Origin of the sequence: Bradyrhizobium sp. CCH5-F6 (assembly GCF_001556045.1) — a bacterium.
Lineage (GTDB): Bacteria > Pseudomonadota > Alphaproteobacteria > Rhizobiales > Xanthobacteraceae > Bradyrhizobium.
In genome coordinates, this window is record NZ_LSIC01000103.1 from 1 (window position 1) to 82729 (window position 82729).

At 65.5% G+C, this 82729-nt stretch carries 79 protein-coding genes, 1 tRNA gene, 1 other RNA gene, 2 pseudogenes and 1 riboswitch; of the genes and pseudogenes, 49 read left to right on the forward strand and 34 right to left on the reverse strand.

Translation table 11 applies throughout. The features are described 5' to 3' along the window. Both AX729_RS18800 and AX729_RS18805 read left to right on the forward strand, forming a co-directional pair. Positions 1–210 (forward strand): annotated as a pseudogene (locus tag AX729_RS18800) (ornithine carbamoyltransferase); the annotation flags it as partial. Positions 211–449: 239 nt separating this feature from the next. Then, positions 450–1457, forward strand: coding sequence for an Hsp33 family molecular chaperone (locus tag AX729_RS18805; RefSeq protein ID WP_061025690.1), 1008 nt, complete (start codon positions 450–452; stop codon positions 1455–1457). 178 nt (positions 1458–1635) lie between these two features. Here AX729_RS18805 and apaG read toward each other — a convergent pair whose 3' ends face one another. Beyond that, positions 1636–2028, reverse strand: coding sequence for a Co2+/Mg2+ efflux facilitator ApaG/CorD (apaG, locus tag AX729_RS18810; protein ID WP_024337101.1), 393 nt, complete (start codon positions 2026–2028; stop codon positions 1636–1638). A gap of 192 nt (positions 2029–2220) precedes the next feature. On the opposite strand from apaG, the gene AX729_RS18815 reads away from it, so the two are divergent. Genes AX729_RS18815 through AX729_RS18825 form a run of 3 tightly spaced genes read left to right on the forward strand, consistent with a single transcriptional unit; the run spans position 2221 to position 5264 of the window. Then, complete coding sequence (locus AX729_RS18815) at positions 2221–3477, forward strand: OpgC domain-containing protein (protein ID WP_061025693.1); 1257 nt, start codon at positions 2221–2223, stop codon at positions 3475–3477. After that, positions 3477–4259 (forward strand): SGNH/GDSL hydrolase family protein, encoded by a 783-nt coding sequence (locus AX729_RS18820; protein WP_061025696.1) that lies wholly within the window; start codon positions 3477–3479, stop codon positions 4257–4259. Before AX729_RS18815 ends, AX729_RS18820 begins: the two co-directional genes overlap by 1 nt. A gap of 12 nt (positions 4260–4271) precedes the next feature. Then, positions 4272–5264 (forward strand): SGNH/GDSL hydrolase family protein, encoded by a 993-nt coding sequence (locus AX729_RS18825; protein WP_061025700.1) that lies wholly within the window; start codon positions 4272–4274, stop codon positions 5262–5264. Positions 5265–5336: 72 nt separating this feature from the next. On the opposite strand, the gene AX729_RS18830 is transcribed toward AX729_RS18825, so the two are convergent. Continuing rightward, entirely contained in the window at positions 5337–6524 is a 1188-nt protein-coding gene (locus AX729_RS18830; protein WP_061025703.1) for an O-succinylhomoserine sulfhydrylase, read from the reverse strand. Between the two features lie 75 nt (positions 6525–6599). Continuing rightward, positions 6600–6679: riboswitch (SAM riboswitch) on the reverse strand. A gap of 80 nt (positions 6680–6759) precedes the next feature. Here AX729_RS18830 and AX729_RS18835 point away from each other — a divergent pair. From AX729_RS18835 to AX729_RS18850, 4 genes are all read left to right on the forward strand, one after another. Next, positions 6760–7851, forward strand: coding sequence for a 2'-deoxycytidine 5'-triphosphate deaminase (locus AX729_RS18835; protein ID WP_156457043.1), 1092 nt, complete (start codon positions 6760–6762; stop codon positions 7849–7851). A 175-nt stretch (positions 7852–8026) separates the two neighbouring features. After that, positions 8027–8440, forward strand: coding sequence for a PAS domain-containing protein (locus AX729_RS18840; RefSeq protein ID WP_061025709.1), 414 nt, complete (start codon positions 8027–8029; stop codon positions 8438–8440). Positions 8441–8543: 103 nt separating this feature from the next. Then, complete coding sequence (locus AX729_RS18845) at positions 8544–9608, forward strand: hypothetical protein (RefSeq protein ID WP_061025711.1); 1065 nt, start codon at positions 8544–8546, stop codon at positions 9606–9608. 155 nt (positions 9609–9763) lie between these two features. Beyond that, positions 9764–11206 (forward strand): MATE family efflux transporter, encoded by a 1443-nt coding sequence (locus tag AX729_RS18850; protein ID WP_061025713.1) that lies wholly within the window; start codon positions 9764–9766, stop codon positions 11204–11206. A gap of 15 nt (positions 11207–11221) precedes the next feature. On the opposite strand, the gene AX729_RS18855 is transcribed toward AX729_RS18850, so the two are convergent. The 4 genes and pseudogenes from AX729_RS18855 to AX729_RS18870 form a co-directional block, all read right to left on the reverse strand. Further along, positions 11222–11623 (reverse strand): SRPBCC family protein, encoded by a 402-nt coding sequence (locus tag AX729_RS18855; protein WP_061025714.1) that lies wholly within the window; start codon positions 11621–11623, stop codon positions 11222–11224. Between the two features lie 138 nt (positions 11624–11761). Continuing rightward, entirely contained in the window at positions 11762–12121 is a 360-nt protein-coding gene (locus tag AX729_RS18860; protein WP_061025833.1) for a VOC family protein, read from the reverse strand. A 55-nt stretch (positions 12122–12176) separates the two neighbouring features. Then, a pseudogene (locus AX729_RS18865) lies at positions 12177–13015 on the reverse strand (helix-turn-helix transcriptional regulator). A gap of 9 nt (positions 13016–13024) precedes the next feature. Beyond that, the gene (locus tag AX729_RS18870; RefSeq protein ID WP_061025716.1) at positions 13025–13603 is read right to left on the reverse strand and encodes a methylated-DNA--[protein]-cysteine S-methyltransferase; all 579 of its coding nucleotides are present in this window, start codon (positions 13601–13603) and stop codon (positions 13025–13027) included. A gap of 172 nt (positions 13604–13775) precedes the next feature. Here AX729_RS18870 and AX729_RS18875 point away from each other — a divergent pair. The 11 genes from AX729_RS18875 (at position 13776) to AX729_RS18925 (ending at position 23896) form a co-directional block, all read left to right on the forward strand. Then, a tRNA-Gly gene (locus AX729_RS18875) sits at positions 13776–13849 on the forward strand. A gap of 184 nt (positions 13850–14033) precedes the next feature. Further along, complete coding sequence (locus AX729_RS18880; RefSeq protein ID WP_061025719.1) at positions 14034–14615, forward strand: helix-turn-helix domain-containing protein; 582 nt, start codon at positions 14034–14036, stop codon at positions 14613–14615. A 24-nt stretch (positions 14616–14639) separates the two neighbouring features. Beyond that, the gene (locus AX729_RS18885; RefSeq protein ID WP_061025835.1) at positions 14640–15101 is read left to right on the forward strand and encodes a GNAT family N-acetyltransferase; all 462 of its coding nucleotides are present in this window, start codon (positions 14640–14642) and stop codon (positions 15099–15101) included. An 89-nt stretch (positions 15102–15190) separates the two neighbouring features. Continuing rightward, positions 15191–16234 (forward strand): LacI family DNA-binding transcriptional regulator, encoded by a 1044-nt coding sequence (locus AX729_RS18890; protein ID WP_061025721.1) that lies wholly within the window; start codon positions 15191–15193, stop codon positions 16232–16234. 79 nt (positions 16235–16313) lie between these two features. Beyond that, positions 16314–17768, forward strand: coding sequence for a xylulokinase (xylB, locus tag AX729_RS18895; RefSeq protein WP_061025724.1), 1455 nt, complete (start codon positions 16314–16316; stop codon positions 17766–17768). Beyond that, entirely contained in the window at positions 17769–19088 is a 1320-nt protein-coding gene (gene xylA / locus AX729_RS18900) for a xylose isomerase (protein ID WP_061025726.1), read from the forward strand. A 12-nt stretch (positions 19089–19100) separates the two neighbouring features. After that, on the forward strand, positions 19101–19859 hold the full coding sequence (locus AX729_RS18905) for an ATP-binding cassette domain-containing protein (protein ID WP_061025727.1): 759 nt from the start codon (positions 19101–19103) through the stop codon (positions 19857–19859). Continuing rightward, entirely contained in the window at positions 19859–20941 is a 1083-nt protein-coding gene (locus tag AX729_RS18910; RefSeq protein ID WP_061025837.1) for an ABC transporter permease, read from the forward strand. The genes AX729_RS18905 and AX729_RS18910 overlap by 1 nt, the downstream gene beginning before the upstream one ends. 96 nt (positions 20942–21037) lie before the next feature. Further along, complete coding sequence (locus tag AX729_RS18915; protein ID WP_061025729.1) at positions 21038–21970, forward strand: sugar-binding protein; 933 nt, start codon at positions 21038–21040, stop codon at positions 21968–21970. A gap of 102 nt (positions 21971–22072) precedes the next feature. Further along, positions 22073–23050: an aldo/keto reductase gene (locus AX729_RS18920; protein ID WP_061025730.1), complete on the forward strand. Its 978-nt coding sequence runs from the start codon at positions 22073–22075 to the stop codon at positions 23048–23050. Positions 23051–23053: 3 nt separating this feature from the next. Next, entirely contained in the window at positions 23054–23896 is an 843-nt protein-coding gene (locus AX729_RS18925) for an amidohydrolase family protein (protein ID WP_061025732.1), read from the forward strand. A gap of 202 nt (positions 23897–24098) precedes the next feature. Here the strand turns inward: AX729_RS18925 and AX729_RS18930 are convergent, their stop codons facing one another. After that, positions 24099–25328 (reverse strand): ABC transporter substrate-binding protein, encoded by a 1230-nt coding sequence (locus tag AX729_RS18930; protein WP_061025734.1) that lies wholly within the window; start codon positions 25326–25328, stop codon positions 24099–24101. Between the two features lie 116 nt (positions 25329–25444). After that, complete coding sequence (locus tag AX729_RS18935; protein WP_061025839.1) at positions 25445–26371, reverse strand: class I SAM-dependent DNA methyltransferase; 927 nt, start codon at positions 26369–26371, stop codon at positions 25445–25447. A gap of 136 nt (positions 26372–26507) precedes the next feature. Between AX729_RS18935 and AX729_RS18940 the strand changes: the two genes are divergently transcribed. The 5 genes from AX729_RS18940 (at position 26508) to AX729_RS18960 (ending at position 31915) form a co-directional block, all read left to right on the forward strand. Beyond that, complete coding sequence (locus tag AX729_RS18940; protein WP_061025841.1) at positions 26508–27545, forward strand: ligase-associated DNA damage response exonuclease; 1038 nt, start codon at positions 26508–26510, stop codon at positions 27543–27545. Next, complete coding sequence (locus AX729_RS18945) at positions 27542–29203, forward strand: ATP-dependent DNA ligase (protein WP_061025736.1); 1662 nt, start codon at positions 27542–27544, stop codon at positions 29201–29203. The genes AX729_RS18940 and AX729_RS18945 overlap by 4 nt, the downstream gene beginning before the upstream one ends. Positions 29204–29519: 316 nt before the next feature. Further along, positions 29520–29822, forward strand: coding sequence for a DUF6460 domain-containing protein (locus AX729_RS18950; protein ID WP_061025738.1), 303 nt, complete (start codon positions 29520–29522; stop codon positions 29820–29822). Between the two features lie 31 nt (positions 29823–29853). Beyond that, the gene (locus tag AX729_RS18955) at positions 29854–30588 is read left to right on the forward strand and encodes an MBL fold metallo-hydrolase (protein WP_061025740.1); all 735 of its coding nucleotides are present in this window, start codon (positions 29854–29856) and stop codon (positions 30586–30588) included. Position 30589: 1 nt separating this feature from the next. After that, positions 30590–31915, forward strand: a complete 1326-nt coding sequence (locus AX729_RS18960) for an MATE family efflux transporter (RefSeq protein ID WP_061025742.1) — start codon at positions 30590–30592, stop codon at positions 31913–31915. Positions 31916–31974: 59 nt separating this feature from the next. Here the strand turns inward: AX729_RS18960 and AX729_RS18965 are convergent, their stop codons facing one another. Beyond that, positions 31975–33072 (reverse strand): quinone-dependent dihydroorotate dehydrogenase, encoded by a 1098-nt coding sequence (locus AX729_RS18965; protein ID WP_061025745.1) that lies wholly within the window; start codon positions 33070–33072, stop codon positions 31975–31977. Then, positions 33069–33413, reverse strand: a complete 345-nt coding sequence (locus AX729_RS18970) for a DUF952 domain-containing protein (RefSeq protein WP_061025747.1) — start codon at positions 33411–33413, stop codon at positions 33069–33071. Before AX729_RS18970 ends, AX729_RS18965 begins: the two co-directional genes overlap by 4 nt. A gap of 293 nt (positions 33414–33706) precedes the next feature. On the opposite strand from AX729_RS18970, the gene AX729_RS18975 reads away from it, so the two are divergent. Both AX729_RS18975 and AX729_RS18980 read left to right on the forward strand, forming a co-directional pair. Then, complete coding sequence (locus tag AX729_RS18975) at positions 33707–34363, forward strand: S24 family peptidase (protein ID WP_061025749.1); 657 nt, start codon at positions 33707–33709, stop codon at positions 34361–34363. A 127-nt stretch (positions 34364–34490) separates the two neighbouring features. Then, positions 34491–35243: a carbonic anhydrase gene (locus AX729_RS18980; RefSeq protein ID WP_061025752.1), complete on the forward strand. Its 753-nt coding sequence runs from the start codon at positions 34491–34493 to the stop codon at positions 35241–35243. A gap of 106 nt (positions 35244–35349) precedes the next feature. On the opposite strand, the gene AX729_RS18985 is transcribed toward AX729_RS18980, so the two are convergent. The 5 genes from AX729_RS18985 to AX729_RS19005 form a co-directional block, all read right to left on the reverse strand. Beyond that, a complete protein-coding gene (locus AX729_RS18985; protein ID WP_061025754.1) occupies positions 35350–36993 on the reverse strand; it encodes a lysine--tRNA ligase in 1644 nt (547 codons plus the stop codon). A gap of 181 nt (positions 36994–37174) precedes the next feature. After that, complete coding sequence (locus tag AX729_RS18990; protein WP_061025756.1) at positions 37175–38110, reverse strand: ABC transporter substrate-binding protein; 936 nt, start codon at positions 38108–38110, stop codon at positions 37175–37177. Positions 38111–38328: 218 nt separating this feature from the next. Then, positions 38329–38919, reverse strand: a complete 591-nt coding sequence (locus AX729_RS18995) for an SCO family protein (RefSeq protein ID WP_061025758.1) — start codon at positions 38917–38919, stop codon at positions 38329–38331. 24 nt (positions 38920–38943) lie between these two features. Then, a complete protein-coding gene (locus tag AX729_RS19000) occupies positions 38944–39138 on the reverse strand; it encodes a hypothetical protein (protein ID WP_061025760.1) in 195 nt (64 codons plus the stop codon). Positions 39139–39249: 111 nt separating this feature from the next. Next, positions 39250–39777, reverse strand: coding sequence for a Clp protease/crotonase-like domain-containing protein (locus tag AX729_RS19005; protein WP_061025762.1), 528 nt, complete (start codon positions 39775–39777; stop codon positions 39250–39252). A 263-nt stretch (positions 39778–40040) separates the two neighbouring features. On the opposite strand from AX729_RS19005, the gene AX729_RS19010 reads away from it, so the two are divergent. From AX729_RS19010 to AX729_RS19040, 7 genes are all read left to right on the forward strand, one after another. Next, entirely contained in the window at positions 40041–41699 is a 1659-nt protein-coding gene (locus tag AX729_RS19010) for an FAD-binding dehydrogenase (protein WP_061025763.1), read from the forward strand. 3 nt (positions 41700–41702) lie between these two features. Continuing rightward, on the forward strand, positions 41703–42620 hold the full coding sequence (locus tag AX729_RS19015; protein ID WP_156457050.1) for a CE1 family esterase: 918 nt from the start codon (positions 41703–41705) through the stop codon (positions 42618–42620). Between the two features lie 133 nt (positions 42621–42753). Beyond that, positions 42754–43104: a RidA family protein gene (locus AX729_RS19020; RefSeq protein ID WP_061025769.1), complete on the forward strand. Its 351-nt coding sequence runs from the start codon at positions 42754–42756 to the stop codon at positions 43102–43104. A 112-nt stretch (positions 43105–43216) separates the two neighbouring features. Next, on the forward strand, positions 43217–43582 hold the full coding sequence (locus AX729_RS19025) for a nuclear transport factor 2 family protein (protein WP_061025844.1): 366 nt from the start codon (positions 43217–43219) through the stop codon (positions 43580–43582). A 77-nt stretch (positions 43583–43659) separates the two neighbouring features. Beyond that, complete coding sequence (locus AX729_RS19030; protein ID WP_061025771.1) at positions 43660–46248, forward strand: ligase-associated DNA damage response DEXH box helicase; 2589 nt, start codon at positions 43660–43662, stop codon at positions 46246–46248. 115 nt (positions 46249–46363) lie between these two features. Further along, positions 46364–47062 (forward strand): ligase-associated DNA damage response endonuclease PdeM, encoded by a 699-nt coding sequence (gene pdeM, locus AX729_RS19035; RefSeq protein WP_061025846.1) that lies wholly within the window; start codon positions 46364–46366, stop codon positions 47060–47062. A gap of 118 nt (positions 47063–47180) precedes the next feature. Further along, positions 47181–47612: a hypothetical protein gene (locus AX729_RS19040; RefSeq protein ID WP_061025772.1), complete on the forward strand. Its 432-nt coding sequence runs from the start codon at positions 47181–47183 to the stop codon at positions 47610–47612. A gap of 87 nt (positions 47613–47699) precedes the next feature. Here AX729_RS19040 and AX729_RS19045 read toward each other — a convergent pair whose 3' ends face one another. Both AX729_RS19045 and pyrE read right to left on the reverse strand, forming a co-directional pair. After that, positions 47700–48452 (reverse strand): DUF2865 domain-containing protein, encoded by a 753-nt coding sequence (locus AX729_RS19045; RefSeq protein WP_061025774.1) that lies wholly within the window; start codon positions 48450–48452, stop codon positions 47700–47702. 242 nt (positions 48453–48694) lie between these two features. After that, positions 48695–49258 (reverse strand): orotate phosphoribosyltransferase, encoded by a 564-nt coding sequence (gene pyrE, locus AX729_RS19050; protein ID WP_028176382.1) that lies wholly within the window; start codon positions 49256–49258, stop codon positions 48695–48697. Positions 49259–49431: 173 nt separating this feature from the next. Here pyrE and AX729_RS19055 point away from each other — a divergent pair, with 173 nt between their 5' ends. Next, positions 49432–50058 (forward strand): glutathione S-transferase family protein, encoded by a 627-nt coding sequence (locus tag AX729_RS19055; protein ID WP_061025776.1) that lies wholly within the window; start codon positions 49432–49434, stop codon positions 50056–50058. A gap of 120 nt (positions 50059–50178) precedes the next feature. On the opposite strand, the gene AX729_RS19060 is transcribed toward AX729_RS19055, so the two are convergent. The 3 genes from AX729_RS19060 to AX729_RS19070 all read right to left on the reverse strand — a co-directional run bounded on the left by AX729_RS19060 (position 50179) and on the right by AX729_RS19070 (position 55638). Next, entirely contained in the window at positions 50179–50814 is a 636-nt protein-coding gene (locus tag AX729_RS19060; protein WP_061025778.1) for a LysE family translocator, read from the reverse strand. Positions 50815–51063: 249 nt separating this feature from the next. Beyond that, a complete protein-coding gene (polA, locus tag AX729_RS19065; protein WP_082770480.1) occupies positions 51064–54393 on the reverse strand; it encodes a DNA polymerase I in 3330 nt (1109 codons plus the stop codon). Between the two features lie 177 nt (positions 54394–54570). Continuing rightward, the gene (locus AX729_RS19070) at positions 54571–55638 is read right to left on the reverse strand and encodes an acyltransferase family protein (protein WP_061025780.1); all 1068 of its coding nucleotides are present in this window, start codon (positions 55636–55638) and stop codon (positions 54571–54573) included. Positions 55639–55831: 193 nt separating this feature from the next. Here AX729_RS19070 and AX729_RS19075 point away from each other — a divergent pair, with 193 nt between their 5' ends. The 4 genes from AX729_RS19075 (at position 55832) to AX729_RS19090 (ending at position 62145) form a co-directional block, all read left to right on the forward strand. Next, on the forward strand, positions 55832–57148 hold the full coding sequence (locus tag AX729_RS19075) for a UDP-glucose dehydrogenase family protein (RefSeq protein ID WP_061025781.1): 1317 nt from the start codon (positions 55832–55834) through the stop codon (positions 57146–57148). A gap of 192 nt (positions 57149–57340) precedes the next feature. Beyond that, positions 57341–59815 (forward strand): ATP-dependent helicase HrpB, encoded by a 2475-nt coding sequence (gene hrpB, locus AX729_RS19080; RefSeq protein WP_061025784.1) that lies wholly within the window; start codon positions 57341–57343, stop codon positions 59813–59815. 128 nt (positions 59816–59943) lie between these two features. Beyond that, complete coding sequence (locus AX729_RS19085; protein WP_061025786.1) at positions 59944–60456, forward strand: TIGR02281 family clan AA aspartic protease; 513 nt, start codon at positions 59944–59946, stop codon at positions 60454–60456. Between the two features lie 189 nt (positions 60457–60645). Then, positions 60646–62145, forward strand: a complete 1500-nt coding sequence (locus tag AX729_RS19090; RefSeq protein WP_061025787.1) for a phosphomannomutase/phosphoglucomutase — start codon at positions 60646–60648, stop codon at positions 62143–62145. A gap of 12 nt (positions 62146–62157) precedes the next feature. Here AX729_RS19090 and AX729_RS19095 read toward each other — a convergent pair whose 3' ends face one another. The 3 genes from AX729_RS19095 to AX729_RS19105 all read right to left on the reverse strand — a co-directional run bounded on the left by AX729_RS19095 (position 62158) and on the right by AX729_RS19105 (position 63612). Then, positions 62158–62997, reverse strand: a complete 840-nt coding sequence (locus AX729_RS19095) for a sterol desaturase family protein (protein ID WP_061025789.1) — start codon at positions 62995–62997, stop codon at positions 62158–62160. A 9-nt stretch (positions 62998–63006) separates the two neighbouring features. Continuing rightward, positions 63007–63318: a cysteine rich repeat-containing protein gene (locus AX729_RS19100; protein WP_061025791.1), complete on the reverse strand. Its 312-nt coding sequence runs from the start codon at positions 63316–63318 to the stop codon at positions 63007–63009. A 72-nt stretch (positions 63319–63390) separates the two neighbouring features. After that, on the reverse strand, positions 63391–63612 hold the full coding sequence (locus AX729_RS19105) for a hypothetical protein (protein ID WP_061025847.1): 222 nt from the start codon (positions 63610–63612) through the stop codon (positions 63391–63393). Positions 63613–63795: 183 nt separating this feature from the next. Here AX729_RS19105 and AX729_RS19110 point away from each other — a divergent pair, with 183 nt between their 5' ends. Then, positions 63796–64518, forward strand: coding sequence for a response regulator (locus AX729_RS19110; RefSeq protein WP_061025793.1), 723 nt, complete (start codon positions 63796–63798; stop codon positions 64516–64518). Continuing rightward, positions 64518–65867, forward strand: coding sequence for a sensor histidine kinase (locus AX729_RS19115; RefSeq protein WP_061025795.1), 1350 nt, complete (start codon positions 64518–64520; stop codon positions 65865–65867). Before AX729_RS19110 ends, AX729_RS19115 begins: the two co-directional genes overlap by 1 nt. Before the next feature lie 64 nt (positions 65868–65931). Here the strand turns inward: AX729_RS19115 and AX729_RS19120 are convergent, their stop codons facing one another. The 4 genes from AX729_RS19120 to AX729_RS19135 all read right to left on the reverse strand — a co-directional run bounded on the left by AX729_RS19120 (position 65932) and on the right by AX729_RS19135 (position 68845). Further along, positions 65932–66441 (reverse strand): Lrp/AsnC family transcriptional regulator, encoded by a 510-nt coding sequence (locus AX729_RS19120; RefSeq protein ID WP_061025796.1) that lies wholly within the window; start codon positions 66439–66441, stop codon positions 65932–65934. Positions 66442–66508: 67 nt separating this feature from the next. Continuing rightward, entirely contained in the window at positions 66509–67456 is a 948-nt protein-coding gene (locus AX729_RS19125) for a sugar kinase (RefSeq protein ID WP_061025798.1), read from the reverse strand. 13 nt (positions 67457–67469) lie between these two features. Continuing rightward, the gene (nudC, locus tag AX729_RS19130; RefSeq protein ID WP_061025800.1) at positions 67470–68414 is read right to left on the reverse strand and encodes an NAD(+) diphosphatase; all 945 of its coding nucleotides are present in this window, start codon (positions 68412–68414) and stop codon (positions 67470–67472) included. Positions 68415–68425: 11 nt separating this feature from the next. Further along, the gene (locus tag AX729_RS19135; protein ID WP_061025802.1) at positions 68426–68845 is read right to left on the reverse strand and encodes an HIT domain-containing protein; all 420 of its coding nucleotides are present in this window, start codon (positions 68843–68845) and stop codon (positions 68426–68428) included. Between the two features lie 229 nt (positions 68846–69074). On the opposite strand from AX729_RS19135, the gene ffs reads away from it, so the two are divergent. The 5 genes from ffs (at position 69075) to AX729_RS19160 (ending at position 72608) form a co-directional block, all read left to right on the forward strand. After that, positions 69075–69171: signal recognition particle sRNA small type (ffs, locus tag AX729_RS19140), an RNA gene on the forward strand. A 93-nt stretch (positions 69172–69264) separates the two neighbouring features. Beyond that, complete coding sequence (locus AX729_RS19145; RefSeq protein ID WP_061025803.1) at positions 69265–71106, forward strand: DNA polymerase III subunit gamma/tau; 1842 nt, start codon at positions 69265–69267, stop codon at positions 71104–71106. Positions 71107–71221: 115 nt separating this feature from the next. Then, a complete protein-coding gene (locus tag AX729_RS19150) occupies positions 71222–71542 on the forward strand; it encodes a YbaB/EbfC family nucleoid-associated protein (RefSeq protein ID WP_028176358.1) in 321 nt (106 codons plus the stop codon). Between the two features lies 1 nt (position 71543). Next, a complete protein-coding gene (gene recR / locus AX729_RS19155; protein WP_061025804.1) occupies positions 71544–72146 on the forward strand; it encodes a recombination mediator RecR in 603 nt (200 codons plus the stop codon). Positions 72147–72173: 27 nt separating this feature from the next. Continuing rightward, on the forward strand, positions 72174–72608 hold the full coding sequence (locus AX729_RS19160) for a hypothetical protein (RefSeq protein ID WP_061025807.1): 435 nt from the start codon (positions 72174–72176) through the stop codon (positions 72606–72608). 110 nt (positions 72609–72718) lie between these two features. Here AX729_RS19160 and AX729_RS19165 read toward each other — a convergent pair whose 3' ends face one another. The 3 genes from AX729_RS19165 to AX729_RS19175 all read right to left on the reverse strand — a co-directional run bounded on the left by AX729_RS19165 (position 72719) and on the right by AX729_RS19175 (position 75891). Then, positions 72719–74074, reverse strand: a complete 1356-nt coding sequence (locus tag AX729_RS19165; RefSeq protein WP_061025809.1) for an AmpG family muropeptide MFS transporter — start codon at positions 74072–74074, stop codon at positions 72719–72721. Positions 74075–74254: 180 nt separating this feature from the next. Continuing rightward, positions 74255–74557: a GIY-YIG nuclease family protein gene (locus AX729_RS19170; protein WP_061025811.1), complete on the reverse strand. Its 303-nt coding sequence runs from the start codon at positions 74555–74557 to the stop codon at positions 74255–74257. A gap of 131 nt (positions 74558–74688) precedes the next feature. Further along, positions 74689–75891, reverse strand: a complete 1203-nt coding sequence (locus tag AX729_RS19175) for a DNA recombination protein RmuC (RefSeq protein WP_061025814.1) — start codon at positions 75889–75891, stop codon at positions 74689–74691. A gap of 171 nt (positions 75892–76062) precedes the next feature. Here AX729_RS19175 and def point away from each other — a divergent pair, with 171 nt between their 5' ends. The 3 genes from def (at position 76063) to truA (ending at position 78534) form a co-directional block, all read left to right on the forward strand. Next, positions 76063–76587 (forward strand): peptide deformylase, encoded by a 525-nt coding sequence (def, locus tag AX729_RS19180; RefSeq protein WP_061025816.1) that lies wholly within the window; start codon positions 76063–76065, stop codon positions 76585–76587. A gap of 166 nt (positions 76588–76753) precedes the next feature. After that, entirely contained in the window at positions 76754–77677 is a 924-nt protein-coding gene (fmt, locus tag AX729_RS19185) for a methionyl-tRNA formyltransferase (RefSeq protein ID WP_061025819.1), read from the forward strand. Positions 77678–77796: 119 nt separating this feature from the next. Next, positions 77797–78534: a tRNA pseudouridine(38-40) synthase TruA gene (gene truA / locus AX729_RS19190; protein ID WP_061025822.1), complete on the forward strand. Its 738-nt coding sequence runs from the start codon at positions 77797–77799 to the stop codon at positions 78532–78534. Between the two features lie 159 nt (positions 78535–78693). Here the strand turns inward: truA and dapE are convergent, their stop codons facing one another. From dapE to AX729_RS19210, 4 genes are all read right to left on the reverse strand, one after another. Then, positions 78694–79860: a succinyl-diaminopimelate desuccinylase gene (gene dapE, locus AX729_RS19195; RefSeq protein ID WP_061025824.1), complete on the reverse strand. Its 1167-nt coding sequence runs from the start codon at positions 79858–79860 to the stop codon at positions 78694–78696. A gap of 10 nt (positions 79861–79870) precedes the next feature. After that, positions 79871–80716, reverse strand: a complete 846-nt coding sequence (dapD, locus tag AX729_RS19200; protein WP_061025826.1) for a 2,3,4,5-tetrahydropyridine-2,6-dicarboxylate N-succinyltransferase — start codon at positions 80714–80716, stop codon at positions 79871–79873. Positions 80717–80879: 163 nt separating this feature from the next. Then, positions 80880–81572 carry a pyrimidine 5'-nucleotidase gene (locus AX729_RS19205; RefSeq protein WP_061025829.1) on the reverse strand — a complete coding sequence of 231 codons (693 nt, stop codon included), beginning with the start codon at positions 81570–81572 and terminating at the stop codon, positions 80880–80882. A gap of 14 nt (positions 81573–81586) precedes the next feature. Then, a complete protein-coding gene (locus AX729_RS19210; protein ID WP_061025831.1) occupies positions 81587–82573 on the reverse strand; it encodes a DUF1036 domain-containing protein in 987 nt (328 codons plus the stop codon). Positions 82574–82729 lie beyond the last annotated feature (156 nt).

Here is an 82729-nt window from a genome sequence, read left to right on the forward strand (position 1 = left end):
AACGTGCTCAAGCCGTACCAGGTCAACGCCAAGCTGATGTCGCTGGCCAAGCCGGACGCGCTGTTCATGCACTGCCTGCCTGCCCATCGCGGCGAGGAGGTCACCGATGAAGTGATCGACGGCCCGCAATCGGTCGTGTTCGACGAGGCCGAAAACCGCCTGCATGCGCAAAAGGGCATTCTGGCCTGGTGCTTCGACGCGGTGAAGTGAGGCGGTGGTTGAGCGGGCGGCTGCTCGGCCCTTCCCAGTCGTCCCGGACAAGCGCCGCACAGCGGCGCGCTGATCCGGGAGCCATAACCACAGGACGTCGGTTGGCGAGGACTCGGCGTTGTCATCGCCGGCTACAACGCGATCCTGTGGTTATGGGGCCCGGGTTCGCGCTTCGCGCGCCCCGGGACGACACTCTCGCGCCCCTTCCATTTCTGCCCTCCGACCCCAGATAGAGCGCCATGGTTTCACAATCTCCTGACATGAAAACCGGGCCCGAGGGCCCGGTTCGCGCGCCATCAGCGGTTCCGATCGATGACGCCGTGCTGCCCTATGAGGTCGATGCGCTCGACGTGCGCGGCCGCCTGGTGCGGCTCGGTCCGGCGCTGGACGACATTCTCACCAAGCACGACTATCCGGCGCCCGTCGGCAAATTGCTCGGCGAGGCGATTGTGCTGACGACGCTGCTCGGCTCGGCGCTGAAATTCGAAGGCCGCTTCATTCTTCAGGCCCAGACAGACGGCCCGGTGTCGTTCCTGGTGGTGGACTACAAGGCGCCGGATCATCTGCGCGCCTATGCCCGCTTTGATGCCTCACGCTTGGGCACGGCGAAGGATTCCGGCACGCTGCTCGGCCGCGGCCATCTCGCCATGACCATCGACCAGGGCCCCGACATGAGCCGCTACCAGGGTCTGGTTGCGCTCGACGGCGGCAGCCTGGAAGACGCCGCGCACGAATATTTCCTCCGCTCCGAGCAGATCCCGACGCGCGTGCGCCTGGCGGTCGGCGAGGAGTGGCGCTCGAACGACGGCGGCAAGCATCGCTGGCGCGCCGGCGGCATGCTGATGCAGTTTCTGCCCAAGGCGCCGGAGCGCGCGCGGCAGGCGGACCTGCATCCGGGCGATGCGCCCGAGGGCGCGGAGGTGCACAGCGTCGCCGAAGACGACGCCTGGGTCGAGGCGCGCTCGCTGATCGAGACGGTCGAAGACGTGGAGTTGATTGATCCCGAACTCTCCGGCGAGCGGCTGCTGTTCCGTCTCTTCCACGAGCGCGGCGTGCGCGTGTTCAATCCGCAGGTCCTCGAGGCACGGTGCTCCTGCTCGCGCGATGCGGTCGCCTCGATGCTGAAGAGTTTTTCGCCCGACGACCGCGCTGCCATGGTCAAGGACGACAAGGTCGTCGTCACCTGCGAGTTCTGCTCGTCGGTGTACCAGTTCACGCCGCACGAGGCGGGCGTGGAAGACGCCTAGCGTCTGCACGTTGCTACGCTCGCGGTGAAGAGGTCGGGGAGGCTGTTGCCACAACCTCGCTCATCGTCCGGCTTGACCGGGCGATCCAGTAACCCGAATGGCGATGGTCAAACCGATAGGCTGCGGCGTATGCCCCGCCTTCACGGGGCATGACAGCGTTGGGCGTCGCCGCACCGAGCTAATTCAACACCCGCTTGTTGTCCGGGCTGTCCAGCGAGAACGTCGGCACGTCGATCTCGAAGCGCTCGCCGGTTTCGCTGACCATCTGGTAGCGGCCGGTCATGAAGCCTGAGGCGGTCGAGAGCGGCACGCCGGAGGTGTATTCGAAGCGCTCGCCAGGGGCCAGGATTGGCTGCTCGCCGACCACGCCCTCGCCCTTCACCTCCTGCTGTCGGCCGGAGGCATCGGTGATGATCCAGTGCCGCGTCTTGAGCTGCACGGTCTCCTCGCCCGAATTGGTGATGACGATGGTGTAGGACCAGAAATAGCGCGAGCGGTCGGCCGACGACTGCTCCGGAACAAAGTTCGGCTCGACGGTCACTTCAATCTGGCGGGTCACGGCGCGGTACATGGTTGCCATAATAGCCAAATCCGTCGCGGGAACCAAACGCCGCGGACGGCCTTGGCGACATCGTCCCGCCAGAATTCGAAGGGAAGGACCCGAGGGATACACCCTTATGTGATCCGGCCGCTTTGCGAGACGACGGCCGGATCATTAAACTCCTTGAAGCGCCGCGATTTGCGGAAGGGTTCTAGGCCCCCGATGACCATTGCCGACCAAGTGACGGGATCGACGATCGCTGGGACCGCGGAGGCCAGACCCGCAGGGACCAAGCCGCGCGCCGCCGCGCCCGCCATCACGCTGCCGGCCATCGGCGAACGCGAGCTCCGGCTCGATCTGTTCCGCGGGCTCGCGCTGTGGCTGATCTTCATCGACCACCTGCCGCCGAGTCTGTTGACCTGGTTCACGATCCGCAATTACGGCTTCAGCGACGCCACGGAGATCTTCATCTTCATCTCCGGCTACACCGCCGCCTTCGTCTACGGCCGGGCGATGCTGGAGTCGGGCTTCGTCATCGCCACCGCCCGCATCCTGCGCCGGGTCTGGCAGATCTACGTCGCCCACGTCTTCCTGTTCACGATCTTCCTCGCCGAAATCTCCTACGTGGCGACCAGTTTCGAGAACCCGCTCTACACCGAAGAGATGGGTATCATGGACTTCCTCAAGCATCCCGACGTCACCATCGTGCAGGCGCTGCTCCTGCGCTTCCGTCCCGTCAACATGGACGTGCTGCCGCTCTACATCGTGCTGATGCTGGCGCTGCCCTTGATCCTGTGGTCGATGAAATGGCGACCCGACGTCACCCTCGGCCTCTCGGTCGCACTCTATGCGGTGACCTGGGAGTACGATCTCTATCTTTCGGCCTATCCGAACGGATTCTGGGCCTTCAATCCCTTCGCCTGGCAATTGCTGTTCGTGTTCGGCGCATGGTGTGCGCTCGGAGGTGCGCGCCGCATGTCGCGCATCCTGTCGTCACGCGTCACGATGTGGATGGCGATCGCCTATCTCGTCGCGTCGTTCTACGTGACGCTGACCTGGTATGCGCCGCAGCTCTCCCAGTTCATGCCGAAGCGGATCGAGCAATGGATGTATCCGATCAACAAGACCGATCTCGACGTGCTGCGCTTCACGCATTTCCTGGCGCTGGCCGCGCTCACGGTGCGCTTCCTGCCGCGGGACTGGCCGGGCCTGAAGTCGCGCTGGCTGCGGCCGCTGATCCTGTGCGGCCAGCATTCCCTCGAGATCTTCTGTCTCGGTGTCTTCCTTGCTTTCGCCGGCCACTTCATCCTGGCCGAAGTCTCCGGCGGCGCAGCCATGCATGCCTTGATCAGTCTCTCCGGGGTCCTGATCATGTGGGGGGTGGCCTGGGTCATTTCGTGGTACAAGCGCGTGGCTGACAAGAGCGGTGCGAAGACCAAAAACGCCGTCGGCAATGCCGATTTGGCGGGAGGGGGTTGATGAAGGCTAGGATTCTCCTGAGCCTGATCCTGCTATGCGGTGGCCTCGCCGCGCCTGTGGCGCGTGCGGGCGATGCTGCGTCCACGGCTTCCCCTGCGCCGCCCCCTTCCTGCGAATTGCCGGCCTATCTGCTGACAACCGAAAGCCCGCTGCCCAAGGTCGCCGATGCCATCAAGGCCGGCAAGCCGCTCGACATCCTCGTCATCGGCAGTCGCTCGACCACGATTCCATCTTCTGAGAGCAGCTCGTACCCGGCGCGCATGGAGGCGATCCTCAAGGAGAAGCTGCCGCCGTCGGAGGTGGTGCACGTCTCCGTAGAAATACAGAGCAAGAAAACGGCAGAGGAGACGGCCTCCACCTTCGTTAAGCTGATGGAAGCAAAAACGCCTACGCTGGTCATCTGGCAGACCGGGACCGTGGATGCTATCCGAGCCAGCGATCCCGACGAGTTTCGCAGTGCCGTCACCGAAGGGGTTGCTGCGTTGCAAAATGCGGGGGCTGACGTCGTCTTGATGAATCTGCAGTACAGTCCACGCACCGAAACCATGATCTCGGCGCAACCTTTTCTCGATAATATGCGGGTGGTGGCGCAGGAGCACAATATCCCGCTGTTCGATCGTTTCGCGATCATGCGGCAGTGGAATGATCAGGGTCAGTTCGACCTGTTCAGCCCGTCCCGCGGGCCCGAGCTGGCGAAACAGGTCCATGATTGCCTTGGCCGGGCGTTGGCACAGTTCGTGATTGACGCAGCTCGTCTCGAGCCGGCCCAGCAGCAAAATTGAGGTCTAGCGTTAATGAGTTCTCTACGCCCTTTTTGCCTGACGACATGGCTGGCTGGGCCAGCAGCCGCAGCGCTGTTGTTGCTGACGCCGGCCTCGCAATCGCATGCCCAGACGCCAGCCGCACCGGTGGCACCCGCTCCCGCGCAGTCGGCTGATCCCGCTCCCGCTTCGCCTTCCCAGACCACCGTCGCTGCGACGTCGCCCGAGCAGCGCGGCATCACGGCGCGCGCCATCGACAAGGTGAGGCAGGCCGCCAAATCTGCCGGCGACATCTTCAACCGTGTGCCCTGCCTGCCGCCGAAGGGCGGTTCGAAGGCGATGGGCTCGCTGCCACATGTTGCTGGCAAGCTCGTCGCCGGCCAGCCCGTCGTCATCGTCGCGTTCGGCTCGTCGTCGACTCAAGGGTTCGGCGCGAGCTCGCCGGAGTTCAATTACCCCAATCGTCTCGCCGCGCAGCTGCGCCGGCACTATCCGACCTCCGACATCAGCGTCATCAATGCCGGCGTCGGCGGCGAGGACGCTCCCGAGATGATGAAGCGCCTCCAGACGCAGGTGATCGACATGCATCCGGATCTCGTGATCTGGCAGGTCGGCACCAACGCCGTGCTGCGCAATCTCGATCCCGGTGAAACCGTCAAACTTGTCGAGGAAGGCATCAGCCGTATTCAGGCTGCGGGGGGAGCCGACATCGTGCTGGTTGATCCGCAATATTCACCGGCCGTCAACCAGCGCGCCGAGAGCGCCGGCAAAATGGTGAATATGCTCAGCAAGGTCGCCGAGCTCCGTCATGTCGGAATCTTCCCGCGCTTCGAGGTGATGCGCGATTGGCATGAGAAGCAGGCCATTCCGGTCGAGAGCTTCGTCATCGCTGACGGCCTGCACATGAATGATTGGGGCTATGCCTGCTTCGCCCAGCTATTGGGTGACGACATCATCCGTTCCGTCGGCCAGCTCAAGCTCGGGGTAAACGTGCCCGCGGACGTGCGGACGTACCGGCCGATGTAGCGAGGGCGAACAGGGAATGGCGAGTAGCGAATAGATCGACCTATTCGCCAATCACTATTCGCCATTCGCTATTCACGCCTTCTCCAGCGCCGCCGTCAGATCCTCGATCAGATCGTCCGGATGCTCGAGCCCGGCGGAGAGGCGAATGAATCCCTCGCTGATGCCGAGCGCGGCACGGTCTTCCGGCTTGAGACGCTGATGCGTCGTGGTGGCCGGATGCGTGACGAGGCTCTTGGCGTCGCCGAGATTGTTCGAGATCTTCGCCAGCTTCAATTCGTTGAGCACGCGGAACGCGGCCGCCTTGCCGCCCTTGACCTCGAAGCCGACCAGCGTCGAGCCGCCGCGCATCTGCTTCTTCACCAGGGCTGCCTGCGGATGGTCGGCACGGCCGGGATAGACCAGCCGCGAGATCTTCGGATGGCTCGCCAGCACCTCGGCGATGCGCGCGGCGGTGTCGGTCTGCGCACGCACGCGCACGCCCAGCGTCTCCAGGCCCTTGAGCAGGACCCAGGCGTTGAACGGCGAGATCGACGGGCCGGTCTGGCGCATGAAATTGTGGATGTGCTCGGCGATGAAGGCTTCCGACGACAGGATGATGCCGCCCAGACATCGGCCCTGGCCGTCGATATGCTTGGTCGCGGAATAGACGACGACGTCGGCCCCTAACGCGAGCGGGCTCTGCCAGATCGGGGTTGCGAACACGTTGTCGACGACGAGCCGGGCGCCGCCCTTGTGCGCGATCTCCGCGATGCCGGGAATGTCGAGCACGTCCAGCGTCGGATTGGTCGGGCTCTCCAGGAAGAACGTCTTGGTGTTCGGCCGCAGCGCCCGCTGCCACTGGTCGAGATCGAGCCCGTCGACCAGCGTGGTCTCGATGCCGTAGCGCGGCAACAGATCCTGGATGACGTAGAGGCACGAGCCGAACAGCGCCCGCGACGCCACCACGTGATCGCCGGCCTTCAGCGGCGCCAGGATCGCGGTCGTCACCGCGGCCATACCGGTCGCCGCCGAACGGGCGGCTTCGGCGCCTTCGAGCTCGATCATGCGGCGCTCGAACATCGCGATGGTGGGGTTGGAGTAGCGCGAATAGATGAAGCCGGGGTCCTCGCCCTTGAACCGCGCCTCGCACTCCTCGGCGCTGTTGTAGACATAGCCCTGGGTCAGGAACAGCGCCTCCGACGTCTCGCCATATTGCGAGCGCAGCGTCCCGGAATGGACCAGGCGGGTTTCGGGGCGATAGGTGGCGGTCGACTTCGACATAGGTACCTCCGACATGACCGTCGACGTGAAAAACGGTCACAAAAAAACCGGCCTGGAAATCTCCACGGGCCGGGATCACAGAGGTCCCCGGCCTGTTTAGCGACTTATTTAACGTGGCTGCAAGCCGGCCGGCTCAAATCACCACGGGATAAGTGATGCTCATATTCCGCAATGCCCTTTCCGTCAAGGCGTCCATCGGATAGCCGTAAAAGGCTAGTATTTCCCGTATGTCGGGATGCGTTTGCCCCTTGATGAGGACCGCCGTTTGACGTTCACGGTCGCTGCCGACGCCAATGGTATCCTGCCTGACCGCATGATCGCGGCGATGGCGGAGGCGGGGCTTATTCTGCCCGCATACGACTTCGTCGAAAGCCAGATCCAGCCGGCAAGCCTCGATCTGCGCCTCGGCGACATCGCCTATCGCGTCCGTGCCAGCTTCCTGCCCGGCCCCGGTGCCACCGTGGCCGAGCGCATCGACGAGTTGAAGCTGCACGAGTTCAGCCTCGCCGACGGCGCGGTGCTGGAGACCAACTGCGTCTACATCGTGCCGCTGCTCGAAAGCCTGGCGCTGCCGCCCGAGATCGTGGCGGCCGCGAACCCCAAGAGCTCGACCGGCCTCGACATGATCGGCGCCGGCTATCATGGCCCGCTCTACGCTGAGATCAGCCCGAAGACCTTTCCGGTGCTGGTGCGCGAAGGCTCGCGCCTGTCGCAGGTGCGTTTCCGCACCGGCGATGCCATCCTCAATGCCGACGAACTCGAGGCGCTGCATGCCGCCGAGCGCCTCGTCGATATCGACGATGCCGACCTCTCCGGCGGCGTCGCCGTCTCCGTCGATCTCTCCGGCGAGAAGGCGAGCGGCTTCGTTGGCTATCGCGCCAAGCGCCACACCGGCGTCGTCGACGTCGATCGCCGCTCCGGCTACGCGGTCGAAGACTTCTGGGAGCCGATCTCGGCCCGCCCCGATGGCAGCCTCATCCTCGATCCCGGCGAGTTTTACATCCTCGCCTCCAAGGAAGCTGTGCAGGTGCCGCCCGACTACGCCGCGGAGATGGTGCCGTTCGATCCTTTGGTGGGCGAGTTCCGCGTGCACTATGCCGGATTCTTCGATCCCGGCTTCGGCTATGCCGGCGCCGGTGGGCAGGGCTCACGTGCCGTGCTGGAGGTGCGCTCGCGCGAGGTTCCGTTCATCCTCGAGCACGGCCAGATCGTCGGCCGCCTCGTCTACGAGAAGATGCTGGCCCGGCCCGACGCGATGTACGGGCAGCGCATCGGTTCCAACTACCAGGCGCAGGGCCTCAAACTATCGAAGCATTTTCGGGTGTAGCTCCACGCTCTACTGTCATGCCCCGGCTTGGGCATCCAGTACGCCGCAGCCTCTCGATTTGTTCACTGATGTCTCGGACTACTGGATCGCATGCGCCAGTGCGTACAAGACGGGTGATGACGCCTAATGTGTGTCAGGATCTCAAGCGACATCAGGCGACATGCGAGGTGAGGAGATGAGCAATCCATCCGATCTCGACGCAAGCATCATCGAAGACGTCGCGGACGCGCTGATCTATTCCGATCGCTCCGGCACGATCATCCGCTGGAATCGCGCATCGACCGCGCTGTTCGGTTTCCCGGCTGACGAAGCACTCGGACAGAACCTCGACCTGATCATCCCCGAACATCTGCGCGCGGCGCACTGGAAGGGTTTTGAGGCGGCTCTCGCCAGCGGCGCAATGAAGTTGGCGGGACGACCGACGCTGACTCGTGCGCTGCACAAGAGCGGGCGCAAGCTCTACATCGAGATGACCTTCGCGCTGGTGCGCGATGCCGAAGGTCGCGTGCAGGGATCGGTCGCGATGGCCCGCGACGTCACCGAACGGATCGAGCGCGAGCGCGCTGCCAAGGCTGCGCAAAATTCGTGATGCGGAATTGGCGAGGCTGCGTGCAGGGCGCCCTGCACGCGCGTCATGTTGCCTGCGACCTGACGCAGTGACACACTCGATCAAACAACGACCGGGAGTGAACATGACCGCCGCATCGGACCCCGCGCAGCAAGCGCAATGGACGCGCTGGCGCGCGGTCGCCGACCTCTATCACGCCTACTTCACCGGCCTGATCCTCACCGTGGTCACGCGGCGCGGTACGGCCGATGCCGCTGAATTCGTCTTTCGCGTGTTCCGCCGCCAGCAGCAGGAGCGCTTCCTGCCAGGGCTCGAAAAGCTCGGACTCAGTCATCTGCCGCCAGCGGTGGCCGCCGCGCAATACCACTATCTCTCCAACTGGATCGGCGGCGTGCACGTCGAATACATGTATGAGAGCGATACCAAGGCCTGGATCCGCTATCCGCCGCCGCGCTGGATCTGGAAGGGCACCGCGATCTGCGGCGTGCCCGGCGAAGTCTCGCGCGCGATGCTGCGTGGCTGGCACGCCAACAACGGCGTCGCGCTCGGCGATCTCCGCCTGGGCTTCGTCTGCACCAAGCAGAGCGTCGACGGCCAGGATGGGCTCGAAGGCTACTATCATCAATACGACCATCCGCTCGAGCTCGATCAGCGCCTGGTGTTCGCGCGTCATCTCGAGGCTCCGTTGTTCGATGCCAAGGCTGCGCCGGAGCTGCCGGTCGCGAGCTGGCCGAAGCCGCGTCTGGAAAAGGCCTATCGCAACTACGCCATGGAATATGTCCGCACCGCCGCGCCCGTGATGGTGCAGCTGTTCGGCCCCGAAGATGCCGGCTACCTCCTGCATCTCACCGGCAAGCTGATCGGCATGCAATATTTCGACGAAGTGGCCGCGGCGCTCGCGATCAGTCGCGGCGGTACGCGCGAATTCGCAGCGTTCCTGAACGCGCTGCTCGCCGCGCAGGATGACGCGGCCGAGATGACGCAATCAGAAGGGACGTTCGAAATACGTCAGCAGAGCTGGAAGCTGATGGATGACGTCGTCGATTATCACCCCGCCTGCGCCAGGGTGATGGAAGGATTGTTCGAAGGGTTGGCTGCGGGATGCGGTCGGCACATCGCCGTACACATGCGTCCGGCCAAGGGCGGCCGCCCGCCGCTGGCGTGGACGGTCGAGTCATTCATTCGTTGAAATGCGCTGCCGCAGGGCACGCCTGCATCAGGCGCAGGAGGAATCGGCGCCTGCCGTGCTAACAAGCGGCTCGCCGCGCTTTTCGCGCGAGCCAAAATCATTGGCACACCAAATGATTGCCGCGCCGCAAATGGCGCTCGTGCCCGGGAGAGGACATGTCCGACATCGCCGAGATCCCGGTCGATGAAGAGGAGCGCCCGCTGCCGCCGCCTCCGGCGCCGGTGAGAAGCGCGCTGACCGACGGGCCGATCCTGCGCACGCTGCTCTCCCTCGCCTGGCCGAACGTGATCGGCTTATCGGCCGGCATCTGCGTGGTGATCGCGGAGACCTCCTATATCGGCCGGCTCGGTGTCGAGGCGCTGGCGGCGATGGCGCTGGTGTTTCCGACGGTGATCCTGACCATGACGATGTCGGGCGGCGCCATGGGCGGCGCGGTCGCCTCCGCCATCGCGCGTGCGCTCGGCGCCGGAGATCGCGAGCGCGCCGGCACGCTCGCTGTGCACGCGATCCTGATCGGCATCAGCTTCGGTCTGGTTTTCATGCTGGGCATGCTGATCTTCGGGCCACGCGTTCTCGAAATGCTCGGCGGCCGCGGCGATGTGCTGACGCATGCGATCGCCTACACGCAGGTGTTCTTCGGCGGCGCGGTGCTGCCCTGGCTGCTCAACACCATGGCGGGCGTCTTGCGCGGCACCGGCAACATGAAGCTGCCGTCGTTCCTGATCCTCAACTCCGCGGTCTGGCAGATCGTGCTCGGCGGCACGCTCGGCCTCGGGCTCGGCCCGGTGCCGCAGCTCGGCATGCGCGGCGTCGCCGCCGGCGCGCTGATCGCCTATTCCATGAACATCGGCATCATGGGCTGGTACCTGTTCTCGGGCCGCGCCCGCATCGCCTTGAAGCTGGGGGGCTTGCGCGTCCAATGGGCGATGTTCTTCGACATCCTCAAGGTCGGCGCCATCGCCTGTTTCTCGCCGCTGCAATCGGTGCTGACGATCTCGATCTTCACATACATGCTGGCGAAGTTCGGCACCGCGATCCTCGCCGGCTACGGCATCGGCGCGCGGCTCGAATTCCTGCTCACATCCATCGCGTTCTCGTTCGGCATCGCCTGTGTGCCGATGGTCGGGATGGCGATCGGCGCGGGCCGCATCGCGCGCGCCCGGCGCATCGCCTGGATCGCCAGTGCGGCCGCTTTCGTGGCGGTCGGCGCACCGGCCTGCCTGGTTGCGATCTTCCCCGATCTCTGGGTCAACATGTTCACCGACAGTGAGGCCGTGCGCGCGGCGAGCCATCAATATCTCTCGACGGTCGGCCCGTTCTACGCCTTCTTCGGCCTTGCAACGACGATGTATTTTTCATCGCAAGGCGCAGCGAAGGTGATCGGACCGGTGCTGGCACAGACCGCACGGCTGATCTACATCGCAGCGATCGGGTGGTGGCTGTCGACCCACGACGCCCCCGCGCAGAGCTTCTTCTGGCTCGCCGCAAGCTCGATGGTCGTGCTCGGCCTGCTGTCGTGCTCCAGCGTGGTGCTGACCCGCTGGGGACCGCGCGAGACGAAACCTGCGATCAGGCCGGCGCTTTCGGCTGTCGACTAAAGCGCGATGCGAACATCACGCAGACGCAGGCGGGAATGCCCTGTGGATCGCGCCGACGGCCTCCCTCGTTTGCCCTTGAATGTAGGCCGCGAGCTCGTTCGGCAGCACGTCGATGATCCAGACCAGCCGGCAGCGCACCTCGCTCTCGGCGATCACCTGCACGGAGGCGCTGTAATGCTTCAGCCGCTCGTTGCTGATCGCATAGACGAGGCGCTGTCGCGCATCGTCGCAATCGACCAGCACCTCGCGTGCGACCGAACCATTGGCGAAGGTGACGATGCGCGCATCGTCGTCGAGCGTGCAGGCGGTGACGAAGCCCGGTACCAGCCGCTGGTGCAGCGCGCCGAAATCGCGCACCGCGTCCCAGACGTCGTGTGCGGAGGCGGGGAGGGGAATGTCGTTGCGGATGGACGCCATCAACGTATCCTTGATTGTGATAAGTGGTGCCGCGGGCATCGTCATTGCGAGCGTAGCGAAGCAATCCAGAAATGTTTCCGCGGGGACAGCTTGGATTGCTTCGTCGCGAGAGCTCCTCGCAATGACGAAGGAGAGAGCTCACACGCAAACCGCCTCGACATTGTTGCCGTCGGGGTCGATCAAGAACGCCGCATAATAGGTCGGGCTGTAGTCCTTGCGCGGCCCGGCGCCGCCATTGTCGCGGCCGCCGCTCTTCAACCCTTCAGTGTGGAACGCCTTAACCGCGTCATGATCCTTGGCGCGAAACGCGATGTGGACGCCGTCGGCCTTGCGGCCCTTGTTCAGGTGCAGCCACAGCGCCGGCTCGCCCTTCGGCCCGAAGCCGGCATAGCCGTCGCCATTCGAGCACAGGACATAGCCGAGCGGCGCCAGCACTGCGGTGTAGAAGCGCGTGGCGGCGTCGAGGTCGGCAACACGCAATCCGATATGGTCGTACATGTTCGTCTCCATTTGCAAAGCGCGCCGCGATGGCGCGCGCCGGAGACGACCGTAGTCAGTTGAGGGCAAGCTGCTCTTGGAGAATCTTGCGCTGTCCTTTCGACGCCTGGCGGAACTTGGTCGGCGATACGCCGGCAGCACGGTGGAAGGTGCGGACGAAGTTGGAGAGATCGCCGAAGCCGACGTCATAGGCGATGTCGGTAATCGCGATGTCGTCGTCCGTGAGCAGCCGTGCCGCATGCCGCAGCCGTGAGCGCACCAGATATTGATGCGGGGTGACGCCCAGCACGCTCGAGAACAGCCGCAGGAAATGAAACGGGCTGAGGCCTACCTGTTGCGCGGCCTGTTCGAGGTCGATGTCGCCGCCGAGTTGTCGTCGATCCAAAGCGCCGCCTCGACCGCGCGGCGGCGATCGCGCGCGGTCGGCGTGGCAGGCTTGCGCACCTTGCCCGAGACGACGTCAATGAAGCGGCCGGCAAGGATCTGGCCGATCTCGTCGAGGCCGAGATCGCTGTTGCCATCTGCTGCCGTTTGCGCGAGCTCGCCCAGCACCATCAGCTCGGGCAGGGGCGGCGTCGCGCCGACCCGCCAGACCTCGCGACGTCCGCCGAGTTCGTCGACCATGTCCTCACTGAGGAAAAAGGACAGGCAGACGTCGCCGGCCACGTGCTCGTGCGTGCAAGTGTATTCCTCGCCGGGGGCACCGACCAGCATCGAGCCCGCCACCAGCTCGAAGAAGCCGGCGCTGCAATGGCAGCCGAAGCTGCCGGAACGGACATAGGCGATGGAATGGCCGGTGCGGCACTCGGCAAACGGCCTGTCGTCCGGTCCCGCATCGCAGCGAAATTCCGAGACCGTCATCGATGGCGTCGTCAGCAGCGTGGTCGCGTCCATGCCGCCTATCTAAGTAGGCGCGCGGGGCGGAGCAACGGGCAGCAGCACCTCGAACAGCGTCTTGCTGGCGACGGGATGGGCCCCCTCGAGGGCCAGAAGGCGCCGCTTGGAGATCACGCCGCCATAGGGCGAGAGACGGTCGGTGTAATTGCCGGCCGCCAGCACCCGGTGGCAGGGGACGATCAGCATGTAGGGATTTCTGGCGATCGCCTGTGCCACGGAATGCACGGCGCCGGAGGCGCCCAGCGCCTTGGCGATCTCGTGATAGGTGCGCGTTTCCCCGCGCGGGATGGTGCAGGTGTACTCGTAGACCCGCCGGTTGAAGCCGGGCACGCCGCCGGCGTCCAGGCTGACGTCGGAGAAATCGGGGTCGCTGCCTTGCAGCAGGCCCACGATCCCCTCGATCGCGAGCTCGGCGTTCTCGGACGGACGCTGCTCCCGCGCCCCGGGATGGGCCAGGAAAATGCGGCGGCGGGTGTCGATCTCCCGCGCCTCCGGCAATTGCACGGCGACCACGCCGGTGCCGCTCCAGATGATGCCACAGCGCCCTATGGCCGTGTCGAATATCGCGTAAGCACGCCCCACCATGCACACGCCCCACTCAGTGCACGTTTCGCCCCAGACATGAAATCATAACACCGCCACAATCCAGCGCACCTGGAATCTTACTCGAAAATTAACAAGCGCGAGGCCGCCGGCGCCAAAGCGCTTGGCGGGACGCGCCGTCTCGGCTAATCAGGGGATGCGCGAAGCGCAATCCGCGGGCGTAGTTCAATGGTAGAACGGCAGCTTCCCAAGCTGCATACGAGGGTTCGATTCCCTTCGCCCGCTCCAATTTTCCTGCCTTGAAATTGTTGTTCGCTCCGTGTGACGAGCGCCCCGTCGCGCGTTGCGCCAAGTTTCCAATATATTAGCCTCTGGCTGCCGGCATGCAGCGTTGCCTCGGCTAAGCTCGTCGCGTCCAGGCGGCATGCGGTCCTTGCGCCGGGCAACGCTTGGATGAGGCCAGGGCTCAAACATGGACCAGCAGAAACTCGATCGCGCCATCGGCCGTCGCCTGAAGACGCTGCGGACGCAGGCGGGCATGACGTTGAACGAGCTTGCAGGCCGCTCCGGCGTCAGCCGGGCCATGATCGGGCGGGTGGAGCGGGCGCAGAGCAGCGCGACGGCTGCGCTGCTCAACAAGCTTTGCGCGGCGCTCGACGTCACGCTCAGCGACGTCGTCGCGCTCGCCGAAAAGCCGCCGGAGCGCTTGGTGCGACTTGCGGACCAACCGCTCTGGCGCGATCCCGACAGCGGCTATCGCCGGCGTCATGCCTCGCCGCCGGATGCGGCCAGCGGCATCGAGATCATCGTCGTCGATCTTCCGGCCGGCGCCCGCGTCTCCTACAGCCCCTGGGGCCGCAACGCCTTCACCCAGCAGCTGCTGATGCTGGAGGGCGCGATCGCCGTGCACATCGACGCCAAGGCGGTGCGGCTGCGCGAGGGCGATTGTCTGGATTTCGACGTGATGCGCGCCGTGATCTTCGAGAACGAAACCAAGCAGGACGCGCGCTACGTCATCATCACGCGGCGCGGCGCCTCCTACGGGAAGATGTGACATCATGGAGTGGAGACCCTGACGATGCAGATCCGCACCGGCGACACCTACGATCCCCGCGTCATCGCGCTGCTGGACCATCACGTCACGGCAGCGCGGGCGCAGACCGCGCCGGGCAGCGCCCATGCACTCGATCTCTCCGGACTGCGCGCGCCTAATGTTGCATTCTGGACCGGTTGGGACGGCGAGACGCTGGTTGCCACCGGCGCGCTGAAGATGCTCTCGGCTGACCACGGCGAGGTGAAGTCGATGCACACGCTTCAGATCACGCGTCGGCGGGGTTTCGGTGGCCAGATGCTCCGCCACATCATTACTGAGGCCCGCGCGCGCGGGATGACGCGTCTCAGCCTCGAGACCGGCTCGTGGGACTATTTCAAGCCGGCGCACGCGCTCTACCAGGCACACGGTTTCGTCGCCTGCGACCCGTTCGAGGGCTATGTCGAGGATCCCAACAGCCTTTTCCTGACGCTCGACCTCAGCCGCTAAGGCAAGCGTGCAACGTCCACTGCGGGAATACCTCTGTGCTCCCTCAAAATGAGTTGCGTACCTCAAAACACCTCTGCTAGCCTTCAGCCATGGCCGAGACGCTCACCCCTACCGCGCTGACCCTGAAGGACATCGCCCGCGAGGCCGGCGTCAGCCTCGCGACGGTCGACCGCGTCCTGCATAACCGGCCCGGCGTGAGGCCGGACACGGTCCGGCGCGTCAAGGCAGCAATCGAGCGCAATGCGTTCCAGCCGCATGTGGCGGCCGCCGAGCTCGCCCGCGGCCGTGCCCGCCGCTTTGCCTTCGTGATGCCGTCGGGGCCGAACCCGTTCATGCAGCAGATCGAGGCTTATCTCGGCGAAATGTCAGCCTGGCTGGCGGCCCGCCGCCTCGGCGTCGAGACGATCGCAACCGACGTGTTCGACCCCTCCGCGCTCGCGGCCTCACTGGAGGCCCTGTCGGGTGACTACGACGGCGTCGCCGTTGTGGCGCTGGACCATCCCGGCGTTCGCGCCGCCATCAACGATCTCGTCGATGCCGGCACCAAGGTGGTGACGCTGGTCTCGGACGTGCCGTCCTCGCGCCGTCACCACTATGTCGGCATCGACAACATTGCCGCGGGCCGCACGGCGGGCGCGCTGGTCGGGCGGCTGGCCGGCCAAAGGTCCGGCAAGGTTGCGATCGTCGCGGGATCGCAGGGCCTGCGCGATCATGCCGAGCGCATCTTCGGCTTCAACCAGGTGATGGCGACGGAATTCCCCGATCTCGGCGTGCTGCCGGTCCTGGAAGGGCGCGACGAGGACGATCGTTCGGAGCAAATGCTGGCGCGGCTGTTCGGCCGCCATGACGACATTGTCGGTCTTTATAACGTCGGTGCCGGCACGCAGGGCGTCGCGAGGGCGTTGAGCGAAGTCGGTCGCGAAAAGCAAGTGGTGTTCGTCGGCCACGACGTCACAGCGCTGACGCGCCGATTGCTGCTGCAGGGCGTGATGGATGCCGCGATCTCGCAGAACCCCGGACATGAAGCGCGCGCTGCCGTGCGCGTGCTGCTGGCGCTCGCCCGCGGCGAACCGATCTTGCGCGAACAGGAGAAGATCAGGATCGACATCGTGATGCGGGACAATCTGCCTTAGCGGCAGGTGGATTTCGAATAGCCCGTTGCGGGGAAAGCGACACAAGATCGCGCACCGCGGCAGGCGAAGGGAGGATAGCGTGTATCTCGGGATCGACATCGGCACGTCCGGTGTGAAGGCGGTGCTCGTGGGCGAAGCCGGCGCGGTTCTCGCGACGGCGGCGCGCGAGCTCACGCTGTCGCATCCGGTGCCGCTGTGGTCCGAGCAGGATCCGGACGCCTGGGTCGATGCAGCGATCGGCGCGGTCGACGATCTCGCCGCGCGCCAGCCGCGCCAGGTTGCGCAGGTTCGTGGCATTGGGCTGTCAGGTCAGATGCATGGCGCGACGCTGCTCGGCGAGGACGGCCGGCCGCTGCGTCCGGCCATCCTCTGGAACGACGGCCGTTCGCAGGCCGAATGCGCCACCCTGGAGCGGCGCTGTCCTTCGCTGCGCACGATCGCCGGCAACCTGGCGATGCCCGGCTTCACCGCCCCGAAATTGCTGTGGGTCGCGCGGCATGAACCCGAAATCTTCGACCGCGTGGCGAAGGTGCTGCTGCCGAAGGCCTATGTGCGCTATCGCCTCACCGGCGAGATGATCGAGGACATGTCGGACGCAGCCGGCACGCTGTGGCTCGATGTCGGCCTGCGCCGCTGGTCGGCCCTGCTGCTGCACGCCACCGGGCTCGATCTGCACCACATGCCGCGCCTGGTCGAGGGCAGCGCGGTGAGCGCGGTGCTCGCGCCGGAGTTCGCGCAGCGCTGGGGCATGGCGAAAGATGTCGTGGTTGCGGGCGGCGCCGGCGACAATGCCGCGAGCGCGATCGGGCTCGGCGCTATTGCGCCGGGCGACGCCTTCCTGTCGCTGGGCACGTCCGGCGTCGTGTTCCGCGTCACCGACCGCTTCGCACCAGCGCCGGCTTCGGCCGTGCATGCCTTCTGTCACGCGCTGCCCGGCCTCTGGCACCAGATGGGCGTGATGCTGTCGGCGGCGGCCTCGCTCGCCTGGCTCGCCGGCGTGATGGAGACGCCGGCCGCGGCGCTCCTGGCGCCGCTCGGCGAGCGCGTCGATGGACCAAGCCCGATCAGATTCCTGCCCTATCTCGACGGCGAGCGCACGCCGCACAACGATGCCGCCGCGAGCGGGGCTTTCGTCGGCTTGCGCGGCGCGACCGGGCGCGGCGAGATCGTGCAGGCCGTGCTCGAAGGGGTCGCTTTCGCCGCGCGCGACAATCTGACGGCGCTGAGCGCGGCAGGCGGGCCGGTCACTGAACTCGATCTCGTCGGCGGCGGCTCGCGCTCACCGCTGTGGGCGCAGATCTGCGCCGATGTGCTCGGCATTCCCGTCCACCGCATCGAGGAAGGCGAGGTCGGAGCCGCGCTCGGCGCCGCACGGCTCGGCCGCATCGCCGCGACCGGCGAAGACGCAGCGGAGGTTTGCACCCGTCCGCGGCGGCTCGCGACCTTCACGCCCCGCTCCTCCGTCGTTGCGGCCTATGACGAGGCCTATCGGCGCTGGCGCGCGCTCTACCCCGCATTGAAGGAGACTGCCTGAGTGAACGCGTCAGCCAAATTCTTCGAAGCAAGCGCCCCCGTCGCCTTCGGCGGCAAGGATGCGGGACACGCCGCCTTCCGCTGGTACGACAAGGACCGGCTCGTGCATGGCCGCCGGCTCGAGGATCATTTGCGCTTTGCGGTCTGCTATTGGCATTCGTTGTGCTGGCCTGGCAGCGATCCCTTTGGCGGCGAGACGTTCCTGCGGCCGTGGCATCGCGGCACCGACGCGATGGCGATGGCGCGCGCCAAGGCTGACGTCGCCTTCGATCTGTTCCGCCTGATCGACGTGCCCTTCTTCACCTTCCACGACGTCGATGCGGCGCCGGAAGGCGCCACGCTCGCGGAGTCCGTCGCCAACCTCAACGCGATCGCCGATCTGTTCGAACAGAAGATGGTCTCCGCAAAGGTACGCCTGCTCTGGGGCACCGCAAACCTGTTCACACACCGCCGCTACATGGCGGGCGCCGCGACCAATCCGGACCCTGATATCTTCACCTATGCCGCGGGCCAGGTCCGCGCCGCGCTGGAGGTGACGCACCGGCTCGGCGGCGAGAACTACGTGCTGTGGGGCGGGCGCGAGGGCTACGAGACGCTGCTCAACACCGACCTCAAGCGCGAGCTCGACCAGCTCGGCCGCTTTCTCTCGCTCGTCGTCGAGCACAAGCACAAGATCGGTTTCAAGGGACCGATCCTGATCGAGCCGAAGCCGAAGGAGCCGACCAAGCATCAATATGATTTCGACGTCGCCACCTGCTACGGCTTCCTCGAGCGCTACGATCTCCTCAAGGACGTCAAGCTCAACATCGAGCAGAACCACGCCATCCTCGCCGGCCACTCCTTCCATCACGAGGTCGCGCTCGCCGAGGCGCTTGGTGTCTTCGGCTCGCTCGACATCAACCGGGGCGACGATCTGCTCGGCTGGGACACCGACCAGTTCGCAATGAACGTAGCGGAGCTGGCGATGGTGTTCCATGAGATCCTGAACCGCGGCGGCTTCACCACGGGCGGGCTCAATTTCGATGCCAAGATCCGCCGTCAGTCCATCGATCCCGACGATTTGATCCATGCCCATGTCGGCTCGATGGATGCTTGCACGCGTGCCTTCCTCGCCGCTGCCGACATGATCGATGCCGCCGTCCTCACCGAGCCGCTTGCCAAGCGTTACGACGGGTGGGCCAGCCCCGAGGGTCGCGCCATTCTCGGCGGCCAGCGCTCGCTCGCCGATCTCGCCGACCGTGCCATGAGTCCCGGCTTCGACCCGCAGCCGCGCTCGGGCCGGCAGGAATATCTGGAATCCCTCGTCAACCGCTATGTCTGAGGAAGACCGCTGATGGCAAAGACGGACGCAACACCGGTTCTCGAGCTGAACGGCATCGGCAAGGAGTTCGGCGCGATCCGCGCGCTGCACGATGTCGACATGCAGATACTGCCCGGCGAGGTGGTCGGCCTGATGGGCGACAACGGCGCGGGCAAGTCGACGCTGGTCAAGATCATCGCCGGCAATTTCCGCCCGTCCCATGGTGAGATCCGCTTTGCCGGCAGCGCGGTCCACTTCAACCGTCCGGTCGATGCCCGCGCGGTCGGCATCGAGGTCGTCTATCAGGACCTTGCGCTGGCCGACAACCTGACGGCAGCAGCCAACGTCTTCCTCGGCCGCGAGCTGAAGCGCAAATTCGGACCCATAGCCCTGCTCGACCACAAGGCGATGGCTGTGCGCGCGCTGGAGCTGTTTGGCGAGCTGCGCTCGGAGACGCGCCCCGACGATCTCGTCAAGCAGATGTCGGGCGGCCAGCGCCAGGCGGTCGCCATCGCGCGGACGCGGCTGTCCAACGCCAGGCTCGTGATGATGGACGAGCCGACCGCCGCGATCTCGGTGCGCCAGGTCGAGCAGGTGCTCGGCCTGATCCATCGGCTGAAGGAGCAGGGCGTCGCGGTCATGCTGATCTCGCACCGCATGCCCGACGTGTTCGCGGTGTGCGACCGCGTCGTCGTCATGCGCCGCGGCGAGAAGCGGGCCGACAAGCCGATCCACCAGACATCGCCTGAGGAGATCACCGCCCTCATCACAGGCGCGAAGGAGGCGGCGTGATGGCTATGCCCATGGAATCCCCGATCACGTTCTCCAATGTCGGCAAGATCAGATGGTGGCAGCGCGGTATCTTCGCCTCCCAGACCGGCTATGTCCTGCTCGCGCTGGCCGTGCTGCTGGTGATCATGCATTTCGCCAGCCCGTACTTCTTCACCGAAGGCAACATGCAGAACGTGGCGAAGAACTTCTCCTTCATCGCCATTGCGACGCTCGGCGTCACTTTCGTGATCATCACCGGCGGCATCGACCTGTCGGTCGGCTCGATGATGTGCTTCTCCGCCATGATCACCTCGATGGTGATGACCGAGTTGTCGGCGCCCGGCTCGCCGGTGGGCGCGCTGTTCGTGCACATGGCGGCCGACGGCAAGACCGTTGTTGCCAACGTGCCCGGACTGATCCTGCTGGTCTCGATCCTCGCCGGGCTCGGCGTCGCGCTGGTCGCCGGCCTGGTCAACGGCTTCTGCATCGCAATGCTCGGCCTGTCGCCTTTCGTCACGACGCTCGGCATGCTGTCGATCGTGCGCGGGCTCGGCTACGTCGTCTCCAATGGTCGCGGCAGCTTCCCGGGCGGGCCGGACGCCGATTACTTCTACGCAGCAACCTCGGGCGACGTCCTCGGCGTGCCCGTGCCCTTCATTTATCTGGTGATCCTCGCGCTGGCGATGGCGGTGGTGCTGCATCACACCTCGTTCGGCCGCCACGTCTTCGCGCTCGGCGGCAACGAGAAGGCAGCCGAGCTCACCGGCATTCCGGTGGTGCGTGTGAAGATCGAGGTCTACGTGATCTGCGCGCTCGCCGCCGGTCTCCAGGGCATCATCATTTCCGGTTGGCTTGGATCGGCACCGGCCAATATGGCGACCTCATACGAGCTCAACGTGATCGCCGCGGCGGTGATCGGCGGTGCCAATCTCGCTGGCGGCATCGGCGGCCCGCTCGGAGCCATCGTCGGCTGCGTGCTGCTGGAGGTGATCCGCAACGGTCTCGTGCTGGCGCAGGTCAGCTCCTATTGGCAGCAGACGCTGGTTGGCGTGATCATCATCCTGGCCGTGCTGGTCGATCGCATCCGCTCGCGGATGATCTGAAAGTGACGTCGTTCCGGGAGGGTAACGAAAATGCCGCCTGTCCGCTTCCCGGACGCAGCTCGAAAGGACGGGCGCTAGACAAGGGTGGAGGAGACCATGAGGAAACTTCTTCTTGCCGGCATCGCGGTTGCGATGATGGCTACGCCGACGTTCGCCGCGAACTATCGCTTCGTCATCGTGCCGAAGGCGATGAACAATCCGTTCTTCGACTTCGCCCGCGACGGCTGCCTGAAGCGTGCCAAGGAGCTCGGCAATATCGAGTGCATCTACAAGGGGCCGGTGGAGCATGAGCCGGCGACGCAGGCCCAGATCATCCAGGACTTCGTTACCCAGAAGGTCGACGGGCTCGCCATCTCGGTCGCCGACGTCGCGGCCATGACCAAGTCGATCGAGGCGGCGACCGCGGCCGGCATTCCCGTCATCACCTTCGATGCCGACGCACCGGGCTCCAAGCGCATCGCCTATATCGGCACCAACAACAAGGAATTCGGTGTCGCCCTCGGCAAGCAATTGCTGAAGATGCGGCCCGACGGCGGCAAATACGCGATGGTCTCGGGCGGTCCCGGCGCCAAGAATCTCGCCGAGCGCGTCGACGGCGTGCGCGAGGCACTGAAGGGCTCGAAATGGACCGAGGTCGCGGGCTCCCCGACCTTCTGCAACGACGATCCCGCGCTCGCGGTCCAGCAGATGACAGACATGCGTACGGCAACGCCGGACCTCGCCGCCATCGTTCCGATCGGCGGTTGGCCGATGTTCGCGCCCGAAGGCTTCAAGGCGTTCGCCTCCCGGAACAAGAAGGACATCGATTCCGGCAAGTTCACGCTTGTCGTTGCCGACACGCTGAAGATGCAGCTCGAGCTGCTGCGCGACGGCTATGCCAATGCGCTGGTCGGCCAGCGTCCGTTCGAGATGGGCGAGAAGGCGATGGACACGCTGCTCGCCATCAAGAAGGGCGAGAAAGTGCCGGAGATCGTCTACACCGGCCTCGATCTCGTCACCAAGGACAACGTCGCACAGATGTTGAAGTAGGCGCGCCGCCAGCCCTGCGCTCCTGCATGCCTCTCCCGCTTGCGGTTTGCGCAAGCGGGAGAGATGATCTCTTCCGGAAGAAGACTGCTGGAAGGCAATGAAATGAAACGCTCGCGGCTCGGCGCGCTCGATGTCACCTCAATCGGCCTCGGTTCCGCCCCGCTCGGCGGATTGTTCGCGCCGGTCAGCGATGCCGATGCACAAGCGACGGTCGAGCGGGCCTGGTCGCTCGGCGTGCGCTTCTTCGACACCGCGCCGCTCTATGGCTTTGGTCTTGCCGAGCGGCGGCTGGGCGCATTTCTGCGGCAGCAGCCGCGCGACTCCTACGTCATCTCGACCAAGGTCGGTCGTCTGCTGCGCGCGCCTGAGAGCGCTGCCGCCGAGGACGAGCACTACAAGGGGACGACGCGCGAGCGCCCGGTGTTCGATTTCAGCCATGACGGCGTGATGCGCTCGGTCGAGGAGAGCCTGGAGCGCCTCGGGCTCGGCCGCGTCGACGTCCTGCTGGTGCACGATCCCGATGACCATTATGACGATGCCGTCGCTGGCGCGTTCCGCGCGCTGCAGCGCCTGCGTGAGGACGGCACGGTCAAGGCGATCGGCGCCGGCATGAACCAGTCGGAGATGCTGGTGCGCTTCGCGGAGGTCGTGCCGGTCGATTGTTTCCTGCTCGCCGGGCGTTACACGCTGCTCGATCAGGGCGCGCTGAATGCGCTGTTTCCGCTCTGCCAGACCAGGAACATAGGCATCCTGCTCGGCGGCATCTACAACAGCGGCATCCTGGCCAATCCGCACACGGGCGCGAAATTCAACTATCAGGATGCCGACGCGGGACTCGTTGCGCGCGCACTCGCGCTCGATGAGCTCTGCCGCAAGCACGGCACCGATCTGAAGGCTGCCGCGCTCCAGTTCTGCATGGCGCATCCGGCCGTGACGGTGGCCGTGATGGGCGCGCGCAATGAAGCGGAAGTGGTCGACAACATCGCGATGTCGGAGCGAGCGGTGCCGCCGGCGTTCTGGCAGGAGCTGCGCGCACGAGAGCTCGTCGATGCGCGGGCACCGCTGCCAGGCGGGGTGTAAGGCATGATCATCGACGGCCACCAGCATTTCTGGGATCCGGCACGGGCCGATTATCCCTGGATGGAGGTGGACGAGCTTGCGCCGATCCGTCGCGCCTTCGGTCCCGCCGATCTCGCGCCGCTCATGAAGGCCAACGGCATCGACGCAAGCATTCTGGTGCAATGCCGCTCCGCGCTTGCGGAGACCGAGGAGTTCCTGCACATCGCGCACGAAAATCCCTTCGTCATCGGCGTCGTCGGTTGGGCCGATCTGACGGACGGCGCCCTCGACGAAACGCTTGATCGCCTGCGCGCTTTGCCCGGCGGCGGCAGGCTGGTGGGGATTCGTCACCAGGTCCATGATGAAGCCGATCCGGATTGGCTGCTCCGCGAGGATGTGCAACGCGGCCTCACGGCCGTTTTCGCCCGCGATCTCGCCTACGATCTCCTCGTCCGCACCCGCGAGCTGCCGGCCGCGATCGCAACCGCGCAGGCCTTTCCGCAGGCCCGGTTCGTGCTGGACCACGCTGCCAAGCCGCCGATCGCCGATGGCGGCAGCGCCGAATGGACCGATCGCATCGCGGCGCTTGCGGCTTGCGGCAATGTCTGGTGCAAGATCTCGGGCCTGGCGACCGAAGCTGTCTGGAACGACTGGGATGCCGAGCGGCTGTTTCCGTTCGTCGAGCACGCGGCAAGATGTTTTGGCGAGGACAGGCTGATCTACGGCTCGGACTGGCCAGTGTGCCTGCTTGCGGGAAGTTACGGCGAGATCAAGACCGCGCTGGAGACCTGTCTGGCGAGGCTTGGCCCGCGCGTGCGGGACAAGGCCTTTGGTGTGAATGCGAAGGCTGCGTATCGGTTGGGTTAATTGCAGTCGATGCGCTCTTACCCTCTCCTCTTGTGGGAGAGGGTGGCTCGCCGCGGAGCGGCGAGACGGGTGGGGGGTCTCTCTCGGCGAGTCACCTTTCACATGTGAGTTTGCTGAAGCAAACTCTCATCCGGCGCTTCGCGCCACCTTCTCCCACAAGGGAGAAGGGAAGAGACGGCGGCGCTCGCCTCGCGCCCCCTGACTATTCCGACATCGGCTTGTCGGAGATGTCCCAGTCCTTGCCGGTGAAGGTGGAGATGAAGAGCGTCTTCATTGGCGTGTAGTCCTCGGGCGTGTAGCTGTAGGTGACGCCATCGAGGAAGTAGGGCGAATGGAAGCCCGCGAGCGTCGAGGCCTGCTTCAGCACGTTGGCGCGGGTCAGCTCGTCGCCGCAGCGGCGCAGGATCTCGCCCATGGTCACGGCCTGGCCGTAACCGGCAAAGGCGATGGTGTTGTCGGGGTCGATCGCCGGCGTGTACTTCTTGCGCAGTTCCTCGAACGCCATCACGTCGGGGTCCTTCTCCCATTTGGGCAGGCCGACCTCCTTGTTGTAGCGGATGGCGACGATGCCGGTGGCGTTCTCGAGGCCCGCGGCACTGAGGATCGAGCGGCCGGTCGAGCCGGCGGAAAGAAGCTGCAGCGGCTTCCAGCCGAGCTCGGCCACTTTGCGAATCGACTGCGACGACGCCTTGCCGGTCGAGATGTTGTAGAAGACGTCGGCGCCGGATTTCGAGAGGTTGATCAGCTGGGAATCGACGGTGGGCTCGGTGAGATCGTAGGTCTGCTCCATGATCACCTGAGCGGTGCCGCCGGCATCGGCCAGCACCTTCTTGAACGGTCCCAGGAAGTCGCGGCCGAAATCGTCGTTCTGATAGAGGATGCCGATCTTGGCATTCGGCTTCACGCTGACGACGTGCCGGGCAAGGATGCGGGCCTCGGTCGGATAGAGCGGCAGCCCCGCCATCGTCCACTTGAACTCTTTCGGGTTGTTCCATTTCGATGCGCCGGTGTTGAGCAGCAGCTGCGGCACGCCCTTGGAGTTCAGGTATTTGTGCACGGCGGTCTGCGGCGCGGTGCCGAGCGAGCCATAGAGCGCCAGCACCTCTTCCTGCTCGACCAGGCGCCGCGTCGCCTCGACGCATTTCGGTGCGCTGTAGGCGTCGTCCATGGTGAGGAACTTGACCTTGCGTCCGTTGATGCCGCCCTTCTCGTTCAGCATCTGGAAATAGGCTTCGCCGATGCGCCCGAGCACGCCGTAGAGCGAGCCGGGGCCGGAATGCGGCACGGTCTGCCCGATCTTGATCTCGGTGTCGCTGGCGCCCGCATCGTATTTCTTCTCTGCGGCCCAGACATAAGGCGCCGGCAAGGTGGATGCAGCGATGGTGGCGAGCGCGGCGGCGCTGAAATCGCGCCGCGATGGATTCTTCGTCATTATTTGTTTCTCCCTAGCGAGAGCATTGTGCTGACATCGCAGCTCGGCCTGCAAGTGGGAAGTCGCAGCTTTGCGACGCAATGACGCTGAAATCGCTTTGAATCCAGCGCCTAGACTCAAGTTTTCTCGGCGACGACGACGAGGCCGCGCACCGGCTCGTTGTTCTCGATGCGCGGCGAGGCCGGCTCCAGCGTCAGCAGCTTGAGGCCTGCCTTGGCGATCGCGCCGCGGACATATTCCGCGGAATGGGCATAACGCAGGCCTTCGCCAAGAACGATGCCGCTGCCATCGTGCGTCTCCAGCGTGAAGGCGAGCACGCCGCCGGACTCGAGCACGCGGCGGGCTTCGGTGAGCACCGGCGCGAGATCGGAGAGATAGACGAAGGCGTCCGCGGCGATGATGAGGTTCGCGCTCGCGTCTGCCTTGCCGCGCAAGCCTTCGATCATGTCGGCAACTTCGAGCTCGGCATAGAGATTGGTGGCGCGCGCCTCCCTGATCATGCCGGGAGATAGATCGATGCCGATGAAATGATCGACCTGCTTGGCGAAGGCGGCCGCCGCAAGGCCGGTGCCGCAGCCGAGATCGATGGTGCGTTTGAAATAGGCCGGCTTCTTCGCGGCGCCGCGCGCGGCCAGCACCGCCTTGAAGATCAGGCTGGGGGCGCGATAGCCGAGATCGTTGATCAGCGTATGCTCGAAGCGCGGCGCGTATTGATCGAACAGGGCTTGCACATAGGCCTTTGGCATCTCCGCCATCTCTGCATCGCCAAGCCGCATCAGACGCAAGCCGGCGCCGTGCTGATCGTCGGGATCGGATCGGAGCGCTTCCCGGAACGCGGCGATCGCCTTCTCGCGGTCGCCGAGCTGGTGGCGGATCTCGCCGAGCGTGAACCAGGCCGAGGTGAAGTTCGGCGCAAGCTCGAGCGCCTGCTCCAACAGGTCCGCGGCCGCGGGCAGATCGCCCTTGAGCTGGAGGTCGCGCGCGAACTCAAAACGGCGATCGGCCATGAGATCGCCAGAGGACTGGAACAGGCGCAGGGGCATCGAGGAACCGGGACCCGTCATTGCCGGCCTTGACCCGGCAATCCATCAAAAGTGAAACTCTTTAGAAGGATGGATGCGCGGGTCAAGCCCGCGCATGACGGGTTCATTTGGGGCGGCCGCTCCCTATATGACCACCATGCGCCCCCAAGACATCCTGCTGCCAGTTGCTGCCGGTTTGTGCTGCAAGCCCGGCGGCTTCCATATCGACCCTGTCCGCCCGGTCGAGCGCGCCGTGATCACCCACGGTCATTCCGATCATGCCCGCGCCGGCCACGGCGCCGTGCTGGCGACGCAGGAAACGCTCGACATGATGCGGCTGCGCTACGGCGAGAACTTTGCCGGATCGACGCAAGCAATCCGCTATGGCGAGGACATCCGGCTCGGTGACGTCAGAGTCAAGTTTCACCCGGCCGGCCATGTGCTGGGCTCGGCGCAGATCGCCGTGACCTGCAAGGACACCTGCATCGTGGCCTCCGGCGACTACAAGGACGCGCCTGACCCGACCTGCCCGCCGTTCGAGCTGGTGCCATGCGACGTCTTTATCACCGAGGCGACGTTCGGCCTGCCGGTGTTCCGGCACGGCGATGCGAGCGACGAGGTGAAGAAGCTGCTCGCGTCCGTCGCCCTGTTTCCGGAGCGCGCGCATCTGGTCGGCGCCTATTCGCTCGGCAAGGCCCAGCGCGTGATCGCGCTGTTGCGCCAAGCCGGCTACGACGCGCCGATCTACCTGCATGGCGCGATGGAGAAGATCACCGAGTATTACCAGAACCGCGGCATCGAGCTCGGCGAGCTCAGGCCGGTGAAGGGCATGAAGAAGGCGGCGCTCGCCGGCACCATCACGCTGGCCCCGCCGTCGGCGACTTCCGATCTCTGGACGCGGCGCTTTCCCGATCCGGTCACCGCTTTCGCGTCGGGGTGGATGCGTGTGCGGGCCCGGGCGCGGCAGCGCGGTGTCGAACTGCCGCTGGTGATCTCCGACCACGCCGATTGGGACGGCCTCACCGCCACGATCGGCGCGACCGGCGCAGGCGAGATCTGGGTCACCCACGGCCAGGAAGACGCGCTGGTGCATTGGTGCCAGAGCAAAGGCCTGAAAGCGCGGCCGCTCGATCTCGTCGGCTATGGCGACGAGGAGGAGAGCGAGGCGCCGATTCCAGACGAGGCCGAGGCATGAACCGCTTCGCCGAACTGCTGGACCGTCTCGCCTATGAGCCCGGCCGCAACAACAAGCTTCGCCTGATCACCGGCTATTTCCGCGAGGTCGGCGATCCCGACCGCGGCTATGCGCTGGCGGCGCTGACTGGCGCGCTCAGCTTCAAGCACGCCAAGCCGGCGCTGATCCGCAATCTCATTGCGGCGCGCACCGACGAAGTGCTGTTCGGCCTGAGCTACGATTATGTCGGCGACCTCTCGGAGACGGTGGCGCTGATGTGGCCGAAGGCCGCGTTGGCCGCCCACAACCACCCGCCGCCCCCGACGCTCACCGAGGTCGTCACCACGCTGCGCACGCTCGGAAAGACGGAGTTGCCGAAACAGCTCGAGCGCTGGCTCGACGAGCTCGATGAGACCGGCCGCTGGGCGCTGCTGAAGCTCGTCACCGGAAGCTTGCGCATCGGCATCTCCGCGCGCCTTGCCAAGACTGCCGCCGCAGCATTGGGCGACAAGGACCCGCACGAGGTCGAGCTGATCTGGCCGGGGCTTTCGCCGCCCTATCTCGACCTGTTCGCCTGGCTGGAGGGCCGCGCCGAAAAGCCCGTCAATCGCGATCCCGCGCCGTTCCGGCCCGTGATGCTGGCGCATGCGATCGAGGACACGGATTTCGCGGCACTCGATCCCGCCGACTACATCGCCGAATGGAAATGGGACGGCATCCGCGTGCAGGCAGTGGCCGGCCGCGACGATCGCGGCCGCATCAATGCGCGGCTCTATTCGCGCACCGGCGAGGACATCACGGGCAGCTTTCCGGATCTCGTGCCGTCGCTGCGCCTGCCCGGCGCGATCGACGGCGAGCTTCTTATCCTGCGCGAAGGCCGCGTGCAGAGTTTCAACGTCCTGCAACAGCGCCTCAACCGCAAGGTCGTTTCGCCGAAGCTGATCAAGGAATTTCCGATTCACCTTCGCGCCTACGATCTGCTTGGCGATGACGAGAACGATCTGCGCGAGCTGCCGTTTGCCGAGCGACGTGAACGACTGGAGAGATTTGTCGGGAAGCTCGACGATCCCCGGATCGACCTGTCGCCTACCGTCCCTTTCACGAGCTGGGATGCGCTGACCACTGCGCGCGCCGATCCGGCGAGCGCAGGTGCCGGCGCCGATGCGGACGCCGTCGAGGGCGTGATGCTGAAGCGGCGCGATGCGCCTTATCTGCCGGGGCGGCCCAAGGGCCAGTGGTGGAAGTGGAAGCGCGATCCGCACATCATCGATGCCGTGCTGATGTATGCGCAGCGTGGCCACGGCAAGCGCTCGTCCTACTACTCCGACTACACCTTTGGCGTCTGGACCGAGGGCGAGACGGGCGACGAGCTGGTGCCGGTCGGCAAGGCCTATTTCGGCTTCACGGACGAGGAGCTGCTCCAGATCGACCGCTTCGTCCGCCGCAACACCACGGAAAAGTTCGGCCCCGTGCGTCATGTCGTGCACGAGAGCGACAAGGGGCTGGTGCTGGAGGTCGCGTTCGAGGGCCTGCAGCGTTCGCCGCGGCACAAATCCGGCGTCGCCATGCGCTTTCCCCGCATCAGCCGCTTGCGCTGGGACAAGCCGCCGCGCGAGGCTGACCGGCTGGAAACGCTGGAGAAGATGCTGAAGGCCGAGGCGGCGGAGATTGAGGCGTGAGAGCGTGTTATGAGAGCGCTCGATTGTCGATAAGGTGTAGATGCGCTCCCTCTCCCGCTTGCGGGAGAGGGGTGGGGAGAGGGTTGTCTCCGCGATGGGACAATCCCCCAGAGGAGAAAGCCCTCACCCGGCGCTCTGCGCCGACCTCTCTCGCAAGCGGGAGAGGTGACCGAGTTCGTGGCCGGCAGCTTGCCCAAATCAAAGCCTAACGTGCTACCCGAATTAAACTCCCGTAACCCGATTGACGCTCGCTTGCGGGTTCCCCATGTGCCTCGCCGTGCCCTATAATGGGGTCGAATCCCCTGAGGAGTTTGCGATGGTCCAAGACGTCAGAGATTTGCCGGCCGGCCGCAGCGACGGCCTGCACCGCTTTCTCGGCGGCTCCCCGCTGGCGGTCACGTTTCGCCTGGTCCTGCTCTCGATATTGGTCGGTGTCGTGCTGGCCGCGATCGGCTTCGACCCCTGGAACATCATCTACAGCATCCGATTGCTGTTCCAGCGCCTTTGGGATCTCGGCTTCGACACGATCAACTGGCTGTGGCGCTACTTCCTGCTTGGCGCGGTGATCGTGATCCCGATCTGGCTGCTCTCGCGCGTCTTCGGCACGCCGCGACGCTGAATCCGGATCATACGCAGGGAGCCCGCAGCCGATGCAATTGCGCTTTGTCGGCTGCGGCGACGCCTTCGGCTCCGGTGGCAGGCTCAACACCTGCTTCCACGTCTCGGGGCGCCAGAGCAATTTCCTGATCGATTGCGGCGCGTCGGCTCTGCCGGCGCTGAAGCGGCTCGAGATCGACCGCGACGAGATCGACCTCATCCTCATCACGCATTTCCACGGCGACCATTTTGGCGGGCTACCGTTTGTCCTGCTCGACGCGCAATTCTCGCGGCGGACGCGGCGGTTGACGATCGCGGGTCCGCAAGGCATCGCGGCGCGGCTTGCCCAGGTGATGGAAGCGCTGTTCGAGCATTCCACCAAGACCAAACAGCGGTTCGACCTGAACGTGATCGAACTCGCGCCTGAGCAAAGGCAAAGCTTCGGCGCGGTGACGGTGACGCCCTATCCGGTCGTGCACGGCGAGTCCGGCGGACCTTTCCTTGCCTATCGCGTCGAGGCCGAGGGCCGCACGCTTGCCTACAGCGCCGATACCGAATGGACGGAGGCGCTCATTCCGCTGGCGCATGGCGCGGACCTTTTCATCGCGGAAGCCTACATGTACGAGAAGGTGGTCAAGAACCATCTCAGCCTGAAGACCTTGGAACAGCATCTGCCCGACATCGGCGCCAAGCGGCTCGTCCTCACCCATATGAGCGAGGATATGCTGTCGCGTCTGGGCGAGGTGCAGCATCTCGCTGCAGAGGACGGCATGGTGCTGGTGTTCTGACATGCACGCACCGGTTCATCCCAGGATCAGCTCCCGACAGGTGTTCGCCATCGCGGGACCGGCGATGGTCGCGAACCTGACCACGCCGCTGATCGGCGTGGTCTCGACCACGGCGATCGGACGGCTCGACGATGCCGCGCTGCTCGGCGGCGTCGCGATGGCCTCCGTCATCTTCGACTGCCTGTTCTGGCTGTTCGGCTTCCTGCGCATGAGCACGCTCGCCTTCACCGCGCAGGCGCTGGGTGCCGGGGAGACGCGCGAGCAGACCGCGATCCTGGTGCGCGGCTTCATCGTTGCCGGCCTGATCGGCACCGGGCTGATCGCGCTGCAACTGCCGCTGACCTCGGTGCTGTTCGACCTGATGGGCGGCAGCGAAGGCGTGACGCGCGCGGCGAAAACCTATTTCATGATCCGGATCTGGTCATCGCCATTCGCCTTCGCCAATTACGTCGTGCTCGGCTGGCTGGTCGGGCAGGCCCGCGCCAATCCCGCCCTCGCGCTCCAGGTCGTCATCAACGTCATCAACATGGTGGCGACGATCCTGCTGGTGCTCGTCTACGACACCGGCATTGCCGGCGCTGCGATCGCCGCGCTGCTTTCGGAGACGATCGGCTTCGTCCTGGGCGTGATCGTCTGCCGCCGCTATGCCGCTGGAGGTTTCAGCGTCCCTCGCGCAACGCTGTTCGATCGCGTAAAACTGATGCGCCTGCTGGCGGTGAACTCCGACATCATGATCCGCACGGCGGCGCTGATCGCCGTGTTCCTGTTCTTCACCGCCAAGGGGGCGCGCGCCGGCGACGTCACGCTGGCGGCGAACTCCGTGCTCAACAATTTCCTCCTGGTCAGCGCCTTCTTTCTCGACGGCCTCGCCAACGCGGCGCAGCAGCTCTGCGGCCGCAGCTTTGGCGCGCGCGACGCCAGGGGATTTGCGGATTCGACCAGGCTGGTGCTGCTCTGGGGCCTCGGTTTCGCAATGGTCGTCGCCGTGCTGTTCGCGCTGTTCGGGCCCGCGCTGATCAATGGCATGACGGCGAGTGAGGACGTCCGCCGTGCCGCGCGCGACTTCCTGCCGTTCATCGTGCTCGCGCCAATCCCCGGCGTGTTCGCCTTCGGCTTCGACGGGATCTATGTCGGCGCCACCTGGGCGCGGGAGATGCGCAACCTGATGCTGGCTTCGCTCGCGATCTTTTTCGGCGTCTGGCTGGCGCTGCAATCGTTCGGCAATACCGGACTGTGGAGCGCGCTGATCGCGTTCTACGTCGCCCGCGGCGGCTTGCAGGGCGCGCGCTATCCGGCGCTGTACCGGGCGACGTTTTCGAAGCCGTAGGCGGAGCGCAGGAGAAGATGTTCGCGTCCCGGACGCTGCATCCGGGGTACGAGACCGCCTTACATGGCCGGCCAGTCTTCCGCCGTGAGGGTGGCCGCATCGGCCCCAACGATTTCGGACAAAGAATCCCGCCCGGTGCGGAGCAGCGTCGAGGCGAGATCGCGCTTGATGTCGTCGACGAGGCCGAGGCCTTTGTAAACCAGCGAGGAATATAGCTGGATCAGGCTGGCGCCGGCACGGATCTTCATCAGCGCGGCGCCGCCGGAGTCCACGCCGCCGACGCCGATCAGCGGGAACGCGCCTTCGACGCGCACATAGGTCTCGGCAACCATGCGTGTCGACAGGCGGAACAGCGGCCGGCCGGACAGGCCGCCCTGCTCCTTGGCACGCATCTCCTCGCGTAGCGTGCTCGGCCGCGCGATGGTCGTGTTCGACACGATCATGCCGTCGACCCGGCGCGAGCGCGCGACCTGCACGACATCGTCGAGCTGGGCGAGGCTCAGATCCGGTGCGATCTTCAAGAGCACCGGCGTGTCGCCGGCCTTCTGCCGCACCCGCTCGCGCGCGTCGATCACGCGCGCGAGGAGATCGTCGAGCAGTGCGCCCTCCTGCAGGTTGCGCAGGCCCGGCGTGTTCGGCGAGGAGACATTGACGGTGAAATAGCTCGCCACCGGCGCGAAGGTCTCGATCAGCTTGACGTAGTCGGCGACGCGATCCGGCGAATCCTTGTTGGCGCCGACATTGACGCCGACGATGCCGCCGTGCTGGGCGCGCGCGGCGAGCCGGCGCAGCGCAACTTCGGCGCCGTCATTGTTGAAGCCCATGCGGTTGATCACGGCTTCGTCGCGCTCCAAACGAAACAACCGCGGCCGCGGGTTGCCCGCTTGCGGCTTCGGCGTGACCGAGCCGATCTCGACGAAGCCGAAGCCGAGCCGCAGCAGTGCGTCCGGCACCTCCGCGCTTTTGTCGAAGCCTGCGGCCATCCCGATCGGATTGGGAAAGTTGAGCCCGAAGGCGCGCACGGCGAGCTTGGGATCGTCGGGGCGCGGCTTGACGGGCGGCAGGAAGCGCAGGCCCTGGATCGCGAGGCGATGCGCATCCTCCGGATCGAGCCAGCGCAGCACCGGCAGCGACAAGGCGTCGAAGGCGCGGATCACGGGGCAAGCTCCGGAACGTCGTGACCGCCGTCCGAGCGCATGTTGAGGTTCATCACCGCGAGCACCGCGCCGACATCCAGCTCGCCATAGAGATGCGGAAACAGCTCGTCATTGCGCGAACGTTCCCAGCGCAATTCGCTGCCGAGCGCGTCGCCGTCGACTTCGACCAGGAACAGCGCACGCTGCCCGAAATAATGCTTCCGCAGGGTCTCGGGCACCTGGGTTGCGGTCGAGAAATGGATGAAACCGTCGCGCGAATCGTCCGCGCTGCCCCTGTAGACACCCTGCCGTTCCGCTTCGCGCCAGGCCGAGGCCGGACAGATTTTGTAGATCTTGACCACCGCTTCCGCAGCCCTGTTTGCTCTTTGAGTCTCTTGGGGTTTTTCGTCTCGCACGGGTCCTTCAAAACCCGGCGCGACCGTAAAGGCCGCCCCCTCCGAACTCAAGGGTTACGGCCATCTCCGCTCCGATGAAATTTGGGGCGGACTCCAAACTCCTGTTTTGACGCGCTTTCGCGACGCAAACCGGTCTCGACTTGGCCTGACAACGCCTCGGCCGCGGCCTCTTGCGCGAAAAACGGAAAACCGGTTGATTTGAGGATAGTTTTCCTGAGTTGCGACGGGCTGGACCTTCCATGGTCAGACAAGCCAAAGCGCAGAGGATGCTGACCCACGACCAGATCTGGGGCGCGCTGGATCGGCTGGCGGCGCGAGCCGGCATGTCGCCATCCGGGCTCGCCAAACGCGCCGGGCTCGATCCCACCACCTTCAACAGGTCCAAGCGCGTCACCTCCGAGGGCCGCGCGCGCTGGCCCTCGACCGAATCGATCGCGAAGGCACTCGCGGCGACCGACGCCTCGATGGAGACCTTCGCCCGATTGGTCGACGATGGCGACGCCCGCGATAGCCGCATGGTCCCGCTGCTCGGCTTCGCGCGCGCCGGTGCGAGCGGTGCGTTCGACGACGCCGGCTCGCCGGCCGGCAAGGACTGGACCTCGATCAGGCTTCCGGCCGCCGACGACAGCCGCAGCTTCGGGCTGAAGCTCTCCGGCGAGGCCTTTATGCCGGTCTACCGAGATGGGGACATCATCCTCGTCTCACTCGAGACACGAATCCGGGGCGGCGATCGGGTCTTGCTGAAAACGACGTCAGGCGAGCTCGTGGTCGCGACGATGAAGCGCCGCAGCGCGACAGGCCTGGAGTTGCTGCCGCTCGGTGCAACTCACAGTGAGCGCCGACTGGCGGCCGGCGAAGTGGCTTGGGTCGCGAAGATCATTTGGGCGAGCCAGTAAACGCCCCGTTCATCTCAAGGGCAGGATCGCGCGGAGTCCGGGTTCCAACGAGCTTGCGACTCAGAACTCCGCGCGCATAGGTTCCCCGCGCCAATTTTGGGCAAACCTACATTTCTGGGGAAAGATCATGAATCGTCGTCACGCATTGAAGGCCCTTGCCGGTCTCGCGCTCTGTCCGGTCTGCAAACCGGCCTTTGCCGCCGAAGGTGCGCACTGGAGCTACGATGGTACCGGTGGCCCGGCAAAATGGGGCGACCTCGACGCGGCGAACAAGGCCTGCGGCATCGGCCTGCAGCAATCCCCGATCGACATCGAGGCGACGGTGAAATCGCAATTGCCGGCGCTGAAGCTGAATTGGGGCAAGAGCGCCGACACCATCGTCAACAACGGCCACACCATCCAGCTCAATTTCAGCGAAGGCAGCACGCTCACGCTCGGCGACACCAAGTACAAGCTGCTTCAGGTGCACTTCCACCGCCCGAGCGAGCACATGATCGGCGGCAAGAATTTTCCGATGGAAGCGCACTTCGTTCATCGCAACGAAGCCGGCGGTCTTGCCGTGGTCGGCGTGCTGATGACGGAAGGCCGGCAGAACCCGGCGTTCAGCAAGATCGTCAAGACAATGCCCGCGAGCGAAGGTCCGGCGGTGAAGGCCGATGCTGGCATCGATCCGCATGCGATGCTGCCGGCCCAGCTCAGCTACTACCGCTATCCCGGCTCGCTGACGACGCCGCCCTGCTCGGAAGTGGTCGAATGGCTGCTGTTGACGACCCCAATCCAGGTGTCCGCCGCCGACGTTGCGGCGTTCGCAAAGCTCTATCCGATGAACGCGCGCCCGGTGCAGAAGGACAACCGGCGCTACGTGCTGAAGTCGATCTGAGGCGTCGGCCCATCGTGGCCCGGATGAGCAAAGCGACATCCGGGTGCGGTGCTCGAGACGTCCCGGATATCGCTGCGCTCATCCGGGCTACGAGTTTGCCGCTTGTCTACGCGCTCCGCGCCAGTGCGCCGTCGATCATGTTCACGGCGTTCTGGAGGCCATACACCGCGACGAAGGAGCCGAAGCGCGGACCCTTCTCCTGGCCGAGCAGCACCTGGTAGAGCATGTTGAACCAGTCGAGCGTGACGCCGGGGCGCCCGTCCTTGCCCTTCTTGACCTGGTCGAGGAAGGGCTCGCGGCGGCCGATCTCGTAGACGACGTTCTGGATGTCTTCCGCCGATGCCTCCTGCGGAAGCTGCGACAGCGCATCGCGCAGATCCTGGAGCGCGGCGCGCTCGGTCTCGGTCGGCACCCGGAACTGCTTCGTCGGCGCGACGAAGTCGCGATAATAGTTGATGGCGTAGCCGACCATCGCGTCCAACTTGGGATGCGTCTGCGGGCTCACGCCGGGGCGATAGCGGCCGATGAAGCCCCACAGCGTCTCGGCATTCTCCGCGTTCGACGACGACACCAGCGTCAGCAGTAGCTGGAACGTGACGGGCATGTCGCCCTTCGGCGGCTTGCCGTTGTGGATGTGCCAGACCGGATTGCCGAGCTGCTGCTTGCCATCCTGCTTGGCAAAGCCGTCGAGGAACTGCTGGTAATCGTCGACGTTGCGCGGGATCACGTCGAAATAGAGCCGCTTGGCCGCCTTCGGTTCGCGGTACATGAACAGCGACAGCGATTCCGGCGAGGCATAGCGCAGCCATTCGTCGATGGTGAGGCCGTTGCCCTTCGACTTCGAGATCTTCTGGCCCTTCTCGTCGAGGAAGAGCTCGTAGTTGAAGCCTTCCGGCGGCGTGGCGCCGAGCGCCCTGGCGATCGCGCCGGAGAGCTTCACCGAATCGATCAGGTCCTTGCCGGCCATCTCGTAGTCGACGCCGAGCGCGACCCAGCGCATCGCCCAGTCGGCCTTCCACTGGCACTTGACGTTGCCGCCGGTGACGGGCGTTTCAACTTCCTGATTGGTGTCTGGATCGACATAGGTCACGGTGCCGGCGGCGACGTCGCGGCGGATCATCGGCACCTGGAGCACGATCCCTGTGGTCTTGCTGATCGGCAGGAACGGCGAATAGGTCGCGCGGCGGTCCGGCCCCAGCGTCGGCAGGATGATTTCCATGATCTTGTCGTAGGCCGCGAGCATCTTCAGCAGCGTCGCGTCGAAGCGGCCTGACGTGTAGTAGTCGGTCGAGCTCGCGAACTCGTAGTCGAAGCCGAAATGGTCGAGGAAGGCGCGCAGCCGCGCATTGTTGTGGTGGCCGAACGACGGATACTCGTTGGAGAACGGATCCGGCACCCGCGTCAGCGGCTTGCCGAGATGCTCCGCCAGCATCTCCTTGTTGGGAACGTTGTCGGGTACTTTCCGAAATCCGTCCATGTCGTCGGAGAAGGCGAGCAGGCGCGTCTTGATCTTGTCCTCGGTCAGCACACGGAAGGCGTGGCGCACCATCGAGGTGCGTGCGACCTCGCCGAACGTGCCGATATGCGGCAGGCCCGAGGGACCGTAACCGGTCTCGAACAGCACCTCGTCCTTCGGGCTTTTCTTCAGCCGCGCGACAATGGCCTTCGCCTGCTCGAACGGCCAGGCGTTGGATTGTTCGGCGAGCGCACGAAGATCGCTCGGGTTCGCGGCAAGATCGATAACGGACATCAGGGGCCTCCGGGCCGCGGAAAATAGCGATTTCCGGGCAGAATGCAATTTTGTGAGGCGACACAGCCGCCTTCGTCGTCATTGCGAGCGAAGCGAAGCAATCCAGACGACTTCCGCGGTGATGGCCTGGATTGCTTCGTCGCAAGGGCTCCTAGCAATGACGGCGGAGGGAGAGGCGAAACTAAAACGGGCTCACCGAGAAATAGCGTAGCCACAGATCGGTATAGCGACCCTTCTCCCAGACGCGGAACAGCGCCCAGTTCAGGGCCTGGCGCAGCACGTCGTTGCCCTTGCGCACGGCGATGCCGATCCCTTCGCCGAAGAAACGGCTCTCGACGAAGGGACCGCCGGAGAAGGCGCAGCAATCGCCGGAATCGGTGCCGTTGATCCAGAACGCCAGCGAGATGCCGTCGCCGAATATGAAATCGACCTCGCCCCTGCGTAAAGCTGCGCGCATCGCGTCGTCACTGGGATAGGCATGCAGCTCCGCGTCGGTGAACATCGCCTTGAGATACGCCTCGTGCGCGGAGCCCGCGATGACGCCGACTTTCTTGCCCTCGAGATATTCAGGCCGGATCTCCGGCATCACCGCGTCCTTGCGCGACACGAAGCGCGCCGGCACGCGGTAATAGGGATCGGTGAAGTCGACGCGGGCGCGCAGCTGAGGGCTCACCGCCATCGAGGCGATGATGGCATCGCCCCTGTTGGAGGTGAGCGCGTCGACCAGGGTCTCGAAGCGGCGCATCTGCACGGTGCAGGTGACCTTGATCTCCTCACAAAGCGAGCGGGCGAGATCGACGTTGAAGCCGGCCGGATTGCCGTCCGCGCCGGTGAAGTTGAACGGCGGATAGTCGGTCTCGGTCAGGAAGCGGATCACGGTCAGGCGCGACAGGTCCGGCCGCTCCGGTCGCCGGCGCGGGTCCCAGAAGCCGGGCACGGCCTGCGGGGCCGCCTGGGGGGCGACCTGCGGCGTGGCCTGGGGCGCCGCTGGGGGCCGCTTGGCGGGAGCCTGCGCCTCGGCGTCGGGCAGTCCCGTGAGCAGGCAGGCGCCGATGGCCAGCCCGGTCAGCAAGCTACGGGCAGATTTAGACGATTTCGCCTGTTGCGATGGAGCCATCGGCCGGAAATGAACGAATTTCGTTGGGATCGGAGGGCCTTATAGACCATCCCGGCGGGAACGCGAGCCCGGAATGCGGGGTGGTCAAGGGTCTCTCAGCCGTCATGCCTGGGCTTGTCTGTCCCGGACACCCTCGAACTTTCTCACCTCGCCCAAGAACGTGGATGGCCGGGACAAGCCCGGCCATGACGACGTGGAAGCGCTGCCGGATCGGGCTTTCAGAGATACCGCTTCAAATCCGCAGCAGCTTCTTCCGGTGTCCGCTTCAAATTGAACGGCGAAACGAACCGCCCCTCGCGGTCCATCAGATAGATCAGCGCGGTGTGGTCCATGGTGTAGTCGCCGTCCTTGGTCGGAACCTTCTTGGCATAGACCCGGTAGGAGCTGATGACCTTGGCGGTCTCGGCGGGAGCGCCGGACAGGCCCTGGAGGTGGGGATCGAAGCTCGACAGATAATCCTTCATTGTCGCCGGCGTGTCGCGCTCGGGATCGACCGAGATGAAGATGGCATTGACCTTGTCGGCGTCCTTGCCCATCGCGCGCAGCACTTCCGAGATCTCGAACAGCGAGGTCGGGCAGACGTCGGGGCAATGGGTGTAGCCAAAGAAGATCAGGGTCGGCTTGCCCTTGAGGCTCTTGTCGGTGACGGCCTTGCCGTTCTGGTCGGTAAGCTGGAACGGGCCGCCAATCGCGGCCGGCTGCGCCACCTTGCTGACCCCGCCCATCGTCCAGAACAAGATCAGGAGCCCGACGATGAGGCTTGCGGCGAAGGCGGTCGCGATCACCAGCGGACGGGTGGCGGAGCTCATGGGCGGGAAACTTCCTGTCGCAGGTCAGAAGCAGGCGGCAAAGCCGGACCTGATCATTTCGAAGAACATCTGGCTGCCATAGTGGAACCAGAGCGCCAGCGCGCCGATCACGACGAGACCGCCGGTTGCCGCGCCAACCCACAGCAGCACGGATGGTGTCCGGCCGGCAGTGGGCGAATTGTCCGATAGACGCTGGGTTGGATGCAGTGGTTGAGCCATGACAACGATCGGGGCAACGGCCCCTGTTCCCAGGCATTCAGATAGGCTCTACGCCGCCGGCGGGCAAGACGCCGCCGGCGGCGCGTAAGAAATCTGGTCAGGCCGCAAATATCAGTGAAGGAGCTGCCCCCGAGCCGATTCGACCGGCTGTTGCTCCGCTTGTGGGACAGATCGGCGTGACGGCTTGGCCGTCGAGGCCTGCGCGTCCAGGTAGCAGGGCTTGTACATGGCCGCGAGCTGCTTGCCCTTCAGGAAGAGCATCCGTGGGGTAAGCCCGCCCCGCTGGCCGATCCAGCGCCTTATCTGCGATGGATACATCGCGTAGAGCATCTGGGTTGCTTCAGGATTGGTGACGGCGCGGCCGTTGGAGCCGAAATCCCAGGCGGCGTGGAAGCCGAGTGTCGCATGCGAGGTGACGCAGATCCGGTCGTGCGGGATGGCGCCGAGGACGATGGTGCAGGCCGAGGCGCAGAGGCCGTCGATGATGACGGTTTCGCCTGATTGACGCAGGTCCTGGTATTTGTCGACGTAGGTTCCAATCCGGCCGCCGCGGTCATCCGCGATACGAACCACCGCGTGAGAAGCCCCCATGCCCGCGATCAGGAGAACCGACGCAAGCAACCCGGTCAGAAACTTCATTGTCCCCCGCCCCAGTCGTATTCGAATCTGCGTGTCAGGTGGTGATGCGAAGCTAGCGTCTGTCGTAACCGAGGTTTTGTCTAGGCAGCCCGGCTGGCTCAAAACAAATTCAAATCCAGTGTTGCGTCCGCGCTGCACTCTGCGGGTCTCTCTCCCAAAGTGGAACAAGTTAATGAGGTCTTACGCGCCGCGCCCTTGATCTCGGTTGCAACCGCTGGCTTCAATCCGGGCAATGACAGGGGAATACATGATGGGGGAAGCGCATGGCTGAAGAGGCTGACGTCATTGTCGTCGGTGCGGGACTGTCGGGCCTCGTCGCCGCCACCGAGATCGCGGACGCGGGCAAGCGCGTGATCGTTTTGGACCAGGAAGGCGAGCAGTCGCTCGGGGGACAGGCGTTCTGGTCGTTCGGCGGATTGTTCCTGGTCGATTCGCCGGAGCAGCGCCGGCTCGGCATCAAGGATTCGTTCGAGCTCGCGATGCAGGACTGGCTCGGCAGCGCCGGATTCGACCGCGATGACGACTTTTGGCCGCGCAAATGGGCGGAAGCCTATGTCGCGTTCGCAGCCGGCGAGAAGCGCGGCTGGCTGCGCGCGATGGGCCATCGTATCTTCCCAGTGGTCGGTTGGGCCGAGCGCGGCGGCTACGACGCGATGGGCCATGGCAATTCGGTGCCGCGCTTTCACGTCACCTGGGGAACCGGACCCGGCATCGTCGAGCCGTTCGAGCGCCGCGCGCGCGAGGCGGTGAAGAGTGGCCGATTGATCTTCAAGTTCCGCCATCGCGTCGATGCATTGTCCGTCACCAACGGCACCGTGGATGGCGTCAGTGGCGCCGTCCTTGCGCCCGACACCATCGAGCGCGGCAAGAGCTCCTCCCGCAATACGGTCGGCGAATTCGCACTCAAGGCGCAGGCTGTGATCGTCGCCTCCGGGGGCATCGGCGGCAATCACGACCTGGTGCGGCAGAACTGGCCGAAGCGGCTCGGCGAGCCGCCGAAATTCATGATCTCCGGCGTGCCTGAGCATGTCGACGGCCGCATGATCGGCATCACGGAGAAATCAGGCGCGCGGCTGATCAACCGCGACCGCATGTGGCACTATGTCGAGGGCATCCAGAACTGGTCGCCGATCTGGCCGCGTCACGGTATCCGCATCCTGCCCGGCCCGTCCTCGATGTGGTTCGACGCCACGGGCACGCGGCTTCCGGCACCGCTGTTCCCGGGCTCCGATACGCTCGGCCAACTCAAATACATCATGTCCACGGGGTATGATTATTCCTGGTTCATCCTGACCCAGAGCATCATCAAGAAGGAGTTTGCGCTGTCCGGCTCGGAGCAGAACCCCGACCTGACCGGCAAGAGCTGGCGCATGACCTTGCGCCGGGCCACCAACAAAGGCGCGCCGGCTCCGGTGGAGGCCTTCAAGCGCCATGGTGTCGACTTCATCGTCCGCGACAAGCTCGAGGATCTCGTTGCGGCCATGAACAAGCTCGCCGGCAGCGATCTCCTCAAGCTCGAGCACGTCAAGATTCAGATCGAGGCGCGCGACCGCGAGATCGCCAATGCTTACGTCAAGGATGCGCAGGTGATGAACATCCACAATGCGCGCCGCTACATCGGCGACAAATTGATCCGCACCGCCTCTCCACACCGCATCCTCGATCCCGCGCATGGGCCGCTGATCGCGGTGAAGCTCAACATCCTCACCCGCAAGACGCTGGGCGGCTTCGAGACCGATCTCGACTCCCGCGTGTTCGGGGAAGAGGGAAGTGTCATTTCCGGTCTCTACGCCGTCGGCGAAGCCGCCGGCTTCGGCGGCGGCGGCATGCATGGCTATCGGTCGCTGGAGGGCACGTTCCTCGGCGGCTGCCTGTTCTCGGGCCGCAATGCGGGCCGTGCGGCCGCCAAAGCGGTGGGTTAGATCGTGCGCCGATGGATGCACGTCGGGGCGCTGGCCGCTTCATTGGCGGCAGCTCCAGTTGCATCCGCCGATACGATCGACGTCAACGGCGTGAAGCGCTCGTACACCGCGCAGCTGCCCGGCAAGAGGTCTGTGCCGCTCGTGATCGTGCTGCACGGCAAGACCCAGCGCGGCGCCGACATGATCACGCGGACGGCCTGGCCGCAGGTTGCAAAACGCGAGGGCCTGGCCGTGGTCTTTCCGGACGGGCTCAACAATGCATGGGCGGACGCACGAACGAAGGCGGGGCCTGCCCTGCGCGGACCACCGGCGGGTACCGATGACGTCGCCTTCATCGCGAAGCTCGTCGAGAAGCTGGTGGCCGACGGCACGGCGGATGCAAAGCGCGTCTTCGTCGCGGGCGTCTCCAATGGCGGCGCCATGGCGATGACCATGGCCTGCGCGCGTGCCGATCTGTTTGCGGCCGCCGCGAGTGTGATCATGAATCTCAATGACGAGGCCGCCGTCACCTGCCATCCGTCGCGGCCGCTCCCGATGTTGCTCATGAACGGCACCGCCGACCTGCTGGTCCCCTACGGCGGTGGACGCGGAGCGAGCTATTTTGCCGCAGACGGCTTCTGGTCGACGGACGAGACGCTGGCGTTCTGGCGCAGGCTCAATGGCTGCGAGACCGATGACGCCGAGACGATTGACTTGCCGGACAGGGCGCCCGCGGATCAATCCACGGTCACCCGGATCTCCTCACGCTGTCCCCGGGGACACGACGTGGTGCTCTATCGCGTCAACCATGGCGGCCACCGCGTGCCCGGATTTTCTCCGGATGCCCGCTTCCCCAAGGTCGCCGCCGGCCTGCTGGGGCCGCAGAACGCTGACATCGACGGTGCCGAGACGATCTGGACGTTCTTCAGCCAGTTTCCGTAAAGCGACGCATGCATCGGCTGTGACGCATCCGCCGCACGCGACGCATGCGTGCCCGGCCATGCATGCGTGCTCGGGGTGGCAGAGCGCGAGGTGCTGGGCTAGACAGGGCCGCCATTCCACCAGGAGATCCCCAATGAGCATTCAGCGTTTTGAAACCGGTCCGCGCATGAGCCAGGTCGTCGTGCACGGCAACACCGTTTATCTCGCCGGCGTCGTCGCGAACAAGGCGGCCGGCGAAAGCGTGACGAAGCAGACCCAGGATATCCTGGCGACCATCGACAGCCATCTCGCCAAGGCCGGCACCGACAAGTCGAAGCTGCTCGCGGCAACGATCTACATCACCGACATGAAGACCTTCGGCGAGATGAACGCGGTGTGGGACGCCTGGGTGTCGCCCGGCAACACCCCGGCGCGCGCCACCGTCGAAGCCAAGCTGGCCGCTCCGCAATACACCGTCGAGATCATGGTGACGGCGGCGAAGTAGCGCCTGCACGATCCCCCTGCGCGCGCCGATGACCTCCGAGGTAATCGATCGGCGCGCGCAAACCTTCGATAGTCGCGTTCAGCCGAATACGGCGCCATCGAAGGAGAGCATCATGACCGACCCCACCACCATCGCCCATCGCTATATCGAGCTTTGGAACGAGCGCACCGCCGGCCGACGCCGCGAGCTGCTCGGCGAAAGCTGGACGGCGGATGCGAGCTATGTCGATCCCTTGATGAGGGGTGACGGCCGGGACGGCATCGAGGCGCTGATCGCGGGCGTGCAGCAGCGCTTCCCCGATTTCACATTCAAGCTGATCGGCCAGCCCGACGGCTACGGCGATCACATCCGCTTTTCGTGGGGACTTGGTCCCGATGGTGCCGACAGCCCGATCAAGGGCACTGATTTTGCCGTGCTGAGGGACGGCCGCATCAGCAGCGTGACCGGATTTCTGGACCAGGTGCCGACCGGGGTGTGAGACCTCTTGCCCTTCTCGCCGCAGGCGGGGAGGGCCACCCCTCGACGAATCCACTCCTGCGGCTTACCTGTCATGCTGTGCCGCCCCGTATCCTCCGAACACCGGCCGAGCCGGCCGCGCTGCTGCCGGATCGCTTTCAAGCGTGGTTCGCAGCCCGTGGCTGGTCGCCGCGCGCGCATCAGTTGGCGCTGCTGGAGAAGGCGCGCGAGGGCCGCTCGGCGCTCTTGATTGCGCCGACCGGCGCCGGCAAGACGCTCGCCGGGTTTCTGCCGACGCTGGTGGAGCTGTCGGCGCAGCCGGTCGAACGAGACGCGGGCGCGAGAAAGAATCTCGTCTCCACCGGCCGCAGCGTGCAACGCGCCGGCGGCCTGCACACGCTCTACATCTCGCCGCTCAAGGCGCTCGCCGTCGACATCGCGCGCAATCTGGAGCGGCCGATCGCGGAAATGGCGCTGCCGATCAAGGTCGAGACCCGCACCGGCGACACGCCGGTGTCACGGCGGCAGCGGCAGCGGCGCTATCCGCCGGACGTGCTGCTGACGACGCCCGAGCAGCTCGCACTGCTGCTCTCCTCCGACGACGCACCGTTCCTGTTTTCCTCCCTGAAGCGCATCGTGCTCGACGAGCTGCATGCGCTGGTGACGTCCAAGCGCGGCGATCTGCTCTCGCTCGGGCTCGCGCGGCTCTGGCGCCTCGCGCCGCAGATGCGGGCGATCGGCCTGTCGGCGACCGTCGCCGAGCCGGATCAGCTCGCGCGCTTCCTGGTGCCGCAGCCCGACGGCAAGGAAGCCGCTGCCGACATCGTCGTCGCCGGGGGAGCGGCACCGCCCGTGGTCGAGATGCTCGATACGCGCGAGCGGCTGCCCTGGGCCGGCCACAGCGCGCGCCACGCGCTTCCTGAAATCTACGAGTTGATCAAGGCGAACAAGACCACGCTGGTCTTCGTCAACACCCGCAGCCAGGCCGAGATGCTGTTCCAGAATCTCTGGAGCATGAACGACGACGGCCTTGCCATCGCGCTGCATCACGGCTCGCTCGACGTCGCCCAGCGCCGCAAGGTCGAGGACGCCATGTCGGCGGGCAGGCTGCGCGGCGTGGTCTGCACCTCATCGCTCGACCTCGGCGTCGACTGGGGCGACGTCGATCTCGTCGTCAATATCGGCGCGCCCAAGGGCTCCTCGCGATTGATGCAGCGCATCGGCCGCGCCAATCACCGGCTCGACGAGGCTTCGCGCGCCGTACTGGTGCCGGCCAACCGCTTCGAGGTGCTGGAGTGCCGCGTTGCCATCGATGCCATTGCGGAGAACGCGCAGGATACGCCGCCGCTGCGCCTCGGGGCGCTCGACGTGCTGGCCCAGCACGTGCTCGGCTGCGCCTGCGGCGAGCCGTTCCTCTCCGAGGATCTCTACCGCGAGATCCTCACCGCTGCGCCCTACGCCGACCTCTCGCGGCAGGATTTCGACGACGTCGTCGATTTCGTCGCCTCCGGCGGCTACGCGCTGAAGACCTACGAGCGCTTCGCCCGCATCAAGCAGGACAAGGAAGGCCGCTGGCGCGTCGCCAACCCGAAGGTGCGGCAGAGCTACCGCATGAATGTCGGCACCATCGTCGAGGACAACATGCTGAAGGTGCGTCTGGTGCGCTCGCGCGGCGGCGGTCAAGGAAGGGCAGGTGGCTCGACCGGCGTGATCGCACGTGGCGGCAGGCTGCTCGGCGAGATCGAGGAAGCCTTCATCGAAGGCTTGAGCCCGGGCGATACCTTCGTGTTCTCAGGCGAGGTGGTGCGCTACGAGACCCTGGTCGAGGACCAGGTCTATGTCTCGCGCGCGCATGACAAAGACCCGAAGGTGCCGTCCTATATGGGCGGCAAGTTCCCGCTCTCGACCTATCTGGCCGAGCGCGTGCGCCGCCTGCTCGACGACAGCCGCGCATGGGGCGGCTTGCCGGAGCAGGTGCGCGACTGGCTGTCGCTGCAGAAGGACGTCTCGCGGGTACCGGCGGTACGCGAACTCCTGGTCGAGAGCTTTCCCCGTGCCAACAAGCACTATCTCGTCTGCTATCCCTTTGAGGGCCGCCTCGCGCACCAGACCCTCGGCATGCTGCTGACGCGCCGGCTGGAGCGCGCCCGCGCGCGGCCGCTTGGCTTCGTCGCCAACGAATATGCCGTGGCGATCTGGGCGCTCGGCGATCTCTCCTTCATGATCCGGGACGGCCGGATCGATCTCAATGCGCTGTTCGACCCCGATATGCTCGGCGACGACCTCGAGGCCTGGCTCGCCGAATCCGCGCTGATGAAGCGCACGTTCCGCAATTGCGCGATCATCTCCGGCCTGATCGCGCGCCGCCACACCGGCGAAGAGAAGAGCCGCCGTCAGGTGCTGTTCTCGACCGATCTCGTCTACGACGTGCTGCGCAAGCACCAGGCAGATCACGTGCTGCTGCGCGCCGCGCGGGCCGATGCCGCCACCGGCCTGCTCGATTTGCGGCGGCTCAGCGACATGCTCATGCGCATCCACGGCCGCATCACGCACCGGGAACTCGACCGCGTCTCCCCGCTGGCGGTCCCCGTGATGCTGGAAATCGGCCGCGAGTCAGTCTATGGCGAAGCTGCAGACGAGCTCCTGGCCGAAGCCGCCGACGAACTCGTCAAAGAGGCGATGTCGTAGAGAATTTGCCAGTGAGGCGCGCTGAACCATCCCCATCGTCATGCCCGGGCTTGACCCGGGCATCCACGTCTTTGTCTCTGCGGCAAGAACGTGGATGGCCGAGACAAGCCCGGCCATGACGGAGAAAGTGGCCGTATCGAATACCTCGATTGGTACGCTGGACATCGCTGGCGTGTCGCTCCACGCCGATCTCTCCGGCGCCTTGTTCTGGGAAGAGCAGCGCCTGCTCGTCGTCTCCGACCTGCATCTGGAAAAAGGCTCGAGCTTCGCCACCCGCGGCGTGCTGCTGCCGCCCTACGACACGCTCGCCACACTGAGCCGGCTTGCTGCTGTCATCTCGCGCCATGATCCGCGAATCGTCGTCGCGCTCGGCGACAGCTTTCACGATCGCACCGCGCATGAGCGCCTGTCGGCCGAGGACCGCGCCGCCGTGACCGCGCTTCAGGCAGGCCGCGACTGGATCTGGATTTCGGGCAATCACGATCCCATGCTTCCGCGTGATCTCGGCGGCACCATCGCGGACGAAGTCGCGATCGGCCCGATCACCTTCCGCCACGAGCCGACAGGCGCGCAGGGCGAGATCGCCGGCCACCTGCATCCCAAGGCGCGCGTCGCCGCGCGCGGCCGCTCGATGGAGCGCCGCTGCTTCGCCAGTGACGGGATGCGTGCCGTGATGCCGGCCTTCGGCGCCTATGCCGGCGGCCTCAGCATCCGCGACGCTGCCTTCGCCAGGATCTTTCCGAAGAACGGCTTCGTCGCCCATCTCCTCGGCGACCGCCGCGTCCATGCCATCGCGGCCTCGCGCTGTTGCTGAGGCATCCGTCGAGCTTCGGAACAAATTAAGAACACTTTAGCAAGTCTTTGATATATCATTGTGATTCGGCGTGTCGCCGACACAATATCTAGCGGTTATCAGACTTTGCGAGGACTACATGTCCACCATTGCCTTCGACCAGTTTGCCCTCACCCGGATCGCCGATTTCGCTCGCTCGCTGTCACGGCTGCATCAGGCGGCCCGGCGCTACGCCGTCGATGACGACCAGTTCGATCGCGAGTTCAACGCGGTGTGCCAGTCGATCTGGGGCTACACCATCGATGACATCAGCGACGATCTGTTCTCGACCGATGACCATCTGTTTCTCGACACGCTGGACGAGGCGCATGCACGCATCTTCGCGGCCGAGCAGGGTTATGACCTCGTCGACGAAGCTGGCATGCTGACCGATTGGTGGGGATTCTGCTGGATGATCTTGGCCGAGAAGCGTGGCCTCCTGACGCCGGAAAACCGCGCCGCCGCGCGCGCGGCGATCGAAGAGAAATATCTGGCGGCGCCGAACGTGATCGGGGTGATCATCGGGAGATAGCGCAACAGTCTCCGTCATTGCGAGCGCGGGTCGGCCCTTCCCACCGGTCAGAACTCGCAATGACGGCTCTATTATAGGCGCGTAAGGCTAGTCCAATCCCGCGCGCTTGGCCGGCTTCTGCGTCTTCGGCACCGTCACGTCAGGCAACGCCTCGCGCACGATCTCCGGCGAGGCCGGCGCATCCGCCGCCACCGTCTCGGCGCGCACCGGCGCCACCTTCATCTCGCCGAGCCGCGCGCGGACCTGCGCAGTGAGACCGGGATAGGAGGCAACCGGGGTGAAGTCCGCAGCCTGGTCGGTGCCGACGCGGATGCCGGTATAGGCGACGAGGCCATCGGTGGTGGCGATCACGTCGCCGGCTTTCAGTGAGGAGTCCAGCGCCAGGTCGACCGGGGCGAGGCCGACCGGGTCACGGCCGTTGCAGGTGCAGTCGGCGCGCAGCGCCTTGCGATAGGCGAACGCGTTCTCGCTGTCGGCGTAGCGCTCGCCGGTCTGCGAATAGGCGCCTTCGATGCTTGACCCAAAATAGACCTTCGTGGCGGTGGCGGGGCAGAAGGCCTGACACATCTGCGCTGGCGAGACGGCGCCCCGCATCAGCGGGAAATATTTGCCATCGCAGCTGCGCACGCAGAAAGCCGGGCCCGAGCCGCCGGCTGCGGCCGAGCGTGTCGGCGGTACATATTGCGGATTCTGCTGGCCTGTGAAGGGATCGGAGTGAGAAGTTGGCTGCTGTGGCTGCGGCCGCTGCATTCCGCCGAACAAGAAGTCGAACAGGCCTTCGGCCGCAACCGGGGCCGGGGTCGCGAGCATGGGAACCGCAACCATGACGGCTACGAGCATCGCGCCACGCTGCGTATGGGACAACTCTGTACGCACGGCTCACTCCACCCGACGCTACGGAACCGGCAGGACCGTTCGCGGTCTCCAGCACACGATTCACCGTAATGCGCGATGGTAAATGAGCGGTTGCGTGGAGGCGGTTTCAAGACGAGGCGGTGATCACTTTATGGCCGCGCGCAGCTTTCCCTGACGCGTTGCTCCCGGGGCACGCCCGGGCATGTCGACCGAGATGTCTCGTCCTCTTACGCCTTCAAGAACTCCGACGCCTTGTACAGCGAGCGGAACGGCAGGCCGGCCGCTCCGAACGTGTCGGTGGCGCCTTCCTCGCGGTCGACCATGGTGAGCACCAGCACCACATTGGCGCCGGCCTCGCGCACCGATTCCACCGCCTTCATCGCCGAGCCGCCCGTGGTGGTGACGTCCTCGACGATCACGACGCGCTTGCCGGCCAGGGTCTCGCCCTTGGGCAGGCCCTCGATCGCGAGCTTGGCGCCGTGCTCCTTCGGCTTCTTGCGCACGAAGAAGGCCGCGATCGGATGGCCCTTGATCCAGGAGATTTGCGCCAGAGCGCCGGCGAGCGGGACCGCGCCCATCTCGAGCCCTCCGATGAAATCGAGCTGGTCGTCCTTGAGCGCCTCGTAGGTCAGCTCGGCGAGCAGCGTCGCGCCTTCGGGGTCGAGCATGGTCGGCTTGAGGTTGAAGTAGAAATCGCTCTTGCGGCCCGACGCGAGCGTCACCTCGCCGCGGCCGAATGAGCGCCGGCGGATGATTTCGAACAGGCGGGCGCGGGAGGCGGATTTCGACACGGCGGTCCCTCGAACAGCGTTTTTGGAGGAGGCGGAATTTATCCGGCACGGCCGCGACATTCCAGAGGGGGCGTCGTCCGTCAACAGGGATCGGCCATTCAGGTCCGCCGGTTGTGGGGGTGCGACCTTCTGGAGTAGTTGAGGGGGCAAGCCTCTTGGGGGAAGGAACGGGAATGACGATCGAGCTGCACACCTGGAACACGCCGAACGGCCGCAAGATCTCGGTCGCGCTGGAGGAGATGGGGCTGCCCTACAAGGTGATTCCGGTGAACATCACCAAGGGCGAGCAGATGGCGCCCGAGTTCCTCAAGCTCTCTCCGAACAACAAAATCCCCGCGATCGTCGACCCCGAGGGGCCCGACGGCAAGCCCGTCAGCATCTTCGAATCCGGCGCCATCCTGCTTTACCTCGGCGAGAAAACCGGCAAATTCCTGCCGAAATCGCTCAGTGGGCGGATCCCGGTCTACGAATGGCTGATGTGGCAAATGGGCGGCTTCGGTCCAATGCCGGGCCAGGTGCATCATTTCATCGCGCTGGAGAACGAACAGGACCGCGCCTATGGCCTGAAGCGTTACATGGCGGAGACCCGCCGGCTCTATGGCGTGCTCGACCGCCGGCTGGCGGACCACGATTTCGTCGCCGGTGAGCTCTCGATTGCCGATTTTGCCATTCTGGGCTGGGCCTGGCGGCACCCTCGCCACAAGGTCGATCTGGCCGACTTTCCCAACGTCAAGCGCTGGTACGAGGCCCTGATGGCCCGGCCGGCCGTGAAGCGCGGCATGGACGCGAAGCTGGATTGATCTTGGATGGTGTCATCGCCCGCGAAGGCGGGCGATCCAGTACGCCGCGGCGGCTCGGTTCTAGCCGCGCTGTTTCGGAGTACTGGATGCCCCGGTCAAGCCGGGGTATGACAGTGTGCCTCACACCTTCCTCGCTTCCACCGCCATCCGCACCGCGAGGCCGGCCAGCACGGTGCCCATCAGCCAGCGCTGCACCAGCATCCAGCTCGGCCGGCGCGCCAGAAACAGCGCGATCGAGCCGGCCGCGAGCGCGATCATCGCATTGACGCTGACGCTGATCGCGATCTGGATCGTCCCCAGCGCCAGCGACTGCATCAGCACGCTCCCGGCGGCGGGATCGATGAATTGCGGCAGCAGCGCCAGATACAGCATCGCGATCTTCGGGTTGAGCAGGTTGGTGACGAAGCCCATCGCGAACAATTTGCGTGGACTGTCGATCGCGAGCTTTCTCACCTGGAACGGCGAGCGTCCACCCGGCTTCACCGCCTGCCAGGCGAGCCAGAGCAGATAGCCCGCGCCGGCAAAGCGCAGCGCGTCGTAAGCGAAGGGAATGGCGAGCAAGAGCGCCGTGATGCCGAACGCCGCACACAGCATGTAGAACACGAAGCCGAGCGCCACGCCGCCGAGCGAGACGATCCCCGCCGCCGGCCCCTGCGTGATCGAACGTGAGATCAGGTAGATCATGTTCGGCCCGGGCGTGAGCACGAGGCCAAGGCTGACCAGGGCAAAGCCGAGCAGGGCGGAGCTATGGGGCATGGATGAACCGGTACGGAGGACGCAACGGTTCTAATATGCGCGGCGAAGTGGGGCCATCGCGCAATTGCTCGGAGGACAATTCGAGTCGCTGCCGAGCGCTCGATGCGCTCCCTCGCCCCGCAAGCGGGGCGAGGGTTGGGGTGAGGGGCTTCTCTCCGCGCATGAGATGATCGTGGCACCGGTACCCCTTCACCCGGATTGCTTCGCAATCCGACCTCTCCCCGCAAGCGGGGCGAGGTAAGGAAGAGATCAATGCGCCTCATCCCAATTGTTCGCCGCGCGTGCATCCACATGCAACGGCACCGAGAGCAACACGGCCGGGAACGGCGCGTCCTGCATCACGTGCTGCACGACGGGAAGCGTCGCCTCGACCTCGGCGTCCGGCACCTCGAAGATCAGTTCGTCATGCACCTGGAGCAGCATCTGCGCCGACAGCTTCTTTGCGGCCAGCGCGTCCTCCACGCGCGTCATCGCGCGGCGGATGATGTCCGCGGCGGTGCCCTGGAGGCGGGCGTTGATCGCGGCGCGTTCGTTGAAGGCGCGTACCGAGGCGTTGGAGGCCTTGATGTCAGGATAGTGGCATTTGCGGCCGAACAGCGTGGTGACGTAGCCGTGGCTGCGGCAGAAGTCGCGCGTCTCGTCCATATAGGCGCGGATGCCGGGGAAGCGTTCGAAATACTTCTTGATGTAGGCGGAGGCCTCTTCGCGCGCGATGCCGAGCTGGTTGGCGAGGCCGAACGCCGAGATGCCGTAGATGATGCCGAAATTGATCGCCTTGGCGCGGCGGCGGATCTCGCTCGGCATGCCCTTGATCGGGACGCCGAACATTTCCGAGGCGGTCATGGCGTGAATGTCGAGCCCGTCGCGGAAGGCCTGCTTCAGCACTGGAATGTCGGCGATCTCGGCGAGCAGCCGCAGCTCGATCTGCGAATAGTCGGCGGACACCAGCTTGTGTCCGGGTGTCGCGACGAAGGCGCGGCGGATCTTGCGGCCATCCTCGGTGCGCACCGGAATGTTCTGCAAGTTCGGCTCGTTCGAAGACAATCGCCCCGTCGTGGTCGCCGCCAGCGCGTAGGTCGTGTGCACGCGGTGGGTCTGTGGATTGACGTAGGTCGGCAGCGCGTCGGTGTAGGTCGATTTCAGCTTGGAGACCTGGCGCCACTCGAGAATCTTCTTTGGAAGGTCGTGTCCCTGCTCTGCGAGCTCGTCCAGCACCTGCGCGGTGGTCGACCATGCGCCGGTTTTCGTCTTGGTGCCCCCTGGCAATCCCATCTTGCCGAACAGGATGTCGCCGATCTGCTTGGGGCTGCCGACATTGACCGGCTCGCCGGCGATCTCCTGGATCTCGGCCTCGACGCGCGCCGCGGTCTGGGCAAAGTCGCCGGAGAGGCGCGACAGCACCTGACGGTCGATCGAGATGCCGCGCCGCTCCATGCGCGCGAGCACCGCGACCAGCGGCCGCTCCAGGGTCTCGTAGACGGCGGTCATGTGCTCGGCGACGAGGCGCGGCTTCAGCACGCGCCAGATGCGCAAGGCGACGTCAACGCCTTCGGCCGACAGTGGCGCGGCCTTGTCGACCGGCACCTGGTCGAAGGTGATCTTGCCCTTGCCGCTGCCGAGCAATTCGCTCTCCTTCAGCATGGCATGACCGAACCAGCGTTCGGACAGCGATTCCAGCGCATGCGAGCCGCGGCCGGCATCGAGCACGTAGGAGATCAGGAGCGCGTCGTCGATGTTGCGCAGGGTGATGCCATGCTGCGCCAGCATCACGGCGGTGAACTTGACGTCGAAGCCGATCTTCAGGATGCCTGATGATTCCAGCACCGGCCGCAGCGCCTCGATCGCTTCCGCATGCTTGACCTGATCCGGCGCGAGGCCCGCATCGAACAGGCCGCCGTCGCCGCCGGATTGCTTGTGCGCCAGCGGCACATAGCAGGCCTCGTTCGGCGCCAGCGCCAGCGCGATGCCGCAGAGCTCAGCCTGCATCGGGTCGATGGAGTTTGCTCTCGTCTCGATCGCGACATGCCCGGCATCATGGATGCGCGCGATGAATGCATTGAGCTCTTTGAGCGACTTGATCGTCTGGTATTTGCCGCGGTCGACCGGAAGCTTGCGCAGCGCCTCTTCGCGCGCGGCGGCCAGGGAGATCGGCGAACCCTTCGGGCTCGCCGCCTTATCCTCCTTGCTCGCCGCCTTGTTGGGTTTGCCCGGCGCGGCTTGCGCCGGTGTACCGGTTCCCGGGGCGGGCACGACGTCCGAGGGCGGCAGCGGCGAGAAGACGCTGGCGCCGCTGACATAGCCCGGGTCGGCATCGACATTGGCGGGATCGATCTGCGCATATTCGGCGACGCGCCGGGTCAGCGTCGTGAATTCCATCGCCTTCAGGAAGGCAATCAGCTTGCGCGCGTCGGGCTCGTGGACGGCGAGGTCGTCGAGCGGCACCTCGAGGTCGACCTTGTCGTCGAGCTGTACGAGCGTTCTTGAAGTCAATGCGAGTTGCTTATTCTCGACAATTTTCGCGACGGTTCCGCCTGATACGCGCGAGAGGTTGCGGGCTCTCAAAATGAGTGCGCAGAACACATTTCCAGTGCTTGCCAAGCGCTCTATTGTCTCAGTATCAGCAGTTGGATTTCCCTTCTTATCCTTCGTCAACGTCGCTTCGCCAAACTTCTCAGCTAGTACCTTACCGACCTGGGCCGCGGAACTTACCTTGACTGGCTCGCCGGCGATTGCAGCAATTTGCTGCTCAACTTGGGCAAGTTTCGCTTCGAGCTCTTTCTCGATCTTCTCTGGTTGTTCTTCTGCAGTAAGAAGATGCTCGAGAGACCCTAACTCTGCGATCAATGTGCTCGCGGCCTTCGGTCCTACACCAGGAACACCAGGCACGTTGTCGACCGAGTCACCAATTAGCGCCTGCACCTCCACCACCTTGTTCGGCGGCACGCCGAACTTCTCGATCACCTCGGGGATGCCGATGCGGCGATCCTTCATGGTGTCGTACATGGTCACGCAATCGGTGACGAGCTGCATCAGGTCCTTGTCGGACGAGACAATGGTCGCGCTCGCGCCGCGTTCGCAGGCCTGTCGCACATAGGTCGCGATGAGATCGTCGGCCTCGAACCCCACCTGTTCCAGGCAGGGCAGGTCGAAGGCGCGCACGGCCTCGCGGATCAGCGCGAATTGCGGGATCAGATCGTCCGGCGCCGGCGGCCGGTGCGCCTTGTAATCGGGATAGATCTTGTTGCGGAAGGTGATCTCCGACTTGTCGAAGATGATGGCCAGATGCGTCGGCCGGTTGTCCTCGGGCATCTCGCGGAGCAGCTTCCACAGCATGTTGCAGAAGCCGAGCACGGCATTGACCTGGAGACCGTCGGATTTGCGGTTCAGCGGCGGCAGCGCGTGATAGGCGCGGAAGATGTAGGAGGAACCGTCGACCAGAAAGACATGGTCGCCCTTGCCGGCCGCCTTCGCCGCCACCGGTTTGGCAGCAGCTGTCGCGGGGGATTTGCTCTCGGCGACCGCCTTCGGCGCGGCCTTGGTGTCAGCTTTGGCGGAGGTCTTCGGGGAGGTTTTGGGCATGGCCGCAATGTATGGATTTTTGCGGCCTTTGACAGCCTTGGGAGGCGGATTTTTGGGTCGCTATCCCCACTGTCGTTCCCCGCGAAAGCTGGGAATCCAGTACGCCTCAGCCCATCGGACGATCACAACTGTCTCTGGAAGACTGGGTCGGCCGGCAAAGCCGGCGACGAAAGCGTGCTACTCCGCCGGCTGCAGCACCGTCCCGCTCTTCCTCGGCGCGATCCAGAACGCATCGGGCCGCTCGAACAGGAAGCGCGCATTGGCGCGCAGCGCGACCTGCCAGATCGCGAGCGCTCCGAGCACGCCGGCGATGGTGACGATCAGCGACACCGTGCCGATATCAGGGATGATGCCCGTTCGCAGCAGCAGCGTCCGCGTCGCCGCCATCGGCAGGAAGAAAGCGAGATAGATCACGATCGAATGCTCGCCGCAGAAGCGCAGGAAATTGAGCCACTGCGCGCGCGCGAGCAGCGTGCCCGTCGTGATGATGGCGCCGGCGCCGGCAAAGCCGAGCACGAGCGAGACGATCCTCCATTCGCTGGCCCCTGACGCAACGAGGCCGGCATTGACCAGCGCCCAGGTCGCGAGCGCTGCAAGCGCAAGCGCGGGATGCTTCCGTGCACGATCCGACAGGGCGAACACGTAAGGCGCGAGCAGATAGCCCGAATAGAAATAGACGAAGCGGCCGCAGAACTCGTCGATGACGGTCCAGCCGGTCGTGATGCGTGCGGTCTCCAGCGTGGCGGCAACGAGCCAGATCGCAAGCGGCGGGATTTTACGTGTCAGTTTCGTGACGACGAAGAAGATCGGCAGCAGATAGATGAACCACAGCGTGCCGAACGGCTCGATGAAGGATTCGAGGTACAGCAAGCCGACCTCGCGCCAGCTCGTCTCCGCCGCGAAGGCGGGCGCCTTGAAGCCGAATTGGATTGTCACCCAGACGACATAGAAATAGGCGAAATGCACCACCTTGCGGTCGAGATAGGTTCGCCAGTCCCGATCGATCACCAGAGACAGGAACAAGCCCGAAATCAGGAAGAAATCCGGCATCCGGAACGGCTTTGCGAAGGCCACGGCAACATGCATGAAACCGGTCTGCCCGGCGGCGAGCTCGACCCCCAGCACCGAATGCATCATCACGACCATGACGATGCAGATGCCCTTGGCGTAGTCGACCCAGTCGATACGCGCGGCAGGAGGAGCCTTGGCAAGCCCGCCGCCGGCGATTGTGCCCGATCGTGCCATGGTGTCCCTTTTCGGCGCGCCTTCCGCCCGTCCCTGTGTGGGTGTGGGGCAGTTTGGAGCCCAGTGGTTTCCGACTTCTTTACCCGTTCAAATCGCGGGCCGGTTTTTGTATGCGGACTGTTCCATGACCTCGGGAAAATGCTAAACCGCCGCGAATTGGGCTTCCGTTAACCAAGCTGGGACAGGATTTTTCATGCGCATCGCGATGATCGGCACGGGTTATGTGGGACTGGTTTCCGGAGCCTGCTTTGCGGATTTCGGTCACGACGTCACCTGCGTCGACAAGGACGAGAAGAAGATCGCGGCGCTTCATCGCGGCGAAATCCCGATCTACGAGCCCGGGCTGGAAGAGCTGGTGGCGAACAATGTCAAAGCCAAGCGGCTGGATTTCACCACCGACCTGACCAGGCCGGTCGCCGAGGCCGATGCCGTTTTCATCGCGGTCGGCACGCCATCGCGCCGCGGTGATGGGCACGCTGACCTCTCCTACGTCTACGCCGCCGCCCGCGAGATTGCGCAGTCGCTGTCCGGCTTCACCGTGGTAGTGACGAAATCGACCGTCCCTGTCGGTACCGGCGACGAAGTCGAACGAATCATCCGCGAGGCCAATCCAAAGGCCGACGTGGTCGTCGCCTCCAATCCGGAGTTCCTGCGCGAAGGCGCGGCGATCCGCGACTTCAAATTCCCCGACCGCGTCGTGGTCGGCACCTCGGATGAACGCGGCCGCAAGGTGATGGGCGATATCTACCGCCCCCTGTCATTGAACCAGGCGCCGCTGATGTTCACCGAGCGCCGCACCGCCGAGATGATCAAATACGCCGCGAACGCGTTCCTCGCGACCAAGATCACTTTCATCAACGAGATCGCCGATCTCTCCGAGAAGGTCGGCGCCAACGTCCAGGAGGTTGCGCGCGGCATTGGCCTCGACAATCGCATCGGCACCAAGTTCCTGCATGCAGGTCCCGGTTTCGGCGGCTCTTGCTTCCCGAAGGACACCAAGGCCTTGATCAAGATCGCGCAGGACTACGACGTGTCCTTGCGCATCGTCGAATCCGTGCTCGCGGTCAACGAGAACCGCAAGCGGGCGATGGCGCGGAAAGTGAGCCAGGCGCTCGGCGGCTCGCTGCGCGGCAAGACCATCGCCGTGCTCGGCCTCACCTTCAAGCCCGACACCGACGACATGCGCGATGCGCCGTCGATCCCGCTGGTGACCGGCCTGATCGACATGGGCGCCAGGGTGAAGGCGTTCGACCCCGTCGGCATGGAGCAGGCCAAGGGCGAGCTGCCCGATATCACCTATTGCGAGGACGCATATTCCTGCGCGCAAGGCGCCGATGCGCTCGTCATCGTCACCGAATGGGTGCAGTTCCGCGCGCTCGATCTCAACCGGCTGAAGGCCGCCATGGCGCAGCCGGTCGTCGTCGACTTGCGCAACATCTATCGCCCAGAGGACATGGAAGCCGCCGGATTCACCTACGAGAGCGTCGGCCGGCCGCCGGTGCTGGGCTGATCGCGGCTCGCTATCCGAGAAATCCGTCATGGCCGGGCTTGCCGTCTTCGCTTAAGCTTCGCCGGACCAACAGCTGTAAGCCCCGGCGAAGCGTACGCGGAGCCGCGTCCCGGCCATCCCGCGTCTTGTTCACTGCTGGATGAAAGAACTGGATACCCGGCCCAAGGCCGGGCATGACGACCGGAAGATTCCTTGCCCCGCAGCTTCGACACGCCCCTCCCGATTGACGCCGTGCTCGACGATCTCTCGCGCACGCTGGAGGCCAACAACGCCGCCGTGCTGGTGGCGCCGCCGGGTGCGGGCAAGACCACGCGGGTGCCGCTGGCGCTGCTCGACGCGCCCTGGGCCAGAGGTAAGAAGATCATCGTGCTGGAGCCGCGCCGCATCGCCGCGCGGGCCAGCGCCGAGCGCATGGCCAAATCGCTCGGCGAGCGTGCCGGGGACACCGTCGGCTATCGCGTCCGCTTCGGCTCCAGGATCTCGCGCGTCACACGCATCGAGGTCGTGACCGAAGGCATCTTCACCCGCCAGATCCTCGACGACCCCGAGCTTTCGGGCGTCGCCGCGATCCTGTTCGACGAATTCCACGAGCGCTCGCTCGATGCCGATATGGGCCTCGCGCTGGCGCGCGATGCGCAAACCGGCCTGCGCGAGGATCTCCGCATCCTCGTGATGTCGGCCACCCTCGACGGCGCGCGCGTGGCCAGATTGCTCGGCGATGCGCCCGTGGTCGAAAGCGAGGGCCGCGCCTTTCCGGTGGAGACGCGCTATCTCGGCCGCAAGGCAGACGCCCCGATCGAGCGGCAGATGGCGGATGCGATTGCGTCGGCGCTGCGCGCCGACAGCGGCTCGGTGCTGGCGTTCCTGCCGGGCGCGGCCGAAATCCGCCGCACCCAGAATTTTCTCGGCGAGCGCGTGCACGACGCCTCGATCGAGATCGTGCCGCTGTTCGGCGCACTCGATGCCGCCGTGCAGGACCGTGCCATCGCCCCGGCGCCGAAGGGCACGCGCAAGGTGGTGCTGGCGACCTCGATCGCCGAGACCTCGCTCACCATCGAGGGCGTGCGCATCGTCGTCGATTCCGGGCTCGCCCGCGTGCCGCGCTATGAGCCCGACATCGGCCTGACGCGGCTCGAGACCGTGCGCGCCTCTCGCGCGGCGGTGGACCAGCGCCGCGGCCGCGCCGGGCGCACCGAGCCGGGCGTGTGCTACCGGCTGTGGGACGAGCCGCAGACGGCCTCGCTCGCAGCCTACACCCAGCCGGAAATCCTCAGCGCCGATCTGTCCTCGCTGGTGCTCGATCTCGCGCAATGGGGCGTCAGCGATCCCGCCGCGCTGTCGTTCCTCGATCCGCCGCCGCAGCCGGCCTGGAAGGAAGCGAGGAGCCTGCTGACTGAGCTCAACGCGCTCGATGACGACGGCCGCATCACCGCAGAGGGCAAGAGCCTGCGTTCGCTGGCGCTGCCGCCGCGGCTGGCGCGCATGATCGTGGATTCGCATCGTGCCGGCAACGGCGAGGCCGCCGCCGAGATCGCGGCCATCATCACCGAGCGCGGGCTCGGCGGCGACAGCGTCGATCTCGAACACCGGCGCGACCAGTTCCGCCGCGACCGCTCGCCGCGTGCGGCGAGCGCGCGCGATCTGGCGCGGCGCTGGGCCTCGCAGGTGGCCGCGTCGGAGAAGGCCGGGCAGCAGGAGGGGCTCTCGGCCGGCCTGATGCTCGCCTATGCCTTTCCGGATCGCGTCGCGCGCAACCGCGGCAATGGTAGTTTCGTGCTCGCCAACGGCCGCGGCGCCGCCGTCGAGCAGACTTCCTCGCTCGCCCGCGCGCCCTATATCGCGATCGGCGAGATGACGGGAACGGCGGCGAGCGGACGCGTCCTGCTCGCGGCGCAAATCACGCAGGACGAGATCGAGCGACATTTCGCCGAGCACATCGAGAGCGTCGACGAGATCTCGTTCGATCGCGGCGCGATGGCGCTGCGCGCGCGGCGCAAGCGCGTGCTGCACGCCATCACGTTGTCCGAGGCGACCCTTGCCGTGTCACCCTCGGAGGACACGGCGCGCATTCTTGCCGATGGGCTGATCGCCGCCGGCCTCGACCGGCTGCCCTGGTCGAAGGCGGCCAAGCAATGGCGCGACCGCGTGATGTTCCTGCGCAAGGCCGAGGGCGACAGCTGGCCCGATCTCTCCGACGAGGGCCTGATCGCACGCCGCGACGATTGGCTGGTGCCGGCGCTCTACGACAAGATCGCGCTCAAGGATATCTCCGCCGGCGATCTCTCCGATGCGCTGATGGCGCTGCTGCCCTGGGAGATGCGCGCGCGGCTCGATCGCGAGGCACCGACCCATTTCGAGGCGCCCACCGGAAGCGCGCTCGCGATCGACTACGAGGCGGAGCAGGGGCCGACGATCGCGGTGCGGCTTCAGGAGTTGTTCGGCCTCAACACCCATCCGTCGATCGCCGCCGGCAAGGTACCGCTGGTGCTGGAATTGCTGTCGCCGGCCCAGCGCCCGGTGCAGGTGACGCGCGATCTCCCCGGCTTCTGGCGCGGCAGCTACAATGCGGTGCGTTCCGACCTGCGCGGCCGTTATCCGCGCCATCCCTGGCCGGATGATCCTGCCAATGCGCTGCCGACCCGGCGGGCAAAGCCGCGCGGAACGTGAGAGTTCGATTCGCGCATTAACCGTTCGCTCATCCTTTTCGCCAAAATGGCGAGGTTCTGGCCGTGGCTGCGCTCGCGGGCGGGCAGGTTGCGTGGTGAAATCGAGCTTTCCGGCTCGGAAGTGGTGTGATGCGTAACATTATGATCTTCGCGGCCGTGATGATCGGCCTCGGCACCTTCATGGCCCAGATGGCGGACAAGATGAGCTCCGCCTCCGCCACCTCGGTGCCCCGCACGACGGTGGCCGTTGCCGCCACCGCACCGGTGGGCGGCCGCAGCCTCAGCATTCCGCGCGATGGCCGCGGTCATTTCCAGGCCGAGGGACGGGTCGACGGGCAACGCATCGGCTTCATGATCGACACCGGCGCCTCCGTCGTTGCGCTCAACGAAACCTCGGCCGCCCGCTTCGGTTTGCGTCCCTCGCGCGGCGAGTACACCGCCACCGTCTCGACCGCCAACGGCACCGTCAAGGCCGCGCGCACCCGTATCGCCATGCTCGATGTCGGCGGTCTCATCGTGCGCGACGTCGACGCCATGGTGCTGCCCGACGCGGCGCTGTCGGAGAACCTGCTCGGCCTCTCCTTCCTGTCCCGCCTGAAGCGCTTCGAATATTCCAACGGCAAGATGGTGCTGGAGCAGTAGGGCCAGCCCGCGCGATCGCGACCGTACATTTCACGAGAATATCTTTGCTCTGGCCGCCCTCGCGGTAACGCTTCTTCGTTACCAAACTGCCGCAATTATCGGCCATAAGCCTTCAATCCCGCCTTCCGCTGCGGCCCGGCATTCGCTAAGGCTGCATCAAATCCTGCCCCCTTTCACGAGACGGTCTCAATGTTCCCGAAGCCGAAATCCGTATTGTTGCCCAACACCTACGCCTTCGAATCCGAGCCGATGGTGAAGCCGACGGGCTTTCGCGAGTACGACGCGCGCTGGTTGTTCCAGAAGGAAATCAACCTGATGGGTGTGCAGGCGCTCGGCATGGGGCTGGGCGCGCTGATCGCCGAGCTCGGCGTCAGGCAGGAGATCGTCACCGGCCACGATTTCCGCGGATACTCGGCCTCGATCAAATACGCGCTGATCTCCGGCCTGATGGCGGCGGGATGCAAGGTGCACGATATTGGGCTCGCGGTGACGCCGATGGCCTATTTCGCGCAGTTCGACTTGGATGTGCCCTGCGTCGCCATGGTCACGGCCTCGCACAACGACAATGGCTGGACCGGCGTCAAGATGGGCGCCAACCGCCCGCTCACCTTCGGCCCCGACGAGATGACGCGGCTGAAGGAGATCGTGCTCAACGCGGAGTTCAAGAACAAGACGGGCGGCTCGTATCAATTCCACGAGAACTATCCGGCGCGCTACATCGCCGACCTCACCAATCGTCCGAAGCTCAAGCGCAAGCTCAAGGTCGTCGCGGCCTGCGGCAACGGCACCGCCGGCGCGTTCGCGCCTCAGGTGCTCGAAGCGATCGGCTGCGAGGTGATCCCGCTCGATACCGAGCTCGACCACACCTTCCCGAAATACAATCCCAACCCCGAGGACATGGAGATGCTGCACGCGATCCGCGACGCGGTGCTGCATCACAAGGCCGATGTCGGCCTCGGCTTCGATGGCGACGGCGACCGCTGCGGCGTCGTGGACGACACCGGCGAGGAGATCTTCGCCGACAAGGTCGGCGTCATGCTGGCGCGCGACATGTCGGCGATCCACAAGGATGCACATTTCATCGTCGACGTGAAATCGACCGGCCTCTTCATCACTGATCACGTGCTGCAGAAGCAGGGCGCGACGACCGCCTATTGGAAGACCGGCCATTCCTACATGAAGCGCCGCACCAACGAGACGGGCGCGCTGGCGGGCTTCGAGAAGTCCGGCCATTTCTTCTTCAACAAGCCGTATGGCCGCGGCTATGACGACGGCCTGGTCTCGGCGCTCGCGATCTGCGACATGCTCGACCGCGCGCCGGGCAAGTCGATGGCGGACCTGAAGAACGCGCTGCCGAAGACCTGGTCGTCGCCGACCATGTCGCCGCACTGCGCCGACGAGACCAAATACGGCGTCATCGACAAGGTGGTGAAGCACTTCGAGGGCCTGCAAGCGAAGGGCGCCAAGATCGGCGGCCAGGCGATCCGCGATCTCGTCACCGTCAACGGCGTGCGCGTCACGGTCGAGGACGGCAGCTGGGGCCTGGTGCGCGCCTCCTCGAACAAGCCCGAGCTCGTCGTCGTGGTCGAGAGCCCGGTGTCCGAGCAGCGCATGCACGACATGTTCGAGATGGTGAACAGCGTGCTGCGGACCCATCCCGAGGTCGGCGAGTACAACCAGAAGATCTGAGCGCAAACGCGCTCAGCCTCCCGGCGGACCGAACAGCGCGCGGAGCTTCGCGCCCGCGCCCCGTGCCTTCCAGGCATCGCTCAGCATCGCGATCCACTCGCCGAGCGCGATCCGGATCGGGTTGAAGGATTGCACGCCGCCAACGAGTCCGAACCGGAGTGGCTGATCCGATGGCCGTTCGGCAAAGGTCCCGAACAGGCGGTCGAACACGATCAGGATGCCGCCATAGTTCCTGTCGAGGCACGGCTCGTTGCAGGCATGATGCACGCGATGATGGCTGGGCGTGTTCAGCACCCATTCCAGCATGCCGAGCTTCGGCGCGAAATCGCTGTGGATGAAGAACTGATAGAGCAGGTTGATCCCGAGCATCGCCACGATCGCGAACGAATGGAAGCCGATCAGCGCCAGCGGCAGGAAGAAGAGGAAGTTGCCGGAGATGTTGCCGGTCCAGCCGAGCCGGATCGCCGCCGTCAGGTTCAGTCGCGTCGTCGAGTGATGCACCGCATGCGTCGCCCACATCCAGCGAATGCGATGCGAGGCGCGATGCTGCCAATAGTACAGGAATTCGCTGCCCAGGAATAATCCTGCGAGCGCAAGCGGACCGGTCTGTGCAAAGTCGAACAGGCGGTGCTCGTACAGGAAGGCGAACGGCAGCGCGAGAGTCCCGGCCTCGACTGCGCGCAGCAGATTCTGCCCGAGGGCCACGCCGAACGATGCGACGCTCTCACGCCAGTCGTGGCTTTCGCGATGGGCGAGCCGGCCGATGCCGTATTCGAGCAGCATCAGGCCGATCGCCGTCGCCAGGACCACGTGCCGGAGCGTTGGGTCGAGCAGCAGAGAAGCATAAGCCACGGCGCCCTCCTATTTCGGAGCGACGCCGGTGGTGACGGCGCTGTCCCTCAGCGCCTGCGCACGGGGCAGCGCTCGTGCGCAGACCGAGGAAAGCTGGCCGGCGTGAGATTGCAGGCACGCGAGGATGCGTCCACCACCCGGCGTGACGTCGCTGCAAAGTCGGTCGTGGTCGGCACGGCAGGCCTGCATGACGATGCGCGCTTCGCTTTGCATCTGCGGTGTGATCTGCGTTTGCAGCTGGCTCTGGGCGAGGGCGGAGGTCGAGGCGCCGAGGGCGACGATGGCTGCAGCTTGCGGCAGGAAACGGAAGATCGATGACACGGTGCTGGTCCTCTCTCATTCGACGGATTTGCCGTCGCCGCGCGGGGCTGACGCGGCGACGGCGACGCGGCGTCAGCGCGAGACCGTACCGGTGCGGGTGTAGGTGTTGCCGGCAGGACCGGTGCGCGTCACGCTGCGCGAGCAGCTTCCGTTGGCGCAGCTTCCCGTCGCGGTGACGTGGGAGGTGCCGCGCGGTCCGGTTGCCGTCCCCGACCGCGTCCAGGCATGGGCGTCGGCCGCCGCGGCGACCGACAGGGTGCCGATGACGAGGGTCGAGAGGAAAAGCTTGGTCATGGTCGTCGTCTCCTTCTTGGGGCTGCCGTGAGCGGGAGCCGTGCGGAGGAGACTGGGGCTGCGGCGTCTGCGCAGCATTGCCGGGACGAAACGATTTTTAGGGCTTTGTCGGCGCCATGTAACACTATGTAACAACGTCGCCGCAGCACTTGCGCGGCACACGCGGTCGTCCACAATGCGGCGATGAACGCACATTCGGCCACGATTCTCATGGTGGAGGACGATCCCGAGATCAGTCGTCTCGTCGCCGACTTCATGCGGCGCGAGGGGTTCGAGGTCGCCTGCGTCGCCGACGGCAAGGCAATGGATTCGATGCTGCAGCGCCTGCGGCCCGATCTCGTCATCCTCGATTTGATGCTGCCGGGCGAGGACGGGCTTTCGATCTGCCGCCGCTTGCGCGCCGACGACGCCATCCCGATCCTGATGCTCACCGCCAAGAGCGACGAGATCGATCGCGTGGTCGGTCTCGAGATGGGCGCGGACGACTACCTCACCAAGCCCTTCGGGCCGCGTGAGCTGCTTGCGCGGGTTCGCGCCATCCTTCGCCGCGCCAACGGGGCTCCGGCAAAACCGCTGGTCCGGCGTTTTGCGTTCGATCGCTTCGTGATCGATCTCGATGCGCGCAGTGTCGAGACGACCGGCGCCGAGACGCCGGAGCTGCAATTGACCAGCGCCGAGTTCGACCTGCTCGGTTGCTTCGTGCAGCGGCCGCGAAGGGTGCTCACGCGCGACCAGATCCTCGACTGGACCCGCGGACGTTCGGCCGAGCCGTTCGACCGCACCGTCGACATGCTGATCTCGCGGCTGCGCCGCAAGCTCGATGGCGCCAGCCCGGGCTCCAACCTGATCACCACGGTGCGCAACGGCGGCTATCTCTTCACCGCCTCCGTCAAGCAGGTGTCGTGATGCTGCGCGTGACACTCGCCGCGCGGCTCGCCCTGATCGGATTGGTGGGGTTTATCCTGGTGAGTACCGTGGTCGTCGCGATCTTCTACCGGACGACCCTGCGCGAGAACGAGCTGACGCGGCCTTCGCCCGCGCGTCTCGATGCGCTGGCCACGCTGCTGGAGCGAACGGACGCCGGTTCGCGGCAGACCGTGCTCGAGGCGGTGTCTTCGCCGCAGTTCGCCGTGCGCATCGTGCCGTCGGGCACACCGGTCGGCGGGGAGACGCCGCCACAGCAGCAGGAACTGCGCGACACCTATGCGGCCGGCCTTGCGGGTCGCCCGGTTGAGATCGTGCAGCCGTCCGGTCATCGGGGCAGCCGGGTGTTTCCCCGCCTCGCGCGGTTGATGGCCAACGCGGTCGAATTCCGCATCGGCCTGCGCAGCGGCGAGTTGCTGGTCATCGATGCCTATACCCGCCTGCCGGTCACTCCGTTCGGCCTGCCCGTCGGTTTCGGCGCAGGCCTGTTCGGCTCGATCGTGGCGCTGCTGGCGCTGCTCGTCATGCAGCGCGAGACGCGGCCGCTGGCTCGGCTCGCCGCCGCCGTCGATCGTGTCGACCTGTCCGCCGATCCGCCGCCGCTGCCGGACGCGCGACGCAGCGCGCCGGAGATCCGCGCCGTCATCGCCGCGTTCAACCGCCTGCAGGGGCGGCTTGCCGAGATGCTGCGCGCGCGCATGACGCTGGTTGGCGGCATCGCCCATGACGTCAGGACGTTTGCGACACGGCTGCGGCTGCGCGTCGAGCACATTCCCGACGATGCCGAGCGGCAGCGCGCGGTTGCCGATATCGACGACATGATCCGCCTGCTCGACGACGCGCTGCTGTCGACGCGGGCGGGCGCCGGCGGATTGTCGCAGGAAATGGTCGAGCTCGCCGCGCTGGTGGCCGTCGAGGTGAACGACCGGCATGTTCAGGGCGCGGCGGTCGATCTGGTCAAGGACGAGCGTGCGCGCAACGTCGTCGTTCTCGGCGACCGGCTCGCCCTGCGGCGGGTCTTCGCCAACATCATCGACAACGCGCTCGCCTATGGCCATGCCGCGCATGTGCGCACGGCCCTGAAGGACGGTGCCGTCGTCGTGTCGATCGACGATGAGGGGCCGGGCATTCCCGCCGATCAGCGGCAGACCGTGCTGGAGCCGTTCCACCGGATGGAGAAGTCGCGCAATCGCGCGACCGGGGGCGCCGGCCTTGGCCTCGCGGTGGTCCGCAACCTGGTCGAGGCCCATGGCGGGACGATCGAGATCGGCGCGGCCCCGGGCGGAGGCACGCGCGTCAACGTCACGCTGCCGGTGTTTCGGCCGGGCTGAAGCGTTTTCGAGCGAAGTGGATACCGGTTCGCGTGAAGAAAACGCGTCAGAATAAGAATCGGCGTCAGGCCGTCACCACCGCGGGAATCGGCAATGTGGTGACCGACTTGATCTTCTCCATCGCGAAGCGCGACGTGACGTTCTTCAGCGGCACGGCGCTGATCAGCTTCTTGTAGAATACGTCATAGGCCTGCATGTCCGCGACCACGACGCGCAGCATGTAGTCGACGTCGCCGGCCATGCGATAGAACTCCATCACCTCCGGCATGGCGCTGACGGCTTCGGCGAACCGCTTCAGCCAGGCATCGGAATGGTCGGCGCTCTCGACCGACACGAACACGGAAATGCCGAGCCCGATCTTGTTCTGGTCGACAAGCGCTACGCGCTTGATGATCACGCCATCGGCCTCCAGGCGCTGGATGCGCTTCCAGCAGGGGGTGGAGGACAGGCCGACGCGGTCGCCGATCTCGGCGACGGAGAGGGAGGCATCCTCCTGGAGGACCATCAGGATCTTGCGGTCGATGGCATCGAGGCGGCGGCTGGTCTCGGGAATTGGGACGGCGACATCAGTCATTTGAAGAACTTTGTTTCATTTTGCAGGCCGATTCTCCTGATATAGAGAAAATCCTTCCACGACAAGCCTATAGTCTTCGCACAGGAGTAGAATCGCTCCAGGGCTGGTCTCGCAAAAAGTCTTCAACTTCAATGCGTTGCGGGGCGGCCAGGCCGCCGCCATGGCGGCTGCATTTCAGCGCTGCGGCGGCCGAGGCGAATCGCAGCGCCTCCCGCGCCCCTTCGCCCTCGGCAAGCCGGAGCGTGAAGGCGCCATGAAAGACGTCACCGGCGCCAAGCGTGTCGACCGCCTGGACCGGGAAGGCTGGCGTTTCCTCCAGCTGGCCCTTTTCGTTCAGCCAGATCGTGCCATGCGGGCCGCTCGTGGCCGCGATGAAGGCCGGCGTCAGCCCGGCCAGAAGCTTCAGCGCCTCGCCGTCGCCGGCGATGCCGGCCGTCTCCTGCAGCTGCGCGCTGGCGAACAGCAGATGCGAGGCGGCCGTGAGCAGGCCGTCCTGCAACGCCATCGCGCGATCGACGCCGACGATGACGGGAATGCCGCGCCGCCGTGCCTCGGCGCAGAGGGAGGTCGCGAACGCAGCACACCGGCTTTCGACCAGGATCGCCCGGCAATCGGCGAGCAATTCCTCGGCGTCGGGCAGCTTGGCGCGCCACAGGCCGGGATCGCGATGGATGGTGAGTGTCCGCTCGCCGGATGGCTCGATCATGATCGCCGAGACCGGCGTGGTCAGGCCTGGCATTCGCACGATGTGCGTGATGTCGATGCCCTCCTGCGTCATTCGCTCCAGGATGAAGCCGCTCGACGTCTCGCCGGCATCGCCCATCGGCCCGGTGAACGCGACGCGGCCGCCGAGCCTCGCGATGGCGATCGCCGCATTGAGCGCGTTGCCGCCGCAAATTTCTGCGAGATGGCCGGCGTTCGCCTTGCTGCCGCGTTCGGGCACGGCATCGACGCGAAAGATGAGGTCCCGCACCGGCATGCCGATGCAGAGGACGCGCGGCGCGATCCCGGCCATCGATGGGCTCGGCTCAGGCGCCGCTCTTGTCGTGCACCCAGCGGCCGAGCAGATGATGAGCGATAGCGAAGGGATGCGGCCCTGCGAGCCCGTCGGGATGCGTCCGCGTCAGCATCAGGGCCGCCTCCTCGCGCGTGAACCAGCGCGCGTCTTCCAGCTCCATGCGATCGACGACGATCTCCTCGTTCAGCGCCCGAGCGCTGCAGCCGATCATCAGCGACGACGGATAGGGCCAGGGCTGGGTCATGTAATATTGCACGTCGGTGCAGCGAATCCCGGACTCTTCGAGGATCTCGCGGCGCACGGCGTCCTCGATGGTTTCGGCCGCCTCGACGAAGCCGGCAAGGCACGAATACATGCCGGGCGGAAACTGCTTCTGGCGGCCGAGCAGGCATTTGTCGCCGGAGGCCACCAGCATGATCACCACCGGGTCGGTGCGCGGAAAATGCTCGGCCTTGCAGGCCGGGCAGTCGCGCTTCCAGCCGCCTTCCTTCATCGCACTGCGCGTGCCGCAATTGGCGCAATAGCCGTGGCGCTGGTGCCAGCTCACCATCGACTTCGCCAGCGCGATCGCCGAGAGCTCGTCGGGGGGAATTACGCCTTGCATCGCCATGCCGCGCAGCTCGGTCACCGTGTAGTCCTCGCGGCCGACCAGCTTCTCGGCGGCGGCCTGCGAGAGTCCCATGCCGAACATGGCGGCGCCATCGCGCAGGCCGAGGAAGATCGTGCCGGGATTGGCGCCGCACTTCAGCGCCTCGTCGATCGAGAGCAGCGCGCGCAACTTCTCGCCCTCGCGCTTCACCAGGAGCGAGTCGCGATAGACGACATAGGCGCGTGATGACGGCTTCTGCTCCATCGCGAACAGCTTTTCGTCGTCGCGGCGCAGATGCGCGGCGCGGTCGAGGATGTTGGTGACGAAGGCCGGCTGCCCCAGCGGAAAGGCGTCGAATGCTGACATGTCTCGTTCTTTCAACCCAACCAGATCTTGCGGCGAAGCGCGCTGATGAAATTCTGCACTTCAGCGGCGTCGTGCGCCAGCGGCGGCATCACGCCCCAGACTGGGCGCGGCCAGGCTGCGTCACTGGTCCGGCGCGCGATGATGTGAACATGAAGCTGCGGCACGAGGTTGCCGAGCGCGGCGATGTTGAGCTTGTCGCATCTGGTGATCTCCTTCAGCGCGCGCGAGACGCGGGAGATCTCGGTCATCAACTGCGCCTGCTGCACCTCGTCGAGGTCGATGATCTCGACCGCGTCGGGCCGCCGCGGGACCAGCAGCAGCCAGGGATAATGCGCGTCCTTGATGACCAGCACCTTCGACAGCGGCAGATCGCCGATGTCGATGGTGTCCTCTTTCAGGCGGGAGTGCAGCGACCAGGCGGGTTCGGGCATGAGGATTTCTCGCAATCGATTCTCACCGTCGCAGAGACCCGGCCCGCAGACAATAACCCTGACGCTTTCGCCAGAACGGGCGAGGTATGCCTTTCTGCGGGTCGGAAAACCGCCTGGTGAGCCGCATCCGCCTGCCACCGGATCAGCCCGGGCCTGGGGGCCCCCGGCGGCCCCGGAACAGCATATACTCCGCTTGCTTTCCGCTCCCTTTGGCCCCAAATAGGGACCGGGAGATTGGCGGTGGACGAGCCACTCGCCAACCGGGTCAGGTCCGGAAGGAAGCAGCCCTAACGAGGTCCGGATCGGGTCGCTCGTCAGTCTCCTACCTGTTTTTTCGAGCGAATTGCGCCGGCGGGTCTCCCGCCAGCGTGCTCCTTTCCGCAAAGCCGGCCGAGAGACATTTCATTGCGGATCGACCGATGACCGACGCCGGCGCCCCTCCCAATCCCGACAGCGCCAGCCAGGCTGGCTTCGCCCTCGGCGCCGAGCCGGGCACACCCTATCGGGTGCTGGCGCGCAAATATCGCCCTTCCTCTTTCGACGACCTGATCGGCCAGGAGGCCGTGGTCCGCACCGTCTCCAACGCGTTCGAGACGGGGCGCATTCCGCAGGCCTGGATCCTCACCGGCGTCCGCGGTGTCGGAAAGACCACCACCGCGCGCATCCTCGCCCGCGCGCTCAACTACGAGATGCCTGATGGTTCGGTGAAGGGCCCGACCATCCACATGCCGACTTTGGGCGTGCACTGCCAGGCGATCATGGAAAGCCGGCACATGGACGTGCTGGAGATGGACGCGGCATCCCACACCGGCGTCGACGACGTCCGCCAGATCAATGACAGCGTGCGCTATGCGCCGGCCAGCGCCCGCTACAAGGTCTACATCATCGACGAAGTCCACATGCTGTCGACGGCGGCGTTCAACGCCTTCCTGAAGACGCTTGAGGAGCCGCCGGAGCACGCCAAGTTCGTGTTCGCGACGACCGAGATCCGCAAGGTTCCGGTCACGGTGCTGTCGCGCTGCCAGCGCTTCGACCTGCGCCGCGTCGAGGCCGACGTGCTGATGAAGCACCTCGCCAACATCGCGGCCAGGGAAAGCGTCGAGATCGAGCCGGAGGCGCTCGGCATCATCGCGCGGGCCGCCGAAGGTTCGGTACGCGATTCGCTGTCGCTGCTCGACCAGGCGATCGCCCATGCGGCCGGCACGGTGAAGGCCGATGCCGTCCGGCAGATGCTGGGTCTCGCCGACCGCACCCGCGTCATCGATCTCTTCGATTCGCTCGCGCGCGGGGACATCGCCGCGGCATTCAAGGAGTTCCGCGACCAGTACGACGTCGGCGCCGATCCCATCGTCGTGCTCTCGGACCTCGCCGAATTCGTCAATTTCGTCACCCGCGTGAAGATCGTGCCGGCGACCGCCGACAACGTCGCCTATGGCGAGACCGAGCGGGTGCGCGCGCGCGACTTTGCGTCCAGGATTTCCATGCGCGTGCTGTCGCGGATGTGGCAGATGCTGCTCAAGGGCATCACCGAGGTGCAGGCCGCGACGCGTCCCGCCGCAGCCGCCGAGATGGTGCTGGTGCGCATCGCCTATGTCGCCGACCTGCCGACCCCGGACGAAGCGATCAGGATGCTGGAGCAGAACGGCGGCGGCTCCCCCGTCGTGAATGGCGGCAGTGCCGCGCGCAGCGCGCCGTCGGCGCCGGTTGCGTCCGCGGCGCCTGTCCGCATGCCGACCTCCTCGCCCTCTTCGTTCGGCGGTGGCGCGGCCCGGCCGCAGATGGCAGTTCCAGTGCCGGACCCGCAAGCCGCGGCACCGCAGCTGCGCATCACCAGCTTCACCCAGCTCGTCGCGCTCGCCGGGCAGAAGCGCGACATCATGACCAAGAGCGCGCTCGAAGGCGACATGCGCCTCGTCCGTTTCGAGGAGGGCCGGCTGGAAGTCGCGCTCGAGCCCAACGCCTCCAAGACCATGATCTCCGAGCTCGCGAAGAAGTTCGAGCTGTGGACCGGCCGGCGCTGGACCGTGATCGTCTCCAACGAGCAGGGCCAGCCGACGCTGCGCTCGGTGAACCAGGCGGCCAAGCAGGAGCATGCCCGTACCGCGGAAGCCGATCCGCGCGTGCAGGAGGTGCTGTCGCGCTTCCCCGGCGCCAAGGTCGTCGAGGTCCGCAGGCTTGCCCCCGAGACGCCGGAAACCAATATTAACGCAGACTATGGCAGTGACGATCCGCCCGACGGTTCGGACGGCGACGATCTCTAGCGCGCATGATCCGGAAAAGTGCGAAGCGGTTTTCCGATAAGATCATGCGCAAACAATATGCTAAGGCGCGATGATGATTCATGGCGCCTTAGCCTCTTTCAAGGACACGCGACCCATGGCTGATTTTCTCGGCATGATGAAGCAGGCGGCGCAGCTGCAATCCAAGATGCAGGAGATGCAGGAGCAACTCGCCAACGTCGAGGTCGAAGGCATCTCCGGCGGCGGCCTCGTCGCCGTGCGCATGACCGCGAAGATGGACGTGAAGGGCATCAAGATCGATCCCTCGCTGATGAAGGCGGAAGAGCGCGAAGTGCTGGAAGATCTGCTCGTCACCGCGCTCAGTGATGCCCGCCGCAAGGCCGAGACCGCCATGCAGGAGAAGATGCAGGCGCTCACCGGCGGGCTCGGCCTGCCGCCGGGGTTGTTCGGCCAGTAATATGGGCGCGGTTGCAGGTCCTGAAATCGAGCGGCTGGTCCAGCTGCTCGCACGGCTGCCGGGCCTCGGTCCGCGTTCGGCGCGGCGCGCTGCGCTGCATCTGATCAAGAAGCGCGAAGCGCTGATGATGCCGCTGTCTTCCGCGCTCCAGGTCGCGCTCGAAAAGGTCCAGGTCTGCAAGACCTGCGGCAACATCGACACGCAGAATCCCTGCACGGTCTGCACCGATCCGAAGCGCGATCCCTCCATCATCGTCGTCGTTGCCGACGTCGCCGACCTCTGGGCGCTGGAGCGGGCCAATGCGACCCGGGGGCGCTACCATGTGCTGGGCGCGACATTGTCGCCGCTCGACGGCGTCGGCCCGCAGGACCTCAGCATCGACGCATTGGTGGCGCGCGCGCATGATTCGCAGGTGCACGAGATCATCCTGGCGCTGAATGCGACGGTCGACGGCCAGACGACGGCGCATTACATCACCGACCTGCTTCAGGACGCCAATGTGAAGGTAACGCGGCTCGCCCATGGAGTTCCTGTCGGCGGCGAGCTTGATTATCTCGACGAAGGTACGCTATCGGCTGCGATGCGGCAGCGCACCCTGTTCTAGCCATCCAGACTTCACGGAACGGACGACATGACGAAACTTTTCGCCACGCGATGGGCTTTGGTCGCGATGATGACGATGCTGGTGAGCCCGGCCATCTCCGCGCAGCAGGGCGACGGGGTGCCGCCGCCGTCCAAGCCCGGCAAGCCGATCAACACCGGCGACGTGCTGTCAGGCGAACTGAATGCGATGAAGGTCCGCGACGTCAAGAACGGCAAGCGCGTCGCGACTTACCAGATCACGTCGGAGCCGCGCCGCCTGCCGCCGCCGAACGGGCTGTGCAATCTCGAGACCGGCCCCGAGACGTTCCAGCTCGTCACCTCCAGCGATGCGCAGGCCGCGCAGCTGAAATCGTTCGTCGGCAAGGAGATCTCGGTCAAGGTCGACGAAATCGCCTGCGCCAGCGATGCCGGCCAGATGAGCGAGGCCGTGATCACGAAGTGGAGCCTGATCAAGAAGCAGTAAGGGCGTCTGCATGAGTAGGGTGGGTTAGCCGAAGGCGTAACCCACCGCTGTCTATCTCTGCGGTGACAGAAGTGGTGGGTTACGCTGCGCTAACCCACCCTACCAACACGTCACACCCGTACAGGCCCCAGCGCCTCGAAATGCCCGCGCTTCTGCAAATACGCCAGCAGTATCAGGCTCGGGATGGCGACGAGGACGGAGATCGCGAAGAACATCGGCCAGCCCGTCGCTTTCGCGAGATAGCCCGCACCCGATGACAGGTAGGTGCGTCCCACGGCGGCGAGCGCCGTCAGCAGCGCATATTGGGTCGCGGTGTGCAGCGGGTTCTGGCACAGCGCCGAGAGATAGGCGACGAAGATCACCGTGCCGATGGCGTTGCAGAAATTGTCGGAGGTGATTGCGAGGGTCAGCGCCCATTCATTGACGCCGACCACCGCCAGCCACGAAAACGACAGGTTTGACATTGCCTGTACGATGCCGCCGATCCACAGGCTGGTTGCGAGCGAATAGCGCCGTGCCACGAAGCCGCCCGCAAAGCCGCCGGCCAGGGTCGCTGCGATGCCGACGCCCTTCACGATCACCGCGTAGTCGTTCCGCGTGAAACCGATGTCGATGACGAATGGCACGGTCATGTTGCCGGAAAACGCGTCGGTGAATTTGAACAGCACGACGAAGGCAAGCGCGGCCCATGCTTCCTTGCGGCTCAGGAATTCCGAGAACGCGCCCATCGCGGCATGAAACACCCGCGTGAGCGCATCCTCGCTCTGCGTGGCAGCCTCGGCGCGCTTGGATTGTGCGGGCTCGGTGGCGGCCAGCGCCGTCACCGTGCCAATCAGCACCAGAGCCGCCATCACCACATAGCCCCACATCCAGGCGGCGCCACGGGGGACGATCGCCTCGAAGCCGGTGACGATGAACAAGGCGCCCGCCGTCGATATCAGCATGCCGATGCGGTAGGCCGCGACATAGGCGGCCATGCCGGCGGCCTGCTCGCTTTCGGGAAGGCTCTCGACGCGGAATGCGTCGACGACGATGTCCTGCGTCGAGGACATCGTCGCGACCAGGAGCGCACCAAGCGCGACAAACAGCGGCGAGCGCGCCGGATCGGTCAGCGCCAACAGCAGGATCGCGCCGATCAGCAGCAATTGAGAGAACACCAGCCAGCCACGGCGGCGGCCAAATGTGCGCGTGAAGAACGGGACATGCAGCGCATCGACCAGCGGCGCCCACAGGAATTTCAAAGTGTAGGGCGTGCCGACCAGCGCAAACAGCCCGATCGTTCCGAGATCGACCCCCGCCTCGGCCATCCACACCAAGAGCGTCGACCCCGACAGCGCCAGCGGAAGTCCCGAGGAAAAGCCGAGGAAGAGCACGATCAGCACCCGCGGCTGCAGGTAAACGGCAAGGCTGTCGCGCCAGGAGGCAGCGGGAGCGCCAGCGGAGGAAGTCGCGTCGGGTGCGGTCATGGGGAGGTGTTAGCAGATTCTGGCCGAAAAGACTCTTGCGTGCCGGTGAGGCGGGAGGGGCCACAATGGCCTCTGTGTCATCGTCCGCGAAGGCGGACGATCCAGTAATCATCAGCGCCACGATTCAATCACGACCGCCTCGGCGTACTGGATACCCCGCCTTCGCGGGGTATGACAGCATCATGGAGGACCGGCTATCTCATGATAAAGGTCATCCCAATTCGGATTGTGCTGCTCGATCAACCGAATCTTCCAGGCCCTGTTCCACTTCTTCAGCCGCTTCTCCCGCTTGATCGCATTCTCGGGATCGTCGAACTGTTCGAAATAGACCAGCCGGGCGACGTCGTACTTCTCCGTGAAGCTCTCGATGAGCTTTGACTTGTGCTCGGCCACTCGGCGAATGAGGTCATTTGTCACCCCAATGTACAGCGTGCCGCCGATCCTGCTGGCGAGAATATAGACGTAGTAATGGCGTCCGCCCATGCGATGACCCCAACGGTGTCATCGTCCGCGAAGGCGGACGATCCAGTACTCACCACCACCTCGATTCAACAACGATCGTAACGGCGTACTGGTTGCCCCGCCTTCGCGGAGCATGACAGTGTCCCCTAATCTCACTCCCCCGCCTGAAGCTTCCTTGGAAACAGCTCGCCCGCGCCCGTTGCAACCAGCCGCGGCCCCTCGGCCGGCGCATCGGTCTTGCTGAAATCGAGCTCCTCGATGCGCCCTGCGCGCTTTTCGATCTTGTCGGCGGAGATCAGGATCTGGCGGACGTCCTCGTTCGCATCGGAAAAATGCTTCTGCAGTTTGACCACGCGCTCGCGCAGGCGGCCGAGATCGTCCCCGAGCTTGATCACCTCGGTTTGGATCTGGTCGGCGGCATCGCGCATGCGCGCGTCCTTCATGATCTGCTGCATCACCTGGATCGCGAGCATCAGGAGCGAGGGCGACACCAGCACGACGCGGGCGCGATAGGCCTTCTGGATCACGTCGTCGAAACCGTCATGGATCTCGGCGTAGACCGATTCCGACGGCACGAACATCAGCGCCATCTCCTGGGTCTCGCCGGCGACGAGGTATTTTTCGGCGATGTCGCTGACATGCTTCATCACGTCGCCGCGCAGCCGCTGCGATGCGATTCGCCGCTCCTCGTCGGTGCGGGCATCGTGCAGCGCGGTCATCGCTTCCAGCGGGAATTTCGCGTCGATGCAAAGCGGCCGCTGATCGGGCAGGAACACGACGCAGTCCGGACGCTTTCCGGTCGAGAGCGTGAACTGGAACTCGTAGGCACCCTTCGGCAGGCCGTCCTGGACGATCGCCTCCATCCGCGCCTGGCCGAACGCGCCGCGCGACTGCTTGTTGGAGAGCACGTCGCGCAAGGTCGTGACCTGGGTGGTGAGGTCGGTCAGGTTCTTGTGCGCGCTGTCGATGATGCCGAGCCGCTCATGCAGCGCGCGCAGGCTCTCCATGGTGTTGCGGGTCGAGTGTTCCATGGACTGACCGACGCGATGCGTCACCGAATCCAGCCGCTCGTTGACCGCGCGCGCCATCTCGGCCTGTCGGCCGGCCAGCGCCTGGGTCATGGCGTCGACCCGGCCCGACGACTCGCTCTGCGCCCGCAGCACCTCGCTCAGACGTTCCTCGAGCTCGTCGGCCCGGATGGCGTTGGCCATGGCGAGCTCCGCGCCGCGCCGCCCGGATCGCGCGATCACGACCGCAATCACCACCAGAAGGATGAGGACCAGGGCGCCGAAGCCGATCAGCGCGTCCACGACGCGCACCGGCCAGTCGCCGAGCATGAAGATGATGTCGTTCATGCCGACCCTTCTAGCCGATTCGCCGGGGTGCACGAACGAATAGCGAACATTTATGGTGAATGCTCCGTTAATATTTATGGTTAACGAAACCTGAAGTTTTATGGTTAGCGGAGGGTTAACAGAGTTCCTGGCCGCATTGACCGCATCCGGCGCGCGGCTTAAATCGCGGCCATGGCCCTACGAGAAATCATCATCCTGCCGGACAAGCAGCTGCGCCTGGTCTCCAAGCCGATCGAGAAGGTCACGCCGGAGATCCGCAAGCTTGCCGACGACATGTTCGAGACCATGTACGACGCGCCCGGCATCGGCCTCGCGGCGATCCAGGTCGCGCAACCCCTGCGGCTGATCACCATGGACCTCGCCAAGCGGGACGAGAACGGCGAGACCAAGCCGCTCCCGCGCGTCTTCATCAATCCCGAGATCATCGCCTCGTCCGAGGAACTGTCGGTCTACGAGGAAGGCTGCCTGTCGATCCCCGAATATTACGAGGAGGTCGAGCGGCCCGCGAGAGTGCGGGTGCGCTTCACCGATCTCGACGGCAAGGTGCACGAGGAGAACGCCGAAGGCCTCTATGCCACCTGCATCCAGCACGAGATCGACCATCTCAACGGCGTGCTGTTCGTCGACCATCTGTCGAAGCTCAAGCGCGACCGCGTGATCAAGAAGTTCGAGAAAGCCGCCAAACGCGCGGAATAGCCACGTCCTCCGCCGTTATGCCCGGCCGAAAGCGCAGAGCGCGTCTTCAAGCTAAAGTGCCGGGCATCCACGTTCTTCGCCGCTCCGAGCAGGAAGAACGTGGATGGCCGGGACAAGCCCGGCCATGACGGGTACCTTGCTCGTTTTTCGAGGATTGTCTCGTCACATGCCCCTTCGCCTCATCTTCATGGGCACGCCCGATTTCTCCGTGCCGACGCTGCTCGAGCTCGTCGCGCACGGCCACGAGATCGTGGCGGTCTATACCCGTGCGCCGAAGCCGGGCGGGCGGCGCGGCCTGCAATTGCAGCCGACCCCGGTCGAGGAGGCCGCGCGAAAACTCGGCGTCCCCGTGCTGACGCCGAAGACGCTGAAAACGCCGGAAGCGCTGCAGGAGTTTCGCGCGTTTGAGGCGGATGCCGCCGTCGTCGTCGCTTATGGCATGATCCTGCCGCAGGCGATCCTCGATGCGCCCAGGCTCGGCTGCTACAATCTGCACGCTTCGCTGTTGCCCCGCTGGCGCGGCGCCGCGCCGATCAACCGCGCGATCATGGCTGACGATGCCGAGAGCGGCGTGATGGTGATGAAGATGGACGTCGGCCTGGATACCGGCGACGTCGCCATGGCCGAGCGGCTCGCGATATCGGACAACATGACCGCGGCCGATCTGCACGATCGCCTGTCCCGGTTGGGCGCCGACCTGATGGTGCGCGCGATGGCCGCGCTCGAACGCGGCGGGCTCCAGCTCAAGAAGCAGGGCGAGGACGGCGTCACCTATGCCGCTAAGATCGACAAGGCCGAGGCGCGGATCGACTGGGCCAGGCCCGCGCGCGCCGTGTTGCGCCACATCCACGGCCTGTCGCCGTTCCCCGGCGCCTGGAGCGAGCTCGATGCTGCGCGCGTCAAAATCCTGCGCTGCGAGCTGGCGAAGGGATCGGGCGCGCCGGGCGAGGTGCTCGATGACAACCTCACCATCGCCTGCGGCGAGGGCGCCATCCGCATCATCGAGCTGCAGCGCGAGGGCAAGGGCCGGATGCAGGCCGCGGACTTCTTGCGCGGCGTGCCGTTGAAGTCGGGAGCCAAATTCACCTGACGCTGTCATACCCCGCGCAGGCGGGGTATCCAGTATGCTGAGGCTTCTCGGCTGAACGGATAGGCTGCGGAGTACTGGATTGCCCGCCTTCGCGGGCAATGACAGTGAAACTGGATAAAATGCCCCGCTACAAGCTCATCATCGAATATGACGGCGCGCCGTTCTTCGGCTGGCAGGTGCAGGAGACGCTGCCGTCGGTGCAGGGCGCGCTGCAGGCTGCGGTGAAGGCGATGACCGGGGCGGATTTGCGCGTGCACGGTGCCGGTCGCACCGATGCCGGCGTGCATGCGCGCGGCCAGGTCGCGCATGTCGATGTCGACAAGCAATTTCCGCCGGGCCGCTTTCGCGACGGGCTCAACGCGCATCTGCGCCCGAATCCGATCGCGGTGCTCGAGGCCGAGATCGTGCCTGATAGTTTCGAGGCGCGCTTCTCGGCGGTCAAGCGCCACTATCGCTATCGCATCGTCAACACCCGCGCCAATCTCGCGCTCGACGCCGGTCACGCCTGGCGCGTGCCGCGCCGGCTCGATGCCGACGCGATGCATGCAGCGGCGCAGCGCCTGCTCGGCAAGCACGATTTCACCACCTTCCGCGACACGGAGTGCCAGGCCAAGTCGCCGGAGAAGACGCTCGACCAGCTCGACGTGGTCCGCGACGGCCGCGAGATCACGGTCATCACCTCGGCCCGCTCCTTCCTGCACAGCCAGGTGCGCTCGATGGTGGGCTCGCTGGTCTGGGTCGGCGAGGGGCGCTGGACCGCCGACGATCTCTCCGCCGCGTTGGCAGCCCGCAACCGCGCGGCGTGCGGCATCGTCGCCCCGCCGGAGGGGCTATATTTGATGAAGGTGGATTATTGAGGTGAGGCGCGCTGCTGCCACACCCTCAGTGTCATGCCCCGCGAAGGCGGGGCATCCAGTACGCCGCGGCCTCGCGGCTCAATCAAAACTGTCTCTGGAATACTGGATCGCCCGATCAAGTCGGGCGATGACAGCTCTCTTTGTGGAGGCAACAGTGCCTCAAGCAAAATACCGCGTCAGGATCCCGCGATACACCCGCGTCAGCTTCTCCAGATCCGCTACCGGCACGCGTTCATCGACCTGATGCATGGTCTGGCCGACAAGCCCGAACTCGATCACCGGGCAATAGCTGGAGATGAAGCGCGCATCCGACGTGCCGCCCGAGGTCGACAGCTCCGGCTTGCGGCCCGTCACCTCCTCGATCGCGGCGACGGCGAGATCGGTGAACGGGCCCGGCTTGGTCACGAACACGTTGGAGTTGGATGGCTCCCAGACGATGCGGGCCTTGATGCGGTTGCCGCAGGCCTTGGCCAGGCGTGCCTCGACCAGCTCGCGCAAGGAGGCTTGCGTGTGGTTGTCGTTGTAGCGGATGTTGAATCGGGCGCGGGCCTCGCCGGGGATGACGTTGAAGGCCCTGTTGCCGACATCGACCGAGACGAATTCGAGATTGGAGGCCTGGAACTGCGCGCTGCCGTGGTCGAGCGGCTCGTCGGAGATCGCCACGATCAGCCGCGAAATGTCAGGCACTGGATTGGAAGCGCGGTGCGGATAGGCGACATGGCCCTGCACGCCGTCGACATAGAGCGTGCCGGATTGCGAGCCGCGCCGGCCGACCTTGATGGTGTCGCCGAGCACTTCGACATTCGATGGCTCGCCGAGCACGCAATGATCGAATTTTTCGCCGCGCTCCGCGGCCCATTTCAAGAGCTTGATGGTGCCGTTGATGGAGACGTCTTCCTCGTCGCCCGTGATCAGGAAGGAGATCGAGCCCTTGCCGTCGCTGCGCGGCTTGCCGCCATTGGCGGCGAGATGCTCCAGCACAGCGGCGACCGAGCAGGCGATGCCGCCCTTCATGTCGACCGCGCCGCGGCCGTGCAGGATGCCGTCCTTCACCTCACCGGAGAATGCGCCGACGCTCCAGGCACTCTCGTCGCCGGGCGGCACCACGTCGGTGTGGCCGGCGAAGGTGATGTGCGGCCCTTCAGTGCCGATCCGCGCGTAGAGATTGTCGACGTCGGCTGTACCGGGGTCGGAGAACGTCACGCGGTGGCAGGTGAAGCCGGCCGCGGTGAGAGCCTTTTCGAGCACCCCGAGCGCGCCGGCATCGGCCGGGGTCACCGAGGGGCAGCGGATCAGATCGCGGGCAATGGACAGAGCATCGGTCATGCGCGTCGGATCAATCCCGCAGCAGCTCGTTGATGCTGGTCTTGGACCGCGTGCGTTCGTCGACGCGCTTGACGATCACGGCGCAGGCCGTGCTCGGGCCGATCTCGCCGTTCTTCATCGGCTTGCCGGGCAGCGCGCCGGGCACCACCACCGAATATTCCGGTACTTCGCCCATGAAGATCTCGCCAGTCTCGCGATCGACGATCTTGGTCGAGGCGCCCAGGAACACGCCCATCGCCAGCACCGCGCCCTTGCGCACGATCACGCCTTCGGCGACCTCGGAGCGCGCGCCGATGAAGCAATCGTCCTCGATGATGACGGGCTCGGCCTGCAGCGGTTCGAGCACGCCGCCGATGCCGGCACCGCCGGAGATGTGCACGCGCTTGCCGATCTGCGCGCAGGAGCCGACGGTGGCCCAGGTGTCGACCATCGTGCTCTCATCGACGTAAGCGCCGAGATTGACGAAGGACGGCATCAGCACGACGTTCTTGGCGATGAAGGCCGAGCGGCGCACCACCGCGCCCGGCACCGCGCGAAAGCCGGCATCGCGAAAACGGTTCTCGCCCCAGCCTTCGAACTTCGACGGCACCTTGTCCCACCAGTTCGCCTTGCCGGGGCCGCCGGGAATGACGCCCATGTCATTGAGGCGGAAGGACAGCAGCACGGCCTTCTTCAGCCACTGATTGACCTTCCACTTGCCGTCGGCGCCGCGCTCGGCAACGCGCGCCTCGCCCTTGTCCAGGATCTCCAGCGACTGCTCCACGGCCTCGCGCACCTCGCCCTTGGTCGAGGTCGAGATGCCGTCGCGCGCGTCGAAGGCGCTGTTGATGGTGGATTCGAGGGCTGCAAGGGACATCGGGATTTCCTCTGGGGAAGCGGGAATTTTGATGGATTGGGGCGCTTTTTCGGGATTTGAGCCGGGAGAGTCAAGGCATACTCGGCCGTGGTCCATACTCCGCTGTCGTCCAGGGCGAGCGGAGCTCTTGGCAGCACGGCGTTGTCGCGGCGGACGGCAGCGCCTAGCTCGGAGACAGCTTCGCCAGGAACCCCGTCAGATCGTCCGTGACGTGGTCGACATGGGCGGCATCGCGGCCTTCCAGTTCCCAGTCTTCACGCACCACCTCCTTGGTGCCGTCGGGCACCACCAGCACCGTGGTCATGCCGAGCTGGTGCGGGACGGTGAGGTTGCGGGCGAGGTCCTCGAACATGGCGGCGCGGGCCGGGTCGACCGCATGCTGGCTGAGGAATTTTTGATAGGTCTGCGGCGCTGGCTTCGGTTCGAATTCGGCGGCGATGATGTCGAACACGCCGTCGAAATGGTTGGCGAAGCCGAGCCGAGCCAGCACGGCATCGACATGGTCGACCGAGCCGTTGGTGAGGATCAGCTTGCGGCCCGGCAGCCTTGCGATGGCCGCGCCGAGCGCCGGGTTCGGCTCCAGCGGCGAGTGGTCGATCTTGTGCACGTAGGCGAGATAGTCGTCGGCGGAGACGCCATGCAGGGTCATCATGCCGCGCATCGTGGTGCCGAAGCGGCGGTAATAGTCCTTCTGGATCGCCCGCGCTTGCTCCGGGCCGACGTTCAGCCAGTTGCAGACGAACTCCCCGATCCGCGCATCGACCTGCTGCCACAGATTGACGTGATGCGGATAGAGCGTGTTGTCGAGGTCGAACACCCAGGTGTCGACGTGGTCGAAGGCGCGGGGCGAATTCATTAAAACCCTCTCGATCACGGCACCGCGAACCGCAGCGTCTTGCCGCCGCTCGACATGTCCACGGCGACAAAGCCCGTCGGCGCGAATCCGCGCGTGCCGCAATCGGCCTGCTCGCTGGTCTCGAACTTGGTCTCGCGCGTGCAGAGCTGCCTGTCGCCGCCCCAGTTCAGCGGCCGGTCCTTCAGCCTGACGACGCGGTTGTCGGCGTCGACCGCTTCCGCGAAGCTGAAGATCTGCTTCGGCTGGCCGGTCACGTCGGGGTGCAGGCAGGTCTTGGGATCGATGCGATACCAGCCGCGGCTCGTCACGGACTTGCCGTCGTCGGTCGCGATCGCCGCCATCACCTTGTGCGGCGTGTCGTTGCACCAGGTCAGCCCGCTCGCGGAGGGCGTCTGCACGGCATCGACCATGGTCTTGAACAGGTTGGGCGAGGCCACGACGTCGGATGACAACCCGCGGCTCTTCAGGAAGGCGGCCAGCGCCGCTTGCGTCTTCGGCCCGTCGACGCCATCGATCGGAGCCGCGTCGTAGCCTGCGATCACCAGCAGCCGCTGGATGCCGGCGAGGCGCGCCTGCTCGTCGTCATATTCGGAGTCTTCGGCGAGATAGGCCACGAGGTTGCCGTCCGCGCCTTGCGTCGGCGTCACCTGCGTGAACGGGACCTGCGTCTGACCGCTGCGGCATTGCCGCGCCGCGGCGATGACGAAATTGTCCTGCGCGACGCAGAGCATGTCGCGGCCGCTCTGCGGGATCGGGGAGGCGCCGTAGACGCCGAGCGCGCGGGCGTTGAGCAGAATGCGGTCGGCGGTCAGCGTGCCCTGCACCACCACGCGGCAGGTGGCGGGATCGATCCTGAACCAGCCGCGCGTCGCGGTCGCCGACTTGTCGTCGATGCCGATCGCGGCTTCCACGACATAGGACATGCGGTTGCAGATCTTGAGGTCGGCGAAAGCCGGCGCGGAGGAGAACAGGAACGAGATGACCGCTGCCGGCAGCGTCATCAGGAAGCGGGTGAGGGGAGAGCGGCTGGGTCGTCGTTCTCCCCATTCGTCATGGCCGGGCTTGACCCGGCCATCCACGCGTTTGCCAAGAGAGGAACGGTCGTGGATGCCCGGGCCTTCGCCGCGCCGAAGCGGCTTCGGCCGCGCAGGCGGGAC

What these genes read in the sequence shown, in the direction of transcription:
- AX729_RS18960 (WP_061025742.1), top strand. Translation starts at nt 30,590, where the DNA reads ATGCACGCACCGGTTCATCCCAGGATCAGCTCCCGACAGGTGTTCGCC.
- AX729_RS19060 (WP_061025778.1), bottom strand. Translation starts at nt 50,814, where the DNA reads ATGCCCCATAGCTCCGCCCTGCTCGGCTTTGCCCTGGTCAGCCTTGGC.
- AX729_RS19205 (WP_061025829.1), bottom strand. Translation starts at nt 81,572, where the DNA reads ATGAATTCGCCCCGCGCCTTCGACCACGTCGACACCTGGGTGTTCGAC.
- AX729_RS19210 (WP_061025831.1), bottom strand. Translation starts at nt 82,573, where the DNA reads ATGACGCTGCCGGCAGCGGTCATCTCGTTCCTGTTCTCCTCCGCGCCG.
- dapD (WP_061025826.1), bottom strand. Translation starts at nt 80,716, where the DNA reads ATGTCCCTTGCAGCCCTCGAATCCACCATCAACAGCGCCTTCGACGCG.
- fmt (WP_061025819.1), top strand. Translation starts at nt 76,754, where the DNA reads ATGCCCCTTCGCCTCATCTTCATGGGCACGCCCGATTTCTCCGTGCCG.
- AX729_RS18890 (WP_061025721.1), top strand. Translation starts at nt 15,191, where the DNA reads ATGGCCGAGACGCTCACCCCTACCGCGCTGACCCTGAAGGACATCGCC.
- AX729_RS18840 (WP_061025709.1), top strand. Translation starts at nt 8,027, where the DNA reads ATGAGCAATCCATCCGATCTCGACGCAAGCATCATCGAAGACGTCGCG.
- dapE (WP_061025824.1), bottom strand. Translation starts at nt 79,860, where the DNA reads ATGACCGATGCTCTGTCCATTGCCCGCGATCTGATCCGCTGCCCCTCG.
- nudC (WP_061025800.1), bottom strand. Translation starts at nt 68,414, where the DNA reads ATGTCAGCATTCGACGCCTTTCCGCTGGGGCAGCCGGCCTTCGTCACC.
- AX729_RS18915 (WP_061025729.1), top strand. Translation starts at nt 21,038, where the DNA reads ATGAGGAAACTTCTTCTTGCCGGCATCGCGGTTGCGATGATGGCTACG.
- AX729_RS18825 (WP_061025700.1), top strand. Translation starts at nt 4,272, where the DNA reads ATGAGTTCTCTACGCCCTTTTTGCCTGACGACATGGCTGGCTGGGCCA.
- AX729_RS19170 (WP_061025811.1), bottom strand. Translation starts at nt 74,557, where the DNA reads ATGGGCGGACGCCATTACTACGTCTATATTCTCGCCAGCAGGATCGGC.
- AX729_RS18835 (WP_156457043.1), top strand. Translation starts at nt 6,760, where the DNA reads ATGCGTTTGCCCCTTGATGAGGACCGCCGTTTGACGTTCACGGTCGCT.
- AX729_RS18860 (WP_061025833.1), bottom strand. Translation starts at nt 12,121, where the DNA reads ATGTACGACCATATCGGATTGCGTGTTGCCGACCTCGACGCCGCCACG.
- AX729_RS19045 (WP_061025774.1), bottom strand. Translation starts at nt 48,452, where the DNA reads ATGCTCGTAGCCGTCATGGTTGCGGTTCCCATGCTCGCGACCCCGGCC.
- recR (WP_061025804.1), top strand. Translation starts at nt 71,544, where the DNA reads ATGGGCGCGGTTGCAGGTCCTGAAATCGAGCGGCTGGTCCAGCTGCTC.
- truA (WP_061025822.1), top strand. Translation starts at nt 77,797, where the DNA reads ATGCCCCGCTACAAGCTCATCATCGAATATGACGGCGCGCCGTTCTTC.
- AX729_RS18820 (WP_061025696.1), top strand. Translation starts at nt 3,477, where the DNA reads ATGAAGGCTAGGATTCTCCTGAGCCTGATCCTGCTATGCGGTGGCCTC.
- AX729_RS19165 (WP_061025809.1), bottom strand. Translation starts at nt 74,074, where the DNA reads ATGACCGCACCCGACGCGACTTCCTCCGCTGGCGCTCCCGCTGCCTCC.
- AX729_RS18910 (WP_061025837.1), top strand. Translation starts at nt 19,859, where the DNA reads ATGGCTATGCCCATGGAATCCCCGATCACGTTCTCCAATGTCGGCAAG.
- AX729_RS18815 (WP_061025693.1), top strand. Translation starts at nt 2,221, where the DNA reads ATGACCATTGCCGACCAAGTGACGGGATCGACGATCGCTGGGACCGCG.
- AX729_RS19120 (WP_061025796.1), bottom strand. Translation starts at nt 66,441, where the DNA reads ATGACTGATGTCGCCGTCCCAATTCCCGAGACCAGCCGCCGCCTCGAT.
- AX729_RS18920 (WP_061025730.1), top strand. Translation starts at nt 22,073, where the DNA reads ATGAAACGCTCGCGGCTCGGCGCGCTCGATGTCACCTCAATCGGCCTC.
- def (WP_061025816.1), top strand. Translation starts at nt 76,063, where the DNA reads ATGGCCCTACGAGAAATCATCATCCTGCCGGACAAGCAGCTGCGCCTG.
- AX729_RS18870 (WP_061025716.1), bottom strand. Translation starts at nt 13,603, where the DNA reads ATGGTGGGGCGTGCTTACGCGATATTCGACACGGCCATAGGGCGCTGT.
- AX729_RS19150 (WP_028176358.1), top strand. Translation starts at nt 71,222, where the DNA reads ATGGCTGATTTTCTCGGCATGATGAAGCAGGCGGCGCAGCTGCAATCC.
- AX729_RS19010 (WP_061025763.1), top strand. Translation starts at nt 40,041, where the DNA reads ATGGCTGAAGAGGCTGACGTCATTGTCGTCGGTGCGGGACTGTCGGGC.
- AX729_RS18905 (WP_061025727.1), top strand. Translation starts at nt 19,101, where the DNA reads ATGGCAAAGACGGACGCAACACCGGTTCTCGAGCTGAACGGCATCGGC.
- AX729_RS18930 (WP_061025734.1), bottom strand. Translation starts at nt 25,328, where the DNA reads ATGACGAAGAATCCATCGCGGCGCGATTTCAGCGCCGCCGCGCTCGCC.
- AX729_RS19005 (WP_061025762.1), bottom strand. Translation starts at nt 39,777, where the DNA reads ATGAAGTTTCTGACCGGGTTGCTTGCGTCGGTTCTCCTGATCGCGGGC.
- AX729_RS19075 (WP_061025781.1), top strand. Translation starts at nt 55,832, where the DNA reads ATGCGCATCGCGATGATCGGCACGGGTTATGTGGGACTGGTTTCCGGA.
- AX729_RS19160 (WP_061025807.1), top strand. Translation starts at nt 72,174, where the DNA reads ATGACGAAACTTTTCGCCACGCGATGGGCTTTGGTCGCGATGATGACG.
- AX729_RS18980 (WP_061025752.1), top strand. Translation starts at nt 34,491, where the DNA reads ATGAATCGTCGTCACGCATTGAAGGCCCTTGCCGGTCTCGCGCTCTGT.
- polA (WP_082770480.1), bottom strand. Translation starts at nt 54,393, where the DNA reads ATGCCCAAAACCTCCCCGAAGACCTCCGCCAAAGCTGACACCAAGGCC.
- apaG (WP_024337101.1), bottom strand. Translation starts at nt 2,028, where the DNA reads ATGTACCGCGCCGTGACCCGCCAGATTGAAGTGACCGTCGAGCCGAAC.
- AX729_RS19145 (WP_061025803.1), top strand. Translation starts at nt 69,265, where the DNA reads ATGACCGACGCCGGCGCCCCTCCCAATCCCGACAGCGCCAGCCAGGCT.
- AX729_RS18880 (WP_061025719.1), top strand. Translation starts at nt 14,034, where the DNA reads ATGGACCAGCAGAAACTCGATCGCGCCATCGGCCGTCGCCTGAAGACG.
- AX729_RS19105 (WP_061025847.1), bottom strand. Translation starts at nt 63,612, where the DNA reads ATGACCAAGCTTTTCCTCTCGACCCTCGTCATCGGCACCCTGTCGGTC.
- AX729_RS18925 (WP_061025732.1), top strand. Translation starts at nt 23,054, where the DNA reads ATGATCATCGACGGCCACCAGCATTTCTGGGATCCGGCACGGGCCGAT.
- AX729_RS18855 (WP_061025714.1), bottom strand. Translation starts at nt 11,623, where the DNA reads ATGGCGTCCATCCGCAACGACATTCCCCTCCCCGCCTCCGCACACGAC.
- AX729_RS19175 (WP_061025814.1), bottom strand. Translation starts at nt 75,891, where the DNA reads ATGAACGACATCATCTTCATGCTCGGCGACTGGCCGGTGCGCGTCGTG.
- AX729_RS18995 (WP_061025758.1), bottom strand. Translation starts at nt 38,919, where the DNA reads ATGAGCTCCGCCACCCGTCCGCTGGTGATCGCGACCGCCTTCGCCGCA.
- AX729_RS19115 (WP_061025795.1), top strand. Translation starts at nt 64,518, where the DNA reads ATGCTGCGCGTGACACTCGCCGCGCGGCTCGCCCTGATCGGATTGGTG.
- AX729_RS18885 (WP_061025835.1), top strand. Translation starts at nt 14,640, where the DNA reads ATGCAGATCCGCACCGGCGACACCTACGATCCCCGCGTCATCGCGCTG.
- AX729_RS19040 (WP_061025772.1), top strand. Translation starts at nt 47,181, where the DNA reads ATGTCCACCATTGCCTTCGACCAGTTTGCCCTCACCCGGATCGCCGAT.
- AX729_RS19135 (WP_061025802.1), bottom strand. Translation starts at nt 68,845, where the DNA reads ATGCCCGAACCCGCCTGGTCGCTGCACTCCCGCCTGAAAGAGGACACC.
- AX729_RS19125 (WP_061025798.1), bottom strand. Translation starts at nt 67,456, where the DNA reads ATGGCCGGGATCGCGCCGCGCGTCCTCTGCATCGGCATGCCGGTGCGG.
- AX729_RS18805 (WP_061025690.1), top strand. Translation starts at nt 450, where the DNA reads ATGGTTTCACAATCTCCTGACATGAAAACCGGGCCCGAGGGCCCGGTT.
- AX729_RS19110 (WP_061025793.1), top strand. Translation starts at nt 63,796, where the DNA reads ATGAACGCACATTCGGCCACGATTCTCATGGTGGAGGACGATCCCGAG.
- AX729_RS19020 (WP_061025769.1), top strand. Translation starts at nt 42,754, where the DNA reads ATGAGCATTCAGCGTTTTGAAACCGGTCCGCGCATGAGCCAGGTCGTC.
- AX729_RS18985 (WP_061025754.1), bottom strand. Translation starts at nt 36,993, where the DNA reads ATGTCCGTTATCGATCTTGCCGCGAACCCGAGCGATCTTCGTGCGCTC.
- AX729_RS19055 (WP_061025776.1), top strand. Translation starts at nt 49,432, where the DNA reads ATGACGATCGAGCTGCACACCTGGAACACGCCGAACGGCCGCAAGATC.
- AX729_RS19090 (WP_061025787.1), top strand. Translation starts at nt 60,646, where the DNA reads ATGTTCCCGAAGCCGAAATCCGTATTGTTGCCCAACACCTACGCCTTC.
- AX729_RS18830 (WP_061025703.1), bottom strand. Translation starts at nt 6,524, where the DNA reads ATGTCGAAGTCGACCGCCACCTATCGCCCCGAAACCCGCCTGGTCCAT.
- AX729_RS19025 (WP_061025844.1), top strand. Translation starts at nt 43,217, where the DNA reads ATGACCGACCCCACCACCATCGCCCATCGCTATATCGAGCTTTGGAAC.
- AX729_RS19070 (WP_061025780.1), bottom strand. Translation starts at nt 55,638, where the DNA reads ATGGCACGATCGGGCACAATCGCCGGCGGCGGGCTTGCCAAGGCTCCT.
- AX729_RS18845 (WP_061025711.1), top strand. Translation starts at nt 8,544, where the DNA reads ATGACCGCCGCATCGGACCCCGCGCAGCAAGCGCAATGGACGCGCTGG.
- pdeM (WP_061025846.1), top strand. Translation starts at nt 46,364, where the DNA reads ATGACGGAGAAAGTGGCCGTATCGAATACCTCGATTGGTACGCTGGAC.
- AX729_RS18990 (WP_061025756.1), bottom strand. Translation starts at nt 38,110, where the DNA reads ATGGCTCCATCGCAACAGGCGAAATCGTCTAAATCTGCCCGTAGCTTG.
- AX729_RS18955 (WP_061025740.1), top strand. Translation starts at nt 29,854, where the DNA reads ATGCAATTGCGCTTTGTCGGCTGCGGCGACGCCTTCGGCTCCGGTGGC.
- AX729_RS19000 (WP_061025760.1), bottom strand. Translation starts at nt 39,138, where the DNA reads ATGGCTCAACCACTGCATCCAACCCAGCGTCTATCGGACAATTCGCCC.
- AX729_RS18850 (WP_061025713.1), top strand. Translation starts at nt 9,764, where the DNA reads ATGTCCGACATCGCCGAGATCCCGGTCGATGAAGAGGAGCGCCCGCTG.
- AX729_RS18935 (WP_061025839.1), bottom strand. Translation starts at nt 26,371, where the DNA reads ATGCCCCTGCGCCTGTTCCAGTCCTCTGGCGATCTCATGGCCGATCGC.
- AX729_RS18950 (WP_061025738.1), top strand. Translation starts at nt 29,520, where the DNA reads ATGGTCCAAGACGTCAGAGATTTGCCGGCCGGCCGCAGCGACGGCCTG.
- AX729_RS19085 (WP_061025786.1), top strand. Translation starts at nt 59,944, where the DNA reads ATGCGTAACATTATGATCTTCGCGGCCGTGATGATCGGCCTCGGCACC.
- AX729_RS18940 (WP_061025841.1), top strand. Translation starts at nt 26,508, where the DNA reads ATGCGCCCCCAAGACATCCTGCTGCCAGTTGCTGCCGGTTTGTGCTGC.
- AX729_RS18975 (WP_061025749.1), top strand. Translation starts at nt 33,707, where the DNA reads ATGGTCAGACAAGCCAAAGCGCAGAGGATGCTGACCCACGACCAGATC.
- AX729_RS18945 (WP_061025736.1), top strand. Translation starts at nt 27,542, where the DNA reads ATGAACCGCTTCGCCGAACTGCTGGACCGTCTCGCCTATGAGCCCGGC.